Genomic DNA, 85724 nt, shown 5'->3' on the forward strand with positions numbered 1-85724 from the left:
TGACCGCAAGGACAACTGCATCATCGTCTGCTCGATTGAGAACTTCGATCCGATGGGCGTGCACACTGGCGACTCGATCACGGTCGCGCCGGCGCAGACCCTGACCGACAAGGAATACCAGCTGCTGCGCGACGCCTCGGTCGCCGTGCTGCGCAAGATCGGCGTCGACACCGGCGGGTCGAACGTGCAGTTCGCGATCAATCCGGACGACGGTCGCATCATCGTCATCGAGATGAATCCGCGCGTGTCGCGCAGCTCGGCGCTGGCGTCCAAGGCGACCGGCTTCCCGATCGCCAAGATCGCCGCCAAGCTGGCGGTCGGCTACACGCTCGACGAATTGAAGAACGACATCACCGGCGGCGCGACGCCGGCGTCGTTCGAACCGACCATCGACTACGTCGTCACCAAGATTCCGCGCTTCACCTTCGAGAAGTTCCCGCAGGCCGACTCGCGTCTGACGACGCAGATGAAGTCGGTGGGCGAGGTGATGGCCATGGGCCGCAACTTCCAGGAATCGCTGCACAAGGCGATGCGCGGCCTCGAAGTCAGCAGCGACGGCTTCGATCCGATGATCGAGCCTGGGGCTAACGGCTACAGCGACGAGGCGATGACGCAGATCCGCACCGAGCTGGCGATCGCCCGTGGTCGCCGCCTGTGGTACGTCGGCGACGCGTTCCGCGCCGGCCTGTCGGTGGCCGACGTGCACAAGCTGAGCAAGATCGACGTCTGGTTCCTCGACCAGATCGCCGAGCTGATCGAAACGGAAGCCGAGATCGCCGAGCAGAAGATCAGCCGCATCGAGGCCGACGATCTGCGTCGCTACAAGCGTCTGGGTTTCTCCGATCGCCGCATCGCCAAGCTGGTCGGCGTCAAGGAAGATTCGGTGCGCCGTGCGCGCCACAAGCACGGCATCCGTCCGGTCTACAAGCGCGTCGACACCTGCGCCGCCGAATTCCCGACCTCGACCGCATACCTGTATTCGAGCTACGACGAGGAAAGCGAGGCCGAGCCGACGTCGCGCGACAAGATCATGATCCTCGGCGGCGGTCCGAACCGCATCGGCCAGGGCATCGAGTTCGACTACTGCTGCGTGCACGCGGCGCTGGCGCTGCGCGAGGACGGCTACGAGACCATCATGGTCAACTGCAATCCGGAGACCGTGTCGACCGACTACGACACCTCGGATCGTCTGTACTTCGAGCCGCTGACCTTCGAGGACGTGATGGAAATCATCGACCTCGAAAAGCCCAAGGGCGTGATCGTGCAGTTCGGCGGTCAGACGCCGCTCAAGCTCGCGCGCCAGCTCGAAGCCGCCGGGGCGCCGATCATCGGCACCTCGCCGGACGCCATCGACCTCGCCGAGGACCGTGAGCGCTTCCAGAAGCTGGTCGACAAGCTCGGCCTGCTGCAGCCGCCGAACGGTGTCGCCACCTCCGAGAAGCAGGCGCTGAGCGTGGCCGGCAAGGTCGGCTATCCGCTGGTCGTGCGGCCGAGCTATGTGCTCGGCGGCCGTGCGATGGAAATCGTCCACGACGACGACGACCTCAAGCGCTACATGCGCGAGGCGGTGCAGGTCTCCAATGATTCGCCGGTGCTGCTTGACCGCTTCCTCAACAACGCGGTCGAGGTCGATGTCGACGCGCTGGCCGACGGCGAGACGGTGGTGATCGGCGGCATCATGGAGCATATCGAGGAGGCTGGCGTGCATTCCGGCGACTCGGCCTGTTCGCTGCCGGCGCACTCGCTGCCGAAGAAGGTGCTCGAGGAAATTCGCGCGCAAATCGTCAAGCTGGCCAAGGCGCTCGAAGTCGTCGGCCTGATGAACACGCAGTTCGCCGTGCAGGATGGGCAGGTCTATCTGCTCGAGGTCAATCCGCGCGCATCGCGTACCAGCCCGTTCGTGTCGAAGGCCACCGGCCGGCCGCTGGCCAAGATCGCGGCACGCTGCATGGCCGGCCAGAGCCTCAAGTCGCAGGGCGTCACCAGCGAGGTCGTGCCGAAGTACTACTCGGTCAAGGAATCGGTGTTCCCGTTCGCCAAGTTCCCGGGTGTCGATCCGCTGCTGGGGCCGGAAATGCGCTCGACCGGCGAGGTCATGGGCACCGGCAAGCACTTCGGCGAGGCCTTCAACAAAGCGCTGCTCGCCGCCGGCATGACCGTGCCGCGCAGCGGCACCGCGTTCATCTCGGTGCGCGATCAGGACAAGAAGAAGGCCGTCGAGCTGGCGCGCCTGGTCAGCAGCCGCGGCTTCAAGGTCGTTGCCACGCACGGCACGGCGGCGCTGATCCGCAAGGCCGGTATCGACTGTGAGGGCGTCAACAAGGTCAAGGAAGGCCGCCCGCACTGCGTCGACATGATCAAGAACGGCGAAATCCAGTTCATCGCCAACACGACCGAAGGCAAGCAGTCGATCGAGGAATCGCGCTCGATCCGCGGCGCGGCGATCCAGCACAAGATCTGCTATTTCACGACCATCGCCGGCGCATTGGCCGCCGCGGTGGCGATGGAGCACCTCGACGCGCTCGACGTCAACCGCCTGCAGAGCCTGCACGGCGGCGGCCGCTAAGACCGCGCCGGTGGTCCTGCGCCCGGGGAGTGGGCGCCGGGCCGAGCCGGTGGTATCTTAGGTCATCCCGTAGAGACCTCCGCCGGCAGTCACTGGCTGGCGAGAGGTCTTTTTGTCCATTTTCCGAAGTCCGGGACCGTAATTCATGAACAAGACCCCGATGACGCTGCGCGGCGCCGATCAGCTGCGCGAAGAACTGCGGCAGCGCAAGAGCGAGCTGCGGCCGAAGATCATTGCCTCGATCGAAGAGGCGCGCCAGCACGGCGATCTCAAGGAGAACGCCGAGTATCACGCCGCGCGCGAACAGCATGGCTTCAACGAGGGTCGTATCCAGGAAATCGAGGCCAAGTTGTCGAGTGCGCAAGTGATTGACCCGACACAGGTTGCGGCCAACGGCAAGGTGATTTTCGGGGCCACGGTGGAGCTCGCCGATGCCGATAGCGGCGACGAGCAGACCTGGCAGATCGTCGGTGAGGACGAGGCCGACGTAAAAGCCGGGCGCATTTCGTTCAACAGCCCGATCGCGCGTGCGCTGATCGGCAAAGCCGAAGGCGATATCGCCCAGGTCGTCACGCCGCAAGGCATCCGCGAGTTCGAGGTCGTCAGCATCCGTTACGTCTGAACGGCTTGCGCGAATCGCCCGGACTCTTGAATCCTGGCGATCCGGCTGCATAAGGACGGCATGCCGCTTGCCAAGATGAGCCAGAAACGACGCCCTAGCTCCGCGCGCTGGATCGCCGAGCACGAGTCCGACCCGTACGTGCACGAGGCGCGTCGCCTCGGGTTTCGTTCGCGCGCGGTCTTCAAGCTCAAGGAAATCCAGGAAAAGGACAAGATCTTCCGGCCCGGCCAGATCGTCGTCGATCTCGGTGCCGCGCCCGGCGGCTGGAGCCAGTACGCGCGTCCGGTGCTCGGCGCCAAGGGTCAGCTGTTCGCGCTGGATATCCTGCCGTTCGAAGCCCTGCCGGGCGTCGAGATCATCGTCGGCGACTTTCGCGAGGACGCGGTGCTGCTGCAGCTCGAATCCAAGATCGGCGATCAGTCGGTGGACGTGGTGCTCAGCGACATGGCGCCGAACCTGTCCGGTATTGACGCGGCAGACCAGGCGTCGAGCCTGCATCTGTGCGAGTTGGCGCTCGAATTCGCCAAGGCGCATCTCAAGCCCAAAGGCAGCTTGCTGGTCAAGGCGTTCCAGGGCGAAGGTTTCGATGCTTACTTAAAGGAAATGCGGGCGGCTTTCGAGACCGTCACCATCCGTAAACCCAAGGCTTCGCGGTCCCGCTCCAGCGAGGTTTACTTGCTGGCGCGCAACTTCCGCGCGGTGTAATGTGGCAGTTATCGATAGTCCAACAGGCCTCCGACGTTGAACGATCTGGCTAAAAATCTATTGCTGTGGGTCATCATCCTTGTCGTCTTGATGGTGGTGTTCCAGAGCTTTTCCTCGCATTCGCAATCGCAGTCGCCGTTGGCGTATTCCGAATTCATCTCCCAGGTGAAGGACGGCAACGTCAATGAAGTGACGATCGACGGGCAGGTCATCCATGGCGAGATGAAGGGCGGCACGCCGTTCGTTTCGATCAGCCCGGAGACCGACAACAGCGCGATGGTCGGCACGCTGCTCGACAATCACGTCAAGTTCAGCGGCACGCTGCCCAAGGAAACCCCGATCCTGCTGCAGCTGCTGTTCAATGCGTTCCCGATCCTGCTGCTGATCGCGGTCTGGGTCTACTTCATGCGACAGATGCAGGGCGGCGGCGGCGGCCGTGGCGCGCTGAGCTTCGGCAAGTCGCGTGCGCGCATGCTCAACGCCGATCAGGTCAAGCTGACGTTCAACGACGTTGCCGGCTGCGAGGAAGCCAAGCAGGAGGTCGCCGAGCTGGTCGACTTCCTCAAGGATCCGGGCAAGTTCCAGAAGCTCGGCGGCAAGATTCCGCGTGGCGTGTTGATGGTCGGCTCGCCGGGTACCGGCAAGACACTGCTGGCCAAGGCCATCGCCGGCGAGGCGGGCGTGCCGTTCTTCTCGATCTCCGGTTCGGACTTCGTCGAAATGTTCGTCGGCGTCGGCGCCAGCCGCGTGCGCGACATGTTCGAACAAGCCAAGAAGCATGCGCCTTGCATCATCTTCATCGACGAAATCGACGCGGTCGGCCGTCATCGTGGCGCCGGTCTAGGTGGCGGCCATGACGAGCGCGAGCAGACGCTGAACCAGCTGCTGGTCGAAATGGATGGTTTCGAGGGCAGCGAAGGCGTCATCGTCATTGCCGCGACCAACCGTCCGGACGTGCTCGACCCGGCGTTGCTGCGCCCGGGCCGCTTCGATCGTCAGGTGGTCGTGCCGCTGCCGGACGTGCGCGGCCGCGAACAGATTCTGAAAGTCCACATGCGCGCGGTGCCGCTGGCCGACAACGTCAAGCCGGAAATCATCGCGCGCGCGACGCCGGGCTTCTCCGGCGCGGACCTCGCCAACCTCGTCAACGAAGCGGCGCTGTTTGCCGCCCGCGCGAGCAAGCGCCTGGTCGATCACGACGACTTCGAGCGCGCCAAGGACAAGATCATGATGGGTGCCGAGCGGCGCTCGATGGTGATGTCCGACGACGAGAAGAAGCTGACGGCCTATCACGAGGCCGGTCACGCCATCGTCGGCCTGTCGGTGCCGGATCACGACCCGGTCTACAAGGTCACGATCATCCCGCGTGGCCGTGCGCTCGGTGTGACGATGTTCCTGCCGGAAGAGGACCGCTACAGCTACACCAAGCAGCGCCTCAATTCGTCGATTTGCTCGCTGTTCGGCGGCCGCATCGCCGAGGAAATCATCTTCGGACCGGAGAAGGTCACGACCGGTGCCAGCAACGACATCGAGCGCGCGACCGACATCGCCCGCAACATGGTCACCAAGTGGGGTCTGTCGGACCGGCTCGGCCCGCTGGCGTATTCGGACGACAATGGCGAGGTCTTCCTCGGCAAGTCGGTGACGCAGACCAAGAACGTGTCCGACGAAACCGCGCACACCATCGACGAGGAAACGCGCAAGATCATCGAGGCCAACTACGCGAAGGCCAAGAGCATCCTCGTCGAGAATCTCGACAAGCTGCATGCGATGGCCGGTGCGCTGATCAAGTACGAGACGATCGATACCGAACAGATCAAGCGTATCTTCGCCGGCCAGGATCCGGGCCCACCGGAGAGCTGGAACGACGGCGATAGCTCGCGTCCCAGCGGCGGCGGCGGTCCTGCCGCGCCACAACCGGTCGGTGGCCTCGCGCCGCAGCCGGCGAGCCAACAACCGGCAGGTCAGCAGACCTGACGCAACGAAGGCCGGCCCAGTGCCGGCCTTTTCGTTTCCGCCACTTTTTCCGGAGTCCGCGACCGTCCGATGACGTTGCCGCCGCTGCAACTGCCGACCCGAGTCCTGTCGCTGGCCGAGCCGGTGGTGATGGGCATCCTCAATCGCACGCCGGATTCGTTTTCGGACGGTGGCCGTCATGCGGCGCTGGCCGATGCGCTCGCGCATGCGCTGGCGATGGTGGCCGATGGCGCCGGTATCATCGATGTCGGCGGCGAGTCGACGCGGCCTGGCGCCGCCCCGGTCGGCGAGGCCGAGGAGCTTGATCGCGTCGTGCCGCTGATCGAGGCCTTACGCCGCGAGTCGGACGTGGTGATTTCGATCGACACGATGAAGCCGGCGGTGATGCGCGAAGCCTGTGCGGCGGGCGCCGAGATCATCAACGACGTTTACGCGCTACAAGCGCCTGGCGCCGTCGAGGCCGCGGTTGCGAGCGGCGCCGCGGTTTGCCTGATGCACATGCAGGGCGAGCCGAGGACCATGCAGGCCGGCCCTCACTACGACGATGTCGTGAACGAGGTGCGCGGCTTTCTGGCGGCGCGCGTCGCTGTGTGCCGCGAGGCGGGCATTGCCCGCGAGCGCATCTGCCTTGACCCCGGAATCGGCTTCGGCAAGCGCCTCGATCACAATCTGGCCTTGCTCGGCGGCGTCGCGGCGCTCGCCCTGGACGGCTACCCATGGCTGTATGGCGTGTCGCGCAAGTCGATGTTCGGGCAGTTGCTGGGGCGCCCGGTCGACGAGCGCCTGCCCGCCGCGCTTGCCGCCGCTGCCATTGCCGTCTGGCAAGGCGCCGCTATAGTGCGCACCCACGATGTGCGGGCGACCGTGGACGCGGTGCGCGTCGCCGTCGCCGCCCGCGATGCGGGACAGAACAGGAAGAACATGCAGTGAGTCGTCAGTATTTCGGAACCGATGGGGTGCGCGGCAGGGTCGGCGAGGCGCCGATGACGCCGGAGTTCGCGCTCAAGCTCGGCTGGGCGGCTGGCCGTGTGCTTGGCAAGGGTTTTGGCGGACACGTCATCGTTGGCAAGGACACGCGTCGTTCCGGCTATATGTTCGAGTCGGCGTTGGAGGCGGGCTTTGCCGCCGCCGGTGTCACCACCGATCTGCTCGGGCCGTTGCCGACGCCGGGGGTTGCCTATTTGACGCGCGCGCTGCGCGCCAGCGCTGGCGTGGTGATTTCCGCGTCACACAATCCCCATCACGACAACGGCGTGAAATTCTTCGGGCCGGACGGACACAAGCTCAGCGATGAGATCGAGCTGGAGATCGAGCGTCTGCTCGACGCGCCGCTCGAATGCGTAGCGCCCGAGCAGCTTGGTCGCGCCAAGCGCATCGAGGATGCTGCCGGGCGTTATATCGAGTTCTGCAAGGGAACGTTCGGTGATCGCAATCTCAACGGGCTGAAGCTCGTCGTCGATTGCGCGAACGGTGCGGCCTATCGCGTTGCGCCGGCGGTGTTCGAAGAACTGGGCGCCGAGGTGATCGTGATCGGCGATCGCCCCAACGGACTCAATATCAATGCCGGCTGCGGCTCCACGCATCTCGATGCGCTGAAGTCGGCAGTGCAGCGCTCGCGTGCGGCGCTGGGCATCGCGCTCGATGGTGACGCCGATCGTTGCCTGATGATCGACGGCGACGGCAATGAAGTCGATGGCGACCAGATCCTCTATGCGATCGCCCAATGGAAGCATGCACGCGGCAAGCTGCAAGGGCCGGTGGTCGGTACGCAGATGTCGAATCTCGGCCTCGAACGTGCACTGCAGGCGCTGGGGATCGAGTTCCTACGCGCCAAGGTTGGCGACCGCTATGTCATGGAGCTGCTGCAGCGCAGCGGCGGCATGCTGGGCGGGGAAGGGTCGGGGCATACGATCTGCCTCGACAAGACCACGACGGGTGATGGCCTGGTCACGGCCTTGCAGGTACTGACGGCAATGCGCACGCAGAAGAAGAGCCTGGCCGATCTGGTGTCCGGCGTCCGCAAGTGTCCGCAAGTGCTGATCAACGTGCCGGTCAAGGGGCGCGCCAGCGACATCCTCGACCGGGCTGCGCTGCAGGACGCCGAGCGCAGCGCCGTCAGCCGTCTCGGTGCCCGCGGTCGCGTGCTGCTGCGTGCGTCCGGTACCGAGCCGCTGATTCGTGTGATGGTCGAAGCCGATGACCACGCATTGACGCGCGATGTGGCGCAATCGCTGGCGACCGTGGTCGCCGCGCAGGCGTGAATCGCGCAAACTCAACAGTCTGAAGAACCGAACAAGGGAGTCTCAAACATGGCACGTCGCAAGATGGTCGCCGGCAACTGGAAGATGAACGGCGCGCGTGATGCCAATGCGAGCCTCGTGCGCGATATCGTGTTTGACGTCAAACGGTTTCCGGATATCGACATCGTCATCTGCCCGCCGGCGGTTTACATCGACCCGGTGGGGCAAATGCTCAGCGGCAGCAGCGTACAGCTGGGTGGACAGACGCTGTGCGAGCAGGAAAAGCCGGGGGCGTTCACCGGCGAAATCCACGGCGGCATGCTCAAGGACATCGGCTGCTCGTACGTGATCGTCGGCCATTCCGAGCGCCGTGCGCTCTATGGTGAGACTGACGCGGTGGTGGCCACCAAGTTCCTCACCGCGCAGGCCTGCGGCCTGCAGCCGATCCTGTGCCTGGGCGAGACGCTCGAAGAACGTGAAGCCGGCCAGACCGAAGCCGTGCTGGCGCGCCAGCTGGCGGCGGTGATCGACGCGGCCGGCGTCGAGGCGTTCAAGTCGGCGGTGATCGCCTATGAGCCGGTCTGGGCGATTGGCACCGGCCGCACCGCGACCGGCGAACAGGCGCAGGCGGCCCATGCATTCATCCGTGGTCAGTTGGCCCAGGCGAATGCTAAAATCGCCGGTTCTACCCGCATCCTTTACGGTGGCAGCGTCAAGGCCGACAACGCCGTGGCGCTGTTTGCCGAGCCCGATGTCGATGGCGGCCTGATCGGCGGCGCATCGCTGAAGGCGGCGGAATTTCTCGCGATCTGCGCAGCCGCGCAGCCGCAGTCTCAATGAGTGAAGCATGTATACGATTCTGGTGATTGTGCAGGTGCTCGCGGCCGTTGGCCTCGTTGGCCTGATTCTGATTCAGCACGGTAAGGGCGCCGACGCCGGTGCGGCGTTCGGTAGCGGTGCGTCCGGCACGGTGTTTGGGTCGCGCGGTTCGGCGAACTTCCTGTCGCGTGCCACGGCGTGGCTGGCGACGGTGTTCTTCTGCGTGAGCCTGGCGCTCGCGTATCTGGTGCACGGCCAGCAGACGACCAGCTCGTCGGTCATGGATCGCGCGGCCGCCGCCGCGCCGGCGACGCCGGCCCCGGCCCCGGCCGATGCCGACAAAAAGCCGGAATCGACGCCGGACACGGCCGCCCCGGCAGCCACTCCGGCGGCCCCTTCCGGGCCGGAATCGGCGAATAATGAAGAAAAGAAGTCACCGGCGGTTCCAGAGTAGAGACAAATCGATTTCGAGGCGCTAGAATTCGCGCCCCGTTGCAGTCCCCCCGATTGCCCACGTGGTGGAATTGGTAGACACACTACCTTGAGGTGGTAGCGGCGAGAGCCATGGGAGTTCGAGTCTCTCCGTGGGCACCAGGTGAGGACTGGCAAGGTCCGAAGTCTGGCGGGGCGGGATTGAGGTCGCCGGAGCGAAGCCGGGATTTCAATGTAGTAAATAGCAATGACGCTTGCACTTATGCTTCTGATTTGCTATAGTTTTTGTCTCTGGTGCGGGGTGGAGCAGTCTGGCAGCTCGTCGGGCTCATAACCCGAAGGTCGTAGGTTCGAATCCTGCCCCCGCTACCAAATTGTTGGCTTGGAAAAGGCCCCTTCGCGGGCCTTTTTTGTTGCTTTTTTTTGGGATGGTGTTAGTGACCTTCTGCTTTTCGGAGTAAATGCGTGGCATCACTGCAGGAACGACTGGAGCAGATACTGGAGCCCTTGATCGACAGCCTCGGTTACGAGTTGCTGTTGCTCGAGTACAGCCCCAATCCCCGTAACGCCATGCTGCGCCTTTACATCGACGGCCCGTCCGGCATCACGCTTGACGATTGCGAACGGGTCAGCAAGGAAGTCTCCGGCGCACTCGACGTCGAAGACCCGATCCGCAGCGCCTACCGTCTCGAAGTGTCATCACCCGGTCTCGATCGCCCGTTGGTCAAGCCGGCGCATTTTCAGCGCTTTGCCGGGCAGCAGGCACGCGTGCAGCTGATGGCGCCGGTCAATGGGCGCCGACGCTTCGTGGGTGAGATCGTTGCGGCGGATGCGGACGTGTTGCGCATCCAGACCGAAGAAGGTGTTGCCGAAATCCCGTTCGCGGACATTGACCGCGCGCGCTTGGTTCCGGATTACGACCAGGAGTAATGCTGGGTATGAACAAGAACATCCTGCTGATGGTCGACGTCGTCTCCAATGAGAAGGGCGTCGAGAAGGAACTGATCTTCGAGGCACTCGAAGCGGCGCTGGCATCGGCGGCCAAGGAACAGTACGGCGATGAAGCCGAGCTGCGCGTGTCGATCGACCGTGAAACCGGCGAGTACGAGACTTTCCGTCGCTGGACGGTGCTGGAAGACGACAGCGAGGAGTTTGAATACCCGGAGCGGCAGATCAAGCTGTCGTACGCGGTCAAGGAACAGCCAGATGCGCAGGCGGAAGACGTCATCGAGCGCAAGGTTGAATCGGTCGACTTCGGCCGCATTGGTGCGCAGAAGGCCAAGCAGGTCATCGTGCAGAAGGTGCGCGAAGCCGAGCGTGCGCAGATCGTCGCGGCGTATCAGGATCGCGTCGGCGAGCTGATCTCCGGCCAGGTCAAGCGCCTCGAGCGCGGCAGCGTGATCGTCGACCTCGGCGCCAACGCTGAAGCGATCATCCTGCGCGATCACCTGATTCCGCGCGAGCCGGTGCGCCCGGGCGACCGCATTCGCGGTTACCTCTATGAAGTCAGCCCGCAGGTCCGCGGCCCGCAGCTGTTCTTGTCGCGCACGCTGCCGCAGTACCTGATGGAGCTGTTCAAGCTCGAAGTGCCGGAAATCGCACAGGGTCTGATCGAGCTCAAGGGCGCGGCGCGTGATCCGGGCCTGCGCGCGAAGATCGCGGTGCAGGCCAAGGACAAGCGCATCGATCCGGTCGGCGCTTGTGTCGGCATGCGCGGTTCGCGCGTGCAGAGCGTGTCGAACGAGCTGGCTGGCGAGCGTGTCGACATCGTGCCGTGGGACGAGAACGTGGCGCAGTTCGTCATCAATGCGATGGCGCCGGCTGAAGTCGAGACCATCGTCGTCGACGAAGAAGCGCACTCGATGACGATCGGCGTGTCCGAGGAGAAGCTGGCGCAGGCGATCGGCCGTGGTGGCCAGAACGTGCGCCTGGCCTCGGAGCTGACCGCCTGGACGCTCAATGTCATGACCACGGCGGAAGCCGAGTCGAAGAAGGACGAGGAAAACCAGTCGGTCGTCGAGATGTTCATGCAGCACCTCGACGTCGACGCGGAAGTGGCGACGGTTCTGGTCCAGGAAGGCTTTACGACGCTGGAAGAAGTCGCCTACGTGCCGACGCAGGAACTGTCGGAGATCGAGGAATTCGACGAGCAGATCATCGAGGAGCTGCGCAATCGCGCGCGCGATGTGCTGCTGACGAAGGCGATCGCCAAGGCCGAGCAGCGCGCGCATGCGCAGCCCGCCGAGGACCTGCTGACCGTCGAGGGTATGGATGAGGATACCGCCTACCAGTTGGCTGAGGCCGGTATCTCCACTTGCGAGGCGCTCGCCGACCTCGCGACCGATGAATTGCTCGAGTCCCTGCCGGATTTCGGTGAGGAACGTGCATCGAAACTGATCATGTCGGCGCGCGCGAAAGCCTACGCGTAGGCCTGACTCAGAATCTGGGCGCGAGCCCGGGGAGTACGGATGTCAACCGTTACCGTTCAAGATTTCGCCAAAGAGCTGAATCGTCCTGTCGACGAACTGCTGTCGCAGTTCATGGAGGCGGGCGTGGCCGTGAAGAGCGCCGAATCGCCGGTTTCCGGTGACGACAAGATGGCGCTGCTGGCGTATCTCAAGCAGAAGACTGGTGGTGTGGCCGTTAGCGAGCCGCGCCGGATCACGCTCAAGCGCAAGGAAACTTCCGAGCTGCGGCTCGGCGGTGGCCGAGGCGCGCCGACCAAGACCGTCAGCATCGAGGTCCGCAAGAAGCGCACCTTCGTCAAGCCGGAAGAACCGGAAGCGCCGCCACCGGCAGTCGCGGCAGCCGTGCCGCCGGCCGCGCCTGAACCGGCGCCGGTCGAAGCTCCGCAGCCCGATCCGGAGGCGCTGCGCGCTGCCGAAGCCAAGGCTGCCGCCGAGCGCGAGCAGCGCGAAGCGGCCGAGCGTGCAGCGGCCGAAGCCAAGGCCGAGCGCGAGCGCGAAGAAGCGGCCGCGGCCGAAGCTGCGGCCGAGGCTCAGGCGCAAGCCCAGCGCGAGCGCGAAGCCGCCGAAGCCAAGGCGCGCGCCGCGAAGGAAGAACACGAGCGCCTGCTCAAGGAAGATCCGCTCTACCGCGAAAAGTGGGAGCGCGAGCAGGCCCGCCAGCGTGCCGCCGAGAACATCCGCCGCGCTGCCGAAGCCGCCAAGCAGAACGCCGCGCAGCGTGCCCAGCCGGGTGGCGGGGCTGCTGCAGCGCCGGCTGGCGCGCCGCGCGCCGGTCGCGACGATCGGGTGCACCGCAAGGAACTGCATTTGTCGGAAGGCAAGGGCGGGCGCCGCGAGAAGAAGCAGCGCAAGCCGTCGGGCCGCATCAAGATCGACAATGTGCACGGCTTCGAACGGCCGGTCGCGCCGATCGTCCGTGAAGTGGACGTGCCGGAAGCGATCACGGTCGGTGAGCTCGCCAACCGCATGGCGGTCAAGGCGGTCGAGCTGATCAAGGTCATGATGAAGAACGGCGTCATGGCCACGATCAACCAGACACTGGATCAGGACACGGCGGTGCTGATGGTCGAGGAAATGGGCCACAAGGCGCGTGCCGTCAAGGCCAGCGACCTTGAGGACAGCCTCGAACAGGCCGTAACGGGCGACGTCCAGGAAGACGGCGAGCGCGCACCGCGTCCGCCGGTCGTCACCATCATGGGCCATGTCGACCACGGCAAGACTTCGCTGCTCGATTTCATCCGCAAGACGCGCGTCGCCGCGGGCGAGGCCGGTGGCATCACCCAGCATATCGGCGCGTATCACGTCGAGACGCCGAAGGGCATCGTCACCTTCCTCGACACTCCGGGCCATGCCGCGTTCACGCGCATGCGCGCGCGTGGCGCGCAGGTCACCGATATCGCGGTGATCGTCGTGGCCGCCGATGATGGCGTGATGCCGCAGACGCGTGAGGCGATCCAGCACTCGAAGGCTGCCGGCGCGCCGATGATCGTGGCGATTACCAAGATCGACAAGCCGGACGCCGATCTCGATCGCGTCAAGAACGACCTGTCGAAGGAAGGCATCATCCCGGAAGACTGGGGTGGCGATACGCAGGTGGTGGGCGTTTCGGCGCACACCGGTGCCGGCATCGACGAACTGCTCGACGCGATCCTGGTTCAGGCCGAAATCCTCGAGCTGACGTCGCTGGTCGACGCGCCGGCGCGTGGCAACATCCTCGAAGCCTCGGTCGAGAAGGGCCGTGGCCCGGTCGCGACCGTGCTGGTCCGCGAGGGCGTGCTGCGCCAGGGCGATGTGATCCTGTCCGGTCCGCATTTCGGCCGTGTGCGTGCGATGTTCGACGAGAACGGCGCGGTGGTGAAGGAAGCCGGCCCGTCGATTCCGGTGCAGATTCTCGGCTTGTCCGGTGCGCCGGATGCCGGTGACGACGTGGTCGTCGTTGCCGACGAGCGCAAGGCTCGCGAACTCGCGTCGCTGCGCGAACAGAAGCTGCGCGAGCAGAAGCTGGCGCAGAATCAGGCGATCCGCATGGAGCAGGTCTTTGCGAGCATGGGCCAGGGCGAACAGAAGTCGCTCAACCTCATGGTCAAGGCCGACGTTCAGGGCAGCGCCGAGGCGATCACCGAAGCGCTGCGCAAGATTCCGAGCGAAGAGGTCAAGGTCAACGTCCTGTCGACGGCAATCGGCGGCATCAACGAGTCGGACATCGATCTGGCGATGGCGTCGAAGGCGATCATCATCGGCTTCAACGTCCGCGCCGACGGCGCCGCGCGCAAGCGTATCCAGGACACCGGCGTCGATGTGCGCTATTACTCGATCATCTACGAGATCATCGACGACGTCAGCGATGCCGTGTCGGGCCTGCTCGGCACCGAGACCCGCGAACAGATCGTCGGTATCGCGCAGGTGCGTGACGTGTTCCGCAGCTCGGCGATCGGCAACATCGCCGGCTGTCTGGTGCTCGAAGGCTCGGTGCAGCGCAACCTGCCGATTCGAGTGCTGCGCAATCAGACGGTCATCTACGAGGGCGTGCTCGAATCGCTGCGTCGCTTCAAGGACGACGTGTCCAAGGTCGAGGCGGGCACCGAATGCGGTATCGGCGTCAAGGATTACAACGACGTCAAGGCGGGCGACCAGATCGAGTGCTTCCAGCGCGTCGAAGTTCGCCGCACCGTTCGTGCGGCGGAGCTGGCCTGATTGAAGGGCCGGACGCAAGTCCGGCCCCCGATCGCGAGGTTCGATGAAAGAGTATCCGCGCAAGCTACGCATCAACACGCAGTTGCAGGGCGAGCTGGCGATGCTCATCCGTGGCGAGCTGTCCGATCCGCGCGTCGCCGGTGTGACCGTGACCAAGGTCGATGTCTCGCCCGATCTGCGCAACGCCCGCGTCAGTGTCAGCCTGCTCGGCAGTGACGAGCAGCTCAAGGACGCGTTGAAGGGGCTCAGGCAGGCGACCGGCAAGTTGCGGCATGAGCTGGGGCGGCGCCTGAGCCTGCGCTATGTGCCGCAGCTCAACTTCGCGGCCGATGTCGCGATGCGCGAAGGCGATCGGATCAGCGCGCTGATCCGCGACGCCGTGCGTGACGACGAACAACACCACGACGGCGACTGACGCACGGATGGCTGTTTCTGTCCGGCCGCCGAGGCCGCCACGCCGTCGACTCGATGGCATCCTGCTGCTCGACAAGCCGTTGGGGCTGAGTTCCAACGACGCGCTGCAGCGTGCCAAACGGCTCTACCGTGCCGAAAAGGCGGGGCATACCGGCGCGCTCGATCCGCTCGCCACCGGCATGCTGCCGATCTGTTTCGGCGAGGCGACCAAGCTCAGCGGCGTGCTGCTCGATTCAGACAAGGAATACCGCGCCGTGGTGAAGGTCGGCGAGCGTTCGTCGACCGGTGACGCCGAAGGCGAGATCGTCGAGCGCTCCGACGCCACGCAACTGACGCTGCCGGTGCTGCAGGACGCGCTGGCCGGGTTTCTCGGGCCGCAGTTGCAGGTGCCGCCGATGTACTCGGCGCTGAAGCGCGACGGGCGGCCGCTGTATGAACTGGCCCGCGCCGGCGAGACCGTGGAGCGCGAAGCGCGGCCGGTGACGATTGCCGAGCTGGAACTGCTCGACTTTGCCGGCGACCGCTTTGAGATTCGCGTGCGCTGCTCGAAAGGCACCTATATCCGCACGCTGGCCGAAGACATCTGCCGTGCGGTCGGGCAGTGCGGTCACCTGATCGGGCTGCGACGCACGGCGGTGACGCCGTTCTGGGGACGTGCTGGCGTGACGCTGGACCGGCTCGAGGCCTCGGCAGACGATCTGCCGGCGCTGGACTTGTGGTTGCTTGGCCCGGAGGAGGCGCTGCGGCATTGGCCGTCGGCGACGCTCGATGATGTCCGGGCGCAGGCATTCCTGCAGGGGCGGGCGCAGCGCCTGGCCGGTGTGCCGCGCGAGAGCCGCATCGCGGTCAGCAACGAGCGCGGCGTATTGCTCGGGATTGCGCAGAGCGACGCCGAGGGCTGGTTACGGCCTCAGCGCTGTTTTGCACCCCCGCGTCAGGCCTCCTGACGTGGGACATGGCGCGGGTCGCGTGCTTGTGAGCAAGCCGCGAAAAACGCTATTATATTGGACTTTGTAAAGATCAAAGAATTCGTTCGGAGTTGAAGGCAATGACGTTGACGGTGGAACGCAAGGCGGACGTGGTGAAGAAGCATGCCCGCAGCAACAATGACACGGGCTCGCCCGAAGTGCAGGTGGCCCTGCTGACGGAGCGCATCAACACGCTCGCGCCGCACTTCGAACAGCACAAGAAGGACAACCATTCGCGCCGCGGCTTGCTGAAGATGGTCAACCAGCGCCGCCAGATGCTCGATTATCTGAAGCGCAAAGATGAAGCTCGCTACACCAAGCTCATCGCCGAACTCGGTCTGCGCCGCTAAATAGCGGCGCAGTCGTTTTGAACTTCAGATTCTGAGGAGTCAATCATGGCAGTACCTGCCACTCCCGCCGTGCCCGTCAAAAAGACGTTCCGCTACGGCAAGCATGACGTGACGTTCGAGACCGCCGCCATCGCCCGCCAGGCGACCGCGGCGGTCATGGTTCATGTGGACGACACCGTCGTGTTCGTCAGTGTCGTAGGCAAGAAGGAAGCCAAGCCGGAGCAGGATTTCTTCCCGCTGACGGTTGACTACATGGAGCGCTTCTACGCCGGCGGCCGTATTCCCGGTGGTTTCTTCAAGCGTGAAGGCCGGCCGACCGAGAAGGAAACGCTGACCTCGCGTCTGATCGACCGCCCGCTGCGCCCGCTGTTCCCGGACGGCTTCTACAACGAAGTGCAGATCGTGGCGATGGTGATGTCGCTGAACCCGGAAATCGACGGCGACCTGCCGGCGATGCTCGGTGCCTCGGCGGCGCTGGCGCTGTCCGGCATCCCGTTCCAGGGGCCGATCGGTGCCGCCAAGGTCGGCTACAAGGATGGCAACTACATCCTCAATCCGACGGTCTCGGAGCTGAAGACCTCGGATCTGGACCTCGTCGTCGCCGGCACCAAGGACGCCGTGCTGATGGTCGAGTCGGAAGCCAAGATGCTGTCCGAACCGGTCATGCTCGGCGCCGTGCTGTTCGGCCATGAGCAGATGCAGGCCGCGATCCAGGCGATCAACGAGTTCGCTGCCGAAGCGGGCAAGGCCCAGTGGGACTGGAAGGCGGCCGATACCTCGGCGATCACCAGCTTCGTGGCGCCGTACGAGGCGCAGGTCGCGCAGGCCTACACGCTGACCGACAAGCAGGAGCGCTACGCGGCGCTCGGCGACGTGCGCAAGGCCATCTCGGCGGCGCGTCCGGCCGATGCGGCGTTTACCGAAAACCAGCTGAAGGCCGAGTTCCACGAGCTCGAAGCCAAGATCGTCCGCAATCGCATCCTCGACGGCTCGCCGCGCATCGACGGCCGCGACCGCTTCACGGTGCGTCCGCTGGCGATGTCGGCCGGCGTGCTGCCGCGTACGCACGGCTCGGCGCTGTTCACGCGCGGTGAAACCCAGGTCCTCGCCACGACCACGCTCGGTACCGGCAAGGACTACCAGATCATGGACGCGATCAGCGGCGAGTGGCATGAGCACTTCATGTTCCACTACAACTTCCCGCCGTACTGCGTCGGTGAAACGGGGCGCATGAACGCGCCGAAGCGCCGCGAAATCGGCCACGGCCGCCTCGCCAAGCGCGGCGTCGCCGCCGTCATGCCGGACCTCGAGAAGGAATTCCCGTACGTCGTGCGCGTCGTCTCGGAAGTCACCGAGTCGAACGGTTCGTCGTCGATGGCTTCGGTGTGCGGCGCGTGCATGGCGCTGATGGATGCCGGCGTGCCGATCAAGGCGCCGGTCGCTGGTGTCGCCATGGGCCTGATCCTCGAAGAAGGCCGCTGGGCGGTGCTGACCGACATCCTCGGTGACGAGGATCATCTCGGCGACATGGACTTCAAGGTTGCCGGCACCACCGACGGCATCACCGCGCTGCAGATGGACATCAAGATCACCGGCATTACCGGCGAGATCATGGCCCAGGCCCTGCAGCAGGCGAAGACCGCGCGTCTGCACATTCTCGAGCAGATGGTGCAGGTGCTGCCGACGCCGCGCTCGCAGCTGTCGCAGCATGCGCCGCGCATCACGACGATCAAGATCAATCCGGACAAGATCCGCGAAGTGATCGGCAAGGGTGGCGCGACGATTCAGTCGATCACCAAGGAAACCGGCACGCAGATCGACATCTCCGACGACGGCACGATCAAGATCGCGGCAGTCGACGGCAAGGCGGCGGAAGCGGCGATCAACCGCATCAACACGCTGACCAAGGATGTCGAAGTCGGCACGATCTACGAAGGCAAGGTCGCCAAGATCATGGACTTCGGTGCGTTCGTGACGATCGCTCCGGGCAAGGATGGTTTGGTGCACATCTCGCAGCTCGCCGACAAGCGCGTCGAGAAGGTCGACGACGTCGTCAAGGAAGGCCAGCAGGTCCGCGTCAAGGTCCTCGAAGTCAGCCGTGACGGCAAGATCCGCCTGTCGATGAAGAGCAGCGACGTCGGCGTGGCCGAAAGCGCCTGATCGTCTCGATCGAGCTGAAGCTGTAAAAAAGGCGGCGCACTGAAAAGTGCGCCGCCTTTTTGTTGGTCTTCGGTACGACGCCGACGCGGGCGGCGTCGATGTCGCGGGCCGTGCCTCAAGGCATCGCGTCGCGTTCCGGTGGCGGCGGGGTGTCGTCGTCTTCGCCGTCGCGGCCGCCGCGACGCTTGATCGCCTTGGCGCTGGCCTGCAGGTTGGAGAGGAACTCCTTGCGGATCGAGCGCCAGATCGGCACCTGCCGGTCGGCCATCTCCTTGAGCACCTGCAGCGGCTGCTGCGCCTGACCCAGCATCTGCCGCATCTGGTCGGTGAAGCCTTCCTGCTGCTCCTGGAACAGTCGCGCCGACAGCTCCAGATAGCGGCCGATGCTGTTCTGCATCGGGTCGCCGTAGTAGCGAATGATGAATTCGAGCAAGTCCGTGGTGAAGATCGGATCGCCGCCTTCTTCTTGCTCGGCGATCACCTGCAGCAGGATGCTGCGCGTGATGTCGTCATGTGTGCGCTTGTCCTCGACGCGGAACTTCACGTCCTGCAGCACCAGCTGACGAATCTCCTCGAGCGTGATGTAGCGGCTGACATGCGTGTCGTAAAGGCGCCGGTTCGGGTACTTCTTGATGATGCGAACGTCCGACATGAGGGTCCCGGTTTCCATTTTGCTGCGCTGCAATACCGGCATCATGCCAGAAGTGGGGGCTGCTCCGCAGCCGCGTCGGTGCCCAGGTTGCCGGCGGTAGCCGGGCCGCTCAGGCCGTAAGTGTCATGCTTTGCTGCGCTGCGGCGGCGACCCGCGCGCGGCGCCAGTTCGGAATGGCCCAGGCCAGCTGTTCGCGCGGCGCTGCCGCGCGAAGTTCGGTCGGCGGTTGCTGCGCCAGCCAGGTGAGGCAGCGCCAGAGATTGGCGGCGGCCTGGTCGTCCTCGATCGCTGGTGCGTGATTCTGCTTCGACAGCTTCAAACCGTCGGCGTCCGTCAGCAGCGGCACATGCCGGTAGCGCGGCGGGGTCCAGCCGAGCCCGGAAATGAGCTCGTGTTGCGTGGCGCTGGAGCCGGTCAGGTCGGCGCCGCGCACGACATCGCTGATGCGCATGAGGTGGTCATCGACGCTGCTCGCCAGTTGATAGCCGATGATGCCGTCGCGGCGCCGCACGACGATGTCCCCGATATCGGCTTGCAGATCACGTTGCTGCGGTCCTTGGATATCGTCGTCGAGCACGACGCTGCCGAAGCCGATTCGCCGCCGAAGGGCACGGCCGTCGGCCGCCAGCCGCCGCTCGCGGCAACGGCCACTGTAGACCGGGCCGTCGGTGCCACTATGACTTTCGCAGGCCAACGTCGCGCGTGTGCAGTCGCAGGCGTAGATCTGGCCTGTGTTTTGCAGTGCAACAAGACAGTGATGGTAGTCGTCCAGATGTCGCGACTGGTAGTGCGGTGTGTCGTCCCAGTCCAGGCCATGGGCCTCGAGCTGTCGAAGGATGCGCTGATCGGCGCCGGGTGGGCAGCGCGGACGATCGAGGTCGTCGATGCGCAGCAACCACTGGCCGCCGTGATGGCGAGCGTCGAGGTAGCTGGCCAGCGCGGCGAGTAGCGATCCCAGGTGCAAGGGACCGCTCGGCGTCGGTGCGAAGCGGCCGCGGTACGGGCCGGAGGCTGATGGACGAGCGGTATCAGTCATGCTGGCGAAAGGTGCGCTGCATCACAGTATTGGCACGCTGCAGCATTGCGCAGCATGGTACATTAACTTCAGCCTGTAACTGTTTGAACGAAACAATGGGTTCCGATGGACCTCGACAGGCAACCCACGACAGGGGGTTGCCGTCATGAGTTTGAAAGCCGTCCTGTTCGATGTCGATGGCACCTTGGCTGACACCGAGGCGCTGGGCCACCGACCCGCTTACAATCGGGCCTTCCGACATCTGGGCCTGTCGTTCCGCTGGGGCCCCAAGCTCTACCGCAAGCTGCTGAAGCTGCCGGGTGGTCGTGAGCGACTGAAGTTCTACGTCCAGCACTACCGCCCCGATCTGGAAGGCGAAGCCGCCGAGGCCGAGCAGAATCTCGACGCCTGGGTCGCCAAGGTTCACACCCTCAAATCGCACTATTTCCGCCGTTACATGCGCCACGGGCGTGTGCCGCTGCGGCCGGGCATTGCACGGCTGATGCGCGAGGCGCGCGGCTCCGGCGTGCGGCTGGCCATCGTCACCAATGCCAGCCTGAAGACGCTGCGGCCGGTGCTCAAGTACAGCATGGGCCCGGAGCTGGCGGCCGAGGTCGAAATCATCGCCAGCGGCGAGGAAGTCGACCACAAAAAGCCGGCGCCTGATCTCTATCAGCTGGCGATGCGCCGCCTGAATGTCGGCCCCGACGAATGCGTGGCGCTCGAGGACTCCGAAATGGGCCTTGAAGCTGCCGCTGCCGCCGGCGTTGCCGCGGTCGTCACCATCAATCGCGATACGCTGGAGCAGGACTTCAGCGAGGCGGCGCTGGTCGTCAGCTGTCTTGGCGAGCCGGGTGCGCCGACGCATGTGCTGAAGGGGCGCCTGCAGGGCCTGCCTTGGGTGACGATCGACACCCTGCGTTCGGCCTTGCACCGCGACCACGAAACCAGCCAGCGCCGCGCTGCCTGATCGCGCCCTTTGAGCGCCGGTTCGCCACCCCAACTGGCGGGGCCGCCGGACGCTGCGTCTATACTCGTCGCTCGCGACGGGAGCGTTGACGATGCGGCGCTGGAACGGCTGGGGCGATGAGTCCGATCTCTACGATCTGAACGAAGATGCGCGCGCGTTCCTGCGCGAACGCGTCGGCGAGGGGCATCCGCCGCGCGATGCGACGCTGGACGAATCGCTGCAGGCCGTGCCGGCCAGTCGTCTCAGCGGCTCGGCGCGCTTTTCTGTCGACCCCAGGCTGCGCCTGCTGCACGCGCGCGGCCAGAGCTTTCCGGATTGGGTGGCGATGAAGGCCGGCCGCTTCGGCCCGGTTGCCGATGCGGTTGCGTGTCCGGCCTCACACGAAGAGGCCGCCGACGCACTGGTCGAAGCGCAACAGCAGGGCGCGGTCGTCATTCCGTATGGCGGCGGCACCAGCGTCGTCGGCCATCTGCAGGTACCGGCTGGCGAGCGGCCCGTCGTCAACATTTCCTTCGAGCGCATGAATCGCCTGCTGGCGTACGACGAGCGCTCGCAGCTGGCGACCTTCGGCGCCGGGACGCCCGGCCCGCAGATCGAGGCGCAGTTGCGCGGGCACGGCATGCTGCTCGGCCATTTTCCGCAGTCGTATCCGTTCTCGACGATCGGCGGTTGGGTCGTGACGCGCTCGTCGGGTCAGCAATCGCTGCGCTATGGCCGCATCGAGCAGATGTTTGCGTCGGGCCGGCTGGTGACGCCGCGCGGCACGATGACGATCGGCGGCGTGCCGGCGTCGTCGGCTGGCCCCGATCTGCGCGAATTCGTGCTCGGTTCCGAAGGCCGGCTCGGCCTGCTGACCGAGGTCACGGCGCGCGTGCGGCCGCTGGCCGCGGTCGAGGACTTCCATGCGATTTTCTTTCCGGCCTGGGAGCCGGCGGTCGAGGCGGCGCGCGCCATCGTGCAGGCCGAGGTGCCGTTGTCGATGCTGCGCCTGTCGAACGAGATCGAGACCGAAACCCAGCTGCGCCTGGCCGGACACCCGGAACTGATCAAGTGGCTGCAACGCTATCTGGGCATGCGCGGCATCGGCAGCGGGCAGTGCATGATGGTGATCGGCGTCACCGGCACGCTGGGCGAGACGCGTCGCATGCGTCGTGACGCGCTGGCCGTCGCCAAGCCGTACCGCGGCGTGCACGCCGGCAAGGCGATCGGCAAGGGTTGGGCGAAGAACCGCTTCCGCGGTCCCTTGCTGCGCAACGCACTGTGGGATGCAGGCTACGCCGCCGACACCGTCGAAACGGCCGTCAACTGGCCGCAGGCGACGGCGACCATGCGCGCCATCGAGGCGGCGGCGCGCGAAACCTTCTACGACCAGAACGAGCGCGTACACGCGTTCACGCATCTGTCGCACGTCTACCGCCAGGGCTGCAGCGTCTATTCGACCTTCGTGTTCCGCTCGGCCGGCGATCCCGACGCCGACCTCGAACGCTGGCGGCGATTGAAGTCGCGTGTCTCGGCGGCGATCGTCGAACACGGCGGCACCATCAGTCACCAGCATGGCGTCGGTGTCGATCACGCACCATACCTGGTGCACGAGAAGGGCGCGCTGGGGCTCGACGTGCTGCGTGCGGTCGCGCAGGAACTCGATCCGCAGCAGATGATGAACCCCGGCAAGTTGTTCGTCTGAGCCGACGATGCCGACGCGGCCGATGCTGTCTCAGCTCGATGCCCGTTACGACCTGATTGTCGTCGGCGGCGGCATCAACGGCGCCGGCATCTTTCAGGCTGCCGCACGCCGCGGCTTGCAGGCACTGCTGATCGACGCCGGCGATTTCGCGTCCGGCACCTCGTCGGCGTCATCGAAGCTCGTGCACGGCGGCCTGCGCTACCTGAAGAACGGTCAATGGCGGCTGACGCTGGAGTCGGTGCGCGAGCGCGAGCGTCTGTTGCGCGAGGTGCCTGGGCTGGTCGAGCCGCTGCGCTTTTTGATGCCGATTTATCGCGACCGCAAGCCGGGGCGGCGGCTGATGCAGTTCGGCTTGCGCGTCTACGATCTGATGGCGGGTTCGCAGCGCTCGCGCTGGCTCGACGCCGAGGCCGTGCAGGCCGCCGAGGGCGATTTGCGCAGCGCGCAACTGCTCGGGGCGATGGCCTACGACGACGCTGTCACCGACGACGCGCGTCTGGTGCTGCGCCTCGTGTTCGATGGCGTCGCTGCTGACGGCACCGCGCTGAACTATGTTCGCGCGACGCTGTTGCGCGACGGTCACCTTGTCGTGGGCGTGCGCTTGCACGACGCGGTGCAGGGTGGCGCGCGTGACATCGCCGCGACCGTGGTCGTCAATGCCGCGGGTGCGCTCGCCGATCGCGTTCCCGATGCGCCGGCCGGCGCGCCGCTGCTGCGCCCGCTGCGCGGCAGTCATCTGGTGCTGCCGACCTCGTTGCTGCCGATCCGCCACGCGGTCTCGTGGTTGCATCCACGCGATGGCCGGCCGGTGTTCGTGCATCCCTGGGAAGGCGCGGTGATCTGCGGCACGACCGACGTCGATCATGACGGCGATCCGGCGGATGTTCGCGCCACGGCGGCCGAACTCGACTATTTGCTCGAAGCGCTGCAGGCGCAGTTTCCGCAACGGCGCTGGCGGCTGGCCGATGCGGTATCGGTCTATGCCGGTGTGCGGCCGGTGGTGGCCGGCGGCCACGACGATCCGTCGCGCGAATCGCGCGAGTCGGCGATGTGGCAGTCGCCGGGATTGATCGGCACCGCCGGCGGCAAGCTGACGACGTTTCGCGTCACCGCGCAGCAGGTGTTGCGCGCCGCGCGACGCGAGCTGCCGGCGCTGCGCGGCCGGCACGACGGTGCGCTGTTCGCCGGCGAGCGCGCGACCGATCGCCTCGGCGGGCGCTACGGCGCAAGTGCTGCCGCGACGATGCGTGCCGACCCGGCGTCCGCGCAGGCGCCGCTGGCCGGTACGCCATACAGCCTCGCCGAGTTGCGCTGGTCCTTGCAGCACGAAGCCGTTGTGCATCTCGACGACCTCTTGTTGCGGCGCAGCCGTCTGGGCCTCGTCGCGGCCGGCGGCGGCGAGGCGCTGCTGCCGCAGATCGGGGCACTGTGCCAGCAGGAGCTCGGCTGGGACGATTTGCGATGGCAGCGCGAATACGAGCGCTATCTGACCTTGTGGCGGCACCGCCACGCGCCGCCGGTATGAGCCCGCGCGTCGTGCTCGCGCTCGATGTCGGCACGCAAAGCGCGCGGGCGCTGCTGTTCGACGCCGCCGGCGCACTGCTCGGCAAGGCGCAGCAATTCTATGAACCGGTCTACCGAGCGCCGCAGCCGGGCTGGGCCGAGCAGGACGCCGACGGCTACTGGCAGGCGCTGCAGGACTGCTGCGCGGCCCTGTGGCGCGATGCGGCCGTGCGCGCCGACGCCGTGGCAGCGGTGACGCTGACGACGCAGCGCGCATCGGTGGTCTGCACCGACGCCGCCGGCCGGCCGCTGCGGCCGGCCATGCTCTGGCTCGATCAGCGCCGCGCCCGGCACCCGCCGGGCATGGGGCCGCTATGGAACACCGCGTTCCGCTTGGCCGGCGCCAAGACCCTGATCAATCAGGTGCAGTGCGAAGCCGAGGCCAACTGGCTGGCCGAGAACGAGCCGGCGTTGTGGGGCGAGACCGCGCATTTCGTGCTGCTGTCGGGCTGGCTGAGCTGGAAGCTGTGCGGCGACTGGGTCGATTCGGTCGGCGCGCAGGTCGGCTATCTGCCGTTCGATTACAAACGCCAGGCCTGGGCCGGGCCGCGCGACTTCAAGTGGCGTGCACTGGCGGTGCGTCGCGAGCAACTGCCGAGATTGGTGCCGCCGGCGCAACGGCTCGGCACGCTGACGCCGGCGGCCTCCGAAGCGCTGGGCCTGCCGGGCGGCTTGCCGCTGATCGCCGCGGCCGCCGACAAGGCCTGCGAAGTGCTCGGCTCCGGCGCGGTGACGCCGGACATCGCACAGCTCAGCTTCGGTACCACCGCGACCATCAACACCGTGCAGCCGCGCTACGTCGAGGTGCAGCGTCTGGTACCCGCGTATCCGGCCGCACAGCCCGGCGCCTGGAATACCGAGATCCAGATTTATCGCGGCTTCTGGATGGTCAGCTGGTTCCGCCGCGAGTTCGCGCAGGCCGAGGAGCGGCTCGCGGCCGAGCGCGGCATTGCCGTCGAGTCGCTGTTCGACGAGCTGGTGCGCAGCGTGCCGCCGGGCGCGATGGGCCTGACCCTGCAGCCGTACTGGTCGCCCGGCGTGCGCGAGCCGGGGCCGGAGGCAAAGGGCGCGATCATCGGCTTCGGCGACGTGCACACCCGCGCGCATCTGTATCGCGCCATCCTCGAAGGTCTGATCTATGGCCTGCGTGGCGGCTGCGAGCAGATCGAGCGCAAGCTCGGCCGGCCGATCCGCCTGCTGCGCGTGTCCGGTGGCGGCTCGCAGTCCGATCAGGCGCTGCAGATCACGGCCGATATCTTCAACCGGCCGGCGGAGCGGCCGGCCATCTATGAGACTTCGGGGCTGGGTGCGGCGATCAATGCCGCTGTGGGCCTCGGCTGGCATGTCGACCACGATGCTGCGGTTCGCGCGATGACGCGCGTCGGCCAGCGTTTCGAGCCCGATCCTGAGGTGGCGCGGACCTATGACGCACTGTATCGCGAGGTGTACAGCCGCATGTACGGGCGGCTGCGGCCCTTGTATCGCGCGATCCGGCGCATCACCGGCTATCCGCCATGAACCGCCTGTCGAATACGGGCCGCCGCCATCATCGGCTTGATCATCAGGCCGTTGCCGGACATTGCTGCAGCGGTTTCGAGCGGGGCGAGCCGTGCGTACGGGCGTCCGCCGGGGACGGACAAGACGCGCGGTGGTGTGCCTATGCCGGGCGCTTGCCGCAGGTCGGCCGCTGCTGCGACAGGGCGCTTAATTTACACTAGCGCCCAGCACGGGCCGGCGCCGTCGGCCGACTTCCATCGAAAAATTGAGGCGACCGGCCGGGTGCCGGTCCGAATTCTCACAAGCGCATGCGACTTTCGGGTATCAAACTCGCCGGGTTCAAGTCTTTCGTGGACCCGACCCACCTGCCGTTGCCCTCGAATCTGACCGGCGTCGTCGGTCCGAACGGCTGTGGCAAGTCGAACGTCATCGACGCGGTGCGCTGGGTGCTCGGCGAAACGAGCATGAAGAATCTGCGCTCGGCCGACGCCGAGGACGTGATCTTCAACGGCAGCAAGACGCGCAAGCCGGTCGGCCGCGCGTCGGTCGAACTGATTTTTGACAATTCCGACGGCCAGGTGACCGGCCCGTTCGCCGCCTACAGCGAAATCTCGGTGCGCCGCGAGCTGATGCGCGACGGTAACTCGCAGTACTACCTCAACAGCCGCAAGTGCCTGAAGCGCGACGTCACCGATCTGTTCCTCGGTACCGGCCTCGGCGGCAAGAACCAGTACGCGATCATCGAGCAGGGCATGGTCTCGCGAATGATCGAAGCCAAGCCCGAGGAACTGCGCCAGTGGCTCGAAGAAGCCGCCGGCATTTCCAAGTACAAGGATCGCCGCAAGGAAACCGAGTCGCGCATTCGCGGCACGCGCGAGAACCTGTCGCGTCTCAACGATCTGCGCTCGGAAATCCAGCAGCGCCTGGAGGTGCTGACCAAGCAGGCGGCCAACGCCGAGAAGTATCGCGACTTCAAGGCCCAGGAGCGCCAGTTGCGCGCCGAAATTCTGGCCTTGCGCGCCAAGCAGTTCGACGAGCAGGGGCGTGGCCACGAGACGGCGATCGCCGAATTCGAGCAGGCCACCGAAGCGGCGCGCTCCAACGTCACGCGCACCGAGGAGGCGCGCGTCGCCGCCGAGATCGAGCAGCGCGTGCAGGCGCAGAAGCTGGCCGACGAGCAGAGCAAGGTCTACGAGGCCGAAGCGGGCCTGGCGCGGCAGGAACAGAGCCTGCAGCACGCCCGTCAGCTGCAGCAGCTCAAGGTTCGCGAGCTGGACCAGCTCAATCGCCAGCTCGCCGAGCTGGAAGCGCGCGAGCAGCGCGAGCGCCAGCGCCTCGAAGAGTCGGCGCGTCAGCTCACCGAGCTGGAGCAGCAGGTCTTGTCGGCCGAGGAGCACGAGGCCGCCGCGCAGTCGGCACTGATCGAAAGCGAAGACGATGCGCACGAGGAACAGCGCCGCTGGGATCATTTCCAGCAGGATGCGGAAACGCCGCTGTCGCAGACCGAGGCCGAGCGCGTGCGTGTGCAACAGCTCGAACGCGCGCGCTTCCAGGGCGAGGAGCGCCTGAAGCGCCTCGAAGCCGAATTCGGCGCGCTCAATATCGGCCCGGCGCAGCACAGCCTCGGCGAAGCCGACAACGAGTTGCGCCTGCTCGGCGACGAACTGGCTGAAGCCGAAGGCCGGCTGCAGACCATGGACGAAACGCTGCAGCAACTACGTGACGAGCGCGCCAATGCCGAAACGGCGCTGCACGAGACGCGGCAGTCGCTGCAGTCGGCGCGCGGCCGCATGTCGTCGCTGGAAACGTTGCAGCAGGCCGCCTTGCGTCAGGACGACGCCGAACTCAATCAGTGGCTGCGCGAGCAGCAGCTCGCCGACGCGCCGCGCCTGGCCGGCGCGCTGCAGGTCGACAGCGGCTGGGAAGCCGCGGTCGAACAGGTACTCGAAGGCCTGCTGCAGGCGCCGTTGCTCGACGACGTCGAGTCGCGCATTGCGCGTATCGAGCGTGCGCCCAAGGCCGGGATCGCGCTGCTCGGTGGCAGTGTCGGGCAGGGCAGTGGCGGACTGGCGGCCAAGGTCAGCGGCCCGCAGGCGGTGCTCGACTGGCTGTCCGGCATCCGCACCGCGGAGAACGCTGCCGAGGCGGCGAGCATCGCCGCGCAACTGGCGCCGGGCGAATCGGTGATCACCGCCGACGGTTTGTGGCGCGGTCGTCACTGGGCGCGCTATCCGAAGCGCGGCGACGATGCCGGCTCCGGCGTGATCGCGCGCGGCCAGTTGCTCAAACAGCTCAAGGTCCAGGTCGAGGAACAGCAGCAGCAGGTCGTCGATCGCGAACGCGTGCTCGGTGAGCTGCGCGGCCGCACGCATGCGATGGAGCAGGAGCGTCGCGATCTGTCGTCGAAGTTCGACCAGCTACGCCACCGTCAGGCGCAGAAGCTGGCCTTCCGTCAGGCGCAGGCTGTGCGTCTGGAGCAGATGCAGTCGCGTGCCGAAGCGTTGACGCAGGATATCGAGGCGCTGCGCGAGGCCCGCGAGCAGCAGACGCAGGAGCTGGAAGAATCGCGCGAGCGGTTGCTGTCGCTCGAACAGATCGCGCAGGAGTTGCGCGACAAGCGTGCGGCGATGCAGCAGAACCTGCAGCGCAAGCGCGACCTGGTCGGCCGCGCGCGCATGGGCGTGCAGCAGGCGCAGCAGGCGCGCAGCCAGTTGCAGGTCAATCTGGCCGGTCGCCAGAGCGCGCAGACCGCGCTCGAACAATCGCTGACCGAACTGGCGGCGACCCGCGAGAACCTGCTGCTGCGCCGCGGCGAGGAAGAGGAGCGCGCCGCCGAACTCAATGAACCGCTGGTCGGGCATGCCGAGCAGGTCGAACAGTCGCGCGCCCAGGTCGAGGTCGCCCGCGAGGCGATGCGCGCCCTGCGCGAAGCCTCGGAAACCGTCGAGCATGCGCTGCGTAGCGCCGTCGAGGCGTCGCGCGCGGCCGAGTTGGCCAAGGATGCCGCGGTCGAGAAGCTGCAGCAGGCGCGTCTCGAATTCGAGAGCCTGCGCGCGCATCGCGAGAGCCTGGACGCGCAGATCGCCGAAACCGGCTTCGAGCGCCAGGCGCTGTTCGACGGACTCGATCCGGACGCCACGCTGCCGAACTGGGAAGAACAGTTGGCGACCACGGTGCGCCGCATCGAACGGCTCGGCGCGATCAATCTGGCGGCGATCCAGGAACTTGAAGAGGCGCAGGCGCGCGAGACCTATCTGGCCGATCAGCACGCCGACCTGCACGGTGCACTGGAGACGCTGGAGGACGCGATCCGCAAGATCGACGTCGAGACCCGCGAACTGTTCCGGCAAACCTTCGACAAGGTCGATACGGTCTTCCGCGACCGTTTCCCGAAGCTGTTTGGCGGCGGCGAGGCGTATCTGGAACTGACCGGCGACAATCTGCTCGAAACCGGCGTGCGCGTGATGGCGCGGCCGCCGGGCAAGCGCAATTCGACGATTCATCTGCTGTCCGGCGGCGAGAAGGCGATGACCGCGGCGGCGCTGCTGCTGGCGCTGTTCCAGCTCAACCCGGCGCCGTTCTGTCTGATGGACGAGGTCGACGCGCCGCTCGACGATGCCAACGTCGGTCGTTTCTGCGAAGTGGTGCGTGAGATGTCGCAGAACGTGCAGTTCATTATCATCACGCACAACAAGATCACGATGGAGCTCGCGCAGCAGCTGCATGGTGTGACGATGCAGGAACCGGGCGTCTCGCGGCTCGTCAGTGTCGATATCGAGCAGGCGGTCGAGCTGACGACGCAAACCGAGACCCAACAGTCAGGAATGGGCACATGAGCGCGTTGCAATGGGCGTTGCTGGTGGTCGGTGCGGTGGCGGTCATCGCCATCTACATCACCAGTCGGCGCGGCGAAAAATTGCCGAAGGACTGGGCGCCGCCGGGTAGTGGCGGCGGCAATGGTCGTGCGCCGAAGTTGCCGGCTGCCGATCAAATGGACATGTTCGAGTCCAAGCGCGAGGGTGAGTTCGACGAATTCGGCGTCGGCAAGCCGCGCAAGCGCATCGAGCCCTTGTTCGGTATGCCGGCGACGGACACCGATGGGATGTCGGCCGACGAGCCGGCCCCGGCGCTCGAAGAAAAGATCGTCCACCTGCTGATCGCCGAGCGCGACGGCGCGGCGATCGCCGGTGCCAAGGTGCATGAAGCGCTGGTCGCGCAAGACCTGCAGTTCGGCGACCGCAAGATCTATCACCGCCTGGCCGGTGGTCTGCCGGTGTTTTCCGTGGCCAGCCTGATCAAGCCGGGCACGCTGGATCCGGCCGAGCAGAACCAGTTGGCGACGCCGGGGCTGACCCTGTTCATGGTTTTGCCCAACGGCACCCAGCCGCAGTCAGCATTGCGCGACATGGTGGCGACGACCCGTGCGTTGGCGGCGGCGCTCAATGCCGAAGTCTTCGATGCCGAACGGCAGGTTTTCACGGCCGAGGCCGAACAGGCGCTGTCGGCCGACGTCGACGCCTGGGCACAGCGCAACGGGCTGTAATGTCGAACATCGCCGGGCTTCGCCATGCGCGTTCCTGAGCCTGACCGAGCCCGCGCCGAGGTTTTGCGGGCCGAGCTTCATGAACACAATCGCCGCTACTACGTGCTCGACGATCCGACGATCTCGGATGCCGAGTACGACGGCCTGCTGCGTGAGCTGCAGGCCCTGGAGACCACGTATCCGGAACTGTTGACGGCGGACTCGCCGACGCAGCGCGTCGGCGGCGAGCCGCTGAAGATGTTCGCGCCGGTCACGCATCGCCAGCCGATGCAGTCGCTGAACAATGCATTCGCCGAAGACGAGCTGCGCGATTTCGACCGCCGCGTGCGCGAAACGCTGGGCGAAGCGTCCGTCGACTACGTCGCCGAGCCCAAGCTCGACGGTTTGGCGGTGTCGCTGATGTACGCCGACGGCGTGTTCGTGCAGGGCGCGACGCGTGGCGACGGCGAAACCGGTGAGGACATCACCGCCAATCTGCGCACGATACGGGCGATTCCGCTGCGCTTGCGGGAGGTGGGAGGCGGGAGGCGGGAGGCGTCGATTCCGGCGCTCGTCGAAGTGCGCGGCGAGGTCTATTTGCCGCACGCCGGCTTCAAGCGCATGAACGACGAAGCCGCCGCGCGCGGCGAAAAGCTCTACGTCAATCCGCGTAACGCCGCCGCCGGCAGCCTGCGCCAGCTCGACCCGCAGATGACGGCGCGCCGGCCCTTGGCGTTCTACGCCTACGCGGTCGGTTACGCCGAAGGCTGGGCGCGCCCTCAGCGTCATGCGCAGGTGCTGGCGCAACTGCGCGATTGGGGGTTGCCGGTTTCCGATCTGGTCGAGACCGTGCAGGGCGCCGACGGCTGCCTGAAGTATTACGCGGCGATGCAGACGCGCCGCACGTCGCTGCCGTTCGATATCGACGGCGTGGTCTACAAGCTCGACGATCTCGACGGGCGCGATGAACTCGGCTCCGTGGCGCGCGCGCCGCGCTGGGCGATCGCGCACAAGTTCGCCGCCGAGGAAGCGGAGACGGTGCTCGAGCACGTCGACTTCCAGGTCGGCCGCACCGGCGCGCTGACGCCGACCGCGCGGCTGCGCACGGTCTTCGTTGGCGGCGCCAACGTCAGCAATGCGACGCTGCACAACATGGACGAGGTGGCGCGCAAGGACGTGCGCATCGGCGATACGGTGATCGTGCGCCGCGCCGGTGACGTGATTCCGGAAGTGAAGGGCGTCGTCCTCGACAAGCGGCCAGCCGGCACGCAGCCGATCCACATGGCGCCGGTCTGTCCGGTCTGTGGCTCGGAGGTGAAAAAGGATCCGGACGGGCCGATCTACCGCTGCGTCGGCCGCCTGGTCTGCAAGGCGCAGCTGCAGCAGTTGCTGCAGCACTTCGTGTCGCGCCGCGCTGCCGACATCGAAGGCGTCGGTGAATCGCTGATCGCCGAGCTCGTCGAGCGCGAGCGCGTCAAGACGCCGGCCGATCTGTACACGCTGGAAGTCGCCGATATCGCGGTGCTGTACAAATCCGCCGAGGTCGCGCCGCAGAAGATCATCGACGCGATCCATGCGCGCCGCCAGCTGTCGTTGACGCGCTTTCTCTACGCGCTCGGCATTCCGCAGGTCGGCGAGACCACGGCCAAGGATCTCGCCAGGCATTTCGGCAGCTTCCAGCGCGTACGCGAGGCGCTGCCAGCGGTATTGACGCTGGTCGACGGCGTCGGCGAGGCGGCGTCCGAGGAAATTCGCTGGTTCTTCGCCGACGACCACAACGTCAAGGCGGTCGACGCGCTGCTGGCGCAGGTATCGATCACTGATGAGCATCCGGTGTCGGCCGACATCGCCGCGCAGTGTTCGGTGGCCTGGCTGCTCGCGCAACAGAAAGTGCGCGGCTTGGGGCCGGTCAAGGCCGAAAAGCTGACGGCCGGCTGCGACAGCGCCGCAGCGCTGCTGGCGCGCATCGACAACGAGCTGGCGCTGGCGCGGGCGCTCGATGAGCGGACCGCGTCGGCCGTGCGCGAGCACTTTGCCGAACCGGCGGCACGCGACGCGCTGCTGGCGCTCGACGCGCAACTGCACGCCTTCGGGCTGCTCGGTGCGTCGGCACCAGTGCATGTCACGGCGCAGGGGCCGCTGAGCGGCAAGACCCTGGTCATCACCGGCACACTGCCGCAGCCGCGCGATGCGATCGCCGCACAGATCGAAGCGGCCGGCGGCAAGGTTTCCGGCTCGGTGTCGAAGAAGACCGACTACGTGGTTGCCGGCGCCGAAGCCGGCTCGAAGCTGGCGAAGGCCGAATCGTTGGGCGTCACGGTCGTCGATTACGACGGACTGCAGACGCTGTTGCAAGGAAGCGGCTGAACGATGAGCGGATTGTCGGTTCGCAGCGGGGTGGCGCTGGCCGCGCAGGCGCCGTTGCTGTCGACCCTGGTGATTGTGGCGCTGGCGCTGGCGACGTCGATTTCGCTGCACTGGTTGGTGCGCTCGCTGCAGGCGGATCGCTACCGCTGGCAACAGCGCATGCGGGTCTGGCTCGGGGTCGAGCGCGGTCAGCGCATCGGCGAGCTGAGCTGGCTGCTGGCGGCGATCGATCTGTTGTTGCTGCCGATCACTGTCTATCTGTTGTTGCACGTCTGGGGACTGCACGACACCGGGCAGGCTTTTCTGCGCGCCTTGTTCACCAGCGGCTTCACGGTGGGCGGGATACGCATCGTCGTCGGCAAACTGCTGTTCGGCGTCGTGCTGTTCGGCATCCTGTTCACGGCGACCCGCTGGCTCAAGCGCAAGCTCGAACTCGACTGGCTGGTGCGTGCCAACGTCGAACCGGCGACGCGTGAGGCGGCGGCGACGCTGTTCGGTTATGTGACCTTCATCGTCGTGGCGCTGATCTGCCTGACGTTTGCCGGTGTCGACCTGAGCAAGCTGGCGATCGTCGCCGGTGCACTGTCGGTCGGCATCGGCTTTGGCCTGCAGAACATCGTCAGCAACTTCGTGTCCGGCATCATCCTGCTGTTCGAGCGGCCGATCCGCAGCGGCGACTACATCAACGTCGGTGGCAGCGAGGGCACGGTGCGGCGCATGCGCATCCGCGCCACGGAAATCGAGACGCCGGATCGCGAAACGCTGATCGTGCCGAATTCGATCCTGCTGTCCGGGCAGGTGCGCAACCGTGACCTGCGCTCACGCTACGGTCGCGTCGTCCTGCCGGTCAGCGTTGCCTATGGCAGCGACCTGCGCCGCGTGCAAAAGATCCTGCTTGATCTGGCGACCCAGCATCCCGGCGTCGTCAGCGCCGGGCAGATCGCCGGCGTCTCCGGTCCCGGCGTCAGTTTCACCAGCTTCGGCGCCAGTTCGCTGGACTTCGAACTGTCCGCGCAGATTCTTGAAGCCTCGCAGAAGGGATCGATCGCCAGTGACCTGCGCTTTGCCATCGATGCGGCGTTCCGGGAGGCCGGCATCGAAATGCCGTATGCGCAAACCGACGTCCATGTCCGCTCGATGCCGGAACCGCCGATCGCGGCACCGTCGCGCGAAGATTAAGACGCGATTAATGCGCGCTCGCTGATGCTGCGCGTATCCGTCTTGCGTGGAAAATCACATGATCAAACCACTCGTCGCCGCAATTTGCCTGGGCGCCGCGGCGCTGCCGCTCGCCAGTCAGGCCGAGGGACCGTACTTCGGTGTGACCGGTCTGTATGCCGACCGTCCTGGATATGATGACGTCGACGGCTCCTGGGGCGGTACAGTCTTCGCCGGCTATCGCTTCTCGCCGTTGCCGCTGTACATCGAGGCCAGTTACATCAATACCGGCGACGCCGATGTCGATCCGGGCTATTACGACAACGAGCGCCTGAAGCTGAACTTCAGCGGCTACACCGTCGGCCTCGGGTACTTCCTGCCGCTGACGACCTACGGGTCCGGCATTTTTGCTCGCGCATCGTATTACGGCGGCGACACCAAACTGAAGACACCGGACGATCCGACGTCGCATAGCCAGAAGCAGTCAACCAGCGGTGCCAGCATCGCGGTCGGTGGCGATTGGAAGTGGACGCCGACGATGGGCCTGCGCTTCGAGTATGAAAACCTGATCGAACCGGATGATTTCGCCAATGACGAGAATATCGGTTTGTGGAAGGTCGGTCTGATCTTCGATTTTCCGACAGTGCAGAGCAGCTCACGCTACTGAGGGCGCCCGTCGCGCTCTGCCGCAGGCTTCGGCTAAGATTGCGTACGTCGCGCTGGGGAGCGCGGCGCGCGATGCTTTGCATCGCGTGACTTCGATCAGGGGAAAACATGCTGAAGCCGTCGATCATGGCGCTCCTTGCGGGCGTCTCGCTGTTGCCGTGCGTGAGTCAGGCCGCCGGTCCTTATTTTGGAGTTTCGGGGACTTATGCCGACCGCTCCGCGTATAGCGATGTCGACTCGGCCTGGGGCGGCAAGGCCGTCGTCGGCTATCGCTTCGCCCCGATTCCGATCTTCCTCGAGGCCAGCTGGATCGATACCGGCAAAGCCGACATCGACGACACCGGCATTGGCGCTACGTTGCGCTTCACCGGCTATACCTTGGGTGCTGGCTATTTCTGGCAAGTGACGCCGACCGGTTCCGGTTTCTGGTTGCGTGGCGCTTACTACGACGGTGACAGCAAGGTTGCCGCGCCCGGCTACGGCTCGATCAAGACCTCAGCCAACGGCGGTAGCGTCGGCCTGGGCGTGCAGTTGAAGTTCAACGACTACGTTGGCCTGCGTTTCGAATACGAGACGCTGTTCGAGACCAAGGACTTTGCCAGCGACGAGGATGTCGACATCGCCAGCATCGGCCTGGTGTTTGAATTCCCCACCAAGCGGTCCGCCGCACCGGCCCGTGCCGCGGCGCCGACATCGTGGCAGACCACGCCGATGGCGGCCCCGGCCACGGCCGCGATGCCGCCGCCTTCACCGCCGCCGCCAGCGGCACCGCTCAAGACGCAGCCGCGCGTGGCCAGTCAGACCGAGCTGGTGATTCCAGCCGGTGAAGTGCCGAGCCAGGGCACGGCGTTCAGCAATCGCGAGGGTGACTGGCGCTTTGTCGAGTACCAAGGCCAGACCGGGTGGGTGTTGATCCGGCCTGCGCGCTGATGGTGGAGGCCCGGCCGTCGCGCGCCGGTCGGGCCCGAGCACATGATCGGCGTGTGCTCAGTACGCTTCGCCGACCTGAAAGTAGAAGCCGACGCTGTCGCGACCGACGCCGAGGTCGAGGCGTACGTTGACGCGTGGCTTGAACATGAAGCGGTAACCGGCGCCGAAGGTCGGCAGGATGTGCGTGCCGAGGTCGGATGGTCGCGACGCCAGCGTGCCGGCACCGGCCCACAGCACCATGCCGTGTCGCCACGCGAGTTGCTGCCGCCATTCGATCTGCGTGCTGAGCGTGTCGCGGTCGCGATAGCGGCCTTCGTAATAGCCGCGCATGCGCTCGTCGCTGCCGAGTGACGACAGTTCGTTCCACGGCACGTCGCCGCTGCGAAAGTCGCCGTACAGCTCGTAGGCGATGATGGTCTTGTCGCTGATCGATACGTACTGCCCGTAGCGCGCGGTCAGCGTGTCGAAATGATCGTCGCTGCCGAGTCCGGGGCGGTAAGCGGCGGCGTCGACGCTGAGCACATGACCGCGCGCCGGGTTCTGCACGAAGTCGCGCGTATCATGGAGCAGGTGCAGGCTGGCGCCGGAGCTGAACACCGATGGGCCGTCGGCCGTGTCATGAATCCGGTTGTTGCTGTCGTCGTGCAGGGCCGTCGCCTGCATTTGCGAGACGCGCCAGCCAACGCCAGCCCACAGCGATGGGGCGATGCGCTGATAGAGCTGCGGCCATAGATCGGCGGACTTCGAGGTGTAGTCCTGATCGTCGTCGTCGCGCCCGGCGGCGTAGCCGATGCCCCAATACTTCGTAGGCTGATTGACGACGCTGCCGTGCACGAACAGGCGCTGCGTGTCGCCGTTGAAGTAGGCGTAGTTGTCGATCTTGGCGCCGAAGGTGCCGGTCACGCTGGCAAAGCCCATCAGCGTCAGCGATGACAGCGGCGTGGCGTCGTCGCCATCGGTGCGGTACAGACCAACCAATGCGACGCCGAGCCCCAAGCTCGTTTCCGGCGTATAGAACGGGCCGGGCAACAGGCCCCAGTCAATGCCGTTGGATGTATCGACCGCCTGATCGTCACCGCCGAGCTTGGCCAGCCAGCCGTCGACGGTGTCGCGGCTCGGTAGCCAGTCGGCATGCGCCGCGGGGGCTGCGAGCGCTGCGCTCAGCGTCAGCGCATGGGCCAACGCACGGCGCGTCATGCGCGCGACTCTGACGGTGTGCGCGCCTGGATCGACAGGGCGTGGATGTCGGTGGTCATCAGCTCGCCGAGCGCCGCGTAGACGGCGCGATGCCGCGCCAGCGGCGCCTGGCCGGCGAAGGCGTCGGTGACAATCTCGACGCGATAATGTCCGCGTCCGCTGCGCGCGCCGGCGTGGCCGGCGTGCAGGTGGCTCTCGTCATCGATCTTGAGCACGTCCGGCGCGAATGCGGCGACCAGCGCGGCCTCGATCCGGGCGATGCGCGCATCGCTCATTTCGGCAGTGTCTTGACGAAGGGATAGACGTCGACGCTCGCGTAGACGCCGGCATGGACATACGGATCGTCCTTGGCCCAGGCGGTGGCCGCTTCCAGCGACTCGAATTCGGCGACGACCAGGCTCCCGGAGAAACCGGCATCGCCCGGGTCGGCGGCGTCGATGCGTGGCCGCGGGCCGGCCAGCACTAGGCGGCCTTCGTCCTGCAGCGCCGTCAGGCGCGCGAGATGTGCCGGCCGCGTCGCGCGACGCTGGGCGAGGCTGTCGAGGGTGTCATGAGCGACGATGGCGTACAGCATGCTTACTCCGGCAGGTAGCGTTTGATGAACGGCAGGTGCCCGAGCATGAAGATCAGCATCAGCACGGTGAAGCCGTACACCTTGAAATTGACCCAGACCGCCTCCGAGAAGTGGAAGGCGATGACGTAATTGAGCACCGCGGAAAAGGCGAAGAACAGCGCCCAGGCGATGTTGATGCGGCGCCAGATCGGGTCCGGCAGTTCGATGGTCTTGTGCCCGAGCCGTTTCATCAGCACGGTGTCGCCGATGAACTGGCTGCCGGCCAGTACCAGCGCGAACACAGCGTAGATCACGGTCGGCTTGAACTTGATGAAGCGTGCGTCATGCACGTAGAGCGTGATACCGCCGAGCACCGCCGCGACCAGTGCCGTGAACAAATGCATCTTGTGGATGCGGTGTTCGCGGAACCAGTACCAGGCGACCAGCGCGAACATCGTGACGATCAGCACTGCGGTCGCAACATAGACGCCGTAGAACTTCCAGGCGACGAAGAAGGCGATGGCGGGGAACAGGTCAATCAGGGTATTCATGCCGATATTGTAGCGTCGCGTGCGGCGCGGACTGCTCGGCATCGGACGCCGAGGCGTACAATATCGCCAACCCCATTCTTGCCGAGACCTGTCGTGGCCGACTGGATCGAGCTGCATCCCGTCAATCCGCAAAAGCGCCTGCTCGCGCAGGTCGTCGAGCGCATCCGCAGCGGCGCGGTCGTCGCGTACCCGACGGACTCCTGCTACGCGCTGGGCTGCCATCTCGACGACAAGGCCGCCGCCGACCGTCTGCGCCGCATTCGCGACTTCGACCGACATCACCAGTTCACGCTGGTCTGCCGCGACCTGTCGGAGATCGCCACCTATGCGCGCGTCGACAACCAGCAGTTCCGCCTGCTCAAGCAGCTGACGCCGGGGCCGTACACCTTCATCCTCGAAGCGACCAAGACGCTGCCGAAGCGCATCGCCCACGAAAAGCGCAAGACCATCGGCATTCGCGTGCCCGAACACGTCGTCGCCCAGGCGCTGCTGGAAACCATCGACGAACCGCTGATCTCGTGCACGCTGCAGTTTCCGGGTGAGGACGAGCCGGTCAACGATCCGGGCGACTGGCGCGAACAACTCGACCGCAGCGTCGACATCGTCATCGACGGCGGTCCCTGCGGCACGGTGCCGACCACCGTGCTCGACCTCAGCGGCGGCAGCATCGAAGTGGTGCGTGAAGGCAAGGGCGACATCGCCGCGCTCGGCCTCTGACGGTTCGCAAACTTGACCGTCGTCATTCGCGGCATCGCGGATGGCATTCAGACTCCCCGCCTCTACAGAACGCTTGGCGTCGCGATGATGTTGCGCTGACAGGCGTCCACGCTAATTCGCTTCGCGTGCCAGGCCCGTCGTGCCGGACATGCGGAGCACTGGGAGTCTGTCATGCTGATCGACAAGCGGGCCTCGCTGTGGCCCGCCATCGCCGTTGCCACGTTCGGCGTCGCGCCGCCAGTGCACGCCGCCACTCCGTCTGCTGCGGCAGCCGAGCTGCCCGAGGTGGTCGTGACGGCAGAAAAGCGGCAGTCGACTGTGCAGCAAACGCCGATTGCCGTTACCGCGTTCGACCAGGACGATCTGCTCAGCCGCGAAATCGGCAGCGCCGCCGATCTCGCGTCCTATGTTCCGGACGTCCATTTCGGCGAAACCTTCGGTCAGCCGAAGATTTCGATACGCGGCATCAGCTACAGCAACCTGTCGACCGGCGGCGAGGCCAGCGTGGCGATGAACGTCGACGGCATCTATGTCTCGCGCCCGGCCGGCCAGCTCGGCAGTTTGTTCGACGTTTCGCGCGTCGAAGTCCTGCGCGGGCCGCAGGGCACGCTGTACGGCCGCAATGCCACCGGCGGCGCGGTCAACGTCGAGACCGGCCGGCCCGGCGATACGCTCGATGGCTATGCGCGCGTCAATTACGGCGCGTACAACGACGTGGCGTTGGAAGGTGCGGTTGGTGGCCCGATAGACGCCGGCAAGACCGTGCTCGTGCGCTTGGCTGGCATGTCCGAGACGCGTGACGGCTATGGCAAGGACTACAGCACCGGCGAGGATGTCGACGACCTCGACACCAAGGGTGTGCGCGGCACGGTGGTTCTGAAGCCGGCCGATGCGCTGACGGTGACGACCATCGCCGAATACAGCCGCGAGCGCGATCACAGCGGCGGGCCGCATTTTCTTGCCGAAGGCGGGCAGTTGTCCGATCCGGGGGCGCTCGGCGACACGCCCTACGGCATCGTCTACGGCGGTCAGGTGACCTACCGCAGCCGCAACACCTACGCCGACCAGCAGCCGTTCTATCACCGCGAGGGTTACGCCTATACCGCCGACGTGCAGTACGACGGACTGGCTGGCGTCAAGCTGCGCTCACTGACGGGCTATCGCAAGCTCGACTGGCAACTGACGGCCGATCTTGACAGCACCAGCTTCCCGTTCAGTTTCATCACTTACGACGAAGCGTCGAAGCAGGTCTCTCAGGAATTCAATGCGTCGGGCAGTTCGGGTGCGCTGGACTGGACGGCCGGCCTGTACTACTTCCACGAGAAGCTCGACGGCGACTATCGCATTCCGGTTTATCTGTCCGCCTACGACGACGTTGGCGAATACTCGCAGGGCTACGCGGCGCGCGGCGGTGCACAGACCACGGCCGCCTACGCGGCATTCGGACAGCTCGACTGGCATCTGGCGACGCGCTTCACGCTGACGCTTGGCCTGCGTTACAGCCACGAGAAGAAGGGCGAGGACGACTACTACGTCGACGCTGCCAATGAAACCCAGTACGCCGACCCCTACGATCCCGATCACCCGCCGTACGCTGCCGATGCGCCGTTCTACCAGTCCAAGCGCTGGGCGGCGCTGACGCCGAAGTTCGGCCTGCGCTATGACGTCGATCGCGACACCATGCTCTACGCATCGGCCTCGGAAGGCTTCAAGGCGGGTTTGTACAACCTCGGCGGCACGACGGTGGCGGCCGGCGCGCCGCTCGATCGGTCGAATCCGGTGGTCAATCCGGAGAAGGTCTGGGCCTACGAGATCGGGCTCAAGGCGATGCCGCTGCATCGCCGGCTGCGGACCAACCTCTCGGCGTTCTACTACGACTACCGGGACTTGCAGGTCTCACAGGTCAGCAATAACACCACGCTGTTCACCAATGCCGCCAAAGCGAAGATCTACGGTCTGGAGTTTGAAGGCGACGTGTTGATCGCCGATCGGTGGTCGGCCTATGGCTCGGCGTCGTGGCTGCACGCGCGCTTCGCCTCGTTCGACAGCCAGGACACCTCGCACCCGTCGCTCGGTGTTCAGGATCTTTCCGGCAACAGCTTGTCGCAGGCGCCGAACGTTTCGGCCCGACTCGGGACGAAATACGCGATGCCGCTCGCGCACGGTACGATCAGCGGCCGGGTGGAAGGGAACTACACCTCGCGCATCTATTTCAGCGAGTTCAATCTGAACTCCGTCAGCCAGTCGGCCTACGCCATGCTCGACACCTATCTGAGCTATCGCGACGACAAGCGCTGGCAGCTCATGGCCTATGTCAAGAACCTCACCGACCGCAAGGCGCTGAATTTCTCGTACATGTCGTCGCCGGCGCAGGGCGATCCGCTGATGGGCTGGTATCTGCCGCCGCGGACCTACGGCTTGCAGTTGCGCTACGACCTGAGCTGATGTCCGCCGGCCGCGTTGCCGGCCAGCGAGCGGGCGGGGCACGCTCCCCGATATAATCGGCGGATGCCCATGGAATTCACTATCGTCCAGAAAATCGCGATCTGGGCTCTGCCGGTCATCTTCGCGATCACCGTGCACGAGGCCGCGCACGGCTATGCGGCGCGCGCGCTCGGCGACCGGACGGCGCAGATGCTCGGCCGCCTGAGCCTGAACCCGATCCGCCACATCGACCCGCTGGGCACGATCATCGTGCCCGGCATACTGCTGATGCTCGGCGGCTTTTTGTTCGGCTGGGCCAAGCCGGTACCGGTCGATTACCGCAACCTCAAGAATCCGCGCCGCGACATGGCCATCGTCGCCGCCGCCGGGCCGCTGTCGAACGCGGCGATGGCGATCGGCTGGGGCCTGCTGCTCAAGGTCGCGCTGGCGATGAATGCCAGCGACGGCATCTGGCTGGGTCTGCGCTATATGTCGGTGGCCGGCATCATCATCAACCTGGTGCTGATGGTGTTGAACCTGATCCCGCTACCGCCGCTCGACGGCGGTCGTGTGCTGACCGGCCTGCTGCCGGCGCGTGCCGCCTTCCAGTTCGCCAAGCTCGAACGCTACGGCATGTTCATCCTGCTCGGCCTGGTGCTGATTCCCGGCCTGCTCAGCGCCATCATGTACTGGCCGCTGCTGATCGCCGAATCGTCCCTTTACTCGCTGCTCGGGTTGAACTCGGGCACCGCCCTGATGACGGGTTCCTAGATGTCCACCAACGCTGCTACCACCGCTTCGACGCCGGCCACGGCGAAGTCCATCGTCCTGTCCGGCATTCAGCCGTCCGGCCGCCTGACGCTCGGCAACTATCTGGGCGCGATCAAGAACTGGGTCACGCTGTCGGATGCCTACGACTGCTATTACATGCTGGTCGACCTGCATGCGATCACCGTGCGCCAGGATCCGCAGGTGCTGCGCGAGCGCTGCTATGAATTCCTGGCGCTGTACATCGCCTGCGGCCTGGACCCGGCGAAGAACACGCTGTTCGTGCAGAGCCACGTGCCGGCGCATGCGCGGCTGTCGTGGATCCTCAACTGCTATACGCAGATGGGCGAGCTGAACCGCATGACGCAGTTCAAGGACAAGAGCGCCAAGCATGCCGACAACATCAACGCTGGCCTGTTCGACTATCCGGTGCTGATGGCGGCCGACATCCTGCTCTATCAGGCGCAGCAGGTGCCGGTCGGTGACGACCAGAAGCAGCACCTCGAGCTGACGCGCGATGTGGCGATGCGCTTCAACAACCTCTACGGCCCGGTGTTCACGGTGCCCGAGCCGATGATTCCGCCGGTGGGCGCGCGCATCATGAGCCTGCAGGAGCCGACCAAGAAGATGTCGAAGTCGGACGATGCCGAGACCAATGCGATCTATCTGCTCGATCCGGTCGACACCATCACGCGCAAGATCAAGCGCGCCGTCACCGACCTCGGCAACGAGATTCGCTACGACATCGCCGAAAAGCCGGGCGTGTCGAACCTGATGTCGATTCTGTCGGCGGCGACCGGCGAGTCGTTCGACGCCATCGTCGAACAATACAACGGCCAGGGCTACGGCAAGTTCAAGCAGGCCTGCGCCGACGCCGTCATCGCCTGCCTGGAGCCGGTGCAGCAGCGTTACCGCGACGTGCGCGACGATGTCGACGGCCTGCGCAAGGTACTGCGCGCCGGTGCCGAAGCCGCGTCGGCGCGCGCGGATGCGACGCTGCTGCGCGTGCACGACGCGCTGGGCTTCATTCCGCAATGACGCCGGGCGGGGCCAAGGTTCGCGTCGACGACGTGCGCCTGATCGCGATCCTCGAAAACGGCGAGCCGGCGTTCTGCTCGGGCGAGATGCCGCCGGCGGCGCGTGACGCGCTCGAAGGGACGGCGGCGCTGTACGAGGCCGACGGTTTTTCGCCGCCGTGGATCGGCTATCTGGCCGAATGCGGCGGCGAGATCGTCGGCAGTTGCGCGTTCGTCGGGCCGCCGCAGGAGCATCGCGTCGAAATCGCGTTTCAGACCTTCGCCGAGCACCAGGGCTGCGGCGTCGCCACCGCCGTCGTGCAGCGCCTGATCGCGCTGGCCGCCGGCCACGACGAAGCACCGGTGCTTTGCGCACAGACGCCGTCGGGCGAAAGCGCCGCGACGCAGGTGCTGCGCAAACAGGGCTTCCGCTTGCGGGACAGCCTGCATCACCCGCAGGATGGCATCGTCTGGTACTGGGAACGGGAAGCGCCGCTGGCATGAGCGAAGAGCTGCCACAGCAGACGGAAGCGGAAGACGGCGATCTGGCGGCGATCGAGGCGGCGCGGCACCCGAAGGTGCACGGCCAGCCGCTCGACAAGCTGCCGGAGGACCTCTACATCCCGCCGGATGCGATGGAGGTGTTCCTCGACGCGTTCGAGGGGCCGCTCGACTTGCTGCTGTACCTGATCCGCAAGCAGAACCTGAACATCCTCGACATTCCGGTTCTGAAGATCACCCAGCAATACATCCAGTACATCGCGCTGATGCGCGAGATGAAGCTGGAGCTGGCCGCCGAATACCTGGTGATGGCGGCGCTGCTGGCGGAGATCAAGTCGCGCATCCTGCTGCCGCGGCCGCCGCCGGAAGAGGCGCAGGAAGAGGGTGATCCGCGCATGGAGCTGGTGCGCCGCCTGCAGGAATACGAGCGCTTCAAGACCGCTGGCGAAAGCATCGAGAAGCTGCCGCGTATCGGCCGCGATCTGTATCTGGCGCAGGCGCGCCCCGAACAGATACAGACCACGGTGCCGCTGCCGATGCCGCATCTGCGTGAGCTGGTGATGGCGTTCCGCGACATTATGGAACGCGTGTCGCTGTACCGGCACCACGAAATCTCGCGCGAGCCGCTGAGTGTGCGCGAGCGGATGACGCACATCCTGTCGCGCATCCAGCAAGGCCCGGCGCAGTTGACCGATCTGGTCGACCCGGAAGAAGGGCGGCTGGGCGTCGTCGTCTGCTTTTTGGCGATCCTCGAAATGGCGCGCTCGGCGATGCTCGACATCGAGCAGACCGGCCCGTTTGCGCCGGTGATGGTGATGAGCGCGCGTCCGCGTCCGGGCGCCATAGAAGATGACGAAGGAGCTTGAGGCGTGAGCGAAGCGCTCGATCCGCAGACCGACCTGGACATGCCGAACACGGCCGATGCGCGCATCGCCGAGCTCGACCGCATTCTCGAAGCGATCCTGCAGGCGTCCGAACAACCGCTGTCGACCGAGCAGTTGCAGCGCATGCTCGGCCATGACCTCGGCGTGACCAAGAAGGACATTCGCGAAGGCCTGGAACGGCTCGCCGAAGACCTGGCCGGCCGTGCCGTCGAACTCAGCGAAGTCGCCAGCGGCTGGCGTATCCAGGTGCGCCGCGATTACGCCGAATGGGTGGCGCGGCTCTACCAGGAAAAGCCGCCGCGTTTGTCGCGCGCGCTGCTCGAAACGCTGGCGCTGATCTGCTACCGCCAGCCGATCACGCGCGGCGAAATCGAGGACGTGCGCGGCGTGGCGATGTCGCCCAACATCATTCGCACCCTGCTCGAACGCGGCTGGATACGCGAGGTCGGCGTCAAGGAAGTGCCGGGCCGGCCGTCGTTGTTCGGCACCACCTCGCAGTTGCTCGACGATCTGAACCTGCGCTCGCTCGACGATCTGCCGACGCTGCCGGAAATCAAGGATTCCGATCAGCTCGAAGCGGCGCTGCAGAAGCTCGGCGGTGCGGACGTGGCGGACGGCGAGCCGAACGACGGCGACCGCGTCGGCGACGCCGAGACGCCGGCGTCGGACGCGGCCGGCGAAGCGGTGCAATCAGCGGAAGCCAATCCGGACGAGCCGATGCCGGCGGAGGCCGGCGATGGCGCGTCCGGAGATGACGCGAGCGACGACACACCGCTCGCCGACGCAGGCGTCGCTGAGGATGCTGAGACGAAGGGCGGATCGGGCACCGAAGCGGAGCCGTCGGCGCCCACAGAAGCAGACGAACAAACCCAACACGATGCCGACGACACGGACGCTGCCGAAGACGGCAATGGCGCCGACGAGGACAAGCCGCCGGCATCGCCCTGAGGTCGGTCGCCACGACGGTGGCCGGCACTCGATGATCGAATCGGAACGTCGGGAGGACGTGCCATGAGTGAACGCATCCAGAAATATTTGGCGACGCTGGGCGTCGCCTCGCGCCGCGAGATCGAGCGCATGATCGACGAGGGCCGCATCATCGTGAACGGCAAGTCGGCGACGCCCGGTCAGCAGGTCGACGCGCGCGATACCGTCAAGATCGACGGCAAGCCGATCGCCATGCAGCGCAAGGCCGAGCCGCCGCGCGTGCTGGTCTACAAGAAGCGCGTCGGCGAGATCGTCACGCGTGATGATCCGGAAGGGCGTCGCACCGTGTTCCGCAAGCTGCCGAAGCTGGCCAGCGGCCGCTGGATTGCCGTCGGCCGCCTCGACATCAACACCTCGGGCCTGCTGTTGTTCACCAATCACGGCGAGTTGGCGCGGCGTCTCACGCATCCGAGTTTCGAGATCCCGCGCACCTACGCCGCACGCGTACTCGGCACCGTCGACGATGCGGTGCTGGCGCGCTGGAAGTCCGGTGTCGAACTCGACGATGGCGTCGCGCGCTTCGAGCGCGTCGAGCAGGGCGGCGAGTCCGGTCTGGCCGGTGAGGAACTCGAAGGCGCCAACCAGTGGTACACCGTCACCGTGCGCGAGGGTCGTAATCGCCTGGTGCGGCGTCTGATCGAGTCGCAGAAGCTGCAGGTCAGCCGCCTGATCCGCGTGCGTTATGGCCCCATCGATCTGGGCCGCGGTATCAAGTCCGGTAGCGCCCGCGAAGCGACGCCGGCCGAGTTGTTGGCGTTGTTCGATGCCACCGGTCTCGACAGCGGCGAGCTGGAGACGGCAGCCGGGCGCCGCAAGCCGGTCCGCCAAGCGGCGGACGTTGCCGGCAAACGTGAAGTGAAGCCCACGTTCGAGCGCAGCAGCCGTCGTACGGCGCGACCGGCAACGGCCAAGCGCGACGAGCGCCAGGACGACGCCCCGCGTCGCGACAAGCCGTCCGCGCCGCGTAATGCCGGGCCGGCACGCAGTGCGGCGCCGAGCGCGCGTCCTTCCGCTCGCCCCGCTGCTCGGCCTGCCGCCCGCCCGTCAACGCGAGCGGCGGCGCCACGCAAGCCACGGCCGAAGCCCACGCGTCGCGGCTGAGTCGGCCGAAGCGCGATGGCAAATCGAGCCTAAGCCCGCACTCGAACGTCTCGGCGTCGCAGCGCCGCGCTACGCTGCTTTCATGGCAAGCGTGGCGCGGCAATGGCGCCGGAACAGGGAGTTCATATGGACGTTCGTCGAGCGGCGGGCTGGATGCGCGTGTGGGGCGTGCTGGGTCTGGTGGGTTTCCTGAGTGCCTGCGGGACGTCCGCGACACCGAAGACCACGGCGTATTCGCAGACCATTCCCAAATGCGCGTCGCCGCTGCCGCCGGAGGCGCAGCAGTTCACGCTGACTGACGACATCCCGCAGGACTTCGACGCGACCGTCGATCCGGCGCCGCAGACGACCATCGCCTTCACGGTCATGCTGCCCGAGCGCTGCGCCGACAACCGCTTTCCGATCGTGCTGCAAAGCCACGGCTTCGGCGGCGCGCGGCAGACCGCGCTGGCCGCCGACGGCACGTTGTATCCGCAGCACGCCGGACTCGACTCCATCGACGAGCTGACCACGGCGCTGCCGTACCACGGCTACATCGTCATCAGCTTCGACGAGCGCGGCCACGGCGAGAGCCAGCCCAAGGATGGCGGCGGTTACACGCGACTGATCGACCCCGCCGCGGAGACGCAGGATGCGCGCGCGATTCTCGACTGGGCCTACGATCACGCCAGCGAGATCCAGGCGCAAACGCAGGACGACACCGGCATCGCCAAGGACGTGCGTGTCGGCACGCTCGGCTACAGCTACGGCGGCGCCTTCCAGTGGCCGCTGGCGGCGCTCGATCCGCGCGTCGACGCCATCGTGCCGATCGCCAGTTGGCACAATCTGCTGTACAGCGTCGCGCCCGGCCATGTGATGAAGCAGTCATGGGCGCAGATTCTCTGCCTGTTCGCGACGATCCCGTCGGATCTCGCCGTGGTCGGTTCGATCAACACACCGTTGGTCGACACCATGTGCAACCAGATCGCGATTCGCAATCCGTTCGCATTCACGATGCGCACGCTCGACGATCTGCTCGACGCCACCTCGCGTGACACGGCGCGGCCGCGACCGATCAGCGCCGACGAGTTCATGACGTTCTTCGGCACGCACGGCTTGAATTACTTCCGCAACCAGCAGGCGGCCGGCGAGCCCTGGGGCTTCGGTGAAAAGCAGGCCAAGCTGCGGCCTGTCCCGGCACTGATCCTGCAGGGCAATCGCGACAACCTGTTCAACATGACTGATGGCTACTGGAACTGGCGCTATCTGCGCGATGCCGGTGGCGACGTGCGCTTCATGACCATGGAGAGTGGCCATCTCAATCCGCTGGCCGGGCAGATCGAAGGCACGATGAATTGCGGCACGGTCAAAGGCGTGAACGCCATCGTTGCGTGGTTCGACGAAAAACTCAAAGGCCACGACACACTCGATTACGACACGCTGCCGCAGGTCTGCATCTCGGTCGCCGATACCGTCGGAGCGCCCGACGTGCCGGCCGCCGCCGTCGAGCTCGACGACGTGCCGGTCGGCTCGCAATCCGGCGACGGCGCGGTGCCGGCGACCCTCGACAGCCTCGACGTGACGGTGCCGGCCACCGCCGCGCAGCCGCAGTTCGTGCCGGTGCTGACGGTGCAGGGCGACGACAAGGTCATCGCCGGCATTCCGCTGATCCGCTCGCTGACCGTGACGCCGGGCGCCGGCGCCGTGCACGACGCGATCGCGCTGGTCGGCGTCGGCATTCGCCGCAACGGCCAGACCCTACTCGTCGACCAGCAGCTCACACCATTTCAGCAAGGCGCATACACCGCGAACGACGACATCAACGAAGGCGATCCCATCCTGCTGCCCGGCGTCGGCGAACGCCTGCGGGACGGCGACGAACTCGGCTTATTGTTCTACGAACAATCGCCACAATACGCCGTCGTCGTCTCCGCCGACGGACTCGCCAATCTTCCCGAGGGCGCCGTCAGCCTGCTGTTCGGCAAGCCGCTGCCGATCCCGATTGCCAGCATCCTCGAACCGCCATTCGACGTTCTCACCAACCCGAACCCGTACTCGGTCACCGCCAGCGGCATCGAACTGCCGGTGATCGTGCCCGGCACCTATCCGCACAGCACGTACACGCAGGGCGAGGGCAGTGATGCGCCAGTGCAATGACCGGCCCGCCGCGAGTGCGCTCATGCGTTGATGGGAGCCTTCAGAAGGAAACTTGATGGCGCTCAGCAAATATACGACGACCACCACGGCTTACATTACCAATGCGATCTTGAGGCCTTCTCTGATTTGCTACATCGCAATCGCCTCTGGGCACTGGGGGATGGCTGCGCTGATAACGGCGCTTTCGTTCTTTGCCATCATCAGATTGCAACTGTTCTCAAACTTGCCACGTTGGCCGCTGGCTGCGAAATTGCAGTTGCTGTTCATTGCGCTGTCGTACGGCGTGGCGGCTTTCGTCGATTTTGGGTACGTGAATAGATACATCCTGTGGGGTCCCGTCATCGTGTTGGGTATTAGCGGGATCGTCTCTTATGCGGCGTTGAAGGCGGCGGAAGATCGAAATCAGATTTGAGCGATATTAGACCGAGTGCGAGGAGTGCTGTGACTGGCAACATTCCGGATAGCACAAGGACGGTGATTGCAAATCGCTTTGCAAGGACATAAGCCATGAAGGCTCCAGCCCGGCTGAGGCTCCTGAGGTTCGTGCTCTACTTTCTGGGCTCGGACTTTTTTTTGTTTCTGTATTTCGCGTTGATTCGAGGCAAGTCCGTAAGTTATGGCCAGGTGGCCATATTATCCATTGCCGGAGCTTTGGTGATAGCGACCGGCGTTACTCTTTTTGCATTCGCGCTTGAATGGCGCGAAAGGCAAGAAGACGCTAAACCTACTCGCCGGTCAGGAAGAATGCCAAGCGCCGAAGAGGAACAGCATTTCAAGCCAAAGCCAGACCCCATCCCAGATTCAGCGTCGGCCCCAACAACGTTGCCCCGTGCTGAAAAATAGAGTGCTAGATCATGTATGTTGCCGATGCTGAAGCAATTAAGATATTGAGCGGATACGATTCTCTGCTGGATGCCAAGTTGATGTCGCTTGGTATTTACGAAGATAAAAACTATGTTTCAGTAAGAATAGTCATCATGGCGAGGCCGAGTTCAAAGTACAGCCGAGTTACGCTGACTTTCAAGGACGTTGTCGATTTCTGCTTCTCGTACGCCAAGGAATATACTTTTGGCAATATCGAGGATCTCAGATTTGAAGTAACTGAGGATGGTGAGTTCTATATCTCCCTTGATCCGGATTTCTCTGAGCCGAACAAATCAACGGGCGATATGGATTACGTAAGATCTAAGAATTTATTTGTGGAGCTTGAAAGCAAATAATCATGGCTCGGTAGGGCGGAATAAATTCCGCCTTCCGCGATCTGCTGAAAACTTGGGCCGGCCGCTGCGTGAAGTCGCGCCGCAGAACTACCCGCCAAGCTTTTCCCATTAACCGCTGATTGCATGGGCGCTGGGGCGGCGTGTGGCGCGAGTCAAGGCAGGACGGCCGCGCAAGTCGGCTAGGCTGAGCCAGGTGAGCTCGTCGGTTGATGGCAATACAATTGTTCGCCAACCGCGCATGCATCCGGCCCGGCTGCCTTTTCGGTTTTAATCGCACCACCCATTTCTCAAATGACGTTCACCCAGCCCCCCAGTCCAAACGAAATCCGCAGGCTCAGCGAAGGTCTGGACAATCAGCCCGAAGGTCAGTGGCCCGATCGTCACTATTCACGGGTCGAGCGTGCCGAGCTGTACAGCTTCCACGCAGCCGGCACGCCGCGCGGTCAGGCTCTGGTCTATGCCGGTGGCGGCTATGTGCAGCTCGTAACGGACAAGGAGGGTGTGGAAGTCGCGCGGTGGCTCAATGATCTGGGGCTGGACGCGCATGTTCTGCTGCATCGCTTGCCCGGCCAGCCTTGCCGCTTGGGCGACGAGGCCGTGCATCCGGCCGACATCGCCCTGCAGGATGGTTTGGCGGCGCTTCGTGTGCTGGCGCTCAGTGAACGCGCTGCGAGCTTGCCGCTGTTGCATGTCGGCATCTCGTCGGGTGGCCACTTGGCCGGGGTGATGGCGTGCCAGGCGCATCCGGCGCCGCTTGCCGTCCGTGGTGCGCTCATGGCGTATGCGCCCTTGAATGCCAATCATCGCCGCTACAAGTCGCCGCCCGGCAAGCCGGACTATCCGCCACCTGAAAAGCAGGCGTTCTACGATGCATGGCCCATCGGCATCACGACCGAACCGCACGGGCTGCCGCCGGTGCCGCTGTTTCTGGCATATGCGCTGCATGATCCGATCGTGCCGGTGGAGCACGCGATGAATCTGCTGCTGGCTGCGCGTGATCATCGGCTGGACGTTGAAGCGCATGTGTGGGCCAGCGCCGAACACGGCTTTGCATTGCGCGCGTTGCAGGGCACGCATGATCAATGGCCGCTGCTGGCCGCGCGGTGGATCGATCGTTGTCTGCACGATGCGACGGTCTGATGGACCGAAAAGTCTGATGATCGACTTTTCGCGGCGCGTGACTTCAGCTCGATTGCTTTCGCCCAGGGGCGAACGCGCTATCGTCGCGCGCTTTTTTGAGCCTGAGGGTGCCTAGAAGCGCTGCCCGCTCACGCCACGACTCTCCGGTCCGAGCAGCCACAGCAGCGTGGCGACGGCGGAGTCCGGCGGTGGGGTTTCTTCGGGCAGTTCGCCGGGGTAGCCCTTCTTGCGTAGAGCGGTGCGCATAGCGCCGGGGTCGTAGGTGTTGAAGCGCAGCTGCGGCTTGGATTTGAGCTCGCTGGCCCACATCTGCGCCATCTGCTCGACGGCGGCCTTGGTGATGCCGTAGGCGCCGCCGAACGGGCGCGGTTCGCGGCCGGGGCGGTCACCGACGAAGACCACCGACGCGTCGTCCGATTTCGTCAGCAGCGGCAGGCAATGCCGCGTCAGCGAAAACGCGGCGGTCAGGTTGACCTGCAGGCTTTCGATCCAGTCCTTGGGCTCGACGTCGTAGAGCGGGCTGAACTGCTTGAAGTGCGCAGCGGCGTGCAACACGCCGTCGAGTCCGCCGAATTCGCGCTCGATGACGGTTGCCAGTTCAAAGTAGTCCGCCCAGCTCGCGCCGGCGAGGTTCATTGGGTAGATCGCCGCGCTGCCGCCGGCGGCGCTGATCTGGTCGTAGACCGCTTCGAGCTTGGCAACGGTGCGGCCGAGCAGGATGACGCTGGCGCCGTGCGCGGCGCAGGCCAGTGCCGTGGCGCGGCCCAGGCCGTCGCCGGCACCGGTGATCAGCAGTCGGCGTCCGCTCAGCAGCGTCGGCGGCGGCGCGTAGCCGTCTGGTGGGGAAATCGGCATCGGATGGTTCAGTGGGTGTGCGCCTGACGCAGCCAGCGTTCAGCGGCGGTGGCGGTCAGCGGCGCGCGGTAGGCGAGGCCCTCGGCATAGTCACCGCCCAAGGCGTCGATCAGCGCGCGCTGTTCGGGGGTGTCGACCGCCGAATGGACGAGCCGCAGCTTCAGGAGCTTGACCAGGTCGACGGTGCGTTCGAGCACGGTGCGCGCCAGCGGATCGCGCGCCGCGCGAACGACCAGTTCCGGCGCCAGGCGGTATTCGTCGAGCGGGTAGTACAGCGCGCCGAGCGCCGAGGCGCCCGGCGCGCCGATGCCGGTGAGGCCGATGCCGATGCCGGCGCCGCGCAGCGCGACGAGCTGCTCGCGCTCGGTATCGCCGGCGCGGATCAGCGCCGCTTCGGTGAATTCGAGCACCAGCGTGTGCCCCGGAAGATCGTGCGAGTGCAGCATGCGCAGCACCAGATCGTCGAAGCTCAGTTCGGTCAGCGCCGCGTCCGGCGGCCGCAGCACGAGCTGTAGATCAGTGGCGCCGTCGCCGCGCCACTGCGCGAGTTTGGCCAGACCCTCGCGCAGCAGCCAGGTGGTGACGCCGTGCACGAGGCCGATGCGTTCCGGCAGATTCAGAAACTCCGCTTCCAGCAGGCGGCCGCGGCGCGGGTGTTCCCAGTACGGCAGCAGGCGCAGGCGGCGTGGCAGGCCATCGTGCAGGGCGAACTGCGGCTGGTAGTCGTCGCCGAGTCCGTCGTTGTACAGCGCGCCGTGCAGCTCGGCGACCAGGCGCGAGGCTTCGGTGCGCGCGTCGTCGAGCGCTGGCTGGTAGACCAGATAATCGCGGCGCGCAGCGACTGCCGCGAACTTCGCGGTCTCGGCATTGCGCAGCAGGGTTTCGGCGTCCGGGCCGTGCGCCGGATAGCAGGCGATGCCGATGCTGGCGCGCAGCGAGAACGCGCTGCGGCCCATGGTGATCGGCACGTCGAGCGCGAGCTGGACGCGGCTGGCGTGATGGCGTGCGCTGGCTTCGTCCGGCGCCTGACCGAGGACGATGCCGAAGCTGTCGTGGCCGAAGTGCGCGAGCACGTCATCGGCGCCGACGACGCTGCGCAGCCGCTCGCCGAGCTGGCCGAGGTACTGGGCGGTCTTGGCGTCGTCGCCGCGCTGCGCGATCTCGTGATAGTGCTCGGTGCTGAGCACCAGCACGGCAAAGTTGGCGAGCCGTTCGGGGCGATTGATGTTGCGATTGATCGCGGCGAGCAAGGCGTGCCGGTTCGGCAGGCCGGTGTCCTGGCCGGCGACCGGCTGACGGCTCAGTTCGTATTGCAGGCGGTTGGCTTCATCGCGCAGCTCGCGTGTCTCGTCCAGCACCATGGCGCCGGCCTGGTACGACATGACGCTGCCGATGTACTGGCCCCAGACCAGAAAGATCAGCGGCATCAGGTCCAGTGCCCACAGCGCCGGGTTGGACTGTTGCACGCTGAGCAGGCCTGCCCAGCTGTAGTTGCCCAGCTCGTACTGACAGCTCAAAAGGGTGGCCGCGCTGATCGCCAGCGCTGCGACCAGCAGGCCGAACCACGCGTAGCGATTGGCACGGCCGCGCAACAGCCGGGCCATCGTATCCAGGCTTTGCAGACCGCCTCTTGTCGGTGAACGCCACGCCATTTCCCCGGATCTCCCCCCTGCGTCGAGCGCGTTGTTGTGAACCTACAGCCAGTCCGCGATCTGCTGCGGACTTTCGGCGATACGATCGGCGCCCCATTCGTCGATCGGTTCGTCGGCACCAAGGTAACCCCAATCGGCGGCGATGGTGTGCATGCCGGCGGCGCGGCCGGCCGTGATGTCGCGCTTGTCGTCGCCGACGTACCAGCAATCGTGGCCGGCCACCGCGAGCCGCTCGCAGGCATGCAGCAGGGCGTCCGGCGCCGGTTTGGCGCGCGCCACCTCATCGGCGCTGATCGACACCGCGCTGCGCGCCGTCAGCTGCAGGCCGTCGAGCAGTGGACCGGTCAGTGCCGACGGTTTGTTGGTGACGATGCCCCAGCGCGCGCCGCGCGCGCCGATCGCCGCGAGCAGTGCCTCCATGCCGTCGAACAGGCGTGACTCGCGCGTGAGATTGTCGCGGTAACGGTCGAGGAACTGCGCGCGCAGCGCCGGGAATTCGGGGTCGTCCATCGTGATGCCCAGCGCCTTGCCGAGCAGACCGCGCGCACCGGCCGAGGCGACCGGCCGGTAATCAGCCAGCGGCAGCGGCGGCAGGCCGCGTTCGGCGCGAATCAGATTGGCGGCGTGCCCGAGATCGGGCGCGGTGTCGACGAGGGTGCCATCGAGATCGAAAAGAACGACCTTCGGAGTCGGAAGCTTCATCAAGAGGGGCGCCGTCAGGCCGGGCGACGGCAGTGCATGAAATAATTGACGCTTATATCGTCCGACAGCCGCGCCGACTTGAGCACCGGGTTGTAGCGCAGGCCGCGCAGGCCGATCGGTTCGAGGCCGGCACGGCGCGCCCAGGCGTGCAGTTCGGACGGGCGGATGAATTTTTCGTATTCGTGCGTGCCGCGCTCGACGAGGCCGGTCAGATACTCGGCACCGACGATGGCCAGCATGAACGCTTTCGGGTTGCGGTTGATGGTCGAGAAGATCACGGTGCCGCCGGGGCGGACCAGCGTCGCGCAGGCGGCGATCACCGACGCCGGGTCCGGCACGTGTTCCAGCATCTCCATGCAGCAGACCACGTCGTAGTGCCCGGCCTGCTCGGCGGCCAGGGTTTCGACGGCGATCTGCCGGTAGTCCGGCTGCAGGCCCGATTCGAGCGCGTGCAGCTTGGCCACTTCGATGAGTTCCGGCGCCATGTCGATACCGGTGACCTCGGCGCCCTTGGCGGTCAGCGCCTCGCTGAGCAGGCCACCGCCGCAGCCGACATCGAGCGCGCGCTTGCCGCCGAGGCCGCCAGCGCATTGCTCGACATAGCGCACGCGCGGCGGGTTGATCTGGTGCAGTGTCGCCATCTCGCCGTTGACGTCCCACCAGCGCGAGGCGAGGCGGCCGAAGTTGGCGATTTCGCGGGCGTCGACGTTGGCGCCTTCGGATGCGGGGTGGGTCATGCCGTGGCTCCCGGGCGGATTTTGTTGCGCCATTCGCCGGCGCGCGCGATCGCAGCATCAACGTCGAGCGTGGTCAGGGCGCCGTCGCGCAGCAAGGGCTTGCCGGCGACGAAGACGTCGCTGATCTGATCGCGGCTGGCGGCGTAGACCAGCTGCGACAACACGTTGTAAATCGGTTGGGTGGCGGCGGCCGACAGGTCGACGGCGATGCAGTCGGCCGACTTGCCGACCACCAGCGAGCCGATTTCGCTGTCGAGGTTCAGCGCCCGCGCGCCGGCCAGCGTCGCCGCGTGCAGGGCGGCCGGCGCCGACAGCGCGCCGGCGTCGCTGGCGACGGCCTTGGCCAGCAGCGCCGCGGTGCGCAGCTCGCCGAGCATGTCGAGATCGTTGTTGCTCGACGCGCCGTCGGTGCCGATGCCGACGTTGACGCCGGCCCGCTGCAGCTTGCCGACCGGGCAAAAGCCGCTGGCGAGCTTGAGGTTGGATTCGGGGCAGTGGGCGATGTGCACGCCGTACTGCGCCGCCTCGGCGATCTCGTCGTCGGTCAGCTGCGTCATGTGCACGGCGATGAAGTCGGGGCCCAGCAGTTCAAGCTCACGCAGCCGCGTCCAGGGCCGCTTGCCGCCGGCGCCGGTTTCGACCTCGTGCGCGGTCTCGTGCACGTGCATGTGAATGCCGATGCCGAGCTCGTTGGCGTATTCGCGGATCTTGCGCAGCGGCGCGTCCGAGACCGTGTACGGTGCGTGCGGGGCGAAGATCGTGCGGATCAGCGGCTCGCCGCGCAGTTGGTCGTGCAACTCCAGGCCCTTGTGGATGTACTCGTCGGGGCCGGCGCCCCACGGCGTCGGGAAATCGAAGACGACCAGGCCGACGGTGGCGCGCAGGCCGGCTTCGCGCGCCACGTTCACGGTGGCTTCCGGGAACATGTACATGTCGTTCACGCAGGTCGTGCCGCTGCGAATCATCTCGGCGAAGGCCAGGCGCACGCCGTCCTCGCAGAATGGCAGGCTCAGGTGCGCGCCCTCGGCCGGCCAGATGTGGTTCTGCAGCCACTCCATCAGCGGCAGGTCGTCGGCGATGCCGCGCAGCAGGCTCATCGCCGCATGCGTGTGCAGATTGACGAGGCCCGGCATCAGCGCGTGGGTCGGCAGCTCGACGGTCTGCCGCGGCGCGTAGCGCATCTGCGCCTCGGCGCGCGGTAGCACGGCGACGATACGGCCGGCGTCAACGACCAGCGCATGGTCGTCGAGGACCACGCCTGACGGTTCGATCGGTACGAGCCAGCGGGGGGCGAGCAGCAGGTCGACGGTCTGCATGAAGGTTCTTGAGGAAGGCGCGGGTAGAATGATGACCCGCGAAGTTTAAACGAGGCGCTACGCTCCGCTGCCATGTCCGCTGCCAGTCCTTCCGCCGCCGATGCCGGCGTTCACGCCGACGCCGTCCAGCCCATCGTCTGGGAACGCACGCATTTGCGCCTGCTCGACCAGCGCGTGCTGCCGACCGACGTGCGCTATCTCGATTGCCGCACGGCCGACGACGTCGCCGCCGCGATCCATGGCATGGCGGTACGTGGCGCGCCGGCGATCGGCATCGCCGCCGCCTATGGCTTGGTGCTGGCGCTGCGTGCCGATCCGGGCGCGATGGACGCCGCGTTCGCGACGCTGGCCGCGTCGCGGCCGACCGCCGTCAACCTGCGCTGGGCGCTCGAACGCATGCGCCGCCTGTGGACGCAGGGCGCCGATGTCGACGCGCTCGAGGCCGAGGCGGTGGCGATCCACGAAGAAGACCTCGCACAGAACCTGCGCATGGGCGAGCTCGGCGCGGCGCTGATCGCGCCCGGCGCGCGGCTGGTCACCCACTGCAACACCGGCGCGCTGGCGACCGGCGGCCACGGCACCGCGCTGGGCGTGATCCGCACCGCGCACGCGCAGGGCAAGGTGGCGATGGTCTACAACGGCGAGACGCGGCCCTGGTTGCAGGGGGCGCGGCTGACGGCCTGGGAGCTGCAGCAGGAGGGCATTCCCGCGCGTTTGGTCGCCGACGGCGCCGTCGCCCATCTGATGACCCGCGAGAAGATCGACTGGGTCATCGTCGGCGCCGACCGCATCGCCGCCAATGGCGACACCGCCAACAAGATCGGCACCTATGCACTGGCCGTCGCCGCGCGCCGCCACGGCGTCAGGTTCATGGTCGTCGCGCCCAGCGGCACCTTCGACCTCGATTGCCCGGACGGCTCGCAGATCCCGATCGAGGAGCGCACCGCCACCGAGCTGACCGAGTTCCGCGGTCAGGCGGTCGCGCCGGCCGGTTACGACGCGTTCAACCCGGTTTTCGACGTGACCCCGGCGGAGCTGATCGACGCCATCGTCTGCGAGCGCGGCGTCATCGAAAATCCGACGCCCGAGGCGGTCCGCGCGCTGCTTGCCTGAGCGCGAAAAGTCAAGTCCTTCTGGGTGCCTGAAAAACGGCGCCAAGCCCGTGTTCGTGTTACAATTTCGCGTCTGAACAAGCGCCGTGCAGAGCGCCCTTGCGGCGGTCGTTTTTCCGCCGCGCTTTCGATACCGAAAACCCATGATGCGGCTCCGTGAAAACGGGGCAGTCGCCCGAACCGTAATCCGAGTTCCATGACCGATTTCGCCAAGGAAATTCTCAGCGTCAATCTCGAAGACGAGATGAAGCGCTCGTACCTCGACTATGCGATGAGCGTGATCGTCGGCCGCGCGCTGCCGGACGCGCGCGACGGCCTCAAGCCCGTCCATCGTCGCGTCCTGTACGCGATGAAGGAGATGGGCAACGACTACAACAAGCCCTACAAGAAGTCGGCGCGTATCGTCGGTGACGTCATCGGTAAGTACCATCCGCACGGCGACAGCGCCGTCTACGACACGATGGTGCGCATGGCGCAGGACTTCTCGATGCGCTACATGCTCGTCGACGGTCAGGGCAACTTCGGTTCGGTCGACGGCGACATGCCGGCGGCCATGCGTTACACCGAGGTCCGCATGTCCAAGCTCGCGCACGAGCTGCTGGCGGACATCGACAAGGACACGGTCGACTTCCAGCCCAACTACGACGGCTCCGAGTCCGAACCGTCCGTGCTGCCGACCAAGATTCCGCATCTGCTCGTCAACGGCGCCGCCGGTATCGCGGTCGGCATGGCGACCAATATCCCGCCGCACAACCTCGGCGAAGTCATCGACGGCTGCGTCGCGCTGATCGACAAGCCGGAGATCGAGCTGCCGGAGCTGATGGAACACGTGCCGGCACCGGATTTCCCGACCGCTGGCCTGCTGCTCGATGCCGCCGGCCTGGTCGAGGCCTACGGCACGGGGCGTGGCCGCGTGGTGGTGCGTGCGCGTACGCACTTTGAAGACATCGGTCACGACAAGCAGGCGATCATCGTCACCGAGCTGCCGTATCAGGTGAACAAGGCGCGCCTGCTCGAAAAGATCGCCGAGCTGGTCAAGGACAAGAAGATCGAGGGCATCACCGAGCTGCGCGACGAGTCCGACAAGCGCGGCATGCGCATGGTCATCGAGCTGCGCCGCAACGAGAACGCCGACGTTGTGCTCAACAACCTGTTCCGGCAGACGCAGTTGCAGGACAGCTTCAACTTCAACATGGTCGCGCTCGACAACGGTCAGCCGCGCCTGCTGAATCTCAAGCAACTGCTGGAAATCTTCGTCCGCCACCGCCGTGAGGTGGTGACGCGGCGTACGCGCTACCTGCTGCGCAAGGCGCGCGAGCGCGCGCATGTCTTGGAAGGCTTGTCGGTGGCGCTGGCCAACATCGACGAGATCATCGCGCTGATCCGTCACTCGCCGTCGCCGGCCGAGGCGCGCGCCGGACTGATGTCGCGACTGTGGAATCCGGGCCCGGTGACGGCGATGCTGGAGCGTGCCAGTTCCAATGCCTCGCGGCCGCTCGAACTCGGCGCCGAATTCGGCATCGTCGATGGCGGTTACCGGCTGTCCGAAGCGCAGGCCCAGGCGATCCTCGACCTGCGCCTGCATCGCCTGACCGGCCTCGAGCAGGACAAGATCCACGCCGAGTTCCAGGAACTGCTGACGGCAATCCTCGATTACCTCGACATCCTCGGCTCCGAGGAGCGCCTGCTTAGCGTGATTCGCGGCGAGCTGCTGGAGATCAAGGAGCAGTACGGCGACAAGCGCCGCACCGAGATCACCGATGCGGCGCTGAACATCGCCCACGAAGATCTGATCGCGCCGCGCGACATGGTCGTGACGCTGTCGCACGAGGGTTACGTCAAGGCGGTGGCGCTCGACGAGTACCAGGCGCAGAAGCGCGGCGGCCGTGGCCGCATCGCGGCGACGACCAAGGAAGCCGACTTCGTCGACCGCCTGTGGGTCGCGCACTCGCATGACACGCTGCTGTGCTTCTCCAGTCTCGGCAAGTGCTACAAGCTGCGCGTGTTCGAGCTGCCGTCCGGTTCGCGCGGCTCGCGCGGCAAGCCGTTCAACAACATGCTGCCGCTGGAAGCCGGTGAGAAGATCAATGCGGTGCTGGCGATCAAGTCGTTCGATGACGCTCCAGTGGATGCGGAGCACCCGCACCGAAAGACTTACGTGTTCATGGCGACACGCCGCGGCACCGTCAAGAAGACCGAGCTGAGCGCGTTCCAGAACGTGCGCAGCAACGGCATCATCGCCGTCGACCTGCGCGTTGATGACGAACTGGTCGGCGTGGCGCTGACCAGCGGCGAGGACGACATCATCCTGATCTCCGACGCCGGCCGTGCGATCCGCTTCAACGAGGCCGACGTGCGCGGCATGGGCCGCGGTGCCACCGGCGTGCGCGGCATGCGTCTGCTCAAGACCTTCTCGTCGTCCGAGGAGGACGCTGAGGATGCGGCCGACGCCGGCGACGACGCCGACGAGTCGGGCGAGGCGCTCGACAGCGCCCGCGTGATCTCGCTGATCGTGGCCAAGGAAGGTGACATCCTGACGGTGTCCGAATTCGGTTACGGCAAGCGCACGCCGGTCGAGCAGTTCCCGCTGCGCGGTCGTGGCGGCCAGGGCGTGATCGGCCAGGCGCTGTCCGACAAGACCGGCCGCCTGATCGGCGCCGTGACCGTCGACGACAGTCATGAGGTCATGCTGATCTCCGAATTCGGCGTGCTGATCCGCTTTAAGACCACCGACGTGCGCACGATGAGCCGCAACACTCAGGGTGTGCGCCTGATGCGCCCGCAGGATGGCGATCGTCTGGTCGGTGCCGACCGCTTCCTGGTCGAGGACGACGATGAACTGGTCGCCGAGGCGGCCGTCGCCGCGGGCGCCGACCCGTCGGTGCTCGGCGCAGATGACGGCGACGACGTCGAGGACGATACGGACGCGCCGGCCGACGGCAGCGACGAGTAGGCCGCGCGCCGGGTCGGATCGTTCGATCTGATCGCTTGCGACGCAAAAGCCCGGCCCCGCGTGAGCGAGGCCGGGCTTTTTATTTCCATGCCGCAGCGGGCTTCAGCGGCGCTGGCCGCTCATGCTGGCGCCGGCCTGCGGGCTGAAGCGCAGGTGCGATCGGGTCGAGCTCAGCGAAATCAGTGTGACGGCGATGAAGGCGATCGAAAAGTCGATCAACTGCGGGTGTTCGTGGTGCTGCCCGGCCATCGCCAGCTTCAGCGTCAGCGCGCCGCTGCAGACGCCGAACGACAGCATCAGTTGCTGCAATGTCGTGTAAAGGCTGCTGGCGGCGCTGGTGCGCGAGGCCGGGATATCGTCGTAGGCGATGGTGTTGTATGCCGCGAACTGCAGCGACATGAAGGCGCCGCAGCAGACCAACAACGCGAACATCAGCGCCGGTGGCCAGCCCGGGCGGAAGAATGCGCAGACCGCATAGCCGAGGCTGGCGAGAACGCCATTGACGATCAGGCAGCGCCGAAAGCCGAAGCGGCGCAGCAGGCGCGGCGTCAGGATGCGCATCACCAGCGCCCCGCAGGCCGTGGCCATGACCAGGCGGCCGGCCTTGTCGGCCGGATAGCCGAAGCCGAGCTGGAACATTAGTGGCAACAGGAACGGTTGAGCGCCCTGCGTGATGCGCATCAGCGAACCGCCGATCACCGACAGGCGAAAGGTTTCGATGCGCAGCAACGACAGATCCAGCAGCGGATTGTCTCGGTGTCTGGCGTGCCAGAGGTAGGCGAGGCCAGCCAGCAAGCCGACCAACAGCAGCGCGGCGGCGCGCATCAGCTCGCCGCTGCCGCCGCTGCCGCCGATGCCTTCGAGGCCGAACAGCAGGCAGCCGAGCGATACCGCGCAGAGCACAAAGCCGCGCAGGTCGAACGGCGCCGGTGCCGATTCCGACGCGATGTATGGAATGTAGCGGCGTACCAGCACGAAGCCGACGATGCCGATCGGCACATTGATATAGAAGATCCAGCGCCAGTCGAGATGGCTGACGATCAGGCCGCCGACCGGCGGGCCGAGCAGCGGTCCCATGAACGCCGGCACCAGTGTCCACGCCATGGCCGATACCAAGTGATGGCGGTCGACGGCGCGCAGCAGGATCAGCCGCGCGAGCGGCGTCATCATCGCGCCGCCGAGGCCTTGCAGGACGCGCGCCGCCACCATTTGCGGCAGGTTATTGGCCAGCGAGCAAATCACGGATGCCGCAGTGAACAGCACGATCGAGGCGGCGAACACGCGGCGCAGGCCGTAGCGGTCGGCGATCGCGCCGCTGGCCGGAATCAGTGCGGCCAGCATCAACAGATACACCGTCATGACGATGCTCATGTCCGGCGCGTGCACGCCGAAGTCGCGCGCCATGGCCGGCAGCGCGGTGGCGAGCACCGTGGCGTCGAGCTGCTCCATGAAGATCGCGCAGGCGAGGATCAGGGCGATGACGCGGTAATCGCGCGCGGCGGGTGCGGCGGTGGCGCTGTTGGTCGGCAAGGTGACTCGGTGGCGGCGGCCGGCGAGCGGATGAAGTCGCCGGCGCGATGGGCGCGGATTATTCCGCTTCGGTGTCGGGGCGGCAAGTGAGCCGGCTGCAAACGGGTCTGGCAGCTGACATTTTCTTTATCGCATACAAGTTCTTGGCTATATTTCTTTGCTCACATATTTTCTAACAGGTCATGTTAGGTTAAACTGTGCCGCATGAATTTCAGTGTCCATTTCGACGACGAGACGGTCGACCGTCTGAATCAGGCGGCGGCGCGCGTCGGCCTGACGCGCAATCGCGTGATCACGCTCGCCGTGCAGGACTGGCTGGCACGCAATGAAGAGAAGGACTGGCCGGCGCTGCTGAAGCGTCATTTCAGCAATCCGGCGCCGGAGCTGGCCGAGGATACGCTGGACTTCCAGGCCTGGCGCGATGCGATGCCGGACGGCGGGCCGGTGCGCTGGTGAAGTACCTGCTCGATGCCGATGTCGTGGCCGCGGCAGTGAAGGGGCGGCTGGCGGTGGTGCTGGAGCTGCAGGCGCTCAAGCCCGGTGATGTCGCGGTGTCGGTGCTCAGCCAGGTCGAGGCGGAAACCGCGCTGCGGCTGCAGCCGACCGCGCAGGCGCGCTACGGCAGGTTGTTGAAGGAGTTCTTTGCGGCGGTGCCGTGCCTGGAGTTCGGCGCCGCCGAGGCGCAGCAGGCGGTGGTGATCGGCGCGTATCTGCGCGCCGCTGGCGAGACCCTCGCGCCGGTCGATTTGTGGATTGCGGCAACGGCGGTGGCGCGGCGGCTGACGCTGGTGACGGATCGGACATCGGCATTCGCACCGGTGCCGAATCTCGACGTCGAGAAGTGGGTGTAGCCGCAAGCCAGTGTGCGTCGCTGGCTTGCGGCTACACGACCGGCCACGGAAGGGCCGGACCGGGAGCAGTGGGGAAGGTCGTGACGCCAGGGATTGGCGCTACGGAGTTCCAGTCAAAGCAAACAACGCTCGATGCGAGCGAGAGGAATGAAGATGAAGCGAGTCGTCAATTTCAGCGCCGGACCGGCTACGTTGCCGCTTGAAGTCCTGCAGCAGGTGCAGGCCGAGCTGCTCGACTGGCAGGGCTCGGGCATGTCGGTGATGGAAATGTCGCATCGCGGCAAGGAATTCATGAGCATCGCCGCTGCCGCCGAAGCCGATCTGCGCGAAGTCGCCGGCATTCCGGCGAACTACAAGGTGCTGTTCCTGCAGGGCGGCGCCACCGGCCAGTTCTCGTTCATTCCGATGAACCTGCTGCGCGGCAAGACTGGCGTCGACTTCGTGCTGACCGGTGACTGGGGCAAGAAGGCGGCCAAGGAAGCGGCGCGCCACGCCACGGTCAACGTCGCCGCGACCAGCGCCGATGCCAAGTTCACACAGGTGCCGGATCGCGCGAGCTGGAAGCTCGACCCGAATGCGGCCTATGTGCACGTGACGTCGAACGAGACCATCCACGGCGTCGAGTTCGCCGCCGATCCGGATACGGGTGCGGTGCCGCTGGTTGCCGACATGTCGTCGAACATCCTGTCGCGCCCGTTCGACGTGTCCAAGTACGGTCTGATTTATGCCGGTGCGCAGAAGAACATTGGCCCGGCCGGCTTGACCATCGTCGTCGTCCGCGACGATCTGATCGGGCAGGCGGCGCCGCTGACGCCGGGCATCTTCGACTACCAGCAGATGGCCGACAGCGAGTCGATGCTGAACACGCCGCCGTGCTTTGCCTGGTACGTCTCGGGCCTGGTCTTCAAGTGGATCAAGGCCAACGGCGGTCTGGCCGGCGTCGGTGAGCGCAACGCGGCCAAGGCCAAGCTGCTCTACGACTACATCGACAGCCAGGACTTCTATCGCAACCCGGTCGCCAAGGCGGACCGCTCGCGCATGAATGTGCCGTTCACGTTGGCCAATGCCGAACTCGACGCCGAGTTCCTGAAGGGCGCCAAGGCGGCGGACCTCGATGGTCTCAAGGGTCATCGCTCGGTCGGCGGCATGCGTGCGTCGATCTACAACGCGATGCCGATCGAGGGTGTGCAGCAGCTCGTCGACTACATGAAGGAATTCGCCCGGACGCGCGCCTGACGCCGCGCATCCCGTGAGGCGAGAGGCGCGAGGGGTGAGGCGTAAAAGCCCCTCCGCCGTTTCGCCTCGCGCTTCCCTCCTCACGCCTTACGAATAAAACGCCATGTTCAAGATTCAGACTCTCAACAACATCTCCGTCAACGGCCTCGAGCGGCTGCCGCGCGACCGTTTCGAAATCGCCTCCGAGATGGCCAAGCCCGATGCGATCCTCGTGCGCTCGGCCGACATGCACAAGCTCGACATCCCGACGTCGGTCAAGGCCATCGGCCGCGCCGGTGCCGGGACCAACAACATTCCGATCGCGGCGATGAGCAAGCGCGGCGTGCCGGTGTTCAATGCGCCGGGTGCCAATGCCAACGCCGTCAAGGAGCTGGTGCTGTCGGCGATGCTGCTGACCGCGCGCAACATTCCGGCGGCGCTGGACTTCGTCAAGAAGCTCGACGGCGACGACAAGGCGATGCACGAAGCTGTTGAAGCCGGCAAGAAGAAGTTCGTCGGCTTCGAGCTGCCGAGCCGTACGCTCGGCGTCATCGGCCTCGGCGCGATCGGCGTCAAGGTTGCCAATGCCGCGCTCGAGCTCGGCATGGAAGTCTGGGGCTACGACCCGGCGATGACGGTGCAGAACGCCTGGCAGCTGAATTCCGGCGTGCGCCAGGCGCTGTCGGTGGACGATCTGCTGTCGAAGTCGCAGTTCGTGTCCTTGCACGTGCCCTTGCTCGATGCCACGCGCGGTCTGATCAACGCCGATCGCATCAAGCTGATGAAGAAGCAGGCGGTGGTGCTGAACTTCGCGCGCGCGCCGATCGTCGACGAGCAGGCGGTGATCGAGGCGCTCGACGCCGGCCGCATGCATGCCTATGCCTGCGACTTTCCGTCGACCGCGCTGCAGGGCCACCCGCGCGTATTGGCGACGCCGCACCTGGGTGCGTCGACCAGCGAAGCCGAAGACAACTGCGCGGTGATGGTCGCCGACCAGATTCGCGAGTTCCTCGAACTCGGCACGATTCGCAATTCGGTCAACTTCCCGGAAGCGCAGCTGCCGATGCTGCCGGGCGCCACGCGTCTGTGTATCGTCAACCAGAACGTGCCGAACATGGTCGGCCAGATCTCGACGGCGCTGGCCAAGCGCGGTCTCAACATCGCCGACCTGCTCAACAAGTCGCGCGGCGATCTGGCCTACACCATTGTCGACGTCGATGGTGGCGATACCGGCGAGGCGGCGCAGGAGATCGAAGCGATCCCCGGCGTGCTGGCGACGCGCGTCATCGCCGGTCGTTGAACTGGGCGGGCCGGCGCCTGCGGCGCCGGCCTCGTCAAAACACGCACAGGGCCGCGGATAACCGTTAAAATCCGCGGCCTTTTGCTTTTCCGGCGATCCGATTTCCCCCTTCGTTGACGAGATCCTTCATGGCGGTGCCGCAGACCCTGGCCGAAGCGCGTTCGCAGATCGACGCGATCGACGAGCAGCTTCAGACGCTCATTTCACAGCGTGCGCGCATCGCGCAGGCGGTGGCCCTGATCAAGCAGAAGATGGGCGATACCGGCGATCATTACCGCCCGTCGCGCGAGGCGCAGGTGCTGCGTCGTGCGATGGAACGCAATCAGGGGCCGGACGGTGGCCCGCTGGCCGACGAGACCATCGCGCGTCTGATGCGCGAGATCATGTCGGTGTGTCTGTCGCTCGAATCGCCGTTGACGGTGGCCTATCTCGGCCCCGAGGGCACGTACACGCAGGCCGCGGTGCAGAAGCATTTCGGCGACAGCGTGACGGCGCGGCCGACGCGCGCCATCGACGAAATCTTTCGCGACGTCGAGACCGGCGCTGCCGACTACGGCGTGGTGCCGATCGCCAATTCGATCGGCGGCCTGGTCAGCAGCACGCTCGACGAGTTGGTGCACACCAAGCTGCACATCTGCGGTGAGGTGGCGCTGCCGATTCATCATCAACTGCTGTCGACGCAGAGCGCGCTCGACGGTATTCGCAAGGTTTACTCGCACGCACAGTCGTTCGCGCAGTGCCGCAAGTGGTTGGACGCGCGGCTGCCGAATGCCGAGCGCGAAGTCGTCGCAAGCAATGGCGAGGCGGCGCGCCGCGCGGCGGCCGAAGGCGACGGCGTAGCGGCGATCGCATCGCTGCAGGCCGGCAAGTTCAATGCGCTGAACATTCTGGCGTCGAACGTCGAGGACGATCCGAGCAACACCACGCGCTTCCTGGTGCTCGGCAAGCAGGAGCCGGGCGCCAGCGGCGACGACATCACGTCGATCGTGATGACCGCGCATCGCAACCAGCCGGGCGCGTTGTTCAAGCTGTTGCAGCCGTTCGCCGAGGCCGGGCTCGATCTGACGCGGCTGGAATCGCGGCAGGTGCGCGACTCGGTTGTCACCGATTACTACTTCTTCATTGATTTCGCCGGGCACGCCACCGACGAGAAGGTCCGCAACGTGCTCGAAACCGTGCGTTCGTCGGCGGCCTTCTTCAAGGTGCTCGGTTCTTATCCGCGCGCCGTGATGTGAGGCCGCCGGGATTTTTCGAACATGACCATTCCGACTATGACTGACAAGACTCTCAAGTACGCCGCCGGCGGTGTCATGAGCCTGGAGGCGTATTCGCCGGGCATGCCGATCGACGAACTGCAGCGCCGCCTCGGCGTGTCGAACGCGATCAAGCTGGCGTCCAACGAAAATCCGCTGGGCATGAGCGACAAGGTCAAGGCGGCCATCGCCGCCGCCGTGGCGCGCGACAACCTGGCGCTGTATCCGGACGGCAGTGGCCATCGCCTGAAGGCCAAGATCGCTGCGATGCACGACATCGCGCTCGATCGCATCACGCTCGGCAACGGCTCGAACGACATCATCGAACTGCTCGGCCGCGTGTTCACCGGCCCGGGCCGAGCGGCGCTGTATTCGCAACATGCGTTCGCCGTCTATTCGATCATCACGCAGGCGCAGGATGCGCGCGCGGTGATCGTGCCGGCGCGGCCGGCGACCGATGCGCAGCCTTACGGGCACGATCTGCCGGCGTTCTCCAAGGCGCTGGCGGCCAATCCGGATGTGGCGCTGGTGTTCATCGCCAACCCCAACAATCCGACCGGCACGGTGCTCGAACCGCGCGAAATCGAAGCCTTCCTGGCGACCACGCCGGCGTCGGTGGTGGTGGCGTTGGACGAGGCCTACTTCGAATATCTCGACCCGGCGCTGCGCCCGGATTCGCGTGCGCTGCTCGACCGCTATCCCAACCTGATCGTGTTCCGCACGTTCTCCAAGGCCTATGGCCTGGCCGGTCTGCGTGTCGGCTATTCGCTGTCGAGCCCGGCGCTCGCCGATGTGCTGAATCGCGTGCGTCAGCCGTTCAACAACAACAGCCTGGCGCTGCTCGCCGCCGAGGTCGCGCTCGACGATCAGGACTACGTCGCCAAGTCGGTCGAACTCAATGGCCGCGAGCGCACGCGCCTGGCCGATGCGCTGCAGGCCAAGGGCCTGACGGTGCTGCCGTCGCAGGCCAACTTCCTGACCGTCGGTTTCGGTCGCGACGCCAAGCCGGTGCATCAGGCACTGCTCGAACAGGGCGTCATCGTGCGTCCGCTGGCGTCGTACGAGATGCCGCAGTTCCTGCGCGTCACGGTCGGCACGCCGCAGGAAAACGACCGCTTCCTCGAAGCGCTGACCCAGGCGCTGGCGACGGCGTGAACCGGGCAGTGCAAACGGCAGCGTGCGCGTTGACGCGAACGGCTGGATTTGAAGTCGGCTTGAGCGCGGGCGCATGAGCGTTCGCCATCTCGCCATCGTCGGACTCGGGCTGATCGGCGGGTCGTTCGCGCGCGCGCTGCGCGCGGCGGGCGAGGTGGGGCGCATCTTCGGCTATGACCCGGACCCGCAGCGGTGTGACGACGCCCAGCGTCTCGGCATCGTCGATGCGGTGTACGAGACCGCCGCCGACGCCGTGCGCGATGCCGATCTGGTGCTGCTCGCGGTACCGGTGCTGCATACCGGCGAGGCGCTGCAGGCCTGCCTCGGCAGTCTGCGCGACGGCGCTATCGTCACCGATGTCGGCAGTACCAAGCAGTCGGTATTGCGCGACGTCGCGGCGGTTTGCGGCGGCCTGCCGGCGTGGTTCGTCGCCGGTCATCCGATTGCCGGCACCGAGAAGAGCGGCGTCGCCAACAGTCTCACCGATCTGTTCCGCCAGCATCGCGTGATCCTGACGCCGCACGACGGTCAGGACGCGCAGGCGCGGGCGCGTGTCGCGCAGTTATGGCAGGCGGTCGGCGCGCGCGTCGTCGAAATGGATGCAGCAGCGCATGACGCGATCTTCGCGGCGACCTCGCACCTGCCGCACGTGCTCGCGTTCAGCTTTGTCGACATGCTCGATCGCCTCGACCATGCCGCCGACATCTTTCCGAACGCCGGCGGCGGGTTTCGCGACTTCACGCGCATCGCGTCGAGTTCGCCGCAGATGTGGCACGACGTGGTGCGCGCCAATGCCGACGCCGTCGGCGGTCTGCTCGATCGGCAGATCGAGGAATTGCAGCGCATCCGCCAACTGATGCGCGACGCGCGCTGGGACGAAATCCGCGAGCTGTTCGCGCGCTCGCGTGCGGCTCGCGAGCGCTATCTGGCGCAAATCGAATGACGATGAACGCGATGCCGCCGTTTCTCGATCTGGCGCCGATTCGTGCGGCGCGTGGCGAGCTGCGCCTGCCGGGCTCCAAGAGCGTGTCGATCCGTGCCTTGATGCTCGCGGCGCTGGCCGACGGCGAAACACGCCTGAGTGGCCTGCTCGATTCCGACGATACGCGGGTGATGCGTGAAGCGCTGAAGTCCTGCGGCGTGCCGCTGAGCGGCGACGGCGACGGCGGCTGGCGCGTGCAGGGCGCCCTGCAGTTCCCACGTCGCGAGGCCGAGATCTTCGTCGGCAACTCCGGCCTGTCGATCCGCACGCTGGTCGCGGTGCTGGCGTTCATGGGCGGGCACTACCGCTTGTCCGGCGTGCCGCGCATGCACCAACGGCCGATCGGCGATCTGGTCGACGCGTTGCGGCCGCTCGGGGCACGGATTCGCTATCTGCAGCAGGACGGCTTTCCGCCGCTGGCGATCGAACCCGCGCAAGGCCGCGCCGATGCGCCAGTGCGCGTGCGCGGCGACGCGTCCAGCCAGTTTTTGACCGGCATCCTGCAGTCGGCGCCGTTGCTGGCGCGCGAACGCGATCTGGTCATCGAAGTCGACGGCGAGCTGATCTCCAAGCCGTACATCGATCTGAGCGTGGCGCTGATGCAGCGCTTCGGCGTGACCGTGCAGCGCGAGGTCGGCGCCAGCGGCGCGCCGCGCTTCACGGTGCCGGCCGGCGCGCGCTATCGGGCGCCCGGCGCGTTCGCGGTCGAAGGCGATGCGTCGTCGGCGTCGTACTTCCTGGCGCTCGGCGCGCTGGCCGGCGGCCCGGTGCGCGTGCTCGGCATGGGTCGCAACAGTCTGCAGGGCGATGTGCGCTTCGCCGAAGTGATGGCGGCCATGGGCGCCGAGGTCGAGCAGGGCGACGACTGGACGCAAGTCCGCTCGCCGGGATTGGCCCAGGGCTTTCGGCCCAAGGCGGTCGACGCCGACTTCAATCACATTCCCGACGCGGCGATGACGGTGGCGGTGGCGGCACTGTTTGCCGACGGCCCCAGCGTGCTGCGCAACATCGGCAGTTGGCGGGTCAAGGAAACCGACCGCATCGCGGCGATGGCGACGGAGCTGGGCAAGCTCGGCGCGACGGTCGAGGCCGGCCCGGATTATTTGCGCATCGAGCCGCCGGCGGTGCTGCGCAGCGCCGCGATCGACACCTACGACGATCACCGCATGGCGATGTGTTTCTCGCTGGCGGCCTGCGGCGGCGTACCGGTGCGCATCAACGAGCCGGGCTGCGTCGCCAAGACCTTTCCCGATTACTTCGCGCAGCTTGCTGCGCTGACCTCGGACTGAGGCCATGACGAGCAAGACTTCCTCCGCGACGGGCCTGCCGCCCGTGATTACCGTCGACGGCCCCAGCGGCGTCGGCAAGGGGCTGGTCACGCGCTGGCTGGCCGAGCGTCTGGGCTTTCACCGCCTCGACAGCGGCGCGCTGTACCGCATCCTGGCGCTGGCCGCGCATCGCCGGCACATCGACCTGCACGATGCGGACACCGTGGCGGCGCTGGCGCCGGGTCTGGATATCCGTTTCGTCGGCGCCACCGAGGACGACGAAGCCATCCTCGTCGACGGTGAGGACTGGACGCACGACGTACGCAAGGAATCGACCGGCGCACTGGCGTCGATGATTGCCGCGCAGCCGTCGGTGCGTGCCGCGCTGCTGCAGCGGCAGCGCGATTTTCGCGAAGCGCCGGGGCTGATCGGCGACGGTCGCGACATGGGCACGGTGGTGTTCACCGACGCGGTGCTGAAGATCTTCATGGACGCCAGCCCCGACGAACGCGCGCAGCGCCGGCACAAGCAGTTGAGCGCCAAGGGCATTGAGGCTAAAATCCCCGCCCTTCGCGAGGAGATTCGCGCCCGTGACGAGCGCGACCGCAATCGCCCCATCGCCCCCCTCAAGGCCGCAGATGGAGCGGAAGTCGTTGATACGACTGGACTTCTTCCAGCTCAGGTGCTGGCAAAAATAGAAGCCCTGCTAGTGCGGTCCGGGCTGGTCTGAACCGGGCTTTCGCGCGAAAAGAACATTGGTTGCGAGCTTTCGAAGCTCGGACTTGTGGCCGGCAAGCAAGGATGCGAGCCGTTTTTTACTAGACAGGACCCCGGGCATGAAGCGAGGGGAAATCCATTTTTAACGAGTACCGAATGAGCGAGAGTTTCGCTGAACTTTTTGAGGCCAGCCTGAAGGGTGGCCAGTCGATGCAGTCGGGCACCATCGTCAACGCGAAGGTGCTGGCTGTGAAGCCGGACGTGGTCATCGTCGATGCCGGCCTGAAGTCCGAGGGCGTGATCCCGGTTTCCGAATTCCTCGTCGATGGCGAGCTGAAGGTTGCCCCGGGCGATGACGTTGAAGTCGCGCTGGAAACCGTCGAAGACGGCTTCGGCGAGACCAAGTTCTCGAAGGAAAAGGCCGAGCGCATCAAGACCTGGGAACGCCTGGGCAAGGCTTTCGAGGGCAAGGAAACCGTCATCGGCATCATCACCGGCAAGGTCAAGGGCGGTTTCACCGTCGACATCGGCACGGTCCGCGCGTTCCTGCCGGGTTCGCTGGTCGACGTCCGTCCGGTCCGCGATACCTCGTACCTCGAAGGCAAGCCGCTCGAGTTCAAGGTCATCAAGCTCGACAAGCTGCGCAACAACGTCGTCGTCTCGCGTCGCGAAGTGCTCGAAGCCGAGTACAGCGCCGAGCGTGACAGCCTGCTGGCCAACCTGCAGGAAGGCATCGTCCTCAAGGGCGTCGTCAAGAATCTGGTCGAGTACGGCGCGTTCGTCGACCTCGGCGGCATCGACGGCCTGCTGCACATCACCGACATGACGTGGAAGCGCGTCAAGGATCCGGCCGAAGTCGTGCAGGTCGGTCAGGAAATCGAAGTCAAGGTTCTCAAGTACGACCGCGAGCGTCGCCGCGTGTCGCTCGGCCTCAAGCAGCTGGGCGCCGATCCGTGGAGCGACATCGAGCGTCGTTACCCGGAACGCACCCGCCTGTTCGGCAAGGTCACGAACATCACCGACTACGGTTCGTTCGTCGAGATCGAGCCGGGCGTCGAAGGCCTGGTCCACGTTTCGGAAATGGACTGGACCAACAAGAACGTCAACCCGGCCAAGGTTGTGCAGGTCGGCGACGAAGTCGAAGTCATGATCCTCGACATCGACGGCGAACGCCGTCGCATCTCGCTGGGCATGAAGCAGTGCCGTCCGAATCCTTGGGAAGAGTTCGCTCAGAACCACCAGAAGGGCGACCGCGTTCATGGCGCGATCAAGTCGATCACCGACTTCGGCATCTTCATCGGCCTCGACGGCGGCATCGATGGTCTGGTCCATCTGTCGGATCTGGACTGGAACGAGCCGGGCGAAATGGCCGTGCGTCGCTACCAGAAGGGTCAGGAGCTCGACGCGGTCGTGCTCGCGATCGACGGTGCGCGCGAGCGCATCTCGCTGGGCGTCAAGCAGGTCAACACCGATCCGCTGTCCGAGTTCATCGCCCAGAACACCAAGGGCGACCTGGTCAAGGGCATCGCGCGTACGGTTGAGCCGCGCGGCGCGATCATCGACCTGGGCAACGGCGTCGAGGGCTACATCAAGGCCTCCGACCTGGCGCGCGATCGCATTGACGATGCAACCAAGGTTCTGAAGGAAGGCGATGAGCTCGAAGCGCGCTTCATCGGCGTCGACCGCAAGAACCGCACGGTGATCCTCTCGGTTCGTGAGAAGGAAATCCAGGAAGAGCAGGAAGCGGTTGCCGAGTACAGCCGCAACGCGTCGACGGGCCGCACCAGCCTCGGCGACCTGCTGAAGGAACAGATCGGCGGGAACAATTAAGTTCTGCGTCTATCTCCCGGAATTTCCGGGGAAACTACAAAGGGCCACGCTTGCGTGGCCCTTTTTTTTCACCTATCTTTATCCGGCCCAAAACGCTTACCGATCCGGGACTTATGACCAAGTCTGAACTTATCGAGCTGCTTGCCACGAAGCAGACGCATCTGATGCACAAGGATGTGGAGCTCGCGGTGAAGCTCGTGCTCGACCAGATCAGCAACGCACTGGCGCGTGACGAGCGCGTCGAAATCCGCGGCTTCGGCAGCTTTGCGCTGCATCACCGCCCGGCGCGTGTGGGACGCAATCCGAAAACCGGCGATCCGGTGCAGATTCCGCCGAAGCGCGTGCCGCACTTCAAGCCGGGCAAGGAAATGCGCGAGCGAGTCAATGCCGCCGAAGCCGAGCGCGAAGGCGAAGCCCTGTTGCCGCCGGGTAGCTCGATCGGCGCGCTCTAAGGCCGCCGGCGCCCCGTCATGTCGAAAATCGTTCTGCTGGTCGTGCTGCTGATCATCCTCGTGCTCGGGGCGTCGATCGGCTATTTCAATGCGCAGCCGATCCACTTCAACTATCTGTTCGGCAGTGCCGAGTTTCCGCTGATCGCGGTGCTGATCGCGGCGTTCTCGATCGGCATTCTGCTGACGCTGCTGGTCGTCGCCGGCCGTCTGCTGACGATGCGCATGGAGCTGGGCCGTTTGCGCAAGCAGTTGCGCGAAGCGGAAGGCGAGCTGCGCACGCTGCGTAACCTGCCGGTCGGCAATCCGCCCACGACGACACCGTAACCGTCTCGATGCTCGATTCCTTGTTCACCTGGCTGTTGCTGCCGGTGGGACTCGCCTTTGGCTGGGCGCTGGGGCGCAAGTCCGCTGCCGGGCAGGTCCCGCCCGAGCCGCAGCGTACGATCCAGCCCGAACAGCTCGGCGGCCTGTTGACGCAGCTGGCGTCCGACGATCCGGACCAGGCGATCGCCGCGCTGACGCAGGTTGCCGAAATCGACGAGTCCACCGTCGAGCTGCACATGACGCTCGGCAACCTGTTCCGCAAGCGCGGCGAGATGGATCGCGCGCTGCGCATCCACGAGGCGCTGCTGGCGCGGCCCGGGCTCGATGCCGACACGCGCGCGCAGGTGCGCCGCGAGCTGGCCTACGACTTCCTGCGTGCCGGCGTCATGGATCACGCCGAGGAGCAGTTCGAACAGCTGGTCAGCGACGGTTACTACGTTGGCGAATCGCTCGACCAGATTCGCATCATCTTTGAACAAGGACGCGACTGGGAGCACGCGATTGCCGCCGCGCGCCGCCTGGAAGGCGCGCAAGGCGAGTCGCGTCGCGCACTGATCGCGCAGTACGCCTGCGAGATGGCGGACGAAGCGCTGCGTGCCAAGGACGTCGAGCAGGCGCTGCGTCAGGTGCGCCGCGCGATCGACGAAGACACCGACTGTGTGCGCGCCTATCTGCAGCTCGGTGCCATCGAGGAAGGGCGCGAGCGCTACGCCGCGGCGGCGCAGGCGTATCTGCGCGCCTTCCAGCTCGATCAGCGATTCCTGCCCGACGTCATCGAGCCGCTGTTTCGCTGCTCACAGAAAACCGGCAGCGAAGAGGGCTACTTGCAGTTCCTCGCCGACGCCAAGGAAATCTCGTCAAGCAGCCTGCCGTACGTTGCCGAGGCGCGACTGCTCGCCGACGAAGGCATGGACCCGCTCGATCGTCTGGCGCAGGGCCTGGAGGTCCGACCGAGCCGCGCCGTGCTTGCTGAATTTCTCGAAGTGCTGGAAAAGCAGCCGGGCGTCATTGCCGCCGGCCTCGACAAGCCAGCCGCCAGCCTGCGTCAGGCACTGCGTCGGCTGATGGAATCGACGCCGCGCTATCAGTGCAGCAACTGTGGGTTCTCACCGCGTCAGCAGTTCTGGCAATGCCCGAGCTGCAAGCGCTGGGGCTCGATCACGCCGATCGACGAGGCGATGCGCCTGCCGGGCGCCTGATCGACCTGCCGCTTCGCCCGGTCCGTCTTCGGTCGGCCGCGGTTCCCGTCATCGTCAGCTCTGCGCCAGTCCACGGTCACTGCACCCGCGTGGCATTTGCTGCACCTCGTTGCGCGGCTGATAGACTGCAGCAAAAACCATAGGCCGCGAGGAGGAGAGCGCTTGGCCAAGACGGCATTCGTCACCGGATCGACGGGGTTTGTCGGACTGAACCTGATCGAGGAACTGCACGCGCAGGGCTGGAACATCATCGCCATGCATCGTGAAGCCTCGGACGTGACGCCGCTCGCGCGTTTTGCAGGCGTCGAGCGCGTGTTCGGCGACATCACCGATCAGCGCACGCTGCGGAACATCATTCCGCGGCACGTCGACTGTCTGTTCCATGTCGCTGGCAATACCAGCATGTGGAACCGCGTGCGCGTCGAGCAGATCAAGGTCAACGTGCGCGGCACGCGCAATATCGTACGTGCTGCACTCGAAGCCGGCGTGCGGCGCTTCGTGCATACGTCGAGCATCGTCGCCTATGGCGTCAATGGCGGCACGATCACCGAGGACACGCCGACCCGCGCCAGCACCGATGCGATCAATTACGTGCGCAGCAAGGCCTTGGCCGAGCGCGAAGTACGCAAGGGCGTGTCAGCCGGCTTGCCGGCCGTGATCATGAATCCATCGAACATCATCGGCGCCTACGACACCTCCAGCTGGTCGCGCTTGTTCACGCTGGTTCGGCAGGGACGATTGCCGGCGATGCCCCCCGGCGGCGGCAGCTTCTGTCATGCGCGCGAGGTCGCGCGCATGCACGTCGCCGCGGCCGAGCAGGGCCGCATCGGGGCCAACTATCTGCTCGGCGGTGCGCAGGCCAGTTACGTCGGCCTGGTGCGCGAGATTGCGCGCTTGATCGGCGTGCGTCGCCGGTCGGTCGTATTGCACCCGCGCTTGTTGCAGGCCTATGCGACGGTCGAGGAATGGGCGGCGCCGCTGTTCGGCCGCGAGCCGGACATTACGCGCGACGCCGTGTCGCTGTTCTCCGAGAACTTCTATTGCAGCAGCGACCGTGCGCGCAGCGAACTCGGCTATCAGCCGCAGACGCTGGAACGCATGCTCAGCGACTGCCGCGACTGGCTCTACGAAACCGGTCGCCTGAAGCACTGACGCTTCAGGATTGCGGTCCGTCGCCGCCGCCGTAACGATCCGGCATTTGCGCGCGGACTTCGGCGCGCTTCGCTACCAGCCGCGCGCGCTCCTGCGGCGTCAAGCCCGGCAGTCGCAGGCCCGCGTCGATCTGTTCGAGCGCCGAGCCGGGGTCGCCGCGGGTCAGCAGATAGGTGCCCATCTGGTAGGCCGCTTCCGGATAGTTGTTGCTCTGTCGCGCGGCCTGCGCCAGCAGGCGATAGGTCTCCGGCTGCGTACCCTGCGACTGGTCATGCGAGATCAGGTACTGGCGCGCGTCGTCGGGACGGTTGGCGTCCATCAGCGCCTGTGCATAGTCGAGCATGGCCGGCGCGTACTGCGGATAGAGCTGCAGCAGCTTGCCATAGACATCAAGTGCGGTGTCCAGATGGCCGTTCTGTTCGAGAATCTGGGCATAGAGCAGTTGTACGTTGGCCTGTTTCGGGTACTGCTCGGCCAACGGCGACAGCGTATCCAGCGCTGCCGGGATCTGGCTCATCGTGAACTGTGCCAGGGCCATGCCGTAGCGGTTGTCGAGCGAGTTGCGGCCCGCCGCCAGCTGGCGCGTGTAGAAATTCAGCGCATCTGCCGGATTGTCAGCGACCAGCACGCGCGCCCGTGCCTGCATCAGGCCGAATTCGAGCGAGTCCTGGTGGTGGATCGGGCCCAGCTCGGCGGCTCGGGCCTCGGCTTCCGCCATGCGGTTGGTGCTCAGCGGATGCGTCAGCAGCAGCTCCGGCACGCGGTTTCCGTACAGACGCGATTCCTGCGCGAGCTTTTCGAAGAAATCGGCCATGCCGCGCGGGTCAAAGCCGGCGGCGGCCATGGTCTGGATGCCGATGCGGTCGGCTTCCTGTTCGTGCGCGCGCGTGTAGCTGACTTGACGCTGGTAATTGATGGCTTGCCCGACGCCGAGCGCGCCCATCACCACGTCCGGGTTGGCGGAGCCGGCGATGATCGCGGCGATGACGCCGAGCCATGTGGCGATGGTGCCCGCCTGGCCTTCGCCGATCGATCGCGCGATATGACGCTGCGTGATGTGCGCGAGTTCGTGGCCGAGCACGCCGGCCAACTCGCTTTCGTTGTCGGCGACCATCAACGTGCCAACGTTGAGGCCGATGAAGCCGCCCGGCAGTGCGAACGCGTTGATGCGCGGATCGCGGACGACGAACAGATGCACGGGGGGCGGTTTGGTCTTGCTGGCGCCAGCCAGCTGTTCGCCGATTGCATTGACGTAATCGTTCAACTCCAGATCGTCGAGCGTGTAGTTTTCACGATAGATTTCGGCCGCCACACTGGCCCCGATCTCGCGCTCCTGAGCTGGCGACAGGTTGACGTCCGCCGGCTCGCCGAGCTGCGGCAGGTTGAGATCAGTGGTCGCGACCGCCGAAGCGGTATGGCTGGCGACGATCAGCAATGCGGCGCTCAAAGCCAGAGCAGGGCGCAATACCCACGAGCGCGGCAGGACGTTCATTCGCAAGGCTGTGCTTTTTTCATAATTGACCCCTTAGATCGTCACAGAGCCGTGGAAGTTCGTTGCCCGACTGTTCACGAATGTTTCGGGTTCCAGCGCCCGAGCGCCTGTCCGAGGCGTACCGGCTGGCCGGGCGCCAGCGACGTCGACCAGTCGACCGCACCCTTGGGCGCCAGCAGGATCACTGTTGAGCCCATGTTGAAGCGGCCCATTTCGTCGCCGCGTGCCAGTGCAACCGGCCGCATGGGCGTGTAGCAGTCGCCGCCGCGGCGCAGATGCGGTGGGGTCACGCGGCCGCTCCAGACCGTTTCCAGTGAGCCGACGAACAACGCGCCGATCATCGACAAGACGAAAGGCCCGGCCGGTGTCTCGAAGCGTGCGTTGAGGCGCTCGTTGCGCGCAAACAGCCGTGGCATCGCACGGGCGGTGGCCATGTTGACGCTGAACAGCCGCCCCGGCACGTAGGTCCAGTCGATGACGCGGCCATCGAGCGGCATGTGAATCCGGTGATAGTTGTAGGGCGCGAGGTAGATCGTGCAGAACTCGCCGCCGATGAAGTCCGCGGCCGCCGGGTGTTCGGCCAGCAGTTCGCCGATGCGGTAGTCGCGGCCCTTGGCCTGAATCAGTCGATCTTCGTCGATCGTGCCGAACTGGCTGATGGTGCCGTCGACCGGGCTGACGAAGGTCTGCGCGTCGTCCGGCATCGGCCGAGCGCCGGGCTTGAGTGCGCGCGTGAAGAAGTCGTTGAAGCTGGCGTAATCCTCGATGCGCTCGCGCTCGGCCTCGCCGAGATCGATGGTGTAGCCGCGCAGGAACAGCCGGATCAGCCAGTTCTTGAAGCCGGGGTGGCGGACCTGCGTGACGCGGAACACCAGCTGCGACAGCCAGCGCGTCGGCAGGCCCAATTGCAACAGGGCGAAGGCGCGATCGCCGGGGCTCGCGTCGGGACGGTCGGACGGCATGAGGGGTCTCAGCTGCGTTGCAGCACGGTGTGGAGGTCGGCGACCAGCTTGTCAGCCGCAAACGGCGGCGTCAGATAGCCGGCGATCCGGCCCTGCGGGTCGATCAGGATCAGTGCCGCGGAATGGTCCATCGTATAGCTGCCCGGCGTGCCGCCCGGCACTTTCGCATAGGCCACGCCGAGCATGCGCGCGAGCTTGGGCAGCTCGTCGCCGTGCGCCGTCATCGCGGTGAACTGCGGGTCGAAGGCATGCACGTACTGGGTCAGCTTCTCCGGCGTGTCGCGCTCGGGATCGACCGAGAAGAAGCGCACCTGCATCTGCGCGGCGTCGCTGCCGAGCTGCTGGAAGACCTGATGCAGCATGGCCAGCGTGGTCGGGCAGACGTCCGGGCAGGACGTGAAACCCGGAAAGATCAGCGTCCAGTGCCCCTGCAGCTGCTGCAGGCCGAACGGCTGGCCGTTTTCGTCGACGGCGCTGAAGTCACCGAGCGGCCGCGGGGCCTGCAGCAGCGTGCCGGACTGCAGCGAGATCGTCGCCGGCTTTTGCAGCCATAGCGCCGCAAGCAAGCCGACCATCAGCGCCAGGGCGCCGAGTACGACGAACTTGAGGCCGGGAGGACTGGAGGAATTGGCGGTCATCGTCGGGAAACGGGCAGGCGTGTCGCGCCGGAAGATCGGCCCGCATTATTTCATACGCGGAGCGTGCTGCCCGTATCGGTTTGTCGCACCGCGTCACGCGGCCGCATAATTCGCGCCCCGTTGCCGCTTGTCGTCCAGATTGCCCATGTCCCGTGCCGCCGAAACCGATGTGCTGACCAGTGTCCGCGACTTGGTGCGCTGGGGCGCCAGCCGCTTTCGCGAAGCCGGCCTGACGTTCGGGCACGGTACCGACAATGCGCTCGACGAAGCCTTCCACCTGGTGTTGCATGCGCTGCACCTGCCGGCCGACGTGCCGGCGATCTACCTCGAATCGACCGTCACCGCGCGCGAGCGCACCGCGGCGCTGAAGCTGCTGCGGACGCGCATCACGACGCGCAAGCCGGCCGCCTATCTGCTGGGCCACATCGAATTTTGTGGTCTGGACTTCGAGGTCAACGAGAGCGTGCTGATTCCACGCTCACCGATCGGCGAACTGATCGCGCGTGGCTTCATGCCGTGGCTGCAGCAGCCGCCGGCGCGGGTGCTCGATCTGTGCACCGGCAGCGGCTGCATCGGCATCGCCTGCGCGGCGCTGTTCGATGAGGCCGAGGTCGACCTGGCCGACCTCAGCCCCAAGGCGCTGGCCGTGGCGCGGCGCAACATCGAAAAGCATGTGCTGGGCAATCGCGTCCGAGCGATCCGCTCGGACGTCTTCGACGGCCTCACCAACGAGGTCTACGACCTGATCGTCACCAACCCGCCGTACGTGCCGAACGCCGAGTGGAAGGCGCTGTCGGCCGAATACCGGCACGAGCCGAAGATGGCGCTGGCCGCTGGCAGCGATGGCATGGATATCGTCGCGCGCATCCTCGACGAGGCGCCGCGCCATCTGAGCAACGATGGCTGGCTGGTCTGCGAGGTTGGCGGCAGCGTGCCGGAATTCGAGGCGCGCTGGCCGGACCTGCCGGTGACCTGGGTCGACTTCGTCGAGGAGAACGGCGGCGAGGGTGCCGGCGTCTTCATCATCTCGCGAGCCGACCTGCTCGCGCATCGCTAGAACGGGAAATGGCTCGAGATGTCCGGTAACACGATAGGCAAACTGTTCTGCGTCACCAGCTTCGGCGAAAGTCACGGTGCCGGTATCGGCTGCGTCATCGACGGCTGCCCGTCGGGCCTGGCGCTGAGCGAGGCCGATATCCAGCCGGAACTCGACCGCCGCAGGCCGGGCACGTCCAAATACGTCACGCAGCGCAAGGAAGCCGATCAGGTCGAAATCCTGTCCGGCGTCTTCGACGGCAAGACCACCGGCACGCCGATCGCGCTGCTCATTCGCAATACCGACCAGCGCTCGTACGACTACGAGAAGATCAAGCAGGTGTTCCGGCCCAATCACGCCGACTACGCCTATATCCAGAAGTACGGCATTCGCGATCATCGTGGTGGCGGCCGCTCCAGCGCGCGTGAAACCGCGGCGCGCGTCGCTGCCGGTGCGATCGCCAAGAAATGGCTGCGCGAGAAGTTCGGCACCGAGATTCGCGGCTGCGTCGAGCAGATCGGCGACATTCACTGTGCGCCGCGCGACTGGTCTGCGGTCTCGCAGAACCCGTTCTTCTGCGCCGACCCGGCGCAGGTGCCGGCGCTGGAAGAACTGATCGACCGGCTGCGCAGCGAGGGTGACTCGATCGGCGCCAAGCTCTATGTCGAGGCAACCCACGTGCCGCCGGGCCTCGGCGAGCCGGTGTTCGACCGCCTCGACGCCGACATCGCGTTCGCGCTGATGTCGATCAACGCGGTCAAGGGCGTCGAAATCGGCGACGGCATGGCCGTCGCGCAAATGCGTGGCACCGAGCATCGCGATGAGCTGACGCCGGACGGCTTTCTGTCCAACCATTCCGGCGGCATCACCGGCGGCATCTCCACCGGCCAGACCGTCTACGCGCGCTACGCGATCAAGCCGACGTCGAGCATCACCACGCCAGGCAAGAGCATTGACGAGGCCGGCCAGGCGACCGACATGCGCACCACGGGCCGCCACGACCCGTGCGTGGGGTTGCGCGCGACGCCGGTCGCCGAGGCGATGCTGGCACTGGTGCTGATCGACCACGCCCTGCGGCATCGCGCGCAGAACGCCGACGTGATTCCCGGCACGCCGCGCATCGTCTGAAGGTAGCGGCACGGCGATCGCCGCAAAGGGGGCAGGTGGTCGGTTTGTTGCCGGCGGCCGTGACCGCGCTGCATGGCCGGCGTTGTGCCGCCGCGGGTTTCCCTGAGCGTCTCCCAGCTTTGTTCGCGCACCCTAAATTGGGGCTGCGCCGCCTGCCGCGGCGCGCCACAGTGAGCGCAGGGGATGTCGAGACGGGGGAGACATGGACACGCGACGTTCGAGCCTCGCGCTGTTCACCGGGCTGGCCGTGGCGCTCGGCGCCACGCTGCCGCCGGCATCGGCGGCCAACGCGCTGATCGTGACCCAGCAGAGCAAGCGCGGCTTCTGGTTCGCCTGCGGTCCGGTGTTGTGCACCGACGTGGGCAGCGCGACGGAAGCCGGAGCCATCCAGGACGTCACCTTGCGCCGTCACCGGCCGCTGGCGTTCACGGCCAAGATCGGGAATTGCTACGCCTACAACGGCGGCCCGGTTGCGGTCGGTGACTACGGCCGCGAATGGGTTCATCACAATGTCGACCGGCGCATGCGGTGCTGAGGGCCGGCAACACGTCCCGAGATCAGGCGCGCAGCCCCCGCGAGCTGACCGCGGCTGTGGTGTCGGTGGCTTCCGGCGCCAGACGTGGCAGGTTGCCGCTCGGCACGGTGGGCGGTGCGGCGCGCAGCAGCAGGCCGACCAGCTCCGCCTGCCGCCGTGTACCGGTCTTCGACATGATGTCGCGCAGGCGCGAGCGGACGGTCAGCAAGGACAAGCCCAGGCGGTCGGCAATTTGCTCGGCACGCAGGCCGGTGGCCAGCAAGGCCGCGGTGCGCGCCTCGGCGGGCGTTAGTCCGAAGCGCAGCGCCAAGGCGTGATCGTCGAGCTGCGGCCGGTTCTCGGGCGCGTGAATCAAAACCGCGATCAGCGGGCGGCCGTCGCTGACCAGCAGACGTTCGCTGGACGGCTGGATGGGGCTGACCAGCAGTTGCGTGGTCTCGGCGCTGTCCTGCGCACGGCACTGCAGCTGGCCGCCGGCATCGAGCCACTGTGCCGCGCTGTGGATCGTGCTGCGCTTCAGAAGGCGCTGCAGGCGCCGGTCGGCGCCCGGATCGCGAACGTGCAGGGTGCCGTCGGACAGATATAGCGTGCTGCCGCGCCGCAGGATCTCCTCGGCAGCTTCCGTGGCGTAGACGAGTTGGCGTCCATGGTCGAGCAGGACGAACGGCAGGCCATGCTGCGCCAGCTTGATTGCCACGCCGTGGCGCGTGCGCTCTTCCTGGATGTGCTTGCTCATCGCCAGCGCGCGGCGGATGTGCGGGACGATCTGCTCGTTGAACAGCTGCTGCTCGTCCCGCGCGTAGAACCCGGCATCGCCGGTGCGCTGGATCAGGAACTGCACCTTGAAGCCGTCGCTCTGATAGACGGTGCCACACATGCCGTGCGCGATGTCCTGAGGACCCGCCCAGTCACTGTAGAACTCCGTGCGATAGAAATTCGGTTGCTTGACGCTGAAGTCGAGATACGTCGAATACAGCAGGCCGCCCGGCTTGTTCGCCAGCTCGGGGCGCCATGGGCACTTGTTGACGAAGTACTGCACGTACTGCTGATGGTACTGGTCGTCGATGTTGTGCTTGATGCTGGAGTGCACGGCATCGGCGCGCTCGTTGAGCACCAGCATGCGCGCCGACCGTGAATCCGACAGCGCAATGGCTTCCGCCAGCACGTCTTGCCATTTCTCCGGAGACAGCGCCGCCTGATAAATCCGTTCGATCAGGTCCGGCAGCTTGCGTTGCATCTCCGTCAACCGCTTTTGCGCATCGAAATCCATGGCCCCCGCCATTGCCAGAATTGACGTTCGTCTGTTTTACCATTAACACGGCAATTTGAAAGCTTCGTTGACTTAGGTCATGCAAATTGAGTGCAAATGTTGAGCGATAACCCCCAAATGACAACCAATTTCATCTCCGGCCCCGATGGCATCGAACTGGCGCGAACGCTGCGTGGCGATGCGCCCCCCTATCTGCTGATGGTTCATGGCTGGTGCTGCAACAGCCAGTTCTGGGCGGCGCAAGCCGAGGCATTGGCTGGCGACCACACGACGGTAACGGTCGATCTGGCAGGGCATGGCGAGTCCCGCGGCACGCGCCAGCGCTGGGATCTGGACCGTTTCGCGGACGATGTGACCGCCGCGGCGCGAGATCTGGACGGGCCCATTGTCCTGGCCGGGCATTCCATGGGGGGCGCAGTCGCCATGCTGGCTGCGGCGAAGATCGGCGCGCGCGTCCGTGGCGTCGTGCTGGGCGACACATTCTGTTTCGACTGGGGGCATATCGCCGAGTCGGATCAGGCCCTGTATCTCGCGGCGATTCGGGAAGATCTGCCGGCCATGGTGGCCAATCTGGTCGATGGCGTGGCACCCGCGAACCCCAATCCCGAGCGTCAGAAATGGCTGAAAGCACAGATGGCACGCCCTGACCCGAAGGTCGCAGCGCCGGCGTTCTCATCGCTGTTGAACTTTGATGCGGATGCGGCACTGGCGCAGCTGCCCGAGGCCCTGCCGATACATGCCATCAACAGCCCGAATGCTCATCCCGAGCCCAAGCGTCGCCACGCGGGGCGCATCACGGAGAGCGTCGTGCCCGACACCGGACACTTCCTTCAGATTGAAAAGGCTGAGGAATTTTCGAGTTTGCTGCGGGAGCAGGTCGGGCGGATGCTGGCGGATTGAGTCGCCGCGGAGCGGGGCGGGGCGGGAGCAGTTTCCGGTTCAGTCGAGCTGCGGGTCGTCCCATGCCCGACGAAGCGATTGCGTGACGGCGATATGCGGCGCTCCTGGCGTGACTTCTCTAGGTCTTGTAACTGACTTTATTTAAACTTTTAAATGACTATTAACTGACATTTAAAGATCTGGAGTTTTCGGCTTCCGTCGCACGTTGCGGAAATAAAAAAGCCGCTGCCCGATCATCGGGCAGCGGCTCCGCAACTGCGCGGCGCCTTCGGCGGTTAGCTTCCGCCCGACGCCGCGTCGGCTTAGACGAGCGCGGCGAGATCGCTCGGGCTGAAGCCCTTCAGCGACTGCGCGTCGCCCGAGCGAATCTTCGAAACCCATTCCGCGTCGCTGATCAGCGCACGACCGACCGCGATCAGGTCGAACTCGTCGCGCTCCATGCGTTCCAGCAGATTGTCGATGCCGACACCGGTCGAGCTCTGGCCGCCGAACGCCGCAATGAACTCGCCGGACAGGCCGACCGAACCGACGCTGATCGTCGGCGCGCCGGTCAGCTTCTTCGCCCAGCCGGCGAAATTCAGGCCGTCCTCGCCGTCCTGTTCCGGGAATTCAGGTTCCCAGAAGCGGCGCTGCGAGCAATGCAGCACGTCGACGCCGGCGTCGACCAGCGGCTGCAGCCAGTCAGCCATCGCCTCCGGCGTTTCCGCCAGGCGCGCCGCGTAGTCTTGCTGCTTCCACTGGCTGACGCGCAGGATGATCGGGTAGTCCGCGCCGACCGCCTGGCGCACCGCCGCAACCACCTCGCCGGCGAAGCGTGAGCGCTCGCGGATCGTCGCGCCGCCGTAACGATCGCTGCGCTCGTTCGTGCCGCTCCAGAAGAATTCGTCGATCAGGTAGCCGTGCGCGCCGTGGATCTCCACGGTGTCGAAGCCCAGCCGCTGCGCGTCGACCGCCGCCTGCGCGAACGCCGCCACTGTATCGGCGATGTCTTCCTCGCTCATCGCCACGCCGCGCGGCTTGCCCGGCGCCAGCAGCCCGGACGGGCTCTCGACTTCCGCCGGTGCGCGCCAGTCGGTCTGCGCCTTGGTCGCGCCGGTGTGCCAGATTTGCGGACCCATGCGCCCGCCCGCCGCGTGCACCTCGTCGATCACCGTCTTCCAGCCGGCCAGTGCCGCATCGCCATGGAAGAACGGAATGCCCGGATGATTACGCGACGCCGGGCGATTGACGACCGTGCCTTCCGACAGGATCAAGCCGACGTGGCCTTCCGCGCGGCGGCGGTAATAGGTGGCATTGGCCGCCCCCGGAACGCCGTCGGGCGCGAAGGTGCGCGTCATCGGCGCCATCACAATACGGTTCTGCAGCTCCAGCGACTTGACCCGGAACGGGCGGAAAAGCACATCGGTACGGTTGGACATGAGGGATGGAGATTGGGGTAAGGGTGCATATTAAGTATATTCGATATACCTAGTGTCAATGACGTACTTGAAAGTGCCTAGGTATATCCGAGGAAACCACATGCTCGACTGCAAGACCCAACGCTTCGCCGTGGACTGCCCGAGTCGCGTGCTGTTCGACCAGATCTCCGACAAATGGTCGGTGATGATCCTCACCGTCCTCGATCCGGGCCCGCTGCGCTTCAACGAACTCAAACGCCGTCTCGAAGGCGTCACGCAAAAAGCCCTGACCGACTGCCTGCGCCGCCTGCAACGCAACGGCCTCATCATCCGACGCGTCCTGCCGGCATCGCCGGTCGCCGTCGAATACGAAATCTCACCGCTCGGCCGCAGCCTGCAGACCCCGTTCTACGCCCTCTACACCTGGACGCTCAAAAACCTCCCGCAGGTCGAAGCCGCCAGACAAGCGTTCGACGACGAACAACAGCGGGCAGGGCGCTAGGGGCAAGCACTCCAGGCTCAAGGGCGCTACGCAAATGTGACCGACGTCACACTGCGGCTCCGCACATTGCACGACATGGCCGTGATCGTGCGCATACTCGGCACGAGTCCTGCAGAACGCGAGATATCCGCATGCCAATCCGCACAACACGGAGAAACGGGATGAAAGCGTCTAGACATCAGTGGAATGCCCGCCCGCAGCCCGGGATTAGGCGGAATTCCATCCGCGTTATGCGGAATTTCATTTCCGCCTAATTGGCGTTGGATCTCAAATCAGTGAAGCCGCTTACCCTTCCATTGCAGTTGCCGCTCTGGGAGCTGGCGCAGTTCTCGTCGTCCCGAGAACACATGCGGCAGTTGCTCGGTGCACCGCACTACACGGAAACTGATAGCACGCGCACATTCGGCGGAGAAGAAGAAGCATGGGGTCTTTCACTTCCTTCGGGCCAACGCGTGCTCATCACCTTCCAGGTCCCATATGGCACGGCCGTCATATGCGCAGATCCACCATCAGTAAAACCGGTGTTGGCTGCTCTTGGCCTTTCCACAAGTGCACTAGGTGTCACCGTGCTGAGCCAGCCGGTTCCACTGTCGTGAGCTGAGCGGCCGGGAACATAGGTAACAAAAGAGTCTGGAGACATCGGTAACAGTCACCGGCGCAACAATCTTCCGTTTG

General features: G+C 65.8%; 77 protein-coding genes and 2 tRNA genes (1 of these 79 cut by a window edge). 62 read left to right on the plus strand and 17 right to left on the minus strand.

Annotated elements, in window-relative coordinates:
• The 17 genes from carB to pnp all read left to right on the plus strand — a co-directional run.
• Positions 1 to 2566, plus strand: partial view of a carbamoyl-phosphate synthase large subunit gene (gene carB, locus G7Y82_RS09895; RefSeq protein ID WP_168147872.1) — the 3' portion only. The gene continues 665 nt to the left of window position 1, outside the view; only the last 2566 of its 3231 coding nucleotides appear in the window; the start codon falls outside the window, past its left edge; the stop codon is at positions 2564 to 2566.
• Between the two features lie 145 nt (positions 2567 to 2711).
• Positions 2712 to 3188: a transcription elongation factor GreA gene (gene greA / locus G7Y82_RS09900; RefSeq protein ID WP_168147873.1), complete on the plus strand. Its 477-nt coding sequence runs from the start codon at positions 2712 to 2714 to the stop codon at positions 3186 to 3188.
• Between the two features lie 75 nt (positions 3189 to 3263).
• Entirely contained in the window at positions 3264 to 3893 is a 630-nt protein-coding gene (gene rlmE, locus G7Y82_RS09905) for a 23S rRNA (uridine(2552)-2'-O)-methyltransferase RlmE (protein ID WP_168147976.1), read from the plus strand.
• Between the two features lie 36 nt (positions 3894 to 3929).
• Positions 3930 to 5870: an ATP-dependent zinc metalloprotease FtsH gene (ftsH, locus tag G7Y82_RS09910; protein WP_168147874.1), complete on the plus strand. Its 1941-nt coding sequence runs from the start codon at positions 3930 to 3932 to the stop codon at positions 5868 to 5870.
• 69 nt (positions 5871 to 5939) lie between these two features.
• The gene (folP, locus tag G7Y82_RS09915; protein ID WP_206370534.1) at positions 5940 to 6800 is read left to right on the plus strand and encodes a dihydropteroate synthase; all 861 of its coding nucleotides are present in this window, start codon (positions 5940 to 5942) and stop codon (positions 6798 to 6800) included.
• Positions 6797 to 8131, plus strand: a complete 1335-nt coding sequence (gene glmM, locus G7Y82_RS09920; protein ID WP_168147875.1) for a phosphoglucosamine mutase — start codon at positions 6797 to 6799, stop codon at positions 8129 to 8131. The genes folP and glmM overlap by 4 nt, the downstream gene beginning before the upstream one ends.
• A 48-nt stretch (positions 8132 to 8179) precedes the next feature.
• Positions 8180 to 8950: a triose-phosphate isomerase gene (gene tpiA, locus G7Y82_RS09925; RefSeq protein WP_168147876.1), complete on the plus strand. Its 771-nt coding sequence runs from the start codon at positions 8180 to 8182 to the stop codon at positions 8948 to 8950.
• Positions 8951 to 8957: 7 nt separating this feature from the next.
• A complete protein-coding gene (gene secG / locus G7Y82_RS09930; RefSeq protein WP_168147877.1) occupies positions 8958 to 9383 on the plus strand; it encodes a preprotein translocase subunit SecG in 426 nt (141 codons plus the stop codon).
• A gap of 55 nt (positions 9384 to 9438) precedes the next feature.
• Positions 9439 to 9523: transfer RNA gene (locus G7Y82_RS09935), tRNA-Leu, on the plus strand.
• A 133-nt stretch (positions 9524 to 9656) separates the two neighbouring features.
• A tRNA-Met gene (locus G7Y82_RS09940) sits at positions 9657 to 9733 on the plus strand.
• 93 nt (positions 9734 to 9826) lie between these two features.
• Positions 9827 to 10291: a ribosome maturation factor RimP gene (gene rimP / locus G7Y82_RS09945; RefSeq protein WP_168147878.1), complete on the plus strand. Its 465-nt coding sequence runs from the start codon at positions 9827 to 9829 to the stop codon at positions 10289 to 10291.
• A gap of 8 nt (positions 10292 to 10299) precedes the next feature.
• The gene (nusA, locus tag G7Y82_RS09950) at positions 10300 to 11790 is read left to right on the plus strand and encodes a transcription termination factor NusA (protein WP_168147879.1); all 1491 of its coding nucleotides are present in this window, start codon (positions 10300 to 10302) and stop codon (positions 11788 to 11790) included.
• Between the two features lie 39 nt (positions 11791 to 11829).
• Positions 11830 to 14523 carry a translation initiation factor IF-2 gene (gene infB / locus G7Y82_RS09955; RefSeq protein WP_168147880.1) on the plus strand — a complete coding sequence of 898 codons (2694 nt, stop codon included), beginning with the start codon at positions 11830 to 11832 and terminating at the stop codon, positions 14521 to 14523.
• A 43-nt stretch (positions 14524 to 14566) separates the two neighbouring features.
• Positions 14567 to 14938 carry a 30S ribosome-binding factor RbfA gene (rbfA, locus tag G7Y82_RS09960; RefSeq protein ID WP_168147881.1) on the plus strand — a complete coding sequence of 124 codons (372 nt, stop codon included), beginning with the start codon at positions 14567 to 14569 and terminating at the stop codon, positions 14936 to 14938.
• Positions 14939 to 14945: 7 nt separating this feature from the next.
• Positions 14946 to 15884, plus strand: coding sequence for a tRNA pseudouridine(55) synthase TruB (truB, locus tag G7Y82_RS09965; protein ID WP_168147882.1), 939 nt, complete (start codon positions 14946 to 14948; stop codon positions 15882 to 15884).
• A 101-nt stretch (positions 15885 to 15985) separates the two neighbouring features.
• Positions 15986 to 16255 carry a 30S ribosomal protein S15 gene (rpsO, locus tag G7Y82_RS09970; protein ID WP_168147883.1) on the plus strand — a complete coding sequence of 90 codons (270 nt, stop codon included), beginning with the start codon at positions 15986 to 15988 and terminating at the stop codon, positions 16253 to 16255.
• A gap of 45 nt (positions 16256 to 16300) precedes the next feature.
• Positions 16301 to 18415, plus strand: a complete 2115-nt coding sequence (gene pnp / locus G7Y82_RS09975; protein WP_168147884.1) for a polyribonucleotide nucleotidyltransferase — start codon at positions 16301 to 16303, stop codon at positions 18413 to 18415.
• Positions 18416 to 18530: 115 nt separating this feature from the next.
• Here pnp and phaR read toward each other — a convergent pair whose 3' ends face one another.
• Together phaR and gluQRS are read right to left on the minus strand one after the other, a co-directional pair.
• On the minus strand, positions 18531 to 19067 hold the full coding sequence (gene phaR, locus G7Y82_RS09980; RefSeq protein WP_168147885.1) for a polyhydroxyalkanoate synthesis repressor PhaR: 537 nt from the start codon (positions 19065 to 19067) through the stop codon (positions 18531 to 18533).
• Positions 19068 to 19176: 109 nt separating this feature from the next.
• Positions 19177 to 20103: a tRNA glutamyl-Q(34) synthetase GluQRS gene (gluQRS, locus tag G7Y82_RS09985; RefSeq protein WP_168147886.1), complete on the minus strand. Its 927-nt coding sequence runs from the start codon at positions 20101 to 20103 to the stop codon at positions 19177 to 19179.
• Positions 20104 to 20248: 145 nt separating this feature from the next.
• Between gluQRS and G7Y82_RS09990 the strand changes: the two genes are divergently transcribed.
• From G7Y82_RS09990 to G7Y82_RS10035, 10 genes are all read left to right on the plus strand, one after another.
• Positions 20249 to 21052 carry an HAD-IA family hydrolase gene (locus tag G7Y82_RS09990; RefSeq protein ID WP_168147887.1) on the plus strand — a complete coding sequence of 268 codons (804 nt, stop codon included), beginning with the start codon at positions 20249 to 20251 and terminating at the stop codon, positions 21050 to 21052.
• Positions 21053 to 21143: 91 nt separating this feature from the next.
• On the plus strand, positions 21144 to 22736 hold the full coding sequence (locus tag G7Y82_RS09995; protein WP_168147888.1) for an FAD-binding oxidoreductase: 1593 nt from the start codon (positions 21144 to 21146) through the stop codon (positions 22734 to 22736).
• 7 nt (positions 22737 to 22743) lie between these two features.
• A complete protein-coding gene (locus tag G7Y82_RS10000; protein ID WP_168147889.1) occupies positions 22744 to 24261 on the plus strand; it encodes a glycerol-3-phosphate dehydrogenase/oxidase in 1518 nt (505 codons plus the stop codon).
• On the plus strand, positions 24258 to 25817 hold the full coding sequence (locus G7Y82_RS10005; RefSeq protein WP_168147890.1) for an FGGY-family carbohydrate kinase: 1560 nt from the start codon (positions 24258 to 24260) through the stop codon (positions 25815 to 25817). The genes G7Y82_RS10000 and G7Y82_RS10005 overlap by 4 nt, the downstream gene beginning before the upstream one ends.
• Before the next feature lie 287 nt (positions 25818 to 26104).
• The gene (gene smc / locus G7Y82_RS10010; protein WP_240954205.1) at positions 26105 to 29632 is read left to right on the plus strand and encodes a chromosome segregation protein SMC; all 3528 of its coding nucleotides are present in this window, start codon (positions 26105 to 26107) and stop codon (positions 29630 to 29632) included.
• Positions 29629 to 30339 (plus strand): cell division protein ZipA C-terminal FtsZ-binding domain-containing protein, encoded by a 711-nt coding sequence (locus G7Y82_RS10015; RefSeq protein WP_168147892.1) that lies wholly within the window; start codon positions 29629 to 29631, stop codon positions 30337 to 30339. The genes smc and G7Y82_RS10015 overlap by 4 nt, the downstream gene beginning before the upstream one ends.
• A 24-nt stretch (positions 30340 to 30363) precedes the next feature.
• Positions 30364 to 32685: an NAD-dependent DNA ligase LigA gene (ligA, locus tag G7Y82_RS10020; protein WP_168147893.1), complete on the plus strand. Its 2322-nt coding sequence runs from the start codon at positions 30364 to 30366 to the stop codon at positions 32683 to 32685.
• Between the two features lie 3 nt (positions 32686 to 32688).
• Positions 32689 to 33864, plus strand: coding sequence for a mechanosensitive ion channel family protein (locus G7Y82_RS10025; protein WP_168147894.1), 1176 nt, complete (start codon positions 32689 to 32691; stop codon positions 33862 to 33864).
• A 58-nt stretch (positions 33865 to 33922) separates the two neighbouring features.
• Positions 33923 to 34510: an outer membrane beta-barrel protein gene (locus G7Y82_RS10030; protein ID WP_168147895.1), complete on the plus strand. Its 588-nt coding sequence runs from the start codon at positions 33923 to 33925 to the stop codon at positions 34508 to 34510.
• Between the two features lie 107 nt (positions 34511 to 34617).
• Complete coding sequence (locus G7Y82_RS10035; RefSeq protein WP_168147896.1) at positions 34618 to 35439, plus strand: outer membrane beta-barrel protein; 822 nt, start codon at positions 34618 to 34620, stop codon at positions 35437 to 35439.
• Positions 35440 to 35496: 57 nt separating this feature from the next.
• Here the strand turns inward: G7Y82_RS10035 and G7Y82_RS10040 are convergent, their stop codons facing one another.
• The 4 genes from G7Y82_RS10040 to G7Y82_RS10055 are packed head-to-tail and all read right to left on the minus strand — an operon-like array spanning position 35497 to position 37740.
• The gene (locus G7Y82_RS10040) at positions 35497 to 36636 is read right to left on the minus strand and encodes a BamA/TamA family outer membrane protein (protein ID WP_168147897.1); all 1140 of its coding nucleotides are present in this window, start codon (positions 36634 to 36636) and stop codon (positions 35497 to 35499) included.
• Entirely contained in the window at positions 36633 to 36911 is a 279-nt protein-coding gene (locus tag G7Y82_RS10045) for a BolA family protein (protein ID WP_168147898.1), read from the minus strand. The genes G7Y82_RS10040 and G7Y82_RS10045 overlap by 4 nt, the downstream gene beginning before the upstream one ends.
• Positions 36908 to 37210 carry a YciI family protein gene (locus G7Y82_RS10050; RefSeq protein ID WP_168147899.1) on the minus strand — a complete coding sequence of 101 codons (303 nt, stop codon included), beginning with the start codon at positions 37208 to 37210 and terminating at the stop codon, positions 36908 to 36910. Before G7Y82_RS10050 ends, G7Y82_RS10045 begins: the two co-directional genes overlap by 4 nt.
• A gap of 2 nt (positions 37211 to 37212) precedes the next feature.
• Positions 37213 to 37740 (minus strand): septation protein A, encoded by a 528-nt coding sequence (locus G7Y82_RS10055; protein ID WP_168147900.1) that lies wholly within the window; start codon positions 37738 to 37740, stop codon positions 37213 to 37215.
• Positions 37741 to 37833: 93 nt separating this feature from the next.
• Between G7Y82_RS10055 and G7Y82_RS10060 the strand changes: the two genes are divergently transcribed.
• The 13 genes from G7Y82_RS10060 to G7Y82_RS10120 all read left to right on the plus strand — a co-directional run bounded on the left by G7Y82_RS10060 (position 37834) and on the right by G7Y82_RS10120 (position 50634).
• Positions 37834 to 38457 (plus strand): L-threonylcarbamoyladenylate synthase, encoded by a 624-nt coding sequence (locus G7Y82_RS10060; RefSeq protein WP_168147901.1) that lies wholly within the window; start codon positions 37834 to 37836, stop codon positions 38455 to 38457.
• Positions 38458 to 38628: 171 nt separating this feature from the next.
• Positions 38629 to 40902 carry a TonB-dependent receptor gene (locus G7Y82_RS10065; protein ID WP_168147902.1) on the plus strand — a complete coding sequence of 758 codons (2274 nt, stop codon included), beginning with the start codon at positions 38629 to 38631 and terminating at the stop codon, positions 40900 to 40902.
• 63 nt (positions 40903 to 40965) lie between these two features.
• Complete coding sequence (locus tag G7Y82_RS10070; RefSeq protein ID WP_168147903.1) at positions 40966 to 41652, plus strand: site-2 protease family protein; 687 nt, start codon at positions 40966 to 40968, stop codon at positions 41650 to 41652.
• On the plus strand, positions 41653 to 42687 hold the full coding sequence (gene trpS / locus G7Y82_RS10075) for a tryptophan--tRNA ligase (RefSeq protein ID WP_168147904.1): 1035 nt from the start codon (positions 41653 to 41655) through the stop codon (positions 42685 to 42687).
• Positions 42684 to 43169 (plus strand): GNAT family N-acetyltransferase, encoded by a 486-nt coding sequence (locus G7Y82_RS10080; protein WP_168147905.1) that lies wholly within the window; start codon positions 42684 to 42686, stop codon positions 43167 to 43169. Before trpS ends, G7Y82_RS10080 begins: the two co-directional genes overlap by 4 nt.
• Positions 43166 to 44032, plus strand: coding sequence for a segregation and condensation protein A (locus G7Y82_RS10085; protein WP_168147906.1), 867 nt, complete (start codon positions 43166 to 43168; stop codon positions 44030 to 44032). The genes G7Y82_RS10080 and G7Y82_RS10085 overlap by 4 nt, the downstream gene beginning before the upstream one ends.
• A gap of 3 nt (positions 44033 to 44035) precedes the next feature.
• Positions 44036 to 44998 (plus strand): SMC-Scp complex subunit ScpB, encoded by a 963-nt coding sequence (gene scpB, locus G7Y82_RS10090; RefSeq protein WP_168147907.1) that lies wholly within the window; start codon positions 44036 to 44038, stop codon positions 44996 to 44998.
• Positions 44999 to 45061: 63 nt separating this feature from the next.
• Positions 45062 to 46138: a pseudouridine synthase gene (locus G7Y82_RS10095; RefSeq protein WP_168147908.1), complete on the plus strand. Its 1077-nt coding sequence runs from the start codon at positions 45062 to 45064 to the stop codon at positions 46136 to 46138.
• A 126-nt stretch (positions 46139 to 46264) separates the two neighbouring features.
• Entirely contained in the window at positions 46265 to 48274 is a 2010-nt protein-coding gene (locus G7Y82_RS10100) for an alpha/beta fold hydrolase (protein WP_168147909.1), read from the plus strand.
• A 55-nt stretch (positions 48275 to 48329) separates the two neighbouring features.
• The gene (locus G7Y82_RS10105) at positions 48330 to 48686 is read left to right on the plus strand and encodes a hypothetical protein (protein ID WP_168147910.1); all 357 of its coding nucleotides are present in this window, start codon (positions 48330 to 48332) and stop codon (positions 48684 to 48686) included.
• Between the two features lie 95 nt (positions 48687 to 48781).
• Positions 48782 to 49117, plus strand: a complete 336-nt coding sequence (locus G7Y82_RS10110) for a hypothetical protein (RefSeq protein ID WP_168147911.1) — start codon at positions 48782 to 48784, stop codon at positions 49115 to 49117.
• Positions 49118 to 49128: 11 nt separating this feature from the next.
• Positions 49129 to 49494: a hypothetical protein gene (locus G7Y82_RS10115; RefSeq protein ID WP_168147912.1), complete on the plus strand. Its 366-nt coding sequence runs from the start codon at positions 49129 to 49131 to the stop codon at positions 49492 to 49494.
• A gap of 291 nt (positions 49495 to 49785) precedes the next feature.
• Positions 49786 to 50634, plus strand: coding sequence for an alpha/beta hydrolase (locus tag G7Y82_RS10120; protein ID WP_168147913.1), 849 nt, complete (start codon positions 49786 to 49788; stop codon positions 50632 to 50634).
• Between the two features lie 111 nt (positions 50635 to 50745).
• On the opposite strand, the gene G7Y82_RS10125 is transcribed toward G7Y82_RS10120, so the two are convergent.
• From G7Y82_RS10125 to G7Y82_RS10145, 5 genes are all read right to left on the minus strand, one after another.
• Complete coding sequence (locus tag G7Y82_RS10125; RefSeq protein WP_168147914.1) at positions 50746 to 51489, minus strand: SDR family NAD(P)-dependent oxidoreductase; 744 nt, start codon at positions 51487 to 51489, stop codon at positions 50746 to 50748.
• An 8-nt stretch (positions 51490 to 51497) separates the two neighbouring features.
• Entirely contained in the window at positions 51498 to 53093 is a 1596-nt protein-coding gene (locus tag G7Y82_RS10130; protein WP_168147915.1) for an EAL domain-containing protein, read from the minus strand.
• Between the two features lie 90 nt (positions 53094 to 53183).
• Positions 53184 to 53843 (minus strand): phosphoglycolate phosphatase, encoded by a 660-nt coding sequence (gene gph / locus G7Y82_RS10135; RefSeq protein ID WP_168147916.1) that lies wholly within the window; start codon positions 53841 to 53843, stop codon positions 53184 to 53186.
• Between the two features lie 14 nt (positions 53844 to 53857).
• Entirely contained in the window at positions 53858 to 54580 is a 723-nt protein-coding gene (ubiG, locus tag G7Y82_RS10140; RefSeq protein ID WP_168147917.1) for a bifunctional 2-polyprenyl-6-hydroxyphenol methylase/3-demethylubiquinol 3-O-methyltransferase UbiG, read from the minus strand.
• On the minus strand, positions 54577 to 55896 hold the full coding sequence (locus G7Y82_RS10145; RefSeq protein WP_168147918.1) for a TRZ/ATZ family hydrolase: 1320 nt from the start codon (positions 55894 to 55896) through the stop codon (positions 54577 to 54579). The genes ubiG and G7Y82_RS10145 overlap by 4 nt, the downstream gene beginning before the upstream one ends.
• A 72-nt stretch (positions 55897 to 55968) precedes the next feature.
• Between G7Y82_RS10145 and mtnA the strand changes: the two genes are divergently transcribed.
• Both mtnA and gyrA read left to right on the plus strand, forming a co-directional pair.
• A complete protein-coding gene (gene mtnA, locus G7Y82_RS10150) occupies positions 55969 to 57009 on the plus strand; it encodes an S-methyl-5-thioribose-1-phosphate isomerase (protein WP_168147919.1) in 1041 nt (346 codons plus the stop codon).
• Between the two features lie 195 nt (positions 57010 to 57204).
• Positions 57205 to 59961 carry a DNA gyrase subunit A gene (gyrA, locus tag G7Y82_RS10155; protein ID WP_168147920.1) on the plus strand — a complete coding sequence of 919 codons (2757 nt, stop codon included), beginning with the start codon at positions 57205 to 57207 and terminating at the stop codon, positions 59959 to 59961.
• Positions 59962 to 60063: 102 nt separating this feature from the next.
• Here the strand turns inward: gyrA and G7Y82_RS10160 are convergent, their stop codons facing one another.
• The gene (locus tag G7Y82_RS10160) at positions 60064 to 61491 is read right to left on the minus strand and encodes a DHA2 family efflux MFS transporter permease subunit (protein ID WP_206370536.1); all 1428 of its coding nucleotides are present in this window, start codon (positions 61489 to 61491) and stop codon (positions 60064 to 60066) included.
• A 204-nt stretch (positions 61492 to 61695) separates the two neighbouring features.
• On the opposite strand from G7Y82_RS10160, the gene G7Y82_RS10165 reads away from it, so the two are divergent.
• The 14 genes from G7Y82_RS10165 to G7Y82_RS10230 all read left to right on the plus strand — a co-directional run bounded on the left by G7Y82_RS10165 (position 61696) and on the right by G7Y82_RS10230 (position 75189).
• A complete protein-coding gene (locus tag G7Y82_RS10165; protein ID WP_168147921.1) occupies positions 61696 to 61947 on the plus strand; it encodes a CopG family transcriptional regulator in 252 nt (83 codons plus the stop codon).
• Positions 61944 to 62342 carry a PIN domain-containing protein gene (locus G7Y82_RS10170; RefSeq protein WP_168147922.1) on the plus strand — a complete coding sequence of 133 codons (399 nt, stop codon included), beginning with the start codon at positions 61944 to 61946 and terminating at the stop codon, positions 62340 to 62342. The genes G7Y82_RS10165 and G7Y82_RS10170 overlap by 4 nt, the downstream gene beginning before the upstream one ends.
• A gap of 153 nt (positions 62343 to 62495) precedes the next feature.
• Positions 62496 to 63578, plus strand: a complete 1083-nt coding sequence (gene serC / locus G7Y82_RS10175) for a 3-phosphoserine/phosphohydroxythreonine transaminase (RefSeq protein WP_168147923.1) — start codon at positions 62496 to 62498, stop codon at positions 63576 to 63578.
• Positions 63579 to 63681: 103 nt separating this feature from the next.
• The gene (locus tag G7Y82_RS10180; protein WP_168147924.1) at positions 63682 to 64857 is read left to right on the plus strand and encodes a phosphoglycerate dehydrogenase; all 1176 of its coding nucleotides are present in this window, start codon (positions 63682 to 63684) and stop codon (positions 64855 to 64857) included.
• Between the two features lie 128 nt (positions 64858 to 64985).
• A complete protein-coding gene (pheA, locus tag G7Y82_RS10185) occupies positions 64986 to 66092 on the plus strand; it encodes a prephenate dehydratase (protein WP_168147925.1) in 1107 nt (368 codons plus the stop codon).
• A gap of 36 nt (positions 66093 to 66128) precedes the next feature.
• Entirely contained in the window at positions 66129 to 67265 is a 1137-nt protein-coding gene (gene hisC / locus G7Y82_RS10190; RefSeq protein WP_168147926.1) for a histidinol-phosphate transaminase, read from the plus strand.
• 73 nt (positions 67266 to 67338) lie between these two features.
• On the plus strand, positions 67339 to 68208 hold the full coding sequence (locus tag G7Y82_RS10195; RefSeq protein WP_168147927.1) for a prephenate dehydrogenase: 870 nt from the start codon (positions 67339 to 67341) through the stop codon (positions 68206 to 68208).
• 2 nt (positions 68209 to 68210) lie between these two features.
• Entirely contained in the window at positions 68211 to 69536 is a 1326-nt protein-coding gene (gene aroA, locus G7Y82_RS10200; RefSeq protein WP_168147928.1) for a 3-phosphoshikimate 1-carboxyvinyltransferase, read from the plus strand.
• Positions 69537 to 69540: 4 nt separating this feature from the next.
• Positions 69541 to 70245: a (d)CMP kinase gene (gene cmk, locus G7Y82_RS10205; protein WP_168147929.1), complete on the plus strand. Its 705-nt coding sequence runs from the start codon at positions 69541 to 69543 to the stop codon at positions 70243 to 70245.
• A gap of 143 nt (positions 70246 to 70388) precedes the next feature.
• On the plus strand, positions 70389 to 72062 hold the full coding sequence (gene rpsA / locus G7Y82_RS10210) for a 30S ribosomal protein S1 (RefSeq protein ID WP_168147930.1): 1674 nt from the start codon (positions 70389 to 70391) through the stop codon (positions 72060 to 72062).
• Positions 72063 to 72175: 113 nt separating this feature from the next.
• Positions 72176 to 72514, plus strand: a complete 339-nt coding sequence (locus G7Y82_RS10215; protein WP_168147931.1) for an integration host factor subunit beta — start codon at positions 72176 to 72178, stop codon at positions 72512 to 72514.
• 18 nt (positions 72515 to 72532) lie between these two features.
• The gene (locus tag G7Y82_RS10220; protein WP_168147932.1) at positions 72533 to 72838 is read left to right on the plus strand and encodes a LapA family protein; all 306 of its coding nucleotides are present in this window, start codon (positions 72533 to 72535) and stop codon (positions 72836 to 72838) included.
• A gap of 8 nt (positions 72839 to 72846) precedes the next feature.
• Positions 72847 to 74037 carry a tetratricopeptide repeat protein gene (locus G7Y82_RS10225; RefSeq protein WP_168147933.1) on the plus strand — a complete coding sequence of 397 codons (1191 nt, stop codon included), beginning with the start codon at positions 72847 to 72849 and terminating at the stop codon, positions 74035 to 74037.
• 162 nt (positions 74038 to 74199) lie between these two features.
• The gene (locus tag G7Y82_RS10230; RefSeq protein WP_168147934.1) at positions 74200 to 75189 is read left to right on the plus strand and encodes an NAD-dependent epimerase/dehydratase family protein; all 990 of its coding nucleotides are present in this window, start codon (positions 74200 to 74202) and stop codon (positions 75187 to 75189) included.
• Positions 75190 to 75193: 4 nt separating this feature from the next.
• Here the strand turns inward: G7Y82_RS10230 and G7Y82_RS10235 are convergent, their stop codons facing one another.
• The 3 genes from G7Y82_RS10235 to G7Y82_RS10245 form a co-directional block, all read right to left on the minus strand.
• Positions 75194 to 76681, minus strand: coding sequence for a M48 family metalloprotease (locus G7Y82_RS10235; protein ID WP_168147935.1), 1488 nt, complete (start codon positions 76679 to 76681; stop codon positions 75194 to 75196).
• A 74-nt stretch (positions 76682 to 76755) separates the two neighbouring features.
• Positions 76756 to 77643 carry an archaetidylserine decarboxylase gene (gene asd / locus G7Y82_RS10240; protein WP_168147936.1) on the minus strand — a complete coding sequence of 296 codons (888 nt, stop codon included), beginning with the start codon at positions 77641 to 77643 and terminating at the stop codon, positions 76756 to 76758.
• 8 nt (positions 77644 to 77651) lie between these two features.
• Complete coding sequence (locus G7Y82_RS10245) at positions 77652 to 78281, minus strand: SCO family protein (protein ID WP_168147937.1); 630 nt, start codon at positions 78279 to 78281, stop codon at positions 77652 to 77654.
• 145 nt (positions 78282 to 78426) lie between these two features.
• Between G7Y82_RS10245 and prmB the strand changes: the two genes are divergently transcribed.
• From prmB to G7Y82_RS10260, 3 genes are all read left to right on the plus strand, one after another.
• Positions 78427 to 79338 (plus strand): 50S ribosomal protein L3 N(5)-glutamine methyltransferase, encoded by a 912-nt coding sequence (gene prmB / locus G7Y82_RS10250; RefSeq protein ID WP_168147938.1) that lies wholly within the window; start codon positions 78427 to 78429, stop codon positions 79336 to 79338.
• 18 nt (positions 79339 to 79356) lie between these two features.
• Positions 79357 to 80445 carry a chorismate synthase gene (gene aroC / locus G7Y82_RS10255; protein ID WP_168147939.1) on the plus strand — a complete coding sequence of 363 codons (1089 nt, stop codon included), beginning with the start codon at positions 79357 to 79359 and terminating at the stop codon, positions 80443 to 80445.
• A 202-nt stretch (positions 80446 to 80647) separates the two neighbouring features.
• A complete protein-coding gene (locus G7Y82_RS10260; protein WP_168147940.1) occupies positions 80648 to 80980 on the plus strand; it encodes a hypothetical protein in 333 nt (110 codons plus the stop codon).
• A 22-nt stretch (positions 80981 to 81002) separates the two neighbouring features.
• Here the strand turns inward: G7Y82_RS10260 and G7Y82_RS10265 are convergent, their stop codons facing one another.
• Positions 81003 to 82217, minus strand: coding sequence for a helix-turn-helix transcriptional regulator (locus G7Y82_RS10265; protein WP_168147941.1), 1215 nt, complete (start codon positions 82215 to 82217; stop codon positions 81003 to 81005).
• A gap of 150 nt (positions 82218 to 82367) precedes the next feature.
• Between G7Y82_RS10265 and G7Y82_RS10270 the strand changes: the two genes are divergently transcribed.
• The gene (locus tag G7Y82_RS10270; protein WP_168147942.1) at positions 82368 to 83150 is read left to right on the plus strand and encodes an alpha/beta fold hydrolase; all 783 of its coding nucleotides are present in this window, start codon (positions 82368 to 82370) and stop codon (positions 83148 to 83150) included.
• A 302-nt stretch (positions 83151 to 83452) separates the two neighbouring features.
• Here G7Y82_RS10270 and G7Y82_RS10275 read toward each other — a convergent pair whose 3' ends face one another.
• Entirely contained in the window at positions 83453 to 84568 is a 1116-nt protein-coding gene (locus tag G7Y82_RS10275; RefSeq protein WP_168147943.1) for an NADH:flavin oxidoreductase, read from the minus strand.
• A 100-nt stretch (positions 84569 to 84668) separates the two neighbouring features.
• Between G7Y82_RS10275 and G7Y82_RS10280 the strand changes: the two genes are divergently transcribed.
• Together G7Y82_RS10280 and G7Y82_RS10285 are read left to right on the plus strand one after the other, a co-directional pair.
• Positions 84669 to 85049, plus strand: a complete 381-nt coding sequence (locus G7Y82_RS10280) for a winged helix-turn-helix transcriptional regulator (RefSeq protein ID WP_168147944.1) — start codon at positions 84669 to 84671, stop codon at positions 85047 to 85049.
• Between the two features lie 275 nt (positions 85050 to 85324).
• On the plus strand, positions 85325 to 85645 hold the full coding sequence (locus G7Y82_RS10285) for a hypothetical protein (RefSeq protein ID WP_168147945.1): 321 nt from the start codon (positions 85325 to 85327) through the stop codon (positions 85643 to 85645).
• Positions 85646 to 85724: the final 79 nt, after the last annotated feature.

This window comes from Solimonas marina, from assembly GCF_012241385.1.
In the GTDB taxonomy this organism is placed as follows: Bacteria; Pseudomonadota; Gammaproteobacteria; order Nevskiales; family Nevskiaceae; genus Solimonas; species Solimonas marina.

Bases quoted from the DNA above. Each gene is read 5' to 3' on its own strand.
- secG (WP_168147877.1), top strand. From the start codon at position 8,958: ATGTATACGATTCTGGTGATTGTGCAGGTGCTCGCGGCCGTTGGCCTC.
- G7Y82_RS10100 (WP_168147909.1), top strand. From the start codon at position 46,265: ATGGACGTTCGTCGAGCGGCGGGCTGGATGCGCGTGTGGGGCGTGCTG.
- G7Y82_RS10130 (WP_168147915.1), bottom strand. From the start codon at position 53,093: ATGGCCCGGCTGTTGCGCGGCCGTGCCAATCGCTACGCGTGGTTCGGC.
- G7Y82_RS09990 (WP_168147887.1), top strand. From the start codon at position 20,249: ATGAGTTTGAAAGCCGTCCTGTTCGATGTCGATGGCACCTTGGCTGAC.
- ubiG (WP_168147917.1), bottom strand. From the start codon at position 54,580: ATGACCCACCCCGCATCCGAAGGCGCCAACGTCGACGCCCGCGAAATC.
- gph (WP_168147916.1), bottom strand. From the start codon at position 53,843: ATGAAGCTTCCGACTCCGAAGGTCGTTCTTTTCGATCTCGATGGCACC.
- asd (WP_168147936.1), bottom strand. From the start codon at position 77,643: ATGCCGTCCGACCGTCCCGACGCGAGCCCCGGCGATCGCGCCTTCGCC.
- rlmE (WP_168147976.1), top strand. From the start codon at position 3,264: ATGAGCCAGAAACGACGCCCTAGCTCCGCGCGCTGGATCGCCGAGCAC.
- G7Y82_RS10225 (WP_168147933.1), top strand. From the start codon at position 72,847: ATGCTCGATTCCTTGTTCACCTGGCTGTTGCTGCCGGTGGGACTCGCC.
- infB (WP_168147880.1), top strand. From the start codon at position 11,830: ATGTCAACCGTTACCGTTCAAGATTTCGCCAAAGAGCTGAATCGTCCT.
- G7Y82_RS10115 (WP_168147912.1), top strand. From the start codon at position 49,129: ATGTATGTTGCCGATGCTGAAGCAATTAAGATATTGAGCGGATACGAT.
- G7Y82_RS10040 (WP_168147897.1), bottom strand. From the start codon at position 36,636: ATGACGCGCCGTGCGTTGGCCCATGCGCTGACGCTGAGCGCAGCGCTC.
- G7Y82_RS10065 (WP_168147902.1), top strand. From the start codon at position 38,629: ATGCTGATCGACAAGCGGGCCTCGCTGTGGCCCGCCATCGCCGTTGCC.
- greA (WP_168147873.1), top strand. From the start codon at position 2,712: ATGAACAAGACCCCGATGACGCTGCGCGGCGCCGATCAGCTGCGCGAA.
- G7Y82_RS10145 (WP_168147918.1), bottom strand. From the start codon at position 55,896: ATGCAGACCGTCGACCTGCTGCTCGCCCCCCGCTGGCTCGTACCGATC.
- rpsO (WP_168147883.1), top strand. From the start codon at position 15,986: ATGACGTTGACGGTGGAACGCAAGGCGGACGTGGTGAAGAAGCATGCC.
- G7Y82_RS10095 (WP_168147908.1), top strand. From the start codon at position 45,062: ATGAGTGAACGCATCCAGAAATATTTGGCGACGCTGGGCGTCGCCTCG.
- G7Y82_RS10235 (WP_168147935.1), bottom strand. From the start codon at position 76,681: ATGAACGTCCTGCCGCGCTCGTGGGTATTGCGCCCTGCTCTGGCTTTG.
- pnp (WP_168147884.1), top strand. From the start codon at position 16,301: ATGGCAGTACCTGCCACTCCCGCCGTGCCCGTCAAAAAGACGTTCCGC.
- G7Y82_RS10045 (WP_168147898.1), bottom strand. From the start codon at position 36,911: ATGAGCGATGCGCGCATCGCCCGGATCGAGGCCGCGCTGGTCGCCGCA.
- G7Y82_RS10000 (WP_168147889.1), top strand. From the start codon at position 22,744: ATGCCGACGCGGCCGATGCTGTCTCAGCTCGATGCCCGTTACGACCTG.
- pheA (WP_168147925.1), top strand. From the start codon at position 64,986: ATGGCGGTGCCGCAGACCCTGGCCGAAGCGCGTTCGCAGATCGACGCG.
- G7Y82_RS10110 (WP_168147911.1), top strand. From the start codon at position 48,782: ATGAAGGCTCCAGCCCGGCTGAGGCTCCTGAGGTTCGTGCTCTACTTT.
- hisC (WP_168147926.1), top strand. From the start codon at position 66,129: ATGACTGACAAGACTCTCAAGTACGCCGCCGGCGGTGTCATGAGCCTG.
- ligA (WP_168147893.1), top strand. From the start codon at position 30,364: ATGCGCGTTCCTGAGCCTGACCGAGCCCGCGCCGAGGTTTTGCGGGCC.
- serC (WP_168147923.1), top strand. From the start codon at position 62,496: ATGAAGCGAGTCGTCAATTTCAGCGCCGGACCGGCTACGTTGCCGCTT.
- G7Y82_RS10005 (WP_168147890.1), top strand. From the start codon at position 24,258: ATGAGCCCGCGCGTCGTGCTCGCGCTCGATGTCGGCACGCAAAGCGCG.
- prmB (WP_168147938.1), top strand. From the start codon at position 78,427: ATGTCCCGTGCCGCCGAAACCGATGTGCTGACCAGTGTCCGCGACTTG.
- G7Y82_RS10070 (WP_168147903.1), top strand. From the start codon at position 40,966: ATGCCCATGGAATTCACTATCGTCCAGAAAATCGCGATCTGGGCTCTG.
- G7Y82_RS10275 (WP_168147943.1), bottom strand. From the start codon at position 84,568: ATGTCCAACCGTACCGATGTGCTTTTCCGCCCGTTCCGGGTCAAGTCG.
- G7Y82_RS10180 (WP_168147924.1), top strand. From the start codon at position 63,682: ATGTTCAAGATTCAGACTCTCAACAACATCTCCGTCAACGGCCTCGAG.
- G7Y82_RS10050 (WP_168147899.1), bottom strand. From the start codon at position 37,210: ATGCTGTACGCCATCGTCGCTCATGACACCCTCGACAGCCTCGCCCAG.
- trpS (WP_168147904.1), top strand. From the start codon at position 41,653: ATGTCCACCAACGCTGCTACCACCGCTTCGACGCCGGCCACGGCGAAG.
- nusA (WP_168147879.1), top strand. From the start codon at position 10,300: ATGAACAAGAACATCCTGCTGATGGTCGACGTCGTCTCCAATGAGAAG.
- mtnA (WP_168147919.1), top strand. From the start codon at position 55,969: ATGTCCGCTGCCAGTCCTTCCGCCGCCGATGCCGGCGTTCACGCCGAC.
- G7Y82_RS09995 (WP_168147888.1), top strand. From the start codon at position 21,144: ATGCGGCGCTGGAACGGCTGGGGCGATGAGTCCGATCTCTACGATCTG.
- aroA (WP_168147928.1), top strand. From the start codon at position 68,211: ATGAACGCGATGCCGCCGTTTCTCGATCTGGCGCCGATTCGTGCGGCG.
- G7Y82_RS10270 (WP_168147942.1), top strand. From the start codon at position 82,368: ATGACAACCAATTTCATCTCCGGCCCCGATGGCATCGAACTGGCGCGA.
- tpiA (WP_168147876.1), top strand. From the start codon at position 8,180: ATGGCACGTCGCAAGATGGTCGCCGGCAACTGGAAGATGAACGGCGCG.
- folP (WP_206370534.1), top strand. From the start codon at position 5,940: ATGACGTTGCCGCCGCTGCAACTGCCGACCCGAGTCCTGTCGCTGGCC.
- rbfA (WP_168147881.1), top strand. From the start codon at position 14,567: ATGAAAGAGTATCCGCGCAAGCTACGCATCAACACGCAGTTGCAGGGC.
- aroC (WP_168147939.1), top strand. From the start codon at position 79,357: ATGTCCGGTAACACGATAGGCAAACTGTTCTGCGTCACCAGCTTCGGC.
- rpsA (WP_168147930.1), top strand. From the start codon at position 70,389: ATGAGCGAGAGTTTCGCTGAACTTTTTGAGGCCAGCCTGAAGGGTGGC.
- G7Y82_RS10085 (WP_168147906.1), top strand. From the start codon at position 43,166: ATGAGCGAAGAGCTGCCACAGCAGACGGAAGCGGAAGACGGCGATCTG.
- G7Y82_RS10125 (WP_168147914.1), bottom strand. From the start codon at position 51,489: ATGCCGATTTCCCCACCAGACGGCTACGCGCCGCCGCCGACGCTGCTG.
- G7Y82_RS10080 (WP_168147905.1), top strand. From the start codon at position 42,684: ATGACGCCGGGCGGGGCCAAGGTTCGCGTCGACGACGTGCGCCTGATC.
- G7Y82_RS10265 (WP_168147941.1), bottom strand. From the start codon at position 82,217: ATGCAACGCAAGCTGCCGGACCTGATCGAACGGATTTATCAGGCGGCG.
- G7Y82_RS10220 (WP_168147932.1), top strand. From the start codon at position 72,533: ATGTCGAAAATCGTTCTGCTGGTCGTGCTGCTGATCATCCTCGTGCTC.
- G7Y82_RS10055 (WP_168147900.1), bottom strand. From the start codon at position 37,740: ATGAATACCCTGATTGACCTGTTCCCCGCCATCGCCTTCTTCGTCGCC.
- G7Y82_RS10025 (WP_168147894.1), top strand. From the start codon at position 32,689: ATGAGCGGATTGTCGGTTCGCAGCGGGGTGGCGCTGGCCGCGCAGGCG.
- G7Y82_RS10215 (WP_168147931.1), top strand. From the start codon at position 72,176: ATGACCAAGTCTGAACTTATCGAGCTGCTTGCCACGAAGCAGACGCAT.
- G7Y82_RS10260 (WP_168147940.1), top strand. From the start codon at position 80,648: ATGGACACGCGACGTTCGAGCCTCGCGCTGTTCACCGGGCTGGCCGTG.
- G7Y82_RS10195 (WP_168147927.1), top strand. From the start codon at position 67,339: ATGAGCGTTCGCCATCTCGCCATCGTCGGACTCGGGCTGATCGGCGGG.
- G7Y82_RS10105 (WP_168147910.1), top strand. From the start codon at position 48,330: ATGGCGCTCAGCAAATATACGACGACCACCACGGCTTACATTACCAAT.
- G7Y82_RS10245 (WP_168147937.1), bottom strand. From the start codon at position 78,281: ATGACCGCCAATTCCTCCAGTCCTCCCGGCCTCAAGTTCGTCGTACTC.
- G7Y82_RS10280 (WP_168147944.1), top strand. From the start codon at position 84,669: ATGCTCGACTGCAAGACCCAACGCTTCGCCGTGGACTGCCCGAGTCGC.
- G7Y82_RS10120 (WP_168147913.1), top strand. From the start codon at position 49,786: ATGACGTTCACCCAGCCCCCCAGTCCAAACGAAATCCGCAGGCTCAGC.
- gyrA (WP_168147920.1), top strand. From the start codon at position 57,205: ATGACCGATTTCGCCAAGGAAATTCTCAGCGTCAATCTCGAAGACGAG.
- G7Y82_RS10015 (WP_168147892.1), top strand. From the start codon at position 29,629: ATGAGCGCGTTGCAATGGGCGTTGCTGGTGGTCGGTGCGGTGGCGGTC.
- G7Y82_RS10030 (WP_168147895.1), top strand. From the start codon at position 33,923: ATGATCAAACCACTCGTCGCCGCAATTTGCCTGGGCGCCGCGGCGCTG.
- truB (WP_168147882.1), top strand. From the start codon at position 14,946: ATGGCTGTTTCTGTCCGGCCGCCGAGGCCGCCACGCCGTCGACTCGAT.
- cmk (WP_168147929.1), top strand. From the start codon at position 69,541: ATGACGAGCAAGACTTCCTCCGCGACGGGCCTGCCGCCCGTGATTACC.
- G7Y82_RS10035 (WP_168147896.1), top strand. From the start codon at position 34,618: ATGCTGAAGCCGTCGATCATGGCGCTCCTTGCGGGCGTCTCGCTGTTG.
- phaR (WP_168147885.1), bottom strand. From the start codon at position 19,067: ATGTCGGACGTTCGCATCATCAAGAAGTACCCGAACCGGCGCCTTTAC.
- gluQRS (WP_168147886.1), bottom strand. From the start codon at position 20,103: ATGACTGATACCGCTCGTCCATCAGCCTCCGGCCCGTACCGCGGCCGC.
- G7Y82_RS10165 (WP_168147921.1), top strand. From the start codon at position 61,696: ATGAATTTCAGTGTCCATTTCGACGACGAGACGGTCGACCGTCTGAAT.
- smc (WP_240954205.1), top strand. From the start codon at position 26,105: ATGCGACTTTCGGGTATCAAACTCGCCGGGTTCAAGTCTTTCGTGGAC.